This window comes from Paenibacillus guangzhouensis, from assembly GCF_009363075.1.
Classification (GTDB): Bacteria; Bacillota; Bacilli; order Paenibacillales; family Paenibacillaceae; genus Paenibacillus_K; species Paenibacillus_K guangzhouensis.
In genome coordinates, this window is the sequence record NZ_CP045293.1 from 461,371 (window position 1) to 576,713 (window position 115,343).

General features: G+C 47.8%; 74 protein-coding genes (2 of these 74 only partly in view). 57 read left to right on the top strand and 17 right to left on the bottom strand.

The window, feature by feature from the left end:
- The 6 genes from GCU39_RS02065 to GCU39_RS02090 form a co-directional block, all read left to right on the top strand.
- A protein-coding gene (locus GCU39_RS02065; RefSeq protein ID WP_152391983.1) for a Gfo/Idh/MocA family protein crosses the window boundary here: on the top strand, positions 1-696 show its 3' portion. 294 nt of this gene lie to the left of the window's left edge; the window shows 696 of its 990 coding nt (coding positions 295-990); the start codon falls outside the window, past its left edge; the stop codon is at positions 694-696.
- A 14-nt stretch (positions 697-710) separates the two neighbouring features.
- On the top strand, positions 711-1,664 hold the full coding sequence (locus GCU39_RS02070; RefSeq protein WP_152391984.1) for an aldo/keto reductase: 954 nt from the start codon (positions 711-713) through the stop codon (positions 1,662-1,664).
- Between the two features lie 158 nt (positions 1,665-1,822).
- Positions 1,823-2,470, top strand: coding sequence for a DUF998 domain-containing protein (locus GCU39_RS02075; protein WP_152391985.1), 648 nt, complete (start codon positions 1,823-1,825; stop codon positions 2,468-2,470).
- Positions 2,471-2,616: 146 nt separating this feature from the next.
- Positions 2,617-3,840, top strand: coding sequence for a phosphoenolpyruvate hydrolase family protein (locus GCU39_RS02080; protein WP_227793413.1), 1,224 nt, complete (start codon positions 2,617-2,619; stop codon positions 3,838-3,840).
- A 116-nt stretch (positions 3,841-3,956) separates the two neighbouring features.
- Positions 3,957-5,165 carry a Tm-1-like ATP-binding domain-containing protein gene (locus GCU39_RS02085; protein WP_152391986.1) on the top strand — a complete coding sequence of 403 codons (1,209 nt, stop codon included), beginning with the start codon at positions 3,957-3,959 and terminating at the stop codon, positions 5,163-5,165.
- A 31-nt stretch (positions 5,166-5,196) separates the two neighbouring features.
- Positions 5,197-6,027, top strand: a complete 831-nt coding sequence (locus GCU39_RS02090; protein ID WP_152391987.1) for a phosphoenolpyruvate hydrolase family protein — start codon at positions 5,197-5,199, stop codon at positions 6,025-6,027.
- Between the two features lie 33 nt (positions 6,028-6,060).
- Here GCU39_RS02090 and GCU39_RS02095 read toward each other — a convergent pair whose 3' ends face one another.
- Positions 6,061-6,453 (bottom strand): YkvA family protein, encoded by a 393-nt coding sequence (locus GCU39_RS02095; RefSeq protein WP_152391988.1) that lies wholly within the window; start codon positions 6,451-6,453, stop codon positions 6,061-6,063.
- Positions 6,450-7,388 carry a helix-turn-helix domain-containing protein gene (locus tag GCU39_RS02100; protein ID WP_227793414.1) on the bottom strand — a complete coding sequence of 313 codons (939 nt, stop codon included), beginning with the start codon at positions 7,386-7,388 and terminating at the stop codon, positions 6,450-6,452. The genes GCU39_RS02095 and GCU39_RS02100 overlap by 4 nt, the downstream gene beginning before the upstream one ends.
- Before the next feature lie 71 nt (positions 7,389-7,459).
- On the opposite strand from GCU39_RS02100, the gene GCU39_RS02105 reads away from it, so the two are divergent.
- The 5 genes from GCU39_RS02105 to GCU39_RS02125 all read left to right on the top strand — a co-directional run bounded on the left by GCU39_RS02105 (position 7,460) and on the right by GCU39_RS02125 (position 14,328).
- A complete protein-coding gene (locus tag GCU39_RS02105; RefSeq protein ID WP_152391990.1) occupies positions 7,460-8,452 on the top strand; it encodes a Gfo/Idh/MocA family protein in 993 nt (330 codons plus the stop codon).
- A 13-nt stretch (positions 8,453-8,465) separates the two neighbouring features.
- Positions 8,466-9,452, top strand: a complete 987-nt coding sequence (locus GCU39_RS02110; protein ID WP_152391991.1) for a Gfo/Idh/MocA family protein — start codon at positions 8,466-8,468, stop codon at positions 9,450-9,452.
- A 262-nt stretch (positions 9,453-9,714) separates the two neighbouring features.
- Complete coding sequence (gene ppsA / locus GCU39_RS02115) at positions 9,715-12,318, top strand: phosphoenolpyruvate synthase (protein WP_152391992.1); 2,604 nt, start codon at positions 9,715-9,717, stop codon at positions 12,316-12,318.
- A gap of 154 nt (positions 12,319-12,472) precedes the next feature.
- Positions 12,473-13,498 (top strand): phosphotransferase, encoded by a 1,026-nt coding sequence (locus GCU39_RS02120; protein WP_152391993.1) that lies wholly within the window; start codon positions 12,473-12,475, stop codon positions 13,496-13,498.
- A gap of 110 nt (positions 13,499-13,608) precedes the next feature.
- The gene (locus GCU39_RS02125; RefSeq protein WP_152391994.1) at positions 13,609-14,328 is read left to right on the top strand and encodes a type 1 glutamine amidotransferase; all 720 of its coding nucleotides are present in this window, start codon (positions 13,609-13,611) and stop codon (positions 14,326-14,328) included.
- 58 nt (positions 14,329-14,386) lie between these two features.
- Here GCU39_RS02125 and GCU39_RS02130 read toward each other — a convergent pair whose 3' ends face one another.
- Positions 14,387-15,085 (bottom strand): DUF4386 domain-containing protein, encoded by a 699-nt coding sequence (locus GCU39_RS02130; RefSeq protein ID WP_152391995.1) that lies wholly within the window; start codon positions 15,083-15,085, stop codon positions 14,387-14,389.
- 190 nt (positions 15,086-15,275) lie between these two features.
- The gene (locus tag GCU39_RS02135; protein ID WP_152391996.1) at positions 15,276-16,160 is read right to left on the bottom strand and encodes a helix-turn-helix transcriptional regulator; all 885 of its coding nucleotides are present in this window, start codon (positions 16,158-16,160) and stop codon (positions 15,276-15,278) included.
- Between the two features lie 215 nt (positions 16,161-16,375).
- Between GCU39_RS02135 and GCU39_RS02140 the strand changes: the two genes are divergently transcribed.
- Positions 16,376-17,845, top strand: coding sequence for an erythromycin esterase family protein (locus GCU39_RS02140; protein ID WP_227793415.1), 1,470 nt, complete (start codon positions 16,376-16,378; stop codon positions 17,843-17,845).
- Positions 17,846-17,934: 89 nt separating this feature from the next.
- Here the strand turns inward: GCU39_RS02140 and GCU39_RS02145 are convergent, their stop codons facing one another.
- From GCU39_RS02145 to GCU39_RS02155, 3 genes are read right to left on the bottom strand one after another with little or no spacing between them, the layout of a single operon-like run.
- Positions 17,935-19,074 (bottom strand): glycoside hydrolase family 18 protein, encoded by a 1,140-nt coding sequence (locus GCU39_RS02145; RefSeq protein WP_152391997.1) that lies wholly within the window; start codon positions 19,072-19,074, stop codon positions 17,935-17,937.
- A gap of 6 nt (positions 19,075-19,080) precedes the next feature.
- Positions 19,081-20,181: an acyltransferase gene (locus GCU39_RS02150; RefSeq protein WP_152391998.1), complete on the bottom strand. Its 1,101-nt coding sequence runs from the start codon at positions 20,179-20,181 to the stop codon at positions 19,081-19,083.
- Between the two features lie 18 nt (positions 20,182-20,199).
- The gene (locus GCU39_RS02155) at positions 20,200-21,549 is read right to left on the bottom strand and encodes a glycosyltransferase family 2 protein (RefSeq protein ID WP_152391999.1); all 1,350 of its coding nucleotides are present in this window, start codon (positions 21,547-21,549) and stop codon (positions 20,200-20,202) included.
- A 394-nt stretch (positions 21,550-21,943) separates the two neighbouring features.
- Here GCU39_RS02155 and GCU39_RS02160 point away from each other — a divergent pair, with 394 nt between their 5' ends.
- From GCU39_RS02160 to GCU39_RS02210, 11 genes are all read left to right on the top strand, one after another.
- Positions 21,944-22,732 (top strand): VOC family protein, encoded by a 789-nt coding sequence (locus GCU39_RS02160; RefSeq protein WP_193726730.1) that lies wholly within the window; start codon positions 21,944-21,946, stop codon positions 22,730-22,732.
- Between the two features lie 20 nt (positions 22,733-22,752).
- Positions 22,753-23,526 (top strand): class I SAM-dependent methyltransferase, encoded by a 774-nt coding sequence (locus GCU39_RS02165; protein WP_152392001.1) that lies wholly within the window; start codon positions 22,753-22,755, stop codon positions 23,524-23,526.
- Between the two features lie 174 nt (positions 23,527-23,700).
- A complete protein-coding gene (locus tag GCU39_RS02170; protein WP_152392002.1) occupies positions 23,701-24,855 on the top strand; it encodes a type III polyketide synthase in 1,155 nt (384 codons plus the stop codon).
- Entirely contained in the window at positions 24,845-25,576 is a 732-nt protein-coding gene (locus GCU39_RS02175) for a methyltransferase domain-containing protein (protein WP_152392003.1), read from the top strand. Before GCU39_RS02170 ends, GCU39_RS02175 begins: the two co-directional genes overlap by 11 nt.
- Entirely contained in the window at positions 25,507-26,733 is a 1,227-nt protein-coding gene (locus GCU39_RS02180) for an NAD(P)/FAD-dependent oxidoreductase (protein ID WP_227793416.1), read from the top strand. The genes GCU39_RS02175 and GCU39_RS02180 overlap by 70 nt, the downstream gene beginning before the upstream one ends.
- A gap of 491 nt (positions 26,734-27,224) precedes the next feature.
- Positions 27,225-28,991, top strand: a complete 1,767-nt coding sequence (locus tag GCU39_RS02185) for a glycoside hydrolase family 35 protein (RefSeq protein ID WP_152392004.1) — start codon at positions 27,225-27,227, stop codon at positions 28,989-28,991.
- A 42-nt stretch (positions 28,992-29,033) separates the two neighbouring features.
- Complete coding sequence (locus GCU39_RS02190; RefSeq protein WP_227793417.1) at positions 29,034-29,933, top strand: aldo/keto reductase; 900 nt, start codon at positions 29,034-29,036, stop codon at positions 29,931-29,933.
- A 38-nt stretch (positions 29,934-29,971) separates the two neighbouring features.
- The gene (locus GCU39_RS02195) at positions 29,972-31,906 is read left to right on the top strand and encodes a DUF8034 domain-containing protein (RefSeq protein ID WP_152392005.1); all 1,935 of its coding nucleotides are present in this window, start codon (positions 29,972-29,974) and stop codon (positions 31,904-31,906) included.
- A gap of 87 nt (positions 31,907-31,993) precedes the next feature.
- A complete protein-coding gene (locus GCU39_RS02200; RefSeq protein ID WP_152392006.1) occupies positions 31,994-32,767 on the top strand; it encodes an SDR family NAD(P)-dependent oxidoreductase in 774 nt (257 codons plus the stop codon).
- A gap of 28 nt (positions 32,768-32,795) precedes the next feature.
- Positions 32,796-33,713, top strand: coding sequence for a fumarylacetoacetate hydrolase family protein (locus GCU39_RS02205; protein WP_152392007.1), 918 nt, complete (start codon positions 32,796-32,798; stop codon positions 33,711-33,713).
- A gap of 12 nt (positions 33,714-33,725) precedes the next feature.
- Positions 33,726-34,043 (top strand): L-rhamnose mutarotase, encoded by a 318-nt coding sequence (locus GCU39_RS02210; RefSeq protein WP_152392008.1) that lies wholly within the window; start codon positions 33,726-33,728, stop codon positions 34,041-34,043.
- Positions 34,044-34,241: 198 nt separating this feature from the next.
- Here GCU39_RS02210 and GCU39_RS02215 read toward each other — a convergent pair whose 3' ends face one another.
- The 5 genes from GCU39_RS02215 to GCU39_RS02235 all read right to left on the bottom strand — a co-directional run bounded on the left by GCU39_RS02215 (position 34,242) and on the right by GCU39_RS02235 (position 41,313).
- Positions 34,242-35,456 (bottom strand): Gfo/Idh/MocA family protein, encoded by a 1,215-nt coding sequence (locus GCU39_RS02215; protein ID WP_152392009.1) that lies wholly within the window; start codon positions 35,454-35,456, stop codon positions 34,242-34,244.
- Between the two features lie 15 nt (positions 35,457-35,471).
- Positions 35,472-37,694 carry a hypothetical protein gene (locus GCU39_RS02220; RefSeq protein WP_193726731.1) on the bottom strand — a complete coding sequence of 741 codons (2,223 nt, stop codon included), beginning with the start codon at positions 37,692-37,694 and terminating at the stop codon, positions 35,472-35,474.
- An 86-nt stretch (positions 37,695-37,780) separates the two neighbouring features.
- Positions 37,781-39,364, bottom strand: coding sequence for an ABC transporter substrate-binding protein (locus GCU39_RS02225; RefSeq protein ID WP_152392011.1), 1,584 nt, complete (start codon positions 39,362-39,364; stop codon positions 37,781-37,783).
- A 54-nt stretch (positions 39,365-39,418) separates the two neighbouring features.
- Positions 39,419-40,306, bottom strand: coding sequence for a carbohydrate ABC transporter permease (locus tag GCU39_RS02230; protein WP_152392012.1), 888 nt, complete (start codon positions 40,304-40,306; stop codon positions 39,419-39,421).
- Between the two features lie 41 nt (positions 40,307-40,347).
- Positions 40,348-41,313 carry an ABC transporter permease gene (locus GCU39_RS02235; protein ID WP_152392013.1) on the bottom strand — a complete coding sequence of 322 codons (966 nt, stop codon included), beginning with the start codon at positions 41,311-41,313 and terminating at the stop codon, positions 40,348-40,350.
- Positions 41,314-41,544: 231 nt separating this feature from the next.
- Between GCU39_RS02235 and GCU39_RS02240 the strand changes: the two genes are divergently transcribed.
- The 10 genes from GCU39_RS02240 to GCU39_RS02290 all read left to right on the top strand — a co-directional run bounded on the left by GCU39_RS02240 (position 41,545) and on the right by GCU39_RS02290 (position 69,951).
- Positions 41,545-43,914 carry an AraC family transcriptional regulator gene (locus GCU39_RS02240; protein WP_152392014.1) on the top strand — a complete coding sequence of 790 codons (2,370 nt, stop codon included), beginning with the start codon at positions 41,545-41,547 and terminating at the stop codon, positions 43,912-43,914.
- 355 nt (positions 43,915-44,269) lie between these two features.
- The gene (locus GCU39_RS02250) at positions 44,270-45,844 is read left to right on the top strand and encodes an S-layer homology domain-containing protein (protein ID WP_193726732.1); all 1,575 of its coding nucleotides are present in this window, start codon (positions 44,270-44,272) and stop codon (positions 45,842-45,844) included.
- Between the two features lie 57 nt (positions 45,845-45,901).
- Positions 45,902-50,599, top strand: a complete 4,698-nt coding sequence (locus GCU39_RS02255) for an Ig-like domain-containing protein (RefSeq protein WP_193726733.1) — start codon at positions 45,902-45,904, stop codon at positions 50,597-50,599.
- 276 nt (positions 50,600-50,875) lie between these two features.
- Positions 50,876-52,036 (top strand): Gfo/Idh/MocA family protein, encoded by a 1,161-nt coding sequence (locus tag GCU39_RS02260; protein ID WP_152397049.1) that lies wholly within the window; start codon positions 50,876-50,878, stop codon positions 52,034-52,036.
- A 49-nt stretch (positions 52,037-52,085) separates the two neighbouring features.
- A complete protein-coding gene (locus GCU39_RS02265; protein ID WP_152392018.1) occupies positions 52,086-52,718 on the top strand; it encodes a ThuA domain-containing protein in 633 nt (210 codons plus the stop codon).
- Between the two features lie 21 nt (positions 52,719-52,739).
- Positions 52,740-53,837 (top strand): Gfo/Idh/MocA family protein, encoded by a 1,098-nt coding sequence (locus GCU39_RS02270; RefSeq protein ID WP_193726734.1) that lies wholly within the window; start codon positions 52,740-52,742, stop codon positions 53,835-53,837.
- Between the two features lie 252 nt (positions 53,838-54,089).
- Positions 54,090-56,936, top strand: coding sequence for a discoidin domain-containing protein (locus GCU39_RS02275; protein WP_152392020.1), 2,847 nt, complete (start codon positions 54,090-54,092; stop codon positions 56,934-56,936).
- 8 nt (positions 56,937-56,944) lie between these two features.
- A complete protein-coding gene (locus GCU39_RS02280) occupies positions 56,945-58,342 on the top strand; it encodes a discoidin domain-containing protein (protein WP_152392021.1) in 1,398 nt (465 codons plus the stop codon).
- Between the two features lie 291 nt (positions 58,343-58,633).
- Entirely contained in the window at positions 58,634-65,152 is a 6,519-nt protein-coding gene (locus GCU39_RS02285; protein ID WP_193726735.1) for a discoidin domain-containing protein, read from the top strand.
- Between the two features lie 269 nt (positions 65,153-65,421).
- Positions 65,422-69,951 carry a cohesin domain-containing protein gene (locus GCU39_RS02290; RefSeq protein WP_152392023.1) on the top strand — a complete coding sequence of 1,510 codons (4,530 nt, stop codon included), beginning with the start codon at positions 65,422-65,424 and terminating at the stop codon, positions 69,949-69,951.
- 73 nt (positions 69,952-70,024) lie between these two features.
- Here the strand turns inward: GCU39_RS02290 and GCU39_RS02295 are convergent, their stop codons facing one another.
- The 3 genes from GCU39_RS02295 to GCU39_RS02305 are packed head-to-tail and all read right to left on the bottom strand — an operon-like array spanning position 70,025 to position 73,688.
- Positions 70,025-71,134 carry a Ger(x)C family spore germination protein gene (locus tag GCU39_RS02295; RefSeq protein WP_152392024.1) on the bottom strand — a complete coding sequence of 370 codons (1,110 nt, stop codon included), beginning with the start codon at positions 71,132-71,134 and terminating at the stop codon, positions 70,025-70,027.
- Positions 71,131-72,231, bottom strand: a complete 1,101-nt coding sequence (locus tag GCU39_RS02300; protein WP_152392025.1) for a GerAB/ArcD/ProY family transporter — start codon at positions 72,229-72,231, stop codon at positions 71,131-71,133. The genes GCU39_RS02295 and GCU39_RS02300 overlap by 4 nt, the downstream gene beginning before the upstream one ends.
- Positions 72,228-73,688 carry a spore germination protein gene (locus GCU39_RS02305; RefSeq protein WP_152392026.1) on the bottom strand — a complete coding sequence of 487 codons (1,461 nt, stop codon included), beginning with the start codon at positions 73,686-73,688 and terminating at the stop codon, positions 72,228-72,230. Before GCU39_RS02305 ends, GCU39_RS02300 begins: the two co-directional genes overlap by 4 nt.
- 498 nt (positions 73,689-74,186) lie before the next feature.
- On the opposite strand from GCU39_RS02305, the gene GCU39_RS02310 reads away from it, so the two are divergent.
- Entirely contained in the window at positions 74,187-79,892 is a 5,706-nt protein-coding gene (locus tag GCU39_RS02310; protein WP_152392027.1) for a DUF7402 domain-containing protein, read from the top strand.
- Positions 79,893-79,969: 77 nt separating this feature from the next.
- Here GCU39_RS02310 and GCU39_RS02315 read toward each other — a convergent pair whose 3' ends face one another.
- The gene (locus GCU39_RS02315; RefSeq protein ID WP_152392028.1) at positions 79,970-82,255 is read right to left on the bottom strand and encodes an AraC family transcriptional regulator; all 2,286 of its coding nucleotides are present in this window, start codon (positions 82,253-82,255) and stop codon (positions 79,970-79,972) included.
- 237 nt (positions 82,256-82,492) lie between these two features.
- On the opposite strand from GCU39_RS02315, the gene GCU39_RS02320 reads away from it, so the two are divergent.
- The 5 genes from GCU39_RS02320 (at position 82,493) to GCU39_RS02340 (ending at position 88,682) form a co-directional block, all read left to right on the top strand.
- Entirely contained in the window at positions 82,493-83,482 is a 990-nt protein-coding gene (locus GCU39_RS02320) for an ABC transporter permease (RefSeq protein WP_152392029.1), read from the top strand.
- A 23-nt stretch (positions 83,483-83,505) separates the two neighbouring features.
- Entirely contained in the window at positions 83,506-84,408 is a 903-nt protein-coding gene (locus GCU39_RS02325; RefSeq protein WP_227793418.1) for a carbohydrate ABC transporter permease, read from the top strand.
- A 229-nt stretch (positions 84,409-84,637) separates the two neighbouring features.
- Positions 84,638-86,227: an ABC transporter substrate-binding protein gene (locus GCU39_RS02330; RefSeq protein ID WP_193726736.1), complete on the top strand. Its 1,590-nt coding sequence runs from the start codon at positions 84,638-84,640 to the stop codon at positions 86,225-86,227.
- A gap of 185 nt (positions 86,228-86,412) precedes the next feature.
- Positions 86,413-87,441: an ROK family transcriptional regulator gene (locus tag GCU39_RS02335; protein ID WP_227793419.1), complete on the top strand. Its 1,029-nt coding sequence runs from the start codon at positions 86,413-86,415 to the stop codon at positions 87,439-87,441.
- A 14-nt stretch (positions 87,442-87,455) separates the two neighbouring features.
- Positions 87,456-88,682, top strand: coding sequence for an MFS transporter (locus GCU39_RS02340; protein WP_152392031.1), 1,227 nt, complete (start codon positions 87,456-87,458; stop codon positions 88,680-88,682).
- 69 nt (positions 88,683-88,751) lie between these two features.
- Here GCU39_RS02340 and GCU39_RS02345 read toward each other — a convergent pair whose 3' ends face one another.
- The gene (locus GCU39_RS02345; protein ID WP_152392032.1) at positions 88,752-89,741 is read right to left on the bottom strand and encodes a LacI family DNA-binding transcriptional regulator; all 990 of its coding nucleotides are present in this window, start codon (positions 89,739-89,741) and stop codon (positions 88,752-88,754) included.
- A gap of 255 nt (positions 89,742-89,996) precedes the next feature.
- On the opposite strand from GCU39_RS02345, the gene rihC reads away from it, so the two are divergent.
- From rihC to GCU39_RS02435, 18 genes are all read left to right on the top strand, one after another.
- Positions 89,997-90,920 (top strand): ribonucleoside hydrolase RihC, encoded by a 924-nt coding sequence (gene rihC / locus GCU39_RS02350; protein WP_152392033.1) that lies wholly within the window; start codon positions 89,997-89,999, stop codon positions 90,918-90,920.
- Between the two features lie 29 nt (positions 90,921-90,949).
- A complete protein-coding gene (gene dcuC, locus GCU39_RS02355; protein ID WP_152392034.1) occupies positions 90,950-92,308 on the top strand; it encodes a C4-dicarboxylate transporter DcuC in 1,359 nt (452 codons plus the stop codon).
- 56 nt (positions 92,309-92,364) lie between these two features.
- Positions 92,365-93,291 carry a ribokinase gene (rbsK, locus tag GCU39_RS02360; protein ID WP_152392035.1) on the top strand — a complete coding sequence of 309 codons (927 nt, stop codon included), beginning with the start codon at positions 92,365-92,367 and terminating at the stop codon, positions 93,289-93,291.
- 3 nt (positions 93,292-93,294) lie between these two features.
- Positions 93,295-94,518: a NupC/NupG family nucleoside CNT transporter gene (locus GCU39_RS02365; RefSeq protein ID WP_152392036.1), complete on the top strand. Its 1,224-nt coding sequence runs from the start codon at positions 93,295-93,297 to the stop codon at positions 94,516-94,518.
- A gap of 149 nt (positions 94,519-94,667) precedes the next feature.
- On the top strand, positions 94,668-96,212 hold the full coding sequence (locus tag GCU39_RS02370; protein WP_152392037.1) for a spore germination protein: 1,545 nt from the start codon (positions 94,668-94,670) through the stop codon (positions 96,210-96,212).
- Positions 96,213-96,240: 28 nt separating this feature from the next.
- Entirely contained in the window at positions 96,241-97,434 is a 1,194-nt protein-coding gene (locus GCU39_RS02375) for a Ger(x)C family spore germination protein (protein WP_152392038.1), read from the top strand.
- 7 nt (positions 97,435-97,441) lie between these two features.
- Positions 97,442-97,669, top strand: a complete 228-nt coding sequence (locus GCU39_RS02380) for a hypothetical protein (RefSeq protein WP_152392039.1) — start codon at positions 97,442-97,444, stop codon at positions 97,667-97,669.
- A 16-nt stretch (positions 97,670-97,685) separates the two neighbouring features.
- Complete coding sequence (locus GCU39_RS02385; RefSeq protein ID WP_152392040.1) at positions 97,686-98,792, top strand: GerAB/ArcD/ProY family transporter; 1,107 nt, start codon at positions 97,686-97,688, stop codon at positions 98,790-98,792.
- A gap of 128 nt (positions 98,793-98,920) precedes the next feature.
- The gene (locus tag GCU39_RS02390; RefSeq protein ID WP_152392041.1) at positions 98,921-100,660 is read left to right on the top strand and encodes a sensor histidine kinase; all 1,740 of its coding nucleotides are present in this window, start codon (positions 98,921-98,923) and stop codon (positions 100,658-100,660) included.
- A gap of 3 nt (positions 100,661-100,663) precedes the next feature.
- On the top strand, positions 100,664-102,319 hold the full coding sequence (locus GCU39_RS02395) for a response regulator (protein WP_152392042.1): 1,656 nt from the start codon (positions 100,664-100,666) through the stop codon (positions 102,317-102,319).
- Positions 102,320-102,423: 104 nt separating this feature from the next.
- A complete protein-coding gene (locus GCU39_RS02400; RefSeq protein WP_152392043.1) occupies positions 102,424-104,097 on the top strand; it encodes an extracellular solute-binding protein in 1,674 nt (557 codons plus the stop codon).
- Positions 104,098-104,220: 123 nt separating this feature from the next.
- Positions 104,221-105,105 carry an ABC transporter permease gene (locus GCU39_RS02405; RefSeq protein ID WP_407671693.1) on the top strand — a complete coding sequence of 295 codons (885 nt, stop codon included), beginning with the start codon at positions 104,221-104,223 and terminating at the stop codon, positions 105,103-105,105.
- An 18-nt stretch (positions 105,106-105,123) separates the two neighbouring features.
- Complete coding sequence (locus GCU39_RS02410; RefSeq protein ID WP_152392044.1) at positions 105,124-106,008, top strand: carbohydrate ABC transporter permease; 885 nt, start codon at positions 105,124-105,126, stop codon at positions 106,006-106,008.
- A 39-nt stretch (positions 106,009-106,047) separates the two neighbouring features.
- Positions 106,048-108,495, top strand: coding sequence for a glycoside hydrolase family 38 N-terminal domain-containing protein (locus GCU39_RS02415; RefSeq protein ID WP_152392045.1), 2,448 nt, complete (start codon positions 106,048-106,050; stop codon positions 108,493-108,495).
- 30 nt (positions 108,496-108,525) lie between these two features.
- The gene (locus GCU39_RS02420; protein WP_152392046.1) at positions 108,526-110,823 is read left to right on the top strand and encodes a glycoside hydrolase family 3 N-terminal domain-containing protein; all 2,298 of its coding nucleotides are present in this window, start codon (positions 108,526-108,528) and stop codon (positions 110,821-110,823) included.
- Between the two features lie 26 nt (positions 110,824-110,849).
- The gene (locus tag GCU39_RS02425; protein ID WP_152392047.1) at positions 110,850-112,178 is read left to right on the top strand and encodes a glycoside hydrolase family 125 protein; all 1,329 of its coding nucleotides are present in this window, start codon (positions 110,850-110,852) and stop codon (positions 112,176-112,178) included.
- Positions 112,179-112,443: 265 nt separating this feature from the next.
- Positions 112,444-114,009 (top strand): response regulator transcription factor, encoded by a 1,566-nt coding sequence (locus tag GCU39_RS02430; protein ID WP_152392048.1) that lies wholly within the window; start codon positions 112,444-112,446, stop codon positions 114,007-114,009.
- 13 nt (positions 114,010-114,022) lie between these two features.
- Positions 114,023-115,343, top strand: partial view of a cache domain-containing sensor histidine kinase gene (locus GCU39_RS02435; protein WP_152392049.1) — the 5' portion only. 461 nt of this gene lie beyond the right edge of the window; only the first 1,321 of its 1,782 coding nucleotides appear in the window; the start codon lies at positions 114,023-114,025; the stop codon falls past the right edge of the window.

Consider the following 115,343-nt stretch of genomic DNA (forward strand, 5'->3'; position numbering starts at 1 on the left):
AAGCCGATTGCGCTAAATGCAGGAGAGGCTGCTAGAATGCTAGAGACTAGCCGCAGTACGGGGAAGCATCTCGCAGAAGCTTTTATGTATCGCAATCATCCGAGGTATGATCGCATCAAGGACATTATCGCATCCGGTGAGATCGGCGAGCTTCGTGGGATTCATGGGGCCTTCACCTTCAATAATCACGCCGATAAAACCAATGTTAGGTATCGGAGAGATTGGGGCGGCGGTTCGATTTATGATGTAGGCTGCTATCCGATTAGCGCCGCACGTCTCATTCTTGAGAGTGAACCGGAAGCGGCGACGGTTCATGCGCTCCTATCGCCTGATCATGACCATGTCGATATGATGGCTTCGGGCATCGTTGAATTTGCGAACAGTGTCGCGTTAACTTTTGATTGCGGCATGTGGGCAGCATTTCGGAATACGCTTGAGATTCTTGGTACGGACGGTCGGATTGAAGTGCCGTCGGCTTATATCGGTGACCCAACCTTCTATGTGCATACGAGCGAAGGGAAACGGGAAGAGCAGCAAGAAATGCTTAATACGTATACACTACAAGCCGATCATTTTGCCCGAACGGTATGGGGTGAGGAGACGGCGCGATTTGGTCCTGAAGATGCTGTCGCCAATATGAAGGTTATTGATGCATGCCTTGAATCCGCTTACAGTAGGCAACGAATTCAAATCTAGAGGAGATGAATGTGATGAAGAGTTTATCTTTTTCAGGTCTACAAAACGAAGTGTCTTCTTTAATTATGGGTTCTGATTTTTTTTCGCCGGAGACCTTCGATGAGGTATGCAGGGTACTGGACGGTTATGTTGCGATTGGTGGCAACACAATTGATACGGCGTTCATCTATTGCGGCGGGAAAAGCGAGCAGGCCATCGGCATGTGGATGGAGGAACGGAAGAACCGGGATCAGATCAACGTATGGACAAAAGGTGCTCATCCGAATCAAGACGGCTCCCGTGTAAACCGCGCGGCGATTTATGAAGAATTGATGATAAGCTTGGAACGGTTGCGAACCGATCGGACGGATCTGTACGCGCTTCATCGAGATGATATTAGCGTGCCGGTCGGCGCGATTCTTGAAGCGCTGAATGAGCATGTGGAAGCAGGAAGAATCGGAGTTTTCGGCGCATCCAATTGGACCACGGCGCGTCTGGAAGAAGCGAATCGTTACGCGGCAACGCATGGATTGCGCGGTTTTTCGTTCAGCAGCCCGAACTTAAGCCTGGCCAAAGCGATCGAGCCATATTGGCCGGATTGTATCAGCATCGATGAGGCGTCATTGGCTTGGCATGAACATTCGAAGCTTCCGATTTTGTCCTGGTCTGCGCAGGCAAGAGGATTTTTCACAGGGCGGTATACTCAGGAAGATCGTTCAAATGCGGATTTGGTGCGCGTCTTCTATAACGATGAGAACTGGGAACGGTATCTGCGCGCGGAGCAGCTTGGCGCTGCGAGAGGGGTTACGACGATTCAGATCGCACTCGCATATGTGCTGAATCAATCGTTCCCAACGGGGGCGATTATCGGTCCGCGGAACGATGAGGAATTGAAGTCCTGTATGGAAGCGACGGAGCTTGTCTTGACGCCAGAGGAAGTTCGGTGGTTGGATCTACGGAGTGAATCCAGCGTTAGTGCGATATCATAACAAATTCGTTCCATGTTTAATTACCCTTGAGCAATCAAGGGTTTTTTGCTTTTCATTTTTTTTATCAACTTTCATTCCCCATGTCGATTTACCCGTCTCGGATTCGTCGTCTTCATAAAGGAGCAAAAATTCGATAAACCAAAGGAGACGATTGGAATATGAAAAACGTCTATGCCCAAAGCGGTAGCGCAATGAAACTGATGTTAGCTGGAGGGATCGCTTCAGCGCCGCTGTTCTTCGCCGTATCGATCATTCAGACTTTTACGCGGACGGGGTTCGATATTCGGCGGCATGCGATCAGCAACTTAACGCTTGGCGAATTAGGATGGATTCAGAGTGTGAACTTCATGATCACCGGCTTGCTTGCCATTCTCGCAGCCCTAGGGATACGCAGCGCATTGCGAGGCGGGAAGGGCGGTGCATGGGGACCGCTGTTCATCGGTATATATGGATTAGGGATGATTATCGCGGGCATCTTTCGCCCCGATCCTGGTATGAGCTTCCCTCCGGGCGCCCCAACGGATATGCCGGCTTCAATGAGTAGTGAAGCAGCGCTGCATTCGATGGCTTTCTTTACTGCATTTATTTGTCTGGTCGCGGCTAGCTTCGTGATTGCACGCCGATTTGCAGCCCAAGGCGATCGTGGCTTCAGAACCTACAGTCTTGCGACAGGCATCATCGCCCCTCTGCTGATTATGGTCGGTATGAGCATGAACACGTGGATTGGCGTCATCATGGGGATCGCCGGCATGGTCGCTTTCGGGTGGGTATCTGCTCTCGCCGCACGGTTGCACAAATTGGCGTAATGCTCTGGAACTTCCTGAAGGACGATATTCGCAGCCGGCATCGGTTCGCTGGATATCGTCCTATTCATTTTGCGCGGCTATTGCAATCCATTATAATTTATAGATACAGAAGAAGACGGGCGGCAAATGGGGAGGGAAAAGAGACGATGATGACAAGGGAACATATGCTGGACAAGCTCCGAACGCAAATCGCCTCGGGTAATCATATCATTGGCGTCGCGACCGGTGCAGGGATTACGGCAAAGTATGCGAAGGAAGGCGGTGCGGATTTCATCCTAATGCTGAATTCAGGGCGGTTTCGCCAGATGGGCCGCAGCTCGCTAGCAGGCTTTTTGCCATTCTGCAACAGCAATGATATGGTCATGGACTTCGCTTCGCGTGAGATCATTCCACTGGTGAAGGATATTCCGATTCTATTCGGCCTCAATGCGACCGACCCGACGAAAGATATGACCGAATATATTCGGACCATCAAGGCGATGGGCTACGCGGGTATCAACAATTACCCGACGGTGGGATTGATCGACGGACGATTTGGCGAAGCGATTCAAGAGGACGGCAATCTGTATGAGCTTGAGGTAGATGCGATCCGGATTGCGCATGCGCAGAATTTGTTCACGGTGGCCTTTGTCTTCGACGAGCACCAAGCGGAACAGATGATCGAGGCAGGGGCAGATGTGATCTGTGCGCATTTAGGGCTGACGGAAGGCGGATTGCTGGGCGCCCGAAAAGTATTTTCGTTGGAAGCGGCCAAGGTCAAAGCGGACAACATCTTCCGGATCTGCAACGCGTTAAGGCCTGACGTGATCAAGCTAATCTACGGTGGACCTGTCAAAACGCCGATCGATGTTGAGTACATGTACAGCAACAATAAGAATTTGATGGGTTATATCGGAGGCTCCGCGTTCGAACGCATTCCGTCGGAGAAGTCCATTACGAATATTACGAAAGCCTTTAAAGGAACGGGCAAGCTGGATGAAGACGATCTACTGGTGAAAATGTTAGATGGCATTACGAAGCACTACGACTACGTGGAATTCGTGAAGGAATACGTCGCGCAAAATTACATGAACGAGATTTCGTTTATCGACCTTGCCAGAGTGGCGCATGTCTCGCGGAGTTACCTAAGCAGTCTGTTCACGAAGAGTGTCGGATGCAGCTTCCAGACCTACATTGTGCAATATCGAATGGATAAGGCGGCAGAAATTTTGGACCGGGAAAATATTCTACTCTCGGAGCTGGCACCACTCGTCGGATACCAAGATTATGCGCAATTCAGCAAAATGTTCAAGAAATACAAAGGTTGTACGCCAAAACAATACAGATCTAACATAAGCACAAAAACAGGAGACATAAAAGCGTTTTCATAGGTAACTTGCAGCAGTATGATGAATGTATGTTCATCATACTTTTTGTGATGGTTAAGTGGCGTTGAAGCCACAGCACCCCTATGTAAGATTATCAAATGGAGAGCGAGGTTGAACGAATGAAGACCATTGCGATTGCAGGAACGTTTGACACGAAGGGTGACGAATATCTGTATATCAAACATTTGATTGAAAGCTTAGGACTCCGTACGTTTACGATCCATACCGGCGTGTTCGAGCCAACCTTTACACCGGATGTCACGAATCATGAAGTGGCGGCCGCAGCAGGTGTGGAGCTGGATACGCTCGCAGCGAAGAAAGACCGGTCCTTAGCGACCGAGGTGTTGTCCAAAGGGATGGAGAAGCTCGTACCTGAATTATACAAGCAAGGCAAATTCGACGGGATCATCTCCTTCGGGGGGACGGGCGGTACGTCGCTCGTCACGCCGGGCATGCGCGCACTGCCGATCGGCGTGCCGAAAGTGATGGTGTCGACCGTCGCGTCAGGTAACACGGCCCCTTATGTCGGAACGAGCGATATCTTGATGATGCCGTCTGTCGTCGATGTGGCAGGACTGAACTCGATTTCAACAAAAATATTCTCGAATGCCGTATTCGCCATTGCCGGGATGGTTCAATTCGAGAACACCCAAGTGATCGAAAAGAAACCGCTCGTCGCGACCACGATGTTCGGTGTGACGACCCCATGCGTGACGGCCGCGCGTAATTATCTGGAAGCGAGAGGCTACGAAGTGTTGGTGTTCCACGCGACAGGCGTAGGCGGACGCTCTATGGAAGCGCTGATCGAAGCTGGGTTCATTGAAGGCGTGCTGGATCTGACGACCACCGAGTGGGTGGATGAGATTCTTGGCGGCGTTCTGAACGCAGGTCCCCATCGATTAGAGGCGGCAGGCAAACATCATATCCCGCAGGTCGTCTCTGTTGGCGCGCTGGATATGTGCAACTTCGGGCCATACGATACGATTCCAGAGAAATTTGCGGGGCATAAATTTTACAAACATAATCCAACGGTAACGCTCATGCGAACGACGGTGGAAGAGAATGAAGCCATTGGGAAGAAGCTGGTCGAGAAACTGAATATGGCGAAGGAGAAAACGGTGCTCATGCTGCCGCTCCGTGGCATCTCCGGCATTGACGTTGAAGGGGAAGCGTTCTACGGCCCAGATGAAGATAAGATGTTGTTCGACACGCTGCGCAGCGGTATCAACCGCAATGTCGTTGAGCTGATCGAGATGGATTGCGCAATCAACGACACCGCATTCGCCGAGGCAGCGGCCCAGAAGCTGATCGATTTAATGCAGAAATAACCTTACAACAGAAGCAATGGAGGCGTTATCGATGAATAAATTAACAAGAACAGAGATTATGGCAAAATTCCGCGAAGAAGTGAAGAATGGGAAAATTCTGCTTGGCGTAGGCGCGGGGACCGGGATTACAGCGAAGAGCAGTGAAGCGGGCGGCGCGGATATGTTGATCGTCTACAACTCCGGCCGTTATCGGATGGCGGGACGAGGATCCCTCGCAGGGCTGTTGTCTTATGGAGATGCCAATCAAATCGTCGTCGAGATGGGATCGGAAGTGCTTCCTGTCGTGAAACATACGCCGGTATTAGCCGGTGTATGCGGCACGGATCCATTCCGCGTGATGGAGGTCTATCTGAAGCAGTTGAAGGAGCAGGGCTTCAGCGGCGTTCAGAACTTCCCAACCGTTGGTTTAATCGACGGTGTATTCCGTCAGAACCTGGAAGAGACGGGTATGGGCTACGATCTCGAAGTGGACATGATCCGTATTGCGCATGAGCTGGACATGCTCACGACGCCGTATGTGTTCGATCCGGAGCAAGCGAGAGCGATGGCGGAGGCCGGCGCGGATATTCTCGTGGCGCATATGGGGCTGACGACCAAAGGGACGATCGGGGCCAAAACGGCGCTAACGCTCGATGATTGCGTCGAGCGCATCGAAGCGATCATCCAAGCGGGCAAAGCCGTCAACCCGGACATGATGGTCATCTGCCATGGCGGCCCGATTGCGGAACCGGAGGATGCTGCATACGTGATGGCAAGAACGAAAGGCATCGACGGATTCTTCGGCGCTTCCAGCATCGAACGATTCGCTGCGGAGAAGGGCATCCGAGAGCAGACGGAATTGTTCAAGAACATTAGCAAATAATCGAGATGAACGAATAGGAAAAAGGCGCAACTCTCACGGTTGCGCCTTTTCTTGATCGACATCGAGGAATTTCTCCGCTTGTTCTCGGTGCTCGTCCGTTATTTGGCTTGAAATCGCCTTGATTCCTGCGACAATGACAGCTGCATCATCTGTAAACCCAAGTCCAACTAACACATCCGGAATCGCGTCCATCGGCGAGATGAAATATGCCAGTGCACCGAAGGCAATTCCTTTGGCCCACAGCGGCGTCTTGGCATCGACCGCACAATAGTACATCGCGACGGCGTCTTTGGTAAAGGGGATTTTCCCAGCGAATTTTTTCGTCTTGGTCCAGAAGTTCTTCTTCACCAGTTCCTCATTTTCTTGGCTGTAGGGAAGCTCCTGCAAGGACAGCTCTGGTTGGATCGAATCGTTATCTTTTTTCATAAGGATCCCCTCATTTTCTGTTTATATTGCTTCGGCGTACATCCGCAGAATCGCTTGAACAATTCATAGAAATGCGCCATGTTCTCAATGCCTACCGCTGCAGCGATATCGTTCACATTTTTATCGCCAATAGCCAGCATCCGCTCTGCTCTGGCAATCCGTTTACGATTGACGAAATCGGTGAAAGAGATGCCGACCTTACTCTTAAAATATTTGGAGAAGTACGTATAGCTCATGCCCGCCAGCTTGCTCACGACGCCCATATCGACTTTCTCGGCTAAATGCTCTTCGATATAGGCAATGACCGGGCGAAGCACGTCCGCATCGACATACTCGTGCGCCAGCAGAAGTTCTTGATCATCGTTACGCAGCAGCGTTAACAGCAGATGTTTGATGTGCATGCTGACTGCAATCTCGTATCCCTTCTGCTTCTGCATAACTTCTTCGTGGATGGCATGGATAATCGAACCGACCTCTTGCTGCACATGCGGGAATTTACGGAATATATAATTCAATTCCTCGAGCGGACTAAGTACCTCCATGAAGTGCCTGGTATAGTGCATCATGGCGGGATCGAAGTAAGGCTCCAGATCAATATGAAGTACAATGTAAGCAACATCCTGCCCGGCAGGCGTAAGGCCCCGGTGCAGCTGGGAAGAACCAACGACCATGACATCCCCCGGGTTCAACCGGTACACCTGTGTTGGCGTATGCATTTCATGAACGCCTTCGACGACGAGGACGAATTCGACTTCCTTATGATAATGCCACAGTGCCGGACCTATATGCTCATCACCTGTATGCGTAAATTTCCATACTTTCATACATAATTGCGGGTTCTGATAGTGAATCGGTTCTTGGATAATTTGCACAGTGTTAACCTCGCTATATTTTTCCAGAATAAAAATGGATACAAATCGGTTAAATAACAGCATATACGTGCTTCTTCCCTGAATGTATCATTTTTCTATACGGAAGTATATATCCAATTGGAGGGGAAGTAGCGATGAAAGTAGCTGTATTAGGTTGCGGTGGATTAGGACGGATACATGCCAGCATATATGCAAACATGCGCGATGTGGAATTGACAGGCGTCTGTGATATCGTGCAAGATCTGGCCGACGATGCAGCCCGTATGACAGGGTCTGTAGCTTACGGATCATTTGAGGATATGCTGGAGCAAGCTGAATTTGATGTGATCAGCATTGCGCTTCCTAGCAATTTGCATAAAGAATATACGATTCGTGCGGCTAAGGCGGGTAAGCATGTGATCAGCGAGAAGCCGATCGCGCTTCGTCTTGAGGATGCGGAAGACATGATTCAGTGCTGCGAAGAGAACGGCGTTCGCCTGTTCGTCGGACATGTCGTCCGGTTCTTCCCAGACTATGTCAACATGAAACAAGCGATGGACGAGGGGAAATTAGGTCGAGCTGGCGTCGCGCATGCCAGCCGCATCGGCGGTCATCCCGGGGCGACCAAAGCGTGGTATAACGAGCTGGATCAGAGCGGCGGCGTGATCGTCGATTTGATGATCCATGATCTGGATTTCCTTCGTTGGTCGCTTGGTGAAGTCACAACCGTGTATGCGCTTAACCGTAGAGGAGACCTGATGGACTATGCCCTCGTTACACTGCAATTCGAGAGCGGAGCCGTGGCCAATGTGGAAGGGAACTGGGGCTTCCCGGGGCCATTCCAGACGAAGGCGGAAATCGCTGGCAGCGAAGGCATCGTGCAGGCGAACAGCTTGAAGAGCAGCTCGCTGCAGATTCATAAAGCACCTTCGGCATCTGAAGCCAGTGCATTTGTGACGGTGCCGGAGAGTCCGGGCTTCCATAGTCCGTATGAGCTGGAACTGGTTCACTTCATCGATTGTATCCGTACGGGCTCGGAACCGATCGTGACGGCAAGAGATGCTTATAAAGCCTTGGAATTGGCACTCGCTGCACGCGAGAGCGCAGAGACAGGTCAAGTGGTTCGTCTACCCTTGGTACAACGATAAGGAGGAATGAAACATGAAGAAACTGAAAATCGGGATGATTAGTTTTGCGCATGGTCATGCATTCTCATATTTCAATTCGCTGCATGCGCTGCCTGAAGTGGAAGTGGCAGGTATTGCAGATCCGGTACCAAGCCGCGTAGAGCGTCTAGTGCAAGCGCATCAATTGCCTTACTACGAAGATTACCGGCAGCTGCTGGATACGGATATTGATGCGGTCGTGATTTGTTCGGAGAATGTGTACCATGCTGAGATGACGATCGCTGCGGCCGAACGCGGCAAGCATGTTCTCTGCGAGAAACCGCTCGGGATTACGAAGGAGAGCATGGAAGCGATGATCACAGCTTGCCGCGACAATGGCGTGCAGCTGATGACAGCTTTTCCCTGCCGTTACTTGGCAGCCGTTGTCCAAGCGAAACGCGCGGTTGAACGCGGCGAGATCGGCGATGTGATCGCGGTGAAAGGAACGAATCGAGGAAGCTTCCCTGGCGGCTGGTTCGTTGATCCGGCGCTATCGGGCGGTGGAGCCCTGCTCGACCATACGGTTCATGTGATGGACCTCATGAATTGGATCATCGGCAGCGAGGTGAAGGAAGTGTATGCTTACGCGGCGCCGTTGTTCCATGAGAACATCGAGGTCGAGGATGCCGGCATGATCCATGTGAAATTCGAGAACGGCGTTTTTGGCGTGTTGGATACGAGCTGGTCGAGGAATGCGACTTTCCCGACATGGGGCGATGTGACGATGGAGATCATCGGTACCAAAGGCGTCATCTCCGTCGATGGATTCGCACAGAAGAACGAGCTGTTCAGCAATGTTAACGGGAAAGGTACGTGGGAATTCTGGGGCGACAATATGGACGCCTATCTCATCCAGGATTTCGTCGATGCGCTAATCCACGATAAACCTGTACCGATCTCCGGCGAAGACGGCCTCCGCTCCGCGCATGTCGCGCTCGCGGGTTATGAATCGCTGCAGCAAGGCCAACCGGTACAATTATAATTTCGTACAGAAACAAAGGTACAATCTCATGAAAAAGAAGAGATTGTACCTTTTTATTGTGTAGTGTGAAATCGAAAAAAAGAACCTGAGCGTTTGATCAGGTTCTTTGATATTGCATATAAACAGATACGATGATATAATCGGAATACGTCTGACTTGAGTTATGTAGACACAAATATCTTATCTTACATCTTAAGTGTACCATGCCGGTAAACTCTTGTCAAATGTTTTTTCTCAATTTATTGGTTAGGAGAGATGTGGAATGGGTTCTCTAGTTCTCGGTTTTCAGGAAATGGATCAAGCGCAGCTTTTGCTCGTTGGCGGAAAAGGTTTGAATTTAGGGGAATTATCCAAGATTGAAGGCATCCAAGTACCCGAAGGATTTTGTGTGACAACCGCTGGATATCAACAAGCCATCGAACAAAACGAAACGTATCATGCTTTGCTCAATCGACTAACCATGCTAAAAGCAGAAGATCGAGATCAAATTGGTGAAATCAGCGGGAAGATTCGTCAGATCCTTATGGAGACCGAAATTCCTTCCGATGTTGTCAAAGCCGTTACTCATTATCTCTCCCAGTATGGCGAGGATCACGCTTATGCAGTGCGCTCTAGTGCGACAGCTGAAGATTTACCCCATGCCTCTTTTGCAGGTCAACAAGATACCTATTTAAATATCATCGGCCAAGAAGCCATTCTGCAGCATATTAGCAAATGTTGGGCTTCCCTCTTTACGGATCGTGCGGTCATCTACCGTATGCAGAATGGATTTGATCACCGCCAAGTATATTTGTCCGTTATCGTTCAACGGATGGTGTTCCCGCAGGCTTCGGGGATCATGTTCACCGCCGATCCTATGACCTCGAACCGGAAGGTACTCTCCATCGATGCCAGTTATGGACTTGGAGAAGCACTGGTCTCTGGCTTGGTATCGGCCGATCATTATAAAGTTCAGAATGAGGAAATCGTCGATAAGCGGATCGCAACCAAAAAACTAGCCATCTATGGACGGACCGAAGGCGGAACGGGAACAAAGCAGCTCGATCCGGATCAGCAGCAGAGTCAAACCCTTACGGAACAACAAATTTTACAACTGGCACACATCGGAAGACGAATCGAAGCTTATTTTGGTTGCCCGCAAGATATTGAATGGTGTCTGGACCAGGATACTTTTTACATTGTTCAGAGCCGGCCGATCACGACGTTATACCCGATCCCTGAAGCGAATGATCAAGAAAATCACGTATACGTATCCGTCGGTCATCAACAAATGATGACGGACCCGATGAGACCGCTGGGACTGTCTTTTTTCCTATTAACGACTCCAGCGCCTATGCGTAAAGCTGGCGGCAGGTTGTTTGTTGATGTTACACCTCAACTGGCTTCACCTATCAGTAGAAACAATTTATTAAATGCTATGGGGCAACACGATCCGCTTATGAAAGACGCACTTATGAACATCATTGGGCGTGGAGATTATATAAAATCAGTGCCAAATGATAATAAAGCACCGAGTCCCACTAGAGGCAATACAGATATGTTGGCACAATTCGAAAACAATCCATCCATCGTTTCTGATTTGATTAAGCGTAGTCAGACATCGATCGAGGCGTTGAAGCAAACCATCCAAACAAAATCCGGAACGGATTTATTTGATTTTATTCTAGAAGATATCCAGCAATTAAAGAAGATCTTATTTGATCCGCAAAGTTCGGCCGTGTTTATGGCTGCTATGAATGCTTCAACATGGATCAATGAAAAAATGAACGAGTGGTTAGGTGAAAAAAACGCAGCAGATACGCTCTCTCAATCTGTACCAAACAATATTACTTCGGAAATGGGGCTGGCGCTTCTGGATGTCGCAGATGTGATTCGACCTTACCCGGAAGTCATAGATTATTTGCAACACGTCAAAGAAGATATCTTCTGGGATGAACTGGTACAGTTGGATGGGGGACAGAAGGCCAAAGACGCGATCTTAGCGTATCTAGATAAATACGGAATGCGATGTGCCGGAGAAATCGATTTGACTAGAACGCGTTGGAGTGAACATCCAATTACACTTGTCCCGTTGATTCTTGGTAACATCAAAAACTTTGAGCCTCAGGCTAGCCATCGAAAATTTGAGCAAGGGCGGAAGGAAGCTTGGAACAAAGAACAAGAATTATTGGATCGATTGAAGCAATTGCCGGATGGGGAGCAAAAAGCTAAAGAAACAAAACGAATGATCGACCTCGTCCGGAATTTCATCGGGTATCGAGAATATCCCAAATACGGCATGGTGAATCGCTACTTCGTCTATAAGCAGGCATTACTGAAAGAAGCCGAACAACTTGTAGAAGCGGGTGTGATTCATGAAAAAGAAGATATATTCTATCTCACGTTTGAAGAACTTCATGAAGTCGTACGCACACATCAACTGGATTTCCGGATTATCAGCAAACGAAAAGACGACTACAAATGGTATGAAAAATTAACGCCGCCACGTGTTATCACATCTGATGGCGAAATCAGCGCAGGGGAGTACAAACGTGAAAATCTCCCCGCTGACGCGATCGTCGGTCTGCCTGTGTCCTCCGGCGTAATCGAGGGCCGAGCACGTGTCATCTTAAACATGGAAGATGCTGATCTCGAAGATGGCGATATATTAGTCACAGCCTTTACGGACCCTAGCTGGACGCCTCTGTTCGTATCTATCAAAGGCCTGGTCACCGAAGTGGGTGGATTGATGACCCATGGAGCCGTTATCGCGCGCGAATATGGGTTACCAGCCGTTGTTGGTGTGGAGAATGCGACCAAACGGATTCAAGATGGGCAACGCATTCGCGTGCATGGAACGGATGGATATATCGAAATATTGTCATAGCTGATGAGCAGGATTATAACTTATAGCAAAAAGGGACGCATGTATGCGTCCCTTTCGTGCTGAATATCCGAATGTGGTCATGCACGTTTTTAACCCAGATATACTCGATGTTGTATATAATAATTATCAAGTTGTTGTCGAAGTTATCCTGTAAATGGAAGGAAGATTGCGTTTGGTTTTTAAGTCACATGAAGAAAAGCTAATCAATGAATGTTTTGAAAGATTAGGGATCAAGGAGAAATCGGTTCCTATACTCAAAATGGTACACGGAGGAAGCGGTGCCATGGTTGCAGAACTTTTTCTCCAGGATAGAAAAATGATTTTGAAATATACTTCGTCGGACGCTGGAGTAGAATTGTATAGAAATGCCCAGCGGGAGAGAAGGTTTTACAAGTACGGGGCATCACAGATCAATATTCAATCTCCAACTGTTGTTGCAGAATTCGAGGACTCATCTTTTGGGATTGGTCTGCTAATGCGCTCATATCAACAAACACCGCATCCAAGTGAGTGGGGACATCATTTAATAATCCAATCATTGACTCAAATATCTAAATTGCATGCTATGTTTTGGGGAAAAGATCAAGAAATTTATCGAATCACAGGGGAAGCAACATTTCAACCAAAGTTTGAATATCAACAAGATGAAGTGGCGAAGTCAATTGAAGCATGGGGGCATGTTTACTCTATAAAAAATCTAGACGAATTCGCAATTACATGTAAGGATAACATCATGCAACTGATGAGAAATTTGGAGCTGCTCGAAAGCTTCCAGGCGGGGCACCCTAGTACATTAATACATGGCGACTTTCATATGGAAAACTGTTTATTGGATGAGAAAAAAGAGGTTATGATCGTCGATTGGCAGTCACCTAAAGCAGGGGCTGGGGCTGAGGATGTTGGAAACTTCTTAGCGAGAGCGGAATTATACGGCAATCCCCTTTCAGCTAACGAATACATTACTTTATATAAACAATTATTGAAGAATCAATTACATGTTTCTGTTCCTTTAGATGAAATCGACCAGATTTGTCATGCGAAGAGATTGCTTCTACATTTGTTCTGGTCACCTAGATATGTCTTGTATTATCCAGATCATGTATTTATCCGAGTTTTAGAGGCGATCCAAGAGTCGTCTCTGGCGTTAGGAATCCATATGGGGAGTGGAAGCTCTAAATAGAGAACATGTTCGGTCCCGGACCAATGGATTGTTCAAAAAACTATTTTTGGATCGTTCCTTACAGTCAAATCATTGATAGACTTAGAAAAAGTTGAAAAGGAGCTCCTTATATGCACATCCATTTTGTTATTCATGAAGTTTTCGAAGGACCCGGGGCTTTTCTTACATGGGCTGAAGCCAAAGGACATCGCGTTAGTTATTCAAGGGTCTATCAAGGTGAGCAGCTTCCTCGTTCGATTGAGGAAATTGATTTATTAATTGTCATGGGTGGGCCGCAATCCCCAAGCACAACCATTGAAATGTGTCCACACTTTAATGCAGCTTTGGAAATGGCCCTAATTCAGGAGTGTGTGGAATCCGATAAGGCTGTATTAGGCGTTTGTTTGGGCGCTCAACTCATCGGGGAGGCGCTGGGGGCGAGATGTGAGCATAATCTTGAAAAAGAGATAGGTTGTTTTCCGATCACATTGACAGAGGAAGGAAATAAAATAGAGTTCTTTTCTCATTTTGGTGATACCTGTGTCGTAGGACATTGGCATAACGATATGCCGGGGTTAACAGCACGAAGCCAAGTGGTTGCCTACAGCGAAGGTTGTCCAAGGCAAATCGTAAGATACCAAGAATTTGTGTATGGGTTTCAATGTCACATGGAGTTCACTTCTGAGCTGATCGAGCTGTTGATTGCACATTCGGAAGAAGAGTTGGCCGGAGACCAGGACAAACGTTTTGTTCAGCGACCAGAAGAATTACGGAACAACGATTACACCGCAATGAATAATCTTTTGTTTTCCTTTTTGGATAAATTTGTTGATAGTTACTTGAAGAAATAGCTTAGAACATGGGGTAGAGCAGAATAGATTAAAAGCCGCGTCGTTGCGGCTTTTTTTGCTATAACGATTGCTTTTGCAGGGTAACCTGGTTAAATCCCTTCACGATTAGCCATACCGCCAAAACCAATTGTTGCAAGGCGATCGGAATGTTCAACACCATGTAAGTGGTATCTAGACCAATGACGCGAATCATAAATAATAAGCTTGCCACTATGGACATTGCAGATCCAATAAGTCCCAAAGCGGACAACCAACGTGGAACTAGTCTAGTTTGGTAAAATAGGCAGTTAAACAATAACATAGCGAGTACGAAGGTCAGTGTCGTTGCCACATGGTTCACCAAATCGCGTCCTTCCCGCAACAATCCACCCAGGGTCTGAAAATACGATTCATTCAGAGATCCGGCTTTTGCAAATTCATGACTTAATGTCAATAGTAACAGAAGTATGATGACACCCATAATAATGAACACGCCCGCCATGATGCCGAAAGCAACAGATCCAAGAGCTGCACCTTTATGATGCTTACTTAATGTCGAATACATCGAAATAGGAATACCAACATAGGCAGCGACCATCAACAACTGGAAAAATGCGCCTAGCATCACCTGATTTTCATTCGTAGCAGCCTTAACGAGATAGTCTGCTCCATCTATCACAGGGACAACACTAAATATCCCTGTAACCAACCCAACTAGTAATAACACCCCAGTCATTACTGCAGACCTTCTACTTGAATTTGTACGCTTCCTCAACATTATGAACCTCCTTAGATTACCTATCTTTGGCGGATGTTTGCGGGACGTGCGAATGATATGATCACAGTAGTAGTGATGATGACCTTGTCTCTTTTATGACCGGTATCGGCATGGTGTGCGTTGGAACATATTGTAAACTTTACTTCTTGTCCTGTGCAAGCTAGACCAAGCCCACGAACATATTTCTCTGCTACTCCTCAAATGATAAATTCATAGGCTCGTCTAGAAGTTCACACATAAAATCAATATTCGTCGTAGGCACCTTGGTATCCACTTCCTCGAATTGAAGCCCATCAATCCAGACCTGCCCGCTTCCGGACAGCAGCACCCCAAAAGCAATCACGGCACTGTTCTCCGGCACATCCAGCACGATGCTGTAATGGTTCCACCCCGTATCTCCAATAATGGGGCGGTCGCTCATGTTATCGAATTGCAGAATATCATGTAGCGCATCGTCGATTCGCATCCAGAACCCGCAAAATCCGCTCACGGCCTTTGTTTTGATAAACCCTGAGAGTTTTAATCGTTTGCCCATATATTTGTCCGCTTTGAATTGCTGCATCATCGTTGCAAATTCGCCTTCCGTCTGGACCACGGTAACCGACTTTAAATATCCGGACGCCTTCCCTTGATGGAAAGTTTCCCGGTCAATTCCCATCTGATAATTGAAGGGGTGAGTCCCGCTTAACTGCCACCCTTTTAATAATTGTTCATTTTTCATTTTCATTACCTCCCTTTGCATTGTTAATTTGCCCATGATTTTGCGATACTGCCCTGGCGGTAGTTGATAGTATTTCTTAAACGAACGGGTGAAGGATTCTTGGCTTTCAAAGTGATAATAGATGGCAATATCTATAATCTTCTCATCCGTGTACAGTAACATGTTGGACGAATCTGCAATTCTCCGAAATCGGATATATTCCGATACGGTCACGCCAACCTCTTGCTGAAAAACCCGATGGTAATGAAACTTTGAAAACCCTGCAAACTTAGCCATGCGCTCTAGCGACAGTTCTTCGTGCAAATGTGTTTCGATAAAGGCAATAGACTCTTGGATGATCGGACTGTAGCTCAATGGATAACCCCCTTAGGAATAAAATAACAGAAGGGAACCGCTGCTTATTTGATATATATTGCTTTTTTTCCTGCTTTGATAAAACACACGGTAATCAACATCATCAATAATATTGGGTTCGCATGAAGATAGCAATAATGATCAAAAAGGTAGGGTGCAATTTATGTATTCTTGAAAAAGAACGTAAATTACTTTTTGGTGAGGAGTTAGATTCAATGAGATGGAACACAAATACCTTTGGTTTGCGTCGCTTTTTGTGCATGCCGCTTACGTTGATCATGCTTAGTGCCTCGATGACATCTGCTGTTATTCCGATAAAGACTGCATATGGGGAAGCAGCGGAGGGAACTTCGTCCCAGCCCAAGAATGGTGCATTAGGACAAGGACCGGAAGCCAAAACAGCAAGATCGTATCAGACCGCTGTATCGGATTGGAAGCGTTGGGTCGCAGATCATGCTTATGCCTTACATACGATCCAACCGGAATCATGGTCTGCGAACGGAGGATCCATTGCGCAGGACAAATTTAGCGATCTCGACATGCTGATCCCCTTGCTCGCTGACAAGCGAATTGTATATTTAGGAGAAAATTCACATGGCGTGGCCGAATTTAACCTCGTCAAAACGCGCCTCATTCAATATTTGCACCAAACGCTAGGATATAACATGGTTGCCTTTGAGAGTGGTTTGGGTGATGCTGCCCTTGCACAAGGACAGATAAAGAAAATGGCGACCCAGGAGACGATGAGGCGTTCCATATTTGGGGTATGGTGGACGGAAGAGACAAAGCCGCTGTTCGAGTACATGAAGGAGACGCATAAGAGCGAATCGCCTTTGCGACTGGCGGGCTTCGATATTCAGGTGCAATCCCCGCTATTTCAAGATGCGAAATGGATTCCAAGCAAAGGGCTGAAGGATAGAGCGCTGCAAGCGGAGCAAGATGTTCGTAAGTGGAGAATGAGCAAGGATCTCAGCGGATTCCGCAAGGTCAAGCCAGAGCTGATTAAGGTGTATGAGGAGCTATTACAGGTCGTGACGAAGAATGAAAATGCATTGAAGATGGACTATCCCGATGAGCCGCATATCGTTAAATTGATGAAGCGAGCGCTAGAGGATCGCATCAGGGTTATTCAAGAGTATAATGAGCTCTGCATCCAATCCAATATATTAACAGAACAAGGGGACTACAGTGGCACTCAGCCCATGATGGAATGGCGCGATCGTGCTTTGGCAAGCAATCTGGCATGGCTGGCGACAAAAGTTTATCCGGAAGAGAGAATCATCGTGTGGGGACATAATGGACATATCAGTAAAGCACAGTCTCTGATTTCTAATATGCCGAAGAGTATGGGAGAACTTATGCCGGAAGAACTGAAGCGGGAGAGTTACGTGATGGGGCTATTTACGGGACAAGGCCAATTCGCTGAGAATACGAGAGAACCGGTTCAACTCGATCCGATGATCCCGGGATCTATGGAAGATATTTTGACGGCAGCCGGACAGCCATATACTTTCATGGATTTACGCTATCGGGAAAATGAACGGGGAAATTCGTGGATGTTCGAACGGATGATAGCCTCTTATCAGGTGATGATGCCGATGCCACTGGAGTTAAGACGGCATTTCGACGGCGTTTTGCTGATCAAACAAGTGAAGATGCCGACCTATTTGCCGCATAAAAAGTGATCAAACAAATCGGCTTATCCGAAGTGGAGCATGCGTTGAACGGAACGAGGAGCAGCTTGCCTGTGGCAGCCGCTCCTCGTTTTTTCTGACTACTCTTCTGGATTGAGATGGGCGGACAAATATTTCACGATGCCATCTTCCGCATCCTGACTATATTCCCATACCATAGCACCGCCAAGATCCTTCTCCTTGATGTATTTGACTTTTGCCTCCAAGGCTTCCGGGTCTTCATAACTAATATACATGTCACCATTGTACAAATAAGCCGCTTTGGCTTGCTCGTCATAGTAACGCTTAAAACCATTTTGATTCAAATACTTCTTCACGATCGTCTTATAACTCAAATCTACCTTCTCGATATCTACAGGCTGGCCCGAAGTAAAGGCCCCGTTGGCATTTCCTTTGACACCCTTCCAACCATAGGAATAGGCAGGGATACCAAGCAGTAATTTGCTGCTGTCAATCTGATGTGCAAGATACTGGTTGATGACGCTGTCTATACTTATCTTTGACCTCTTGTGTTGGTCGGAATACAGGTTTGAATTGTACCCCGTTGTATTGGACCATCTGCCCGTCATATCATAGGTCATTACATTAATGTAATCCACATATTTTTCTACTTCTTTTACCTCTACCTTTTTGAAATACCAATCTTGAGTGCCTGAGGCAAATGTCAATAAATACGATTTGTTTTTGTGCGGGAGACGATTCAATTTTTCTCTTAATTCTCTCATGAGGCTAGTAAAGTTCTGGGTATCTATCGCTCGCGCTTTTTGCGTCCCCCATGCGTCGAAGGCAGGGTATTCCCAATCAATATCAACCCCGTCCAAGTCCAGCTCCTTCACCATCTGGATGATATTTTCTGTGAATTGATACCGATTGCCATCCATTGTCGCGTCAGAGAATCCATCCACGCCATATCCGCCGACGGCCAGCACCATTTTGGTTCCTTTGTTGTTTTCCTTTAGTGTCTTAATGTTCTCAAGGATTTGTTGATTGGTGCCGGCATCTTTGTGGAAATACAAGTTGGTCCCGTCAATTTTCGCAAAGGCGATGAAGGCGATATCCACCTTTTTTTTCGTTAGATCGATGTCTTTCGGGTCACGCCAAGCTTCAATGTATACTGAGGTGATTTTACGCTCTTCCGCATGTACGATCTGAAAATAATAAATTCCCATCCCAATGAGTAGAAGGGCGATAAATGCTTTGGAGTAAATACTAATTTTCATGGCCCATTACCCTCTTCCGCCAAATAATACATGCGTAACCCAGCGATTTAAGTTCAATACCTTTACCGCGATATAACTTATAGCGAAAATCGTAACGATGTTGAAGAGCAGATTAAGGAGCGACTCAAATAGCGTTGCATCAAAATCGATGCGTTGCGAGATCGAGAGTCCTACAAGCAGATGGATCAAGTATATGCTAAAGCTTGCTTTGGAGATGGAGCTAATGATTTTCTTAATTTTATAGTTGGTTTTTTCGTGGAGTGACGTTTCTTGTTCCTTGAAATAAATAAACATCGCCATGGCCATGAAGAAGGTCGTGATGGAATAGTTGCCGTAGAACATCTCGTCCAATATCCCGCTATGTATCGAAGCGAAGTACGTCAAGATCGGTGTAAGGAAGAACGAGATAACGCCTAGATTAAATAATATATTTTTCCATTGGCTAGGCAGTTCATAATTGTATACATAATACCCAAGGATAAAGTACCCGAGAAAGCCCATAAACATCGGGATATTCATAATGGAAATATCGATATAGTGATTGGTCCAGCGGAAGATGACATCGGAGATAAAACGGTAGATGACACTAACGATAAACCACAGGAGGAGATAATACCGAATATCCTTCTCGGTGCAGCTCTTAACCAACTTCGTGATCAGGGGAACTGTCGAATAGATGGCGATGATGGCATAGAGGAACCATAAATGCACATAATTGCGATCAACCAGCAGTCTATAACCGAAATCGAGCAAAAAATCACCCACGCCCATATTGCTTTTTAAGATGTAATACTGGTTGTACCAGCCATAAATCAAGGACCAGCTCAGCAGCGGGATGAGCAAGGGCAAGACCCTTTTTATATAAAAATCCTTGTAAGACTTGATCTCTATACGCAGCATCATCGCGCCGCTAATCATGAAGAATACGGGAACTGCGAAGCGGGATATGGAATTGAATATGTTGCTGACCCACCAGGAGGTTGTGTTAAAATCATTCGTCCGTGTGAGCAGGTCTGCTGTAATATGAAGTATGATGACGGCAAGGATGGATAAAATGCGTAGCAAATCAATATATACGATCCGATTATTCTTAAAAACACTGTTCATAATGGCCTCCTGAGCAGATTATTGAGAACGAGCTGTCATATTCCGACTGATGGCAGCGACGCCTTTACGTTCAACGAATCCCCAGCCTTCATCGTTGTCAAAATATTTCAACGTACCGACAATATTGATATACAACAGCAGGTTGCGGTATGTTAAGAGTTCGAGCTGACTGAACAAGAACATTTTCACGTAATCTTTCAATGAATAATGGCTATGGAATTTGTTGCATAGGTATAGAGCGATGACGATCTGAACGGCATTAATACCCAAGGTTACAGCAAGCAGGGTGAATGCCCTAAGTAAGTTATCTCCGATAAACAGGGCGTGAACGACATAAAAAATTGTTGTAAACGCGGTAAGGGTTCCTAAGATAAAACCGTCGATTGCAAAAAATAAACTGACGCCGATACTGAATTTCTGCGATAATTTGGACCAATAGATCAAGATGCAATCTACAAAAGCCTTCTGCCAGCGAATACGCTGCTTGTAAAAATTCCGGATATTTTCGGGGCATTCCGTATAGCATACCGCTTCCGGGGCATAGACCAGCTTTTTTTTCAATTGGTTCGCCTTGATGTATTGATGGATTTTGAGCGTGATGTCGATATCTTCTCCGACCGTACTCCGGAACCCGTTCACTTGAACGAGAATGTCCTTGTAAAATGCGCCAAAGGCACCGGATATCACCACGATCGAATTGAAGAAGGACTGCGTCAGCTTACGGACATAAAAGCTATGGATATAGCTAATGATCTGACTTTTAACTAATCCTTTGCCTTTGAATTTCTCAATAATGATGCCATCCTGCTTCTCTGCGCCTTGAACAATCTTCACGGTACCTCCCAGCGCGATCACCTCAGGATCGTGAAAGTATTGATTCACGTACTTCATTGAATGCATCTCAAGCATGCTATCGGCATCGAGCGTCACGACAATTTCTCCCCGTGCGCAATCTATGCCCGCATTCAGCGAATCGGCTTTGCCGCCGTTCAGCTTATCAATGACATAGATATGGGGGTAATTCTGTGACCGATATATTCCCTTAATCGCGTTGTATGTCAGTTGGTTATCTGCTGTTCGTTGATCAAGATGCAAGTCTAATAACGAATCCAGTCTGGCGAAGGTGCTGTCCTTCGAACCGTCGTTGATGATCAGAATTTCGAGGTTTTCGTAAAGGAGGCCTTGCATGGCATCAATACAATTCCCAATCGTTAGCTCTTCGTTGTACGCAGGGACGAGAACTGAGATGGATTTCTCGGTCAAATCTGCTTTAAGCTCTTGTACTTTGCTGAATAATAGGGGGATGACCGTATACAAAAGCTGAAACCCAAGGAAAACCATGGTGGAGACAAATAAAAAATAGTACAAGCTGCTCACTCCTTTACATTATCTTCATTTATACCTACTTTTCTTATTGCTATAGTCCATCGATGTTACATACCAAATTACCCTAATCTGTATATTTATGTAAAACATAACTAAAAAGGAAGTAACCGTATACAATGCCACTTATCTGACGAATCCTCTCATTTCATGTCATATTCTCGCTTTCAGAAAAACTTCCAAAATATTGATTGTTTTTCAGATTTTATTCAAAGGTTTGTAACAAAATAATCGTTCAATCATTCATAGCTTCTAGTTAACTGGAAGTCTTTATTATTTAATAATTTTTAATATAATGGGAACAAATTCCTCTGGTATAATGATCATCAAGAAGACATGGATAACAGGTGAAAAGAATGAGCTAAAAGGAGAGAAAAGCATGGAACTCGTCAAAAGCCCAATTGATAATGTTGTGGAAAGCGCATTTGTTCATGTATCCGATCTTCGCCGTTCTGCCGAGTGGTATAGCATGGTGATGGGACTACCCTTATTGGAAGAACGATTAAACGGAGGTAATGTGTATTGGTTCATGCTTCATGGGGGAACCGGAATCATCTTGGATGACAACAGAAGCAACGAGCCGGATTCGCCGCATGTAAGATTCATGTACAAGACCTCCGACATCGAGGAATCGTACCGTTTCTTGGATAATCAAGGTGTACAACCGATATATCCGATAGAGCGGCCGCATTCAGGATTAGCCTTTTTAAGGTTTAACGATCCGGACGGCAACTCGATCATGGTTACGCAATCTGATTATGTCTCTGAGGTCATCGAACGATTGGATGACACGCCTAGTCCCATCTTGAACGAAATCGGTGGAATTTTTTTAAATATAACAAACATGAATCGAGCGATTCGATTTCATAGTACAGTGCTCGGGCTTCCTTACCAAGAAGGCGAATCGGGGCATGAGGATTCTATTTATAACTTGAAGACGAAGAGCGGGGCCGGCGTGCTGCTGGATAACAACCGATTTAAGCAAGGAGATGACTACGAAACCCTCTTTATGCTGCTTACGCATGATGCTGATGCCGCCAAAGCCTATTTGGAATTGAATGGCGTATCGGTCTTTACCGACATCGAAAGGTATGGTGAGGCGTTGGCGTTCTTCACGGTCAAAGATCCAGATGGCAATATCATTATGATTTGCTCCAAAGAGTCGTAAAAAATAATGGGGTGTATGTGTTGAAGGAATCTGTTATAGCGTTTTACGATGACCTTGCCGATGATTACCATCTCATTTTTCATGATTGGAATAGGGCGATTTCAAATCAAGGAGAAGTATTAAGCAGATTAATCCGTTCAAAACTAGCGGATCCGCACAAGGAAGTGACACTTTTGGATTGTTCCTGCGGCATAGGTACACAGGCAATCGGATTAGCAAACAACGGATTTCGGGTAACGGCTACGGATATTAGTCCAGCTGCAGTAGATCGTGCCAAAAAAGAGGCCGAAGCTTTCGGTGTAGCAATCCATTTTGGCGTTGCTGATTTTCGCTCATTGGAAAAGGATATTTCAGGAGAATTTGACGTCGTACTTTCAGCGGATAATGCTATCCCACACCTTTTGACGGATGAGGATCTATATTTAGCTGCTCGCAATTTGTATTCAAAAATGAACAACGAAGGTGTCCTTCTCCTCACGATGAGGAATTACGATGAACTGGTAAAAGATAAACAGAGCGGCACCGTTCCGAGCGTTTTCAATGAGGGTAGGCGAATTGTTTTTCAAGTATGGGATTGGGCGGAAGATTTCGTTACCTATACAACAAATCATTTTATGATGCAGGAGATAAATGGGGAATGGATCACAAAGCATGTCAAAACTAAATATAGAGCGTTAATGCGGGACGAATTAAGCCAGGTGTTAAGCGCGGTTGGATTCGTTGATATCGAGTGGCATATGCCGCCAGAATCAGGTTATTATCAGCCGATCGTGACTGCCAGAAAAAAACGCTGATGTTCAGCTATACACTCCCAATGCTTTAGCTCTATAAACCCAGTCCATAACGGGCTGGGTTTTGTCATGTTCGAAAGATGGGTAAGCTGATGAGAACGGCCCTAGGAATAAACTGGGAAATTACGCAAAGTTGTTGTAGAAGCCGTTAACGTGACATTGAGGAGGTATCTATCTATGGCAGCTTCTACGCCAAATATCGCGATCACAGGGATTGGCACAGCATTGCCCCCTTATCGTATGGATCAAGCAGATACGGCAAGGCGGATCGTCGATGCGCTGAGCCATAACCCCGATTCGGCCCGCTGGGCTAGAAGAATATTCAAACAATGCGGCGTCGAGACGCGCTACACCTGCGAACCGGATCTGCTGAACGAAGCTTCGGCATGCCGTTATCTGCCGAGAGAGGATCGCACGGATGTGCCTTCCACGGCAGAACGGATGGCGGTCTATAAGAACGCATCCGTACCCCTCGCCATATCTGCTGCAAGACAGGCGCTAACGGATGCGAAGATGGAGGCCGATCGGATCACACATCTAATCACTGTGAGCTGCACCGGACAATTCCTCCCGGGCATGGATGCGGCGCTGGTTCGCGAGCTCGGGCTTGCTCCTTCGGTGATGCGAATCCCCCTTACCTTCATCGGATGCGCTGCTGGGATGAAGGCGATTCTCCTATCCAAGCAACTCGTAACCGGGTACTCGAAGGCGAACGTCTTAGTCGTATGCGTGGAATTGTGCACGCTTCATATACAGCCTTCTGGGGATCGGGACGCGCTGTTCGGCGCTTCCTTCTTCGGCGATGGCGCGTCAGCTTGCGTCGTGGGTGTGGCAGGACCGCAGCATCAGCACGTCTATCAGCTTGGAGATGACCGCACGGTTCTATTGCCGGGGGGCGCCGAAGAGATGATCTGGGAGGTCGGGAATCACGGGTTCGACCTGTACCTCTCGCCGAATATCCCGAGATTGATCGGGGAGTATGTGCCTGCGGAGGTAGAGCGCCTGATCGGCGACGCGAAAACGGAATTGTGGGCCATCCATCCGGGAGGGAAAGGGATTATTGAAGTGCTCCAGGCAAGGTACGGTCTGTCGGACGCGCAAGTCTCGCCAAGTCTTAGCGTCCTGCGGGACGTCGGCAATGTCTCTTCTGCGACGATATTGTTCGTCTTGCAGAAGATGAGGGAACAGCTGTCCGATCAAGGAACAGCGCGTGCCTCCGGTCTAGCTCTCGCCTTCGGTCCCGGTCTGACGGCGGAGATGATTCAGATTACGTATGCTGCGTCTCCAGTTCCGACCGAACATCATGTGAAGGATGCGCAATATGTTTCTTAAGCTTCGGCGAAGAGCTTCGGCAGCGGAGCTCATGGACGATTTCTCTACCGGCGGAGAGGAGCTGCATGAAGCGCTGCGTGAGCTTCGCCTGCTGAACCAGCTGTTCGCCGCCGCCGCCCCGACGCTCTACGGTGTGAAGCGGCTGTGGCGGGCGGCGGGCAAGCCGAACCGGCTCAGGATCACGGATGTCGGAGCGGGTTCGGGCGACGTGAACCGGCACGTGCTGCAATGGGCATCGCTGCAAGGCGTCGATCTGACGATTACGCTCGTCGACATCACGGAAGAGGCATGCGCCGAAGCGCGCCATTACTTTCGAGATGAGCCGCGTGTTCAGGTGATGCGAGGCGATTTGTTCACGCTGCCGGAAGGGAGCGCGGACATCGTCACAGGAACGCAGCTGCTGCATCATTTCGCGGAGGAAGAGCTGCCGCATGTGATCGCCAGCATGCTGCGCGGAGCGCGGCTCGGCGTGGTCGTGAACGATATCCATCGGCACTGGGTAGCCTACTCGGCCGTATGGCTTGCGACAAGGTTGATATCTTCCAATCGGTATATTCGGAACGACGGACCGCTGTCCGTTGCCAAAGGCTTCCGTTCGCAGGATTGGATGCGTCTCAAACAGGCAACGGGGATGATACAGATGAAGTATTCATGGAGACCATTATTCCGATACGCAGTCGTGATCGGCAAGCCGAATCTGATACTGCAGGGATGGAGCTGAAGCGGATGGAACGTATTGTGGATGCCGCCGTGCTTGGCGGAGGGATCGCGGGAAGCTGCATGGCTAAGGCGCTCTCGGATCGAGGATGGGAGACGGTGTTGATCGATCGTAAGACCTTTCCACGCCATAAAGTATGCGGGGAATTCTTGTCACCAGAATCGCGAAGTACGCTGCAGGCCTTCGGCTTAAACGACACGGTGGCGTCACTTCGGCCGCAGCGCATCGCGCGCGCTCGATTGATCTTCGAGCACGGCGGCGAGATCGAGCTGCCGATCCCTGGCGAGGCCTGGGGGCTCAGCCGGTATGCGATGGACGAAGCGCTTCATCTTGCCGCACAGCGGGCTGGTGCTCATCTGCATATGGCGACAACGGTAACACAAGTTGAGCTAAGTGGGACAGGGAAAGGCTACAGGGTCCGCATGAGGCAAGGATCCGAGGTAAGTCAAATCCATGCCCGCGCCGTCATCACGGCTTGGGGAGCGAATGGACGAGTTGCCCTCGGTGCGGAGCGTCCGAAGACATCGACGAATGATGCATACATCGGGGTGAAATCCCATTATACCGGGCTAACAATGGAGCCGGTCATAGAAATGTATTTTTTTCGCGGCGGCTATTTAGGACTATGTCCGATTGAGGATGGCAAAGTGAATGCAGCAGCGCTGCTTGATCGGAACGAGTTCGCTAAGGCAGGCAAGTCGGTGCTGTCCATTCTGGAGGCAGCCGCAGAGCGTAACCGGAAGCTGGAACAGCGCCTTGCCGCCGCCGTGCCCATCGCAGGAACGCAAGCGGCTATTGCGCCGGTGCATCTCCAGCGTAAGCCCGCTTCATGGGACATGCTCCCTCGCATCGGCGATGCCGCTGCCATGATCGCGCCGCTCTGCGGCGACGGGATGTCCATGGCGCTGCGATCCGCTGCGTTGTGCGCACCGCTCGCGGACGACTACCTGCGAGGGAATCTGTCCCTTTCGGATTGGGAGCGACAATTTACGGGATCGATCCACCGCGAGTTCGCAGGTCCCTTACGATGGGGGGGCTTCATGCAATGGCTCATTCGTAAGCCGGCCATTGCGCAGCTGCTGCCCGGCGCAGCAAGAATTGCACCCGTGTTAGCGAACGGGATAGTTCGCGCGACACGGCTTAAGCCCTACGAGTCATAAGAATTCTTTTCTATTCATTTAGCAACGATCAGGCGCCGATAATTCGGCGTCTGTTTGCGTTCTCGAGAAAGCTAAGGCGGGTTGGTATGATCCCCCTTGAGTAGACACGCCCAAAAACCTTCTGGTTATGATGCAGGTTGGAGTGATACTTGAAGGGGGTATTTTATTGTCGCTTGGCAATTGTCGGATCGTGTGTCCGTTCTATGCTAAGCAAAGTTACATTTTTTAGAGATATGATTAATTTTTGAAGAGTGCATTTTCCGAAAGATCAGTTGTTTTTTTATATTTTGTTGTTTCAGACGAATACATTTCGGCTTATGATGAGTGCGCAATACGAAATTCATATCCGGAAGTAACAGGTTAAATGACTAATTTTACAGCCACTTTGATTGGAGCGGGACAGAGAGGGACTGATGCTTGCTCATCCGAGTCTCTAGAGCAGGTATTTCATCTGGCCGAGTATACGAAAGAAATGAAAGGGATGGTAACGCATGCTTACAATGGATGGCCGGCAATTTTTATTTAACGGGAAGCCTATTCGAATCTTATCTGGAGCTTTGCATTATTATCGAATCGTGCCGGCATATTGGCAAGATCGACTTCTTAAATTAAAGGCTTGCGGGTTTAATACGGTGGAAACGTATGTGCCATGGAATTTGCATGAGCCGGAGGAAGGTCAATTTAACTTTGAAGGGATTGCAGATCTCGAACGATTTATTAAGATAGCGGGAGAACTTGGTCTTCATGTCATTGTACGACCGAGTCCGTACATTTGCGCAGAGTGGGAGTTCGGCGGGCTGCCGGCGTGGCTGCTGAAGGAAGACAGCATGCGGCTTCGCTGTTCTTATCAGCCTTTCTTGAACAAAATTGACGCTTATTATGACGTGCTACTGCCTAAGTTGGTTCCGCTTCTTAACACGAATGGTGGACCGATTATGGCAATGCAAATCGAAAATGAATATGGAAGTTATGGCAACGACAAGAACTATTTGAAGTATTTGAAGCAGGCGATGGTGGAGCGGGGAATTGATGTTCTACTGTTCACCTCTGATGGATACACGGACAGCAATTTGCAAGGCGGCACGCTCCTGCCGGAGGTTTTGGCTACCATCAACTTCGGATCTCGGCCGGATGAGGCGTTCGGTAAGCTGACGGAGTATCAACCGGACAAGCCGATCGTCTGTATGGAATTTTGGAACGGATGGTTTGACCATTGGGGCAAACCGCACCACGTTCGGGACAGCAAAGATGTTGCTGAGGTGCTGGACAATATGCTCGCCATGGGCGCATCGGTTAATTTTTATATGTTCCATGGGGGAACGAATTTTGGATTCTATAACGGCGCGAACGATTTAGGTAAATATGAACCGACAGTAACCAGCTACGATTATGACGTACTGTTGAATGAATCCGGTGATTTAACGGACAAATATTGGGCGGTTCAGAGCGTGCTCTCGAAATATACGGAAGTTGAAGATATCGTATTGCCGTCCCCGCGGCCGAAGAAACATTACGGCGAAGTTTCATTAACCGAGCATGCGTGCTTATTCGACTCGCTCGCTTCATTGTCGACGCCGATTCACAGCGTATGCCCTGAGCCGATGGAACGGCTTGGTCAGAATTATGGGTTTATTCTGTATACAACTTCGATCCCGGGGCCAATATCCCAGGCCAAACTAGCGATACAACAGGTACGGGATCGCGCACTTGTATTCCTTGACGGTGTGTATCAAGGCGTTATCGAACGCAATACGCATGATATTAGACCGGACGTAACGGACAACGATATTGTACTGGACATTCCGCAAGAGGGAGCGACCTTAAGTATTTTGATCGAAAATCAAGGCCGGATCAATTATGGCTACGGGATGAAAGATCCGAAAGGAATTACCGAAGGCGTCCGTCTGGGGACGCAGTTCCTCTATCATTGGACGATCCATACGCTTCCGCTCGATGACTTAGGTGCTCTGAAATATACGGATGTACAATCGCAGGAACGTTGTACTCCGACGTTTTATCGAGGAACGTTTCAAATTGATGAAGCAAGCGATACGTTTCTGAAGCTTTCCGGCTGGAAGAAAGGCGTCGCATATATCAATGGGTTTAATCTTGGACGCTACTGGGAAATCGGTCCCCAGCAAACGTTGTACGTACCGGCTCCGCTGCTTCGCGAAGGGGAAAATGAGCTGGTATTATTCGAACTGCATGGGACGGAGAATAGGGTCGCAACGCTTCAGGATCATGCCGAGTTGGGTTAAGTCTTGGCTGCAAGGATATGAATTGGATCGAAGGAGGAGCTAATGATGGAATATACGATTTTTGGCAAAACAGGGATGAGGGTATCCAAGCTTGGCTTAGGTGGGGCGCCGCTTGCAGGAGATTTCGGCAAGACGGATGCAGGCGAGGTGCAGCGAATGATTCACGAGGCGCTCGATGCCGGGATCAACTTCATCGACACGGCTCCGAAGTATGGGCTCGGAGAATCGGAGCGCCGAATCGGCAAGGCGCTTGTTGGACGCAGAGATCAGGTTGTGCTGACGACCAAAGCGATCCGGTCGGACTTGGTCTACGATTACAACAGTACGATTCAGTCGGTAGAAGACAGCTTACAACGGTTGCAGACGGACTGGATCGATCTTCTGCAAATTCACGACGTAGAGACGCAGCCTTATGATCTTGTCGTCAACGAGACCTTACCTGCGCTGGAGAAGCTTCGGCAGGATGGGAAGATCCGTTATATTGGCGTGAGTACGCGGGTTTTGCCATTGATGATGAGATATATGAAGACCGAACGCTTTGATGCGATTCAATTCTATGCACGCTATATGCTGGCTGATCATACGGCCAAAGATGAAATCTTGCCGCTTGCGAAGGAGATGGGGCTTGGCGTCATCAATGGCAGCGTGCTCGGCATGGGGATTCTGGCAGATTCTCCTGCTCCATTTCTGGAGCAGGAGATACTGGACAGAGCCAAAGAACGTCTGGAGAAGTTAAGCTTCCTTCGCAAAACGGAGCCGAAAGGATTAATTGAACCGGGCATGCGTTTCAGCTTAAGTCAACCGGATATCCATGTGACGCTGACGGGAGCGGATACCACCGCCGTCTTACGTACGAACCTGTCCTTCTGTGACGGACAAGGGCTAGATCCGGAAGATCAGCGCAAGGTGTATCAACTGTTTCGAGGGCAAGCGTTATTTTAGTTACAACGGATAAGTAACGCAATGGGAGGGAGAGTCACATGACTTCAACGCTAACGAATAGGAGCATCACGAGGATTGAAGCTACAGAGCGGATCGTTCCGCCGACATGGGCACTGCAGGAGCAGCTGCTTTTTGAAACGTTGAACAAGGCGGCCAAAGAGTTCGTCGAGCGGTACACGCATCCCGACGGGACGCTCATTTGGTTCGAGCATTGGCCAGGGATGGATGGATCAGATGATCCTTATGAAGGTTTTATGAATTTGGCGCTCTTGTACGTGCTCGGCGGAAGCAGCGAACTGCATGAAGCGTCTCGCAAAATATGGGAAGGCATTACTTGGCAGTGGACGGAATACGGGCAAATTCACCGCGAGTTCGATGCGTATTACGATTGGATGCATCATGGGGAAGGCTATTTGTATTTGTATTTTCTAGGGTTAGCGGGACCGTCGACGCTTAAGGACCGGCAGCGCGCCTTGAAATTTGCGTCGATGTATACGGGCGACGATCCGGAAGCGCCGAACTACGATCAGGAGCGCAAGCTTATCCGATCGCCATTGACAGGCAGCCGAGGTCCTAGGTTTGAGGTGTCTGCGGAAGATTGGAGCACACACCGGGGTATTCTGGACGATTATTTGGCACCTTACGAAGATATTCCTGGCGTCGATTTTACAAGCGGCAAATGCCCTTGGTCGAATGATGAGGTCTATCAGCAGCTCCTAGCCATGATGAATCAGCGGATGAATCGCGGCGATGTGCCGCTGAACTTGAATGCGACGGGATTGATCACGCATGCGTTTCTTCATAGCGGAGAGGAGCAACTGCGGAGTTGGGTCGTCGAATACGTGAATGCTTGGCAGGAGCGTGCTCGTGCCAACGGCGGCATCATCCCTGACAATGTCGGACTTTCCGGCCAAATCGGGGAGTACAACGACGGCAAATGGTGGGGCGGCTACTATGGCTGGCGGTGGCCTCACGGCTTCATGACGATTATCGAGCCGCTGACGAATGCCTGCATGAATAAGGTATTGCTTACTGGCGATATGAATGGGCTGCAGCTAGCAAGGGAGCAGCTCGACCGGAACTGGGAGTTGGGTCAAGAGAAGGACGGCAAATGGCTCGTGCCATTCAAGCATTTCGATAGCGGCTGGACAGATTATCGGGAGTCACTGCCGAAATATCCGATCTATCTATGGTCAATGTCGATGGCGGACGAGGATATGGAACGCGTTGAGCGCATCCCGAAAGACCATGACTGGAATGAGGTCATCGTGCCGAAATACTCCGGCAGAGACCCGAGAACCGGACGGGAGACGAAGCATTACATCGGCAATACGCAGCCTTGGTATCAATATATCCGCGGACTCAATCCGGATTATCCGCAGCGGATTCTAAGCGCCAATTACGAAATGATCGGCAACCAGCTGGCTAAGATGCGTTCACCGGAGGGCGATCCGTATCAATGGACCGAGCATTACAGCGAGGGGATTTATTCCGCTATCCATATCTGGCAGGAAATGTGTCCGCTGTATTTCGAGGGCCTTGTGCAGCTGACGCTGGGCGGACCGATGCACATATCGCATGGCGGTCTGCAGCATGGCCGCGTTCGTTATTTTGACGCTGCGGCGAAGCGGCCGGGGCTGCCGCCGGGCGTATCTGCGCTGGTGGAGAAGCTGACACCGGATTCTGCAACGGTTCATTTGGTGAACACGAGTCTGTTCGATGATCAAGAGGTTATCATACAGGCCGGGGTATTTGGCGAGCATCGATTCCTAGGCGGAGAAATCATCCGTGCTTCGGGCGATGTAACCGGATCGATTGCGGTTCAGGGGAAATGGCTGCACGTATCGCTACCTGCTGGAACCGGCATCATCTTGAGACTAGCGATGGAACGGTTCGTCCATTCTCCATCATACGATATGCCTTGGCCGAGTGTAGAAAAGCCGACCACGATTCGAGGGCGGACCGAATCATGATCATTGATGCACACCAGCAGGCAGGCAGCTTCACGGATATGCACGGAATGGTTGGCGCTGCCTTATAAGAGAAACAGGAGTGAGGATATGCGATTACAAGAAAAAGTAACACTGATCACAGGTGCAGGCTCAGGCATAGGAAGAAGCACGGCATTGCTGTTCGCACAAGAAGGAGCAGCCGTTATTGTCAATGACGTGGATGAGGTTAAAGGTCAGGAAACGGTGAGCGAAATTATAGAAAAAGGCGGCGAGGCGCTGTTCATTAAGGCCGATGTTACGGATCCAGAAGCGGTCAAAGCGATGGTAGGAACAGCGATTGCCGAATTTGGCCGTATCGACGTGCTATTCAACAATGCGGGGATCAGCGGCGTCGGCGCGCTGCACGAAATCGAGCCGGATACATGGGACCGGATCATGAGCATTAATGTCAAAGGCGTATTCCTGCCTTCGAAATATGTGCTGCCCTATATGATGGAGCGCAAGAAGGGCTCGATTATCAACATGTCGTCGTGTGTTGCTGAAATGGGCCTTGCCCGTAGAGCTTCTTATGGTGCAACGAAAGGTGCGGTGCTTGCCTTAACCAAATCGATGCAGGTTGATTATGCAGCCTATAACATCCGGTTGAACGCTCTCTTGCCGGGGACCATTTATACGCCTTTCATGGAGAACTATTTGAAGACGTCGTATGATGACCCGACAGCTGCGATCGAATCTTTGAAACAGCGCCAGCTCAGCGGAGAGCTTGGTAAGCCGGAGGATGTTGCCAGCGCGGCCCTTTTTCTCGCTTCGGATGAATCCAAATTCATGATGGGCTCCCCGCTGTACATCGACGGCGGCGTCGTATTTGGCAAGAACGCTTAAACATAGATAGATGGGAGTGTAGGAACGAATGAAACTGTTGACCTATCAAGATAGCGGCAAATTAAAGCTAGCGATCAAAACGGAACAAGGCATTCTGGATGTTGCTGGAGCACTGGAGAGCAGAACATCCATGCCCGAAGGCATGCTGCCAGTATCCATACATGAAATCATCGAAGGTGGAATGGAAGCTGTTGCCGCACTGCAGCGCTTTGCAGACCAAGTGTTGGCGGACGGTACCGAGGGCAAAGCTTATTTGCTAGATGAATCCACGATCCAATTCGCATCTTGCGTAACGCATCCGAGTAAGATCATTTGCGTAGGACTCAACTACCGCAAACATGCGGAAGAGACGAACGCGCCGATCCCGGAATACCCGATTCTTTTTAATAAATTTGCAAATACACTAACGGGACATGGATGCGAGGTTTCCCTGCCGGAGAAGGTATCGTCACAGGTCGACTATGAGGCAGAGCTTGTGATTGTCATCGGCAAAAAAGCCAAATACGTCGACAAGGAACATGCGCTTGATCACGTGTTCGGTTATTGCAACGTGAATGATCTGTCTGCGCGTGACCTACAAATGCGTACGCATCAATGGCTGCTCGGCAAATCTTGTGACGGCTTTAGCCCGTTAGGACCTTATCTAGTTACGGCGGACGAAGTCGGCGATCCGAACAATCTGGACATTCGATGTCTCGTGAACGGCGAGGTTCGGCAGCATTCGAATACGTCGGATATGATTTTCCAGTGCGATGAAATCGTCAGTTATATTTCTCAGCATATGACGCTGCTGCCGGGCGATATCATCCTGACAGGAACGCCGGCCGGTGTCGTGTTTGGTTATCCGAAGGAGAAGCAGATATATCTGAAGCCGGGAGATGTCGTGACGATCGAGATCGAGAAGCTGGGCGCTCTGACAAACCGCATGGAGAGCGAACGATTGTAGAGGAGTGGGGATATGGAAGCAAACAGGGTAACGGAAATTAAAGTAGCTCACCTTCACCCGGATCAAGTTCAGCGTTACGAACAGCTTCACCGCGATATTCCTGCCGGGAACGAACGGCATATGCGGGAAGCAGGTATTGTATCGTTGCGGATATTTCGCGAGGGACTGACCTTGTTTATGATTGTCGAGTCGGATCCATCCTTGGCGCTTCCGGATCGGGTCATCGATCATGCGCTGGAAGAGGAGTGGCACCTTCTGACAGGTAAATGCTTTTCGAAGGTATGGCGGGATGCAAGCGAGATTTATCAATTGCATGAAGCAACATCATAGATCGAACAGAACAGGCTGCCGTTAGGATAGTCTGTTTTGTTTTGTGTACACAGATGATTGCCATGCTTACCGCGTTTATAAAATCTTACGCAAGCTAAAAAAAGCAGGGACTCAGAATTTAAGAGTTCCTGCTTTTCAAGTGATGCGCCGACTGGGGACCAGCGGATGTACTGCACTTTCTCTCCATCATCATTGGATTTATAAAGTGACAGGATAAAATTGATCACTTTCGGAAAATGCTTTGGCCTGCAGACATACTAGAGCACTGCGGATACCGTCTTTCAGCGGGGCTACAGATTCGGTCGTTTTGCCTTGCATCAGGTGTACAAAGTTACGCATGAGTACGATATCTCCGCCGCCATGACGCGAACCTTGATCATCAAGTCGTACGATTGTTACTTTGTCACTCATATGGTCAAATACTTTGATTTCATTGGTGTAGAAATCGAATTCCACAGTGCCTTTGTAGCCGTATAGCCTTGCCCCGCGGCGCCCAGCCTTTTTGCGGGCAAAGAAGTTCTGTGAATACGTGACGTGCATGCCGCTCGCATAGTTCACAATCATGCTGCCGGAGTCTTCGTTGCCGGTGTCTACCGCAAAACCGCAATAATCGCTGCGCGGCGTGTCATTGCGCAGATGAATGATATTGTACGTGCTGTCCATGCAGGTTTCCCATTTGTCGCATTCGCTGCAGCGCAGGCCGGCTGGCATATCCCCTTTGTAAATCTGTTTGGACTTCATCGCGCACACGTTCACCGGTTCTTCGCCTAACAGATAGTTGATGACGTCGATATCATGCGTTGCTTTTTGCAGAAAAAGCCCATTCGAAGCGGATTCATCGCGGTACCAGTCATGGAAATAGACAAAGCCATAGGTTACATCGTTGAACGCCTGTACATGCTCCACCTTGCCAATCGTGCCGGCATCCAGAATACGCTTGACTTCCTGCACTAGCGGCGTGACGCGCAGTGGGAAAGATACAACCGTGGGAGCTGTTGCTACCGCTTCACACTCGGCTAGTGTTCTCAGATCTTCCATCGTCGTCGCTACCGGTTTTTCCAAAAACAACGGCAGATTACGATTCAGTACCTTTTGAGCGAAAAAAGTATGCGTATTGCAGTTCGTACCCACGATCACGCCGTCCAGCTTCTCATTATCCAGCATGTCGTCTGCATCCGTATAAAAGGTAATCGTATCGGGATTCATCTCGCAGCTGCGCAGAAGTCCGTCGATTTTATCGATTCCCATTTGGTGCATTTCTTCTTTGGAACCGTCTTTTCTCATCAAAGCCCGCACGCGCTCATGGTCGGGATCTGCTACTGCTTTGATCTGTACTTCATATGGCAGCGCGAACAAGTCATCCATGAGCATATCGATCCGCACGCCATATCCAATAACACCAATATTCAACATAAGGAGAACCTCCCGTTATTTTCTCAATTCCATTTGTATACGCTCTCCGGCTGAAAGGGGGACAGTCTTCATACATGCAAAGTAGTGATGCGTTACGCGCTGAGCGTCGGTACGTTCGTCCGCAAGCAGCGTAACCATCGTACTGTATGCGGTAGGATTATACATTTCCATGGATACAGAATCCTCATTCCACTGTGTAACCAAGCATTCCACATGGTCAAATACTTGCAGTGTGCGGCTTGCGAAATCCACATATACGCCCGGTACTTCTACAAAGGTAAGCAGCATGGAAACTTCCGGCCAGTTGGAACCATAGAGGAATTCCCCAACCGTTTCTTTGCCTTCCCAGTCACTTGTCTGTACACGCTCGTTCATGTAGCCTGGAGGCAAATATTGCTTCTCGAGCGTAAGCTCCGGATCTTCTGCCAGAGATACATACTGCGGTAAGCTGTGTGCAATAGCATGTAGATCATGTAGATATTTTGCTTTGCCTGTAAAGCGATATAGCTTGAGAAGGCTGTTGCCTGAAAGTGTACAAATACCAGGCGCAGAGTGTTTGTTCTGTGCGTTGGCAAACACCGTGCCGCTGCTGTGCACACCGCGCTGTGCCGCGGTACTGTGCGCAGGGAACACAAAGTCATAGCTCATGACCCACGTCATGGCCATTTCGCAGGTTTCTTCCGCATAAGTAAGCCATATGCTCTTGTGCGTCGTTTCATACAGCTGCACATAGCTTTCCAGCATGGCGAAAGCCGCTTCGCTATCCGGCGCTTGACAGATTTCCCCAGGACAGCCGTTCAGCATTCCTTTTATTACATAGTTGTTGTAATAATACTCCCCGAGCTGCTCTGCAACACTACGGTATTCCGTACTCAGGAAATATTCGCTTGCCAGTGCCAGGGCGCCTACGGCCATACATGCTCCGGCTGAATTACCGACTACGATTTCTTCTGTTGCCATATCAATAAACTGTCCGAGTTGACCATATTTTCGGAACAGCCGTACAAAGGCATCGCAAAGCGCCTTTACGGGTTGCTCAAATTCGGTCGTAGAATGGTAATTGTCCGAAAGCCAGAATAGCTGCTTTAGCACGAAATATAGCAAATCGGCATTTTTGCGAACTAACAGAATGGTATCGGGGTTACTGTCGCCGCCGTCGCCATAAAATTTCCCGTTACCATACATTCCGAATATCCATCCGCTAGGGTGCTGTAAGCGCGAGAAAATAAAGCGGAGCGTAGACAGCGAGCGCTCCCGCGCTTCGGATGAATCTTCGATCAACAACGGATAGCTATTCATGCCTCCGCCAATCCAGCCGGCCTGCCAGCACTGCTGATGGATGTTCCAGTTGGTTCCTACAGAGTAATATCCTTCTTCCGTATAGTTTTCCTTTTGGTATTTTTCTTTGATGCTTGTATAGGCCTTATAAAACGGAACATTAAAGAATTGATTTGGGGATTCCAATGTTGTCTTGGTGCTGTTTACGAATTTGAAAAAGTCCGGCAAAGATATTTGCTGCGAGTGAAAGACGCAGACCGTCAGCGTTAGGGATTGACCTTGTTTAAACCAAGCGCCGGTATCTTGTGAAGGAGCTGTAACGTCTGGGCGAAAGCCATGTCCGTCGTTTTGGTCCCCAAAAAAATATGCGCTAGTCTCGCGCACGCCTGGAACAGAAAGCACAAAAGAAGCTTTGCCATCGATTTGATGTTCATCAACGGTAAAGCCTGTATAATAACTGCCGCATTGGTGCGTTCCGAGTAGAACAGAACCGGATTGGCGGTTAAAATCATAGAACCCACATAGGGGCGATGCCATATCACCAGAAAGTAAAGAAATTTGTGATGTTCTGTTCTCCATATCCAGATGAGGAATGCTGGTAATGACTTCGGCCTCTGTAAATGGGCTGTTGTGGGGAGGCTCATAATAAGGCGGGTAGGGAAGAGGTAAGCTTACAAAACGATTGCCATTATAAACCGCCCCGGGCATCAACACATAGTTGCTTTTTTCCCATTGCTCCGTTGCCATCGAAAATGAAAAATTCATCGGATCGGTTGTATCTTCATGAAAGGACAGGATAATATCCAATCTTTGTCCATGCGGAAGTCGTTCCGTAGTTATGAGCGCACGGCATGGGAACTGTGAAAAAGCAACCTCGTTATTTTCGAGCTTCACATCAACGATTTCTGAGTCTAGCACTTCACTGCCAGTAAAAGATTTACACATAAGAGAATAGCGCATGTCGGTTTCCTCTCTTTAGGCTTATTAAATAGAAATCCGGTGTACGATATAAAGAAATACACCGGATTTCACAATGGATCGTGAGATTATTTTTTTGCTTTCCAAGCGTCATATTGAGCCTGTTTTTCTTTGATAATGTCGTCCACGCCGGCAGTTTTTAGACGCTTCAGGAATTCAGGTAATGCTTTAGCTGGATCTACAGAACCGGAGCTGAGTGCAGGAATCAACTCCGTAGTAACTGCAGTACAGTTTGCCACCTGCGTCTTTACTGGCGTTGGGTCGAATACAAAGCCCGTTACCGGTGAAATTTCTGCTGTTTTGTCAGCTTCAAAGACCAATTTTTGGGTCGCTTGTTGAATTTCGCCGTCTTTGTTCTTGTCATAGTTCGCACGCTTAAAGTCAGGGCTGTAAGATTGGCCAAGTTGCCATTCGTTAAAGTTGAAATTGTATTTGCCTTCAATCATCGTAAACTTGCCATTTTCGTCGTATTTGTAGTCAACGCCCTCTTCACCAAGGGTAATCAGTCTGAACAGGTCATCGTTGGTATTGAGCAGTTCAACTAACTGCAAAGCTTTTTCAATATGTTTGGACCCGGAATTGATTGCAATCGCTGCAGTAGAAGCGGCGCCCGCAGGAATCATCGTGCGAGTCGTGGAGACGGTTACGGCAGGCGCATTGCCTGCGCTTTTCGTCATCGACATATTGCTGGCATCAGGGTTACCAGGGTATTCAATGCTGTCAGGCCAGCTGCCCGTTTTCTCAGCGACAAATTTGGCTGCTTTACGGTCAGGAGAAGTATCTTTTACGGTTGCGCCATCTTTGCGAACATAACCTTTGTTGAACCAGTCGCGCATAATTTCAGTGTACTTCTTGAATTCTTCCGTCTCAAACTGGTTGATGACTTTGTCTGAACGATCAAGGTTAATCCAGCCAGGGATGCTCGTATCACCTACGGCTTCCATGTTCCATAGCAGCGGATTGCTGGCGAACAAGCTGTCAATGGAGCTGGTTTCAAATCCGATCATACCTTTGTGTTTTGCCAGCGCATCGCCAAGGAAAGGTCCGATCTTTTCAAGTGCCTCAATGGTAGGCATGCCTTTCAAGGCTTTCCAATCAAAACCGGTTTCATCTACAAGGTCAGAACGGAATTTAAAGCCTTCGCGTTTGGCAGTGCCCCACTGTTGATAGTTCACGAGTCCATAGATCTTGCCATTTACTTTAACGCCTTCCCATAGTCCTTCAGGGATACGGGAATAGGTTTGCGGTGCATATTTAGGAATGAGGTCCGTCAGATCGGCATAAGCGCCTTTGGCGGCGTTTTCAAAGAAGTTGATGCCACCCCAGTTAGCCGTGAAGCTGAGATCCCAATCGTCGCCGGAATTGATCATCAGGTTCATTTTCTCGGCATACGTACTGCTGTCTACGAGAATTAGATTCAGTTTGGCATTCATTTCTTTGCCAATAATTTCGTTGGCTTTCTTCATAACGCGGTCAAAGTCATTGACAGGGCTGTTCATCATGTAGAAATTGAGCTCAGTGACCTCTTCCTTAGCTGGAGCAGGGCTCTCAGCGGATTCACTGGTAGTGCCTGCATCTTTCTGACCGCAGCCGGCCAGCAGCATGGTTAACAGCAGTGTTACGGACAACAGAATCGCAGAACATTTTTTCATTGTCGTTCCCCCTAGATTTTTATATATAATTTTCCGGTTGGTTTACCGGTAAAATTACTCTTTTACAGCACCGATTGTCAAACCTTTTTCAAAATACTTCTGCAGTAAAGGGTAGAGCAAAATAATCGGACCGATGGCGAGTACGCAGGTTGCCATACGCGCGCCTTCACTAGGCAGCATGCCAATAGCTGCTTCCATCGATTGTGAAGCCTGGGCGTTCGACTGCAAATATCCAATATTGTTCATTAAGGATTGCAGCAGATATTGCAGGGGACGCAGCTTCGGTGATTCGATATAGAGTGAGGCGGTCATCCAGTCATTCCAGTATGCAATGGCTACGAACAAACCGATGGTCGCAAGCGACGGTTTGGACAGCGGTAATGCAATCCGGAAGAAAGTACGGATTTCACCCGACCCATCGATGCGTGCGGATTCAATTAACGACTCCGGAATCGTACGGAAGAAGTTTTTCATAATCAGCACGTTAATGGTCGATACCAGATAGACAATAATCAGCACCCAGATGGTGTCCTTCAGATGCAGGATACGCGTCAGCAAAATGTACTGCGGAACAAGACCGCCGTTGAACAGCACTGGAAGATACACAAATAAAGTGAGCGCTCTGCGGTGAGTCACCTCGGGACGTGTCAGCGAATACGACAGCATGGAAGTAATCAGCAGATGCAAGAGTGTGCCGACAACCGTCACAAAAATCGTAACGGCATAGGCATTGAGAATAGAGCCTGCTCCGCTGAATACATACTGGTAAGCTGCCGTACTGAACTCTTTGGGCCAGAAGCGATATCCGTCCAGCATCAACGATTGCTCGTCCGTAAACGAGATGGATACAACCAACAGCAGCGGAAGGATGCAGGCAAGGCTCAGTGCAATGAAAATAAGATGGATCGTTATTTTTGAAAAATGTAGCTTTTTAAGTAGCATGTATTTCCCTCCCAAGTAGAAACGCTATCCTGTCAGATCGTTTAGAATAGTGCGTTGTCGGGATCTTTCTTTTTAATGATGTAGTTAGAGATCAATACAAGGAAGAAGCCAACGACCGCTTGATATAAACCAACTGCAGATGCCATGCCGTAGTCATTGACCTTTTTGAGCGAACGGAATACAAGGGTGTCGATAACGTCTGTTGCTGGGTAAAGAGCACCCGCATCATTCGGAAGCGTGTAGAATCCGTTCCAGTCGCCTAGACCGCCATTGAATAATTTACCTACCCACAGCAGTGAAAGAACAATGATGGTCGGTTTCAGAAGCGGTAATGTAATATGTTTAATGCGTTGCCACTTCGAAGCGCCGTCCAATTGTGCAGCTTCATAGTAATCGGGGTTAATTCCGGCAATTGCTGCTACATATAGCACCGAGAAGTAACCGACATTCTTCCATAGATAGGCAATGGGTAAGATGAAGCGCCAGTAAGACGGTTCACTGTACCAGTAAATGGCTTCTCCGCCGTTTGCGGTAATCGTGCTGTTGATAATGCCACGGTCAACGCTGAGCAAGCTGAAGAGAATGTACTGGATGACAATCCATGAGAGAAAGGTTGGCAGCAAAATGGAACCTTTATAGGTAGCAGAGGTAACTTTGTTTTTTACTTCACTTAATAGAATAGCTATTGCCAATGCACAAAGTGTAACGGTAACAGCTTCTAGTAGATTGTAAAAAAGCGTATTAAAGGTAACGGTTCTTGCTGCGTCGGATTTAAAGAAAAACTCAAAGTTTTTGAACAACGGGTCCATCCATGGACTTCCGAAAATACCATCCCGTGCATTGTAATCTTTGAAGGCAATGATCACGCCGGCCATCGGAATGTAAAATAAAATCGTAATAAAAATTAAACCAGGCGCCATCATGAAATAGAAAGGTGTCTGGCGGCGCGCGCTACGTAAAGCTCTGTAGGATTTGCCCTTTCGTGATGGCGTTGTAATCGTCTTCATTTTATTCACTCCTCTCTGTGCATCATTTGTACGTCTGCTATCAGTGTAGTTTAGGAAGATTTTCATACTCAACAAACAAATATGCTGTTCTTTTTGTTTTTCAACACAAGGAATCTCTAAAAACTAACGATTTCTACAAACTGTTATAAATCGTTGAGGCAATTTTTATTTCACACTATAATATGAATTGGCATTCATCATACTAGGGAGTCGCATGGTTAGGGGGACATAATGAAGCTAGCATATAAGATCAAAAACCGTAGTACTAGCTTTCTACGCAAAGCCTTTTTTTCTTTTTTGATTATCACGATCATCATGACTGTTTTACTTACGACTTTTTTGACGTTAACTTATTTACGCACGACGAATGCATTGATTAGCCGCTATAACGACAAATTGATTGCACAGTCGAATTACAGTATTACCTATCTGGACGAGAGCGCAAAAAGATTAGGCCAGGCGCTTTATAGCGACAACCATATCACTGAATTTTTAAACATGAATGAACATGATGAGCGCGTGGCTCTCTTAGCAAGCAGGGTGATAGACAAACATTTCCTGACCCTGAAAGATATCGACAGCGTGTATCTTTACAATGCGGGCTTGGACTTGTTCTACTCCTCACGGAGCGGTGAGCGTAAATCGGCATCCGAATTTTCAAATCAAGCGATCGCAAATTTATTAACCGATAAAGATTTTGTAGCTGCATATCGCGGCCGCCCTATCGTGGCATCCGTCGATGAAGCAACACAATCGGCGAATGTATGCTCCTATATACTATTTGAACCGGGCGCCACTGCAGCGGGGTTGAAAAATGCCATTGTTGTCAATATTCAGACGAAAGCGCTTACGAACTCTATTCAAGCGATTAATCGCAGTGATGCTGTACCAGAAACGTCTTTTTTGGTGGTGGATGCCAATGGTTCGATATTAAGTATGGCACTCTCACCGGAATTCGGTCATGACATGAGTGAAGTGCGGGCATTAAGCCGGAAAGCACAGGAACTGGACGGCAGCAGCAATCAGGTGCGCAAAATTGACGGGATCCGTTACCTTGTTTCGAGCAGCAAAAGTAATGCAAACAACTGGTACATTATGGGTGTTACGCCTGTCAAAAAAATATTTAAAGATGTCATTACAGCATCGATCGTATCGGTAGGTATAGCAGTAGCTGTATTCATTTTTTGTGCCGTCATTTGTCTATTTCTAGCACGCAGGTTGAACAGCCCGATCCAAGCCATTACGAAAATGATCAACGGGGAGGCACCCGATCGAAGCGACCCGCTTGTGTCCCAAACGGAAGAGTTTCAAGTGATTCTATCTGTATTCGAATCCATGAAAGAGCAAAATTCGCAGCTCGATAAAATCATGCGTGAAACAGGCTATGCAGCCAAACAAGATTTTCTAAATGCGCTGTTAAGCGAGAGTACAACATACTCGATGAAAACAGTGCAGAGTAAACTGCAAGACTTGCAACTGGACTATATCGTCTCCAACCAGCTGTGCATGTGCTTGTTCAAAATTGATAATTACAGCGAGTTTATGTCGCGAAATAGTCAGAAGGAACGTTGGGCATTGCGCTATGCTATCGTGAACATCGCCACAGAGATTACAGAAAATTACGGTAAATGCGAAATTTTCAGCTGTGATTCCGACAAATTCGTGATGCTGATGGACTGTGACCATGTATCGCAATATAAGGTGCTGCAGGATGAGGTGGAACGTATTTTACGAGAAATACAGTGGAATACGCAGAAGTATCTTCATATTTCGCTGTCTATGGCGTACAGCACCATGTTCCAGGGTCTTGAGCATTTGCCGAGCATGTATAACAATATGAAGGGTTCTATTCTTCTAAAAATGCGATATGGACATGGCTGCATCATCACGCCTTATATGATCGATGAGATCAATACTGATGACTTCCACGTTTCAGTCAAAAAAGAAGAACAGCTGATCGAAAAAGTGCTGGAGGGTGACGATAAAGAAGCTAGTGTGATCTATCAATCTATTAGTCAACAGCTGTATCAATATACGTACAACGAGGTTTTGTTCAGCATTGTACATTTAATTTACAGAATCTATTCTGGTGTGCTCAGTAAGATGCCTGCCATAAAGGACAATCAGGATATAACGCTGCAGGCGTTTTTACTATATATACAACATGCAGAAGTCGGTGAAGATATTGATCGTTTAATGAATTCGTTTCTACAAAAGCTCAGCAATGAGGTAACTGCGATCAAAAACACATCAAGTAGTAACGACTTTCTAATGCAGCGCATTCTAGGAATGGTAGAACAGGAATATGCCAACACCGAACTTTGCCTTAGTTCCATTGCCGAAAAATTGCGCTTGTCACCGAATTATGTTGGTCATTTATTCAAAGCGGCACATGGGCAATCGATTGCGCAATACATTTTTGATTTCCGCATGCAAAAACTAGACGAATATATGCGCAATACGAAATTGTCTTTATCGACCATCATCGAAAAGGTAGGGCTTGAACGGAATAATTATTTTTACACGCGATTTAAAAAGCATTTCGGTATGTCCCTTAGTGAGTACAAGATTCAGCTCGGACAAGACATCGATCGTGATTAATTGATAAAAAAGAGGCTTAGCGATTCATCGTAAAGATAGAATCCGCGAAGCCTCTTTTTTTGCAACAAAATGGAACAAAACAAAAGGAATTAGAGATTGTATTAAAAATATGAGTAATATCACACAATGAAAAAGTTGCAAAAACAGCAAAAAACATCAAAAGTAATAGATTTTGTGATTGCTGGTTTGAGATCCGCTTGGCTACAATGCAGTAAATTAGCTGCATTTTAACGAAGGGGGGACTCATGGATAGGATTAAACTCTAAAATGATGTAAGCGCTACATTCTTTGTGTATGGGTCATGCGACAAGTAACAAAATGAATCGTTCGAATCAAGACATCGGGAGGATAGAGAATGCGACAACGAATCTCCGTAATTCTTGCAGTAATTCTATGTATAGCGATTTTGCCTGTAAGTGGCTTTGCAGCTTCGGCTAATCTAAAAGCAACTTATGATAAGGGCGTAGTTGCCATCGATGGTAAAGGATTTGAGGCAAGTAAGGATTATATCGTAAGAGTGGTTGATCAAGGAAATGAAACCCTTAAAGCGATGGGACAGGTTCATGCAAATGCAAATGGCGTCATTACGGGTTCGATTACGACAGGCGCTTTGGGAAAGGTAGAAGAACATGTTGTATACGTGAATGGAATGGATGGACCATTGGTTTCATCAGCGACTTTGAATGGAAAGGTTGATCCCAATCCTCCAAAACCGGATCCAAAGCCAGATCCAACACCAAAGCCTGATCCAACGCCGAGCCAAGAGCCAACCATCAAAGATGGTTATATATCTTATACTCAAGTAAAGCCTGACAAGGATGGAAATGTAAAAGTTGAAATGAAAGATGGTCATGTAGATTCAGCGCTGAATCATGCTCCAACAGATGAACGTGGCGTGAAACAAATCGTAATCCAAATCGAAACGACAGGTAACGTGAAGCAACATACGATCACGATTCCTGTAGGAAAGATCGCAGCCAAGTCTGAACAGATCGATGTCACAGTCAGTACGGGCTTTGGTGATATTGTATTAACACATGACGCGATGAAATCCATGGCAAAGAATATCAATAGTAAAGTAAATGTCGTCATAACCCCAATGGATAAGAGCAGACTTTCATCAATCGCTAGCGAAACTATAGGCAACAGAACAGGTGTGCATGTATCTCTTTTCCAAGAAGGCAAGCCGGTAGGTGCTGATATCAAGATCGCGATTGACTATAAACCTGTGGGTAAAGAATTGGAAGATTATGACCATATCGTTGTATATAAAGTGGCTAAGGATGGTAACTTGATCATCGTTTCAAATGGCAGATATAACAAAGAAACTGGAAAAGTTACGATAAATGGCGAAGCTAATGAAACCTATGCAATAGGCTTCGTGAAGAAAACTTTCGAAGATACCTCCAAACATCCATGGGCAGAAAAACAGATATCTGTACTCGCTTCAAAAGCCATTATAAGAGGAACGAGCGAAACATCCTTTTCTCCTCAAAAGAACGTTACGAGAGCCGACTTCTTGAAGCTGCTAGTAAATACTTTAGGTCTTAAAGCTGATATCCGTGAAAACTTTGATGATATCGCAGAAAATGCTCTTTACTATAACGAAGTCGCTATAGCCAAAGCACTGGGAATAACTTCAGGTTTAGGCAACAACAAATTTGACCCAAGTGCGCAAATTAACAGACAAGACATGATGGTAATGGTTTTGAAAGCGCTTCAAATCGCAGGTAAACCGTTGTTAGAAGGAAGTAAAGAGGATCTTCAGAAATTTAGCGACGCTGACAAGATCGCAAATTATGCACGAGATAGCGCAGCATCATTAATTCAAGATGGGATTATTACAGGAGATGGCGGCAAAATCAATCCAAATGGCAAGATGACAAGAGCTGAAGCGGCCGTCATATTGTACAGGATTTATAATCGGTAATTCCTTTTAACTGCGTAAACATTGCAGATTTTAATGAGAAGGGGTAGGTATATTTACATGGCTACGACTAAGAAAAAAATCTTTAGTTTGATGATTGCATGTTGTATGATTTCTACTTCATTATTTGTCCCTACATTTCATGCTCAAGCAGCAGCAAATGAAGAAGTACATTCTCTGAATAGAATCCAAGCGCAATTCTTTGTTTCACCAAATGGAAATGATAAAAACGATGGTTCATATGATAAGCCATTTGCAACGGTGCAAGCTGCAAGAGATGCCGTTCGAGCAATAAATAAGAACATGACAGGTGATATTTACGTCTTTATTGCCAAAGGCAAATATTATCTTGATCAAACGATTACTTTCAACGAACAAGACTCTGGTACGAATGGCTATCATATCATCTATCGAAATTTAGATGACCTGGCGAGTGCTGAAATGATCGGCGGTAAGGTTGTAGACACACCGTGGCAAATCGTTGAAAGAACAGGTGCTGACGCAGACTTGCCAGCTGCAGCTGCGGGTAAAGTTTACAAGACTCACGTGGGTACAGATGTTATTTTTGACACGCTATATGTCAATGATCGACGTGCTACATTGGCACGTACACAAAATTTGAATAGATATAAAGATTTCCCGGCTGCTCTGACGCCTTATATGAGAAGTGCAGGCGGCGGAATCGGTGATTTGATTTATCGAGCAGGCGATCTGGATCAAGAGTCCATCAACGGGTTGGTCAATGCCGAGCAGCGTGGAGACTTGGATGCCTCGGTTTATATGTGGGATGGCGGATACTGGGATTGGATGACGGATACGATACCGGTGTCTTCGATAAACACGGCAACTCGTCAACTTGTATACAAAAAGGTTCCAGGAAAACCAGAAATGTATCGACCGAAATATAACACAGGTACAGATGCAAGATATTTTGTGCAAGGGAATTTAGGGTTCTTGGATGTTCCAGGTGAATACTATTTCAATAAAACGACGGGGGATTTGTACTATTATCCGGAAGGGGATATGAACGATAAAGAGTTTATCATTCCTACGGTCAAAGAAGTGATCCGTGTCGAAGGTTCTGATCGAACGCATATGGTATCCAATATTGAATTCAGCGGCTTGCAATTAAAGGATACGAATACGACAGATTGGTATGCCTATGGGTGGAACTGGGGAGATGCAGGAGCTGGTCTAGGTTTCTATCCTCCGGAAGCTAAGGGAAGTACACAACCATCCTATGCCGAGCAGACGGAAAGAATAGAGTTCCAGTATGGCGTGGTTACCCTTACGAATACGAAAAATGTAACGATATCGAAAACACATATTAAAAACTCAGGTATGTTTGGCATTGAACTTTATCTAGCGAATGAAAATGCAACCATAAAGGATAATCTGATTGAATACACAGGTCATGGTGGCATCAACGTTGATGGCGGTTACCCTGGTGTGGCTGGAGACAAAAACGGAGATGGGTATAGCAGAAATAATACAATAACCAATACCATTGTTCATGATATTGGCGAACTGATTGGCCAGGCCTCAGGGATTACCATCCAACAGTCAAGCTATAATACGGTTTCTCATGTCGAGGTCTATAATTCACCAAGAAGGGGACTTTTTCTGACTGCCGGATACAGCCGCAATCCGAATGCAGCTTTCCCAGATGGTGATAAAAACTTCAATATTATGACGGATATGTATACCCACCATAATAAAATTGAATATGTCTATTTGCATGATGCACAGCAAGATGGTGGCGATGATGGGGCGTTCTTTGCATGTTATTTGTATAAGGGTGCAAATTACAAACCTAACTACTTGAACCAAGTGATTATCGATAACACAGGGGCAAATCCTACGATGACTGATTTTGGGCCAAATGATATGAATTTGGATATGGGAGCCTCAGGTTTAGAGTTGAGTAATGTCAAAGCAACAAATCCTATGAATTTTAATATTGAAGTGAACACGATTCTTCAATATGGCGATGTGATCAAGTTTGATAATACGAATGTGAATTACGGGAAACTTGCCAATCATATCAAGGAATTTGACGATTCTAAGATGGAGTACGACAAGATTGGAGTCACTTCAGATTATCCTACACAATACTTGACGGACAGAGATTTGATTACAGAACCAGCAGATATCTATTTTAAAGAGAACTTTGAACATGGACTTGATGATACGGTATGGTCCGTTCAAGACGGTCAGGCCAAAATTTCAACAGAATTTATGTCTGAAAGACCGATCAACGGCAAACAAAGTCTGGAACTGATGGATAAAACGCGAGTATTTAAGAATTTCCCTGAAATGCTGAATAAAGTCGTTACGGTGAAGATGTTCGACAGACAAAATTATAATTTGGCTGCGTACGATTCCGGGCAACAAAATTCGGCTCGAGTTACATCCATCGCACGAGTAGATGATGGGGAGAACGTCATTGGTCTGGGATCAGATTTTGATACGAAAAATAATTATATCATCCAAATCGGAAATCAAAAGGAAACGACGAACATTCCTCGAACGTTTGGTTGGCATGAGTTGAAGTTTGACTATACTTCAGGTTCTGAAGTAGGGCTATATATTGATCATCAACTCGTTAAAACTGTACCTGCAGCAGGATTTGATTATGTTTCGTTTGGTGCTGATAATGGCAGAGGACAAGCCTTCTACGATGAGCTTTATGTATTTGGCGGGAAACCAGCGACATTGCCAATTCCTCCGTCCAATATACCTGCACCTCCGGCATATGACGGATCCGATGTGAATAAGCAACAGTTGAAGCTGGATTTTGAAGATGGAATTGCACCTCAATTTACCAAAATAGGGGGCATGCCATCTGTTACAAGTGTTGTATATGAGAGCGGAAATAGCGGAAATCAAGTATTAAAAGATGAGATTAGAGACGGTAATGATTTCTATGAATTGAATGCCCCTTGGAATAATTATCTGGTGAATATGAAATGGAGATTTGAAGGCTGGGGTACAACGGATGTTCTAGGCGGTGCCTATGATAACTTTACGATTTATGTCATGACATCGACTGCAGGGATAGCTCCTGGTAAAGCGCCATTATCCTATCAAGTCGTATATCGAAGAAATAAAAATGGTACCAGTGGCTATGCAGCGGGGACACCGTATTTTGAAATCTCGAAACATACGGCCAGCTCAGATACATCCTTAGGTAAGGTAGGTTTACCAAATGGATTTAATGCGAATGAATGGCATAATTTGCAGATTCAAACCTTTGACGGGAAGATTGGTTTCGTATTGGATGGACAAAAATTGATATCTGTTGACGATGGTCAGTATAAATCAGGCGGTGTAGGCTTTGGAGGAATTAATGCCACGGTAAACCTGGATGATATTGAGATCATATCCAACCCTAAATATGTGGATTATGCGGCTGATCTCGGACTAGGCAATGCGGTATTAAACGGCAACTTCAATCCTAACTATTATACGTATTATGCTACCATCGTTGACACTGCACAGCCTATTACAGTCCAGAAACCTCATATCGTACTTGATGGTGTGGAAATTAGATTACAGTTGAATGGTGAGGAGATTTTATTTGAAGGTGAGCAGGCATCGATTTCACCGGATAAATTAGTCAAAGGGAAAAATACGTTGGTATTATCTGAAATTTCTTCCGCAGGAAGCAAAGACTATACGATTTATATGAATAAGGATTATCAGATCACGTCTATCGAAGGTATAGAGGAGAATGTATCAACAACGCTAGATCATGCGCCGAATCTACCAAGAGAGGTTACGGTTACTTTTCAGGATGGGGTTTCTCAGGTCGCTAAGGTTAATTGGGATACAATCAATCCATCACGCTATAAACAACCGGGCTCATTTACAGTAAAGGGTCAGCTTGTAGATCTAAAAGGAACCGTTAGCGTACATGTAACCGTAGATGGTGTAACATCGATTGATAAGTTAGGCCATGTTACTACGCTTGCGGGTGTAGCGCCAGTATTAGCAGCTACAGTTCATGCTCAGGATCTAAACGGTCCTAGAGAATTGCCACTGACGTTTGCCCAATTCGATCCTTCCTTATATGCACATGAAGGGACCATTATTGCAGTTGGGGCAGCAGAAGGGTATGCGGGAGATATTCTGCAAGTCGTAGAGGTACAGGACAATTATAATCCCAAACCAATTCTTACGGCAGGTACCGCTAGTCGCTTAACGGAGACGACGGCTTCCGTTTCCTTTGGCACAAGTAAAGATGGTCAATATTATTATCAAGTCGTTGAGAGCGGAGCGAAGGCGCCGGTAATCGATACGAGTAAGGCTGGTGCTCCAGCTAAAAAAGGACTCGTACTAATTGGTGTAGAAGGCTTAAAGAAAGAGACTGCCAAAGACATTTATATGGTGGTTAAAAACGGTAATGTGGTGAGTGATGTATTAAAGATGGAAATCCCTAAGTATACGGTAGATAGCGGATATACGCTTGCGATTGGTAAGGAGACTGCGGGTGGCGCTGGTTATACCCGTAATATTACGATTGCTGGAGACAAGGGGAATGATTTGACGGGCAAATATCTGACTGTTCAATTTACGGAAGGTACTGGCGTGAATGCGAAAGTATCCGTCGTCATGATCGCGCCGCATAAAAATGAGGTAACGATATCCTATCAGAAACAAGGTACAAAAATAGAGGCTTGGTTAACCAGCGGATTGCCAAATCTGATGGGAGAGAACATTGGTGTTGAAGTATTCGCGAGTGCCAAAAGCAACTAAAGATTGCTAGTTTATTGAAACCCTAGTGTGAAAGTATAAGAAATAACAACAGCCCCTTTTTCTAATGGAAAAGGGGCTGAACATATTACTTGCTGATCTTCACCTGGATCAAGTAAAGCGATATTCTTCATCTGCATTTTGAGACGCAAAAAATAAAATCAAATTAACTTTGTTTATTCGATAGACAAAGTGAGTCTAGTGAAATATAATGTTACCAAAATCATGCTTCAAAAATAAGTGAATGGCAGGGCAGGGCCCACCAAGGAGGTCATGATGATGAAATCGTATCGCGTAGGTATGGTCGGTTATAAATTTATGGGAAAGGCGCACAGTCATGCTTACCGGGATTTGCCGATGTTCTTCCCGCAAGTTGCGGTACCGCAGATGAAGTTGATTTGCGGAAGAAATGAAAGCGATGTCAGTTCTGCGGCTTCACAATTTGGTTGGGAAGGGTACGTGACGGATTGGCGCAAGCTCGTCTCGCATCCGGAAATCGATATCGTCGATATTAATGCACCTAGTGATTCGCATAAGGAAATAGCTATTGCAGCGGCGAAGGCCGGCAAGCATCTCTTCTGCGAGAAGCCGCTTGCCCTAACCCTTGCAGATTCTAGGGAAATGCTAGCGGTAGCCGAGGAGGCTGGCGTGAAGCACATGGTCGGCTTCAACTATCGCTTCGCTCCAGCGGTGCAGCTCGCGAAGAAACTGCTGGACGAAGGGCGCCTCGGGCAGATCTATCACTTCCGTGCGTGGTTCCTGCAGGATTGGATCGTCGATCCATCCTTCCCGCTCGTCTGGCGGTTGCAGAAAGAAATCGCTGGCTCGGGGTCGCATGGCGATCTAGGTGCACACTTGATCGACCTCGCCCATTACCTGATTGGCGATATGCAAGAAGTCATCGGGATGAGCGAGACGTTCGTGAAGGAGCGGCCGCTGCCTTCATCCATGACGGGTCTCAGCGCCAAGGGTAGCGCGGACGCGCCACTCGGTGCTGTTACCGTCGATGACGCGACATTATTTATGACGCGATTTGCGTGCGGTGCGCTTGGCAGTTTCGAAGCGACACGCTTCGCCCCGGGGCACCGCTGCACGAATTCTTTTGAGATCAACGGCAGCAAGGGCAGCGTGAAGTTCGACTTTGAACGGATGAATGAATTGCAGGTCTATTTCACGAGCGACGATGAGGATGTGCAGGGCTTCCGCCGCGTGTTAGCGACAGATCCATCGCATGCCTATATGGACGCTTGGTGGCCGCCGGGCCATACGATCGGCTACGAGCACACATTTATCCATGAAGTGGTCGAGCTGATGCGTGCGCTTGCGGAAGATCGCCAACCGATGCCGAATTTCGTGGACGGAGTGAAATGCCAGCAGGTTCTCGAAGCTGTGGAGCAGTCGATTGCCGAGCGGCGTTGGGTGAACGTTAACGAATTATGATGTGAATCGTACTAATATTAGATCGATATCGAGAGGAGCTAACGGATCGATGAGTAGAGAAGCACTAATTATATGGGGCGGCTGGGACGGTCATCAACCGGAGGAAGTGGCAGGGATTTTCGAAGGCTTGCTGCGTGAATCAGGCTTTAAGGTTGAACTATCGGATACGCTCGACAGCTTGAAGGATCGGGAGCGATTAGCTAAGGTCGATTTGTTCGTGCCTGTCTGGACGATGGGGACGATCGAAAAGGATCAGCTGGAGCCGCTGTTGTTCGCGGTGAACGAAGGCGGTACGGGAATCGCCGGATGTCATGGCGGCATGGGGGACGCTTTTCGCAATGAAACCGAGTTTCAGTATATGGTAGGCGGTCAATGGGTCGCGCATCCCGGCAATGATGGGGTTACCTACACTGTGCGCATGAAAGATCGTCAATCGCCGCTGACCGAAGGCATGGAGGATTTCGTCGTTGTCTCCGAGCAGTATTACATGCATGTGGACCCGGCGGTTAAAGTCCATGCCGTGACGGATTTCGGGGATGTGGAGATGCCCATTATCTGGACGAAGACCTACGGCGCTGGAAAAGTCTACTATAATTCGCTCGGCCACCAAGCGGACATTGTCCGGATGCCTCAGACGCTCGAATTGATGCGCCGGGGGTTGCTGTGGGCGGCAAGAGCCTAACGGAGCGAGGAGGAGAACGTGATGACAACAATCAAAGTCGGCATTATCGGCTGTGGAAACATTAGTTCAATTTATATGGAAAACATTCCTAAATTCACCCATCTCGAACTGGTCGCGTGTGCGGATCTCGATCTGAGTCGTGCCCAGGCAAGAGCGGAGCAGTACAACATTGCCAAAGCCTATTCGGTGGAGCAACTCCTCGCAGATACGGACATCGAGATCGTAATCAACCTGACGATTCCAGCTGCGCATGCTTCGGTTTGCTTACAAGCGCTTGAAGCGGGCAAGCATGTGTACGTCGAGAAGCCGCTCGCTGTAACGCGCGAAGAGGGGCGGCGAATTCTAGACTTCGCACGCAGCAAAGGGCTGTTGGTCGGCAGTGCGCCGGATACATTCCTCGGGGGAGGCATCCAGACCTGCTTGAAGCTGATCAATGATGGATGGATCGGCACGCCAGTTGCCGCGACAGCGTTCATGATGAGCCGAGGCCATGAGCATTGGCATCCGGATCCGGAATTCTATTACCAGCAGGGAGGAGGCCCGATGTTCGATATGGGACCGTACTACTTGACGGCGCTCGTCGCGCTGCTCGGCCCCATTCGGCGAGTGACCGGTTCGGCGGGTATTAGCTATCCGGAACGGACGATTACAAGCGCCAAAAAATACGGCCAGACGATTCAGGTCGAGACGCCGACGCATATCGCAGGTGTGCTGGATTTCCACAGCGGCGCTATTGCAACACTGGTTACAAGCTTCGATATTATCGGGGGGACAGAACTGCCGCATATTGAAATCTACGGGAGTCAAGGCTCGCTCCGCGTGCCTGACCCGAACGGATTTGGTGGGCCAGTATACTTCCGCAGAGCTGGGACGGATTGGGAGCCTGTTCCGATCAGTCACCAATATACGGACAACAGCCGTGGGTTAGGGGTTGCAGCAATGGCCCAAGCGATCATCGCTGGCGAAATGGATCTGCATCGTGCTAACGGTCAGCTTGCTTATCATGTGCTTGAAGCGATGCACGGCTTCCACGATGCATCGGCCTCCGGCGTGCACTACCAGATGGAGAGCAGCTGTGATCGACCATTGCCGCTGTCGCCTTATTTTAAGTTCGAGTAAAGGGGTAAGCACTCTTCATCGTAGAACGTCGTTCATATCCCCTTGGGGATGAGCGGCGTTTTTTTTGGCTGCAGCGAGCCACCATCTCCTTCCAACACACGTAACATGCGAAGACATTTGAATTTTCATAGAACTGATGAAGATTCTTATATGATTCCGCACCGCGAGATCAATATAATGTAGAAGTTTAGGAAGGGATCGAGGTGATCACTGCGAGGCGAATTCCAAAACCGATGAAAGGTGGTGTATCTATTGTTGAAATCGCTGCTTTGCAGTAAAACATTCGCATTCAAGCTTCTGACGATAATGGTCTTTATCGCCGCATTAGCGTTTATGCTGCAATCAAATCCGGTGCGCGCTGCAACGAATTATACCCAGAGTATGGAGACGATCAATGGTATGAATTATACAATGATTACAGTTCAATATAGCGGAGAAGATGCTGGACCTGCCGTAGCAGAAGCCATCGCTGCCGCAAAAAGCGGGCCCAAGCCAGTAATCCTGGATTTCCCCACAGGCACGTATCACTTTAAAGATGCATCTGCGGTTATAGCAGAGTATTACGTGTCCAATACCGCGAGTCTTAACAGGAATCCGGATGGAGCCGCTAAAAAGGTAGCCATCTTGATGAAAGACATCCAAGACCTGACCATCCGTGGAAATCACTCTACCTTCATATTTCATGGCGTCGTTACGCCAATCGTATTTGATCATGTTACAAATGTGAAGATGGAGGATGTTAGCTTTGATTTTAAGCGGCCGGTGGTGTCTGAATTGACGGTACGCGCTGTGACCGGCACTTCGATCGAAGCGGATATTCATGAGGATTCGTTGTACAGCGTATCGAACAACCAGTTTAAATGGACCGGCGAGGTGGATCGCAGCGGCAATCCGCTGGATAACTGGACTGCTCGCGGTTATGCAAATATTACGCAAGTCCAGGAGTACGACCCGGTGACCAAAGAGACATGGAGAAGATCGAATCCCTTATCGGGCGTGACGAGCGCACAGGATTTGGGGAACAGACGAGTGCGGTTTCATTATAACAGCGCTCCTAGCCTAACCGTCGGGAATACCTTCCAGTTCCGTAACGATATTCGCAAGGAACAAGGCGCCTTCATCTACAGAAGCAAAGATGTGACGTGGACGGGGGTCAACTTCCATGCAGCTCCTGGTCTGGGCATCGTCTCCCAATACAGTGAAAATCTAAACTTTGAGCATTTTAATTTCGCGCCGAGAGCGGGAAGCGGCCGTACGAACGCATCCATGGCGGATTTCATGCAGTTCTCGGGGTGCAAAGGCGAGATTAAGGTAAATAATTCGAATTTTTTCGGAGCCCATGACGACCCGATCAATGTTCATGGCACGCATTTGATGATCGTCGATAAGCCATCGCCGAATCAGATCAAAGTACAGTTTAAGCATGATGAAAGCTGGGGCTTCGATGCGTTTGCGGTGAACGACACGATTGATTACATTAACGCCTCAAGTCTGCTGGTGGTGGACCATGCCGTGGTGACAGCTGTTACACGCGTAGACAATTACAATATTCTTTTGACACTGGATAGAATTGTACCTGACCTAGTCACTGCCAACAAGGATGTGGTCGAAAACGCAACCTGGACACCAAATGTCACAATAACAGGCTCTACGTTCGAATCCGTACCAACGCGAGGCATTCTGGTGACGACGCGCGGGAAAGTGTTGATCGATCACAATACATTCCATCGAACGAAAATGAGCGCAATATTAATTGCCGACGATGCAAGCAGCTGGTATGAATCGGGCATGGTTAGAGATGTGACCATTAGCAACAATAGGTTTCATAATACGGGAAATGCAGTCATCGACGTCGACCCGAGCACGTCCTCCACGGATCCGACTAAAACGGTACATAGCAATATCCGGATTGACGGTAACACCTTTAAGATGGACGGCACCACAACGATTCAGGGCAAAGGCGTCGATGGATTCAGCTTTACGAATAATGTGATCGAGGAAGGCGGACTCAGCCTGGATTTGAGAGGCTCCAAATCCGTTGCCGTTGCAGGCAACACTTTCGCGCAGAGCGGTGTAACCAAGAGGGTAAATTTCTACAACATGTATTCGAATTACGATGCTGTCGATCCGGAGCAAGGGTTTGTTGTCTCGAGAACCAATGATATGGCACCGGTGTCGAATGATATTCCATGGTACGCGATGTCTGCAACTGCAACCAGCCAGATCGAAGGGCATGACGCGAATCAAGCCGTTGACGGCGAAGGCGCATCCTTCTGGCAGTCGGAGTTGCTGCCTGCGGGGAACCTGCCGCAATCGATTACGCTTGAATTTGGTGGAAGTTATACGATTTCGAAATTGAGATACATGCCGAGGTTGGACGGACAATCATTAGGAATGATCACATCGTACAGGATCGAAGCAAGTACGGACGGAGTCCACTTCACTGAAATCGCAAGCGGTGCATGGGCGAATGATATGACAGAGAAGACGGCGGCGTTCGCACCGGTCTCAGCCAAGTACGTAAAGCTTACAGCAATTTCAGCCTCAGGGAATAGGGCTGCTGCCGCAGCAATCAACGTCGAGCGGTATGTTCACAGCATCGAGGGCGAGAGCGGCAAGATAAGCGGAAATGCGAAGATCGGGAATCTATCTGCAGCTTCCGGCGGTCAATATGTCGGGAATATAGGCAATGATTCGAGCAGCTTCGTGACCCTACAAGCGAATGTACCTGTTGCTGGTATGTACAACATGAATATATATAGCGTGTTATCGGGAACGAGATCTTTTTTGGTTAGCGTGAATGACGGGGTTCCGCAGGAAGTCAAAGTGACCGGCAGCTCATGGACCCAAGTTGCGTCTCCCGCATCGCTGACGATACCACTCCTAAGCGGTAACAACACGATTAAATTCTATAACGATGCTGCTTATGCGCCGGACCTCGATCGAATCGTTCTCTCTGAAGTTGTCTCGGTCGATAAGAAGCTAAAAAGTATCCAAACCCCCAAAGCGATAACGGGCGTGGCAATCGGAACAGCTAAGACAGCGGCAGCCCTTGGATTGCCCGGGAAATTATCGCTTCTAACTTACGGGGGAAGGTAGACGCCAATGTGTCATGGGATATAAGCGGCGCAACCTACGATCCAAAGAAGATAACCGCGCAGACGTTTATCGTAACAGGTACCGTAACCCTGCCAGCTGATATCATGAATCCGGATCATATTCCATTGACTACAACGATCAGAGTCACGGTCGACCGCATTCCGCAGTCTCAAATGAAGGCCTCGGCGACAAGTCAGGAAACGGCCAGTGAAAATAATGCCGCATCGATGGCGATTGACGGAAATCCCCAGACGATTTGGCATACCAAGTGGGATAAATCCGATGTTCTTCCGCAATCGATTACCTTGAACCTCGGCGGAACTTACAAGATTAACAAGCTGTCATACTTACCGAGGGCAGGAGGCGGTAATGGCAATATCACAGGTTACAATGTCTATGTAAGTACAGATGGAGATACCTTTACGAAGGTGGCGAGCGGGAATTGGGTGAATGATGCGTCGGAGAAATACGTCTCGTTGACCGCAACAATTGCATCTGATGTGAAGCTAGAAGCAACGGCAGGGGTGAACGGATGGGCATCGGCGGCGGAAATCAATGTATTGGTAAACGGAGCCGATGTGCCTCAGACGACGATCGTAGGTCCTAAACAGCTAAGCCCTGGCCAAACATTTGATCTGACGATCGGACTAAGCGGTGTTACGCAGAGTGTGTATCAAAAAATGTATGCGCAAGATGTGACGCTGCACTATGATCCGTCGATGATGAAGCTCGATTCGGTCACGTCCATGAAAGATGGATTTCAGGTCATTAATCAGAAGGAATCGGTGCCGGGACACGTGCGGGTTGTAGCTGCGAGCGTAAGCGCAAACCAAGGCGTGCAAGCGCAAGGCGATGTATTGAAATTCAAATTTACGGTGAAATCTGCTGCACAGGCTGCCGTAACAACGATTTCGGTAGGCAACGCTGTTATAGCCAACGGGGAAGGGAACGAGCTGGAGGTTGGAGGAGCGACCAACGCGCTGCATATCAGCACGCAAATAGATAAATCGCTCTTGAATGCTGCAATTGCTAGTACTCAGGCTAAGCACGATGCAGCTGTGGAAGGAAATGAGCATGGAATGTATGCGAAGGGCTCTAAAGCTCAACTTCAGTTGGCAATCGATGCGGCGATAGCGACAGCGAACGATCCAAATGCAACACAGCAGCAGGTGGACAGCGTGAAAACCCGATTAGAAGCAGCTGTTCAAGTGTTCGAAGCGAAGAGAATCTCCGCGGATGTCAATGGAAAAGACGGCATCACGGTCGGAGACCTCGCAATAGTTGCAGCAGGGTACGGCAAGCAAGAAGGTCAGCCGGGTTGGAATGCGAAAGCGGATGTCAACCATGATGGTAAAGTGGATATCGAAGACCTCGTGATCGTAGCGAAGGCCATATTACAATCATAATGAAAGAAGCCAGCGGTCCCATTGTAAGTGGGATCACTGGCTTTTTTTTCGTGCGGCAGAATCGAGAATATCACAATCTTAATGAAAAGTGCTTATTTTAAAGACTCGTCATAACCAATTATCAGAGGAAGATCACATTTTTTCTGTATTAAAGATTTGTCAGATCCACTAATGTGAAATTGCAATCATATGACCTCATTTTTTGAACACAGAGGAGGATGCTTATCGATACATAAGTGAATGGCAAGCCATCGTGCGGAAGTTAGAGAACAAAGGAGGAATAGGGTACTTATGTTGAAAATCAGCACTAAATTCACTTCTAGCGTATTGGCAACCGCAATGCTCTTTGGATCATTCATGATTGGCTTTCCCGGTACGAAGGCATACGCACAACAAATAACAGGAAGCGCTCCGTTTATTAACTCGTGGTTGGTATCCGGTCCTTTCGATTCGCCAGTCGCGGACAATATCTATGCATGCCAAGCCGGCGAAGTCATTAATCTTGCGCCGCTGGCATCTGAAATAACAGCATCATCATCGACGCTCGCTGTGAATCCCGTTTCTTACGTAGTGGACGGCAGCACCAAGAAACAGTGGGTGACTGAAAATGATTCCAGTCCTTGGGTCAACTTGAAATGGAAGGATCCGATTGCGATCAATGAAGTGAAAATCGCGCAATGGGGCGATTCGCGTCACGTGAACAACTGGTATCATCTGACCTTTACGCTGGAAGATGGGAGCAAGTTCGAGTCCGGAAAGGTGAATAGCACGTCTTCCAGCTCTGCCGAGCCGACGGTGTATACGATACAGCCAGGGCTGAAAAAGGTCGTCGAGATGAAGGTTGAGATTGATAAGGGGCGTACGCCATATCCATCGATTACCGGTATTTCAGAGATCGAGGTCTATCAACACGCCTCAACGGAGCAGATTGACAGACCAATGGACGGTAACTGGGCGAGAGCAGCCATCGCGACTTCAAGCTCCACATGGAAAACTGGTCCTGCTGATTTTCCGACAGGAACAGATGCTTCTAATGCTCTTCCCAATTTTGCTATAGATGGCGATAAGAACACCAATTGGATCTCTCAAATGCATGATACCGCTGGAGCTCCCTCGACTTGGCCGAAATGGGATCCTGCACCAACCTTGTATTTAACCTGGAAGCAGCCGATCAAAGTGAAACGAATTGAGGTCTTTGACCGCTATAATTCCGCCTGGCCTCCTAACACGTCAGATGTCCAAAAGGTTAATTACACGCTAAAGGACGCGAGTGGGAATATTCTAAAGACCGGTGTCATCACCGATATCGATCCTTTAGGGCAAGAGCCTGGTGCAGCTGAGCTTGAACAGCCTGTAAACAATGTTGCCAAGGTTGAACTGCTGATTGTACACGACGGACAGAAAATTCTTAAAAATGTCGGTCTCGGCTTTACGGAAGTCAATATTTTTGATGGAGACGGTATCATTCCGCCGGAGAATCAGGAACCGGTAGGAGGACATATTACACCAAAAGTCGGAGAAATGATTGCAAACAGTAAAAAATGGGAGTACTTTGACGACCGTCTCTGGAATCGAAATTATGACGATTATCAAGATTTGTACGGTTATTTTACAGTCAAAAAAGGTGTCGATACGAGAAACAAATATGTATACGCGCACACTTACATCTACAGTCCGGTCGAGCAGCAAGCGTATTTCAATGTAGGCGCCAGCGGATCTTATCGGCTGTATGTCAACGATCGCTGCGTATCTTCGCCGACCACGCCTGTGGAATTGCAGAAGGATTTGACGAAACAAGCTATCCAGTTGAAGCAGGGCTGGAACAAAATGATGATTCAAATCAAACATACGTTCACCGAAGATGTGAATGCCAACAATGTTCCGATCGGGGCAGATCAGAATGTGGCCTATCTTGGGTTTTATGGACGCGTCACAGATCAGAACGGTAACCGGATCAACGGAATCATGAATTCGGTGGAAGGGGATGCCAGCTCCCTCAAAATCGTCTCGCAAGGGCTATCGACCGAGGATGCCGTTAAAACACCTCTTCCTACCCAGAACATGCCCATTGGTTACAAGGAATGGCCTTATGTATGGAATAAATCAAAAACAAGCAATAAATACGGTGTCGCAGCATCGGCATTCCAATTTATGGCGAGCGGAGGCGCACCTGGTTATACGTGGAGCATTGTAGAGGGGAAATTGCCTGAAGGCTTGGAACTCAAAAGCGATGGTACCATCGCGGATGGGTTAGTGAATGGCAATGTTGATCTGAGCAGCAGCAAAGGCATCATCAGCATGGGCAGCGAGCCGGGGGACTATCCATTTACCGTACAAGTCACAGACAAAGATGGAAATAAGGCAACGAAGAAGATGACGATTACCGTCAAGGAACGCCCCAATAAATGGTTCGAAGAGGGTAGGGTTGGCGCGTTAAGCCACACGATTGTTACGTACCCTTACTTCGTTGATCCGAATTTCTCCGCCGATTTATGGGCTGAGCGGGCCAAACGTCAGGGACATTCCCTCGTCTCGATTGAAGCGTTGCAACAAAATTATTATTGGCCGTCTAAGTTTGCAGACCCACAGCATGAACGGCAGAAATATTACCCGAAAGATGAAAATGGCAAAGTGATCGACGGATTAAAACAGTTTGAAGAAGCTGTCAAACGGTACGGTATGAAATTCGGCTTGTATTATGCAACGGAGGGCGGCGGCTTGCAGCACTATTCTACAGATGTGTTTGTACAGAATGTCGAGGATCTGATTAAGCGTTACGATCCGGCATACCTCTATTTCGATGGTCCACAAGCTATGCCTAATGCCAATTATGACGTGATGTACAGTAATGTTCGTAATTACAGCGATGACATTATTATCAATTCCAATGCATGGGGCGAAGAGTATGGAGACCCCGACTTAAGAACAGCCGAAGCCAGCCATATTTACGCCAATACTGGCGCAAATCATCTCGTCAAACGTACCCCTATGGAGCCGTGGAAGTCGGTTCACACGAAGAACAACTATACGCCATACTATGCGAAACGCGATGATTACCGTCAGGTTGCCAAAGAAATGATCATGAATGCCGGCAGAGGTTATGTGGATAACAATGACCAAATGCCATTAATGAGCCGTGGAACGAACTGGGATTCGCCAGAAGATGTTACAACAAGATACCCTAAATCCATTCAAGAATTCATTGATGTGCGCGAAGGGCTTGCGAGCTGGTTCGCACCAGAGGGCAAGCCGGAACGACATGAGTCTACGACGGGCACCATGCCCTATTACCTCGCTGACTATGGTTACGTGGACGATGGCAAAGGCAACTATGAGAAATTTGCATTCCCGAACGGTACGACCGGTCCGCAGTGGGGTTATGCAACATCTCGAGACAATAATGTGTATCTTCATATTATGAAGGGTCCTGACGGCAAAAAAGGGCTTGATGCGATTGCCGGAAAGTCTTTGACCATTCGTCCGGTTAAGGATCATGTGACATCGGTAACTTGGCTGAACGAGAACGTGCCTGTTACTTCGTTCATCCAGACGGGGGACAGCTTGACCATCAATCTAACCAACGTACAGGAAGATGCCATTGATACGATTATCAAGATCGAAACAGATAATCCGAATCGCAACTATAAGCTTTCGAACGTCAATGCAACGGGAGAACAGGTAACACCTTCGTCACTCCAAATCCATGCTGAAGGCTATATGACATTCCCGGCGCTCAAAGCTCCGCTGTCCGGTTTGACATATCAAAGTGCAAATCCTAGCATCGCAGCGGTGAACGGTAACGGGATCGTGACGCCGGTATCGAATGGAACAACAACGATCACCGTACACGGTACTTACGAGGGAGTAACGAAACAGGATACATTGAAAGTAACAGCAAGAGACGGCAAAATTTACGTTGGCGAGAGCATGATCGGCGCAACCTTGCTTGTCAATGATAAGGAATCCTATGGCGAATTCCGTACGTTAGACAAACTTCGCTATCAAATCGAAGGAAGATCAGTGAAAGGTGGAGCCATCGGACTGGATGCCGCGCAAATTGTATGGCATGGCGGTATCGTCGATCTGAAAGCGGGCGATAAATATAAACCGGTCGTGATCCAAGAAGTAAATACGTTTACTTTCAATAAAAATGAAATCATAACGCCATATGTAGAACAACCTGCACGGGGAGTTATTTGGGCTGATGTAACGCAGGGCGGCAAGACATTTACAACAAATAAAATTTTCATGGACCTGCTGCCGTATCAAAATCTTGCAAAGACAGCTGAAATTACAGCTAGCCATAATCAAGCTGCAGTCAGTCAATTGGTTGATGGCAAAGCGATTGACGGCATTCATATTGATCAATCCAAATGGTCGGTGGCGGCAAATGAAAAGGCTTGGGTTCAATTTAAACTGCCGAAGAAGTCCGAGATTGCGAGTGTAAATATCAATTTTAATTCCTTAGAACAAAATTATGTCAATACGCCGAAAACAATCAAGATTCAAACGAGCGAGGATGGCACGGCATGGAAAGATGTCAGCACCGTGAACGGCCCGACGGGGAATGCTTATTTTGGATTCTATAACCAATATCCGATTAACACCTCCGCGCAATATGTCAAACTTGTATTTGACGGTGGTTCGAATGGAACGACGATGGATCTATTGGAAGTGGCTGTGAATGGTATCGATGCGTCCAATATGTTTGATCGTTTGGATTACGAGTTCAAGACGGTAAACCAAACGTCAGGCAAATATGACATTAAGGCTTATACAGGCGCGGGAAATCTGATTGACAAAGATATCGAGGTCGCCATTACAAGCGGTAACCCGAATGTGATTACGGTGGATCCTTCGAACCTGATCACGGCTGTGTCTGAAGGCATGGCCAAAATCAAGATTCGTGTGACGGTCGGCGGACGTTCGATAGAGAAAGTAACCTATTTATACGTTGATAAGACGGGACAAATCTATCAGGGCTCCTATTTAGACAAAATCAACGTTGCGCTGAATAAATCGACAATCCAACCGAATGAACCGATTGTTGCTGCCGTTGAGGGCTTATTAAATACGGGAGAAAAAGCGGATTTGTCCAGAGCTTCGGTTGAATATCAACTCAGCGATAAAAGGCTTTCCGTTGTTGAAGGCAGCAATACGCTCGTGGTGAAAGGCGATGTCGGGCCTGGATTTAAAGCGACCGTTGCCGTAAAGGTGATATTAGACGGGGTGACCGTTATTAGCGATCCGATCACCATTACAGCGACTGGAAATATTGTCCCTCAATCGCAAATGACAGCAACGGCGACAAGCCAAGAAACGAGCAGCGAGAATAATACAGCATCCATGGCGATTGACGGGAATCCGCAAACGATCTGGCATACCAAGTGGGATAAATCCGACGTTCTTCCGCAATCGATCACTTTAAACCTTGGAGGAACCTACAAAATCAACAAAATCACTTATCTGCCAAGGCAGTCAGGCGATAACGGAAAGATTACAGGCTATAACGTTTATGTCAGCACCGACGGTGTAACCTTTACCAAAGTCGCCAGCGGAAATTGGGCGAATGACAGTGCAGAGAAAACCGCAAGCCTTACAGGAGCGAACGCAACGCATGTTAAGCTTGAAGCGACGGCGGGCGTGAGCGGCTGGGCATCTGCTGCGGAGATTAATGTCTTTAAAGCCGATGAAGACATCGTAAAATCCATCGTGGATTACAAATCGGTTGCCGTGGATACGAACGTCGGCGTCATCCCTGTACTTCCGGTACAGGTGGAGGCTGTATACAACGATGGTACCACAGGGCTTGTAGACGTTGTTTGGGAACCGATTACGAAAGAGATGGTTGCCAAAGCGGGCGTATTTACCGCTCAGGGAACGGTCGTGGGCAGTTCCGTCAAAGCAAAAGCAACTTACAGAGTCACGGGTCAACTGGCCGAATCGTTTACGCTCAGTCTAAACCAACCGTCCTACAACATTGCTATTGGCGATACGCACCAGTCTGTCGTGACGGCGACTTACAAGGATTCCGGTACGGTGAAGGATGTGACTTCGCTTGCCGTATTTGCGACAGCGGACGGGACGATCGCTGCCATTGATCACAAAGGGGTAGTGACCGGCATCGCGGAAGGAAGCACAACAATCAGCGCATCCTATGGCGGCGAAACGGTGACGGCGCAGGTTCACGTAACCAAGAATGACGTGCAGCAAACCGCTGTAAAGTTGACGGGTCCGGCTTCGGTCATGAAGGGCGATCCGTTTATCGTGCGCCTCGGACTGAAACAAGTGCAAGAACCCATCTTCGCGCAAGATATGATGATCCAGTACGATCCGAAGCTCTATGAATTCAAGGATGCGGTTGCCATGCGCGACGGCCTGACGGTCTATACACAGCCATCGCAGACACCGGGGCAGCTTCGTTTGATTATCGCAAGTCTAGGGTCAGACCATGCGGTCGCGAATGATGCCGATGTGGTAGAGCTGAAATTCGTCGCGAAGCAGGTAGCGCAAAGCACAAGCGGATCGCTTGCCGTTACAAGTGCAACGATCGGGGATGCGGAAGGTCAGGAGCGTCAGGCGCTTCCGGCATCCGTAACCGTTGAAGTAACAGCGGCGCCAGCATTACCGGGCGACGTTAACCAAGACGGCAAATACTCGATTGCCGACCTTGCCATGGCTGCTGCGCATTATGGCATGACCCAACAGCATCCGGATTGGAGCAAATTCAAGACGGCCGACGTGGACGGTAATGGCGTCATCGATATTGTTGACCTTGCGGCGATTGCGAAGAAAATTATTGAAGCTTAGCTTCTGATCGTAGAAACGTCCGGACATCATGGTGTCCGGACGTTTACATTTTCAACTCCAGAAATCATCAATTTCATGAAATGTATCTTTTTTAGTGAACCGAACTTTTTATTTATTAGAGGAAACTATACTTTTTCATGTATGCACGATCTTGTCGTTCCAATACGCTGAAACAGCTAAGACAGATACATCAACTCATTAATGAATTGGGGGGTGTCGAGGAGATCACGGCGTAGCAGGTTCTCATTATTTTTTGTAGGAGGAGTCCAGTGAAAAAATATGTTAAGAAACTAACTTCTGCGGCAATGGCTTTTGCAATCCTATGCTCAACCTATACGTTGGACGTTGCCGTTACCCATGCAAGCGCTAGCGAAGCAAAGATTCAGGCGCAGTTTTATGTTGCCGTAAACGGGAATGACAGCAATGACGGATCGCAATCAAGACCATTTGCAACATTGGATAGAGCCAAAAAAGCAGTTGCGGCAATGAACGGTAATATGATAGGTAATATCATCGTGAATATCGGTGCAGGTGACTACTTTTTGGACAACACGATGGAGTTCAATGAAAAAGACTCAGGCTCCAACGGCTATGAGGTGATCTACAGAAGTGCAGACGGGGTCGGCGCAGCGAACTTCATCGGCGGCGATGAAATTACAGGCTGGACGCTTGCGACCGAAGCGGATGTTACAGGATTTGACCTGGATCGTTCATTGCTGGGCAAGGTATACAAGGTTCAGCTGGATAAAGGTAAATACGATTTTAATACCCTGTATGTCAACGACCAAAGAGCGGTTATGGCCAGAACAAGAAACCGTGACAACAACCCGAACTTTCCAATGGCCAAGGGTGAATACGTAAGGTCAACAGGTGGGGATAACAAAAATTTTAATATGAAATACAAAGCAGGCGATTTGGATCAAAAAGCAATTACGGGGATGATGAACGCGCAAGCTCGTGGAGAAAAGGAAATTGCGCAGGTGTTTGTGTGGGACGGCGGCGATTGGGACTGGTTTACCAATACGGTTCCGATTCAAACTATCAATGCTTCGGCTAATGAATTCAAATTTCCAAGAGACCCGAATTATCCTGAGAAATACCGCACCAAGTACAACATAGGCACCGGGGCAAGGTACTTCCTGCAAGGCAACCTAGCATTCATGGATGTAGAGGGCGAGTATCACTACAATAAAGCAACGGGTGTGCTGTACTACTACCCCAAAGCAGGAGACGGGAACATAGCGAATCAGACCATTATCGTACCAACGATGCAGCAGGTTTTACGATTTAAGGGAGCAGATAAGCTTAATGATGGGAAAGTTGATTTAGCGGCCGTTCCTGATCCGCAGAAGCAAGTTCACAACATTACGATTGATGGATTGGGGATAAAGGACACCGAGTTTGCCGATTATTATTCGTACTCATGGAACTGGGGAGACGCAGGTGCCGGAATTGGATATCACCCGAAAGAATCGACAGGAAGCACGAATCCATCTTACAGCGAAAGCACTGAACGTCCTGAATTCCGCGTAGGATCAGTTACACTTACGGATGCAAACCATATCACAATTATCAACACCAGAGTCAAAAACGCAGGCATGTACGGCATCGTATTTGCAGGAGATAACCAATATAACAGATTAGAGAATTCCGTAGTCGAGAATACAGGTAACGGCGGTATCATGTTTGACGGCGGCTATCCGGGTATCGGCAAATATAACAACCATAATATCATTAACAATGTCCTCATTCATAACGTAGGCGAACAGGTAGGTCACGCGGTTGGCTTTACATTGCTCAGCTCCGGTCAGAATGAAATCGCGCATCTTGAAATTTTCAATACGCCGAAGCGAGCCATTCTGGTATTAGGCGGTTACAGGCGCGATGGGAATGGTGCGGACAAAAACTATGATGAAATCAAAGACATGTACACCGTTGGCAATCATCTGAAAGACGTTTATGTACATGATGCGCAGCAGGATGCGGGTGAAGACAGCGCCGTGTTCTTGTCATGGCTGTTATCCGGAAAGGATGTCAATCGTCTGCATGGATCCAATGATCCTAACAAGCTGACAACGAATTTGGGTGGAATTGACACGGCGATGGACAGATACAATTATTTGGATCAATTTATCATCGCGAATATCGGCGCGGATCCTTCCGTCATCGAGAAATGTACGGCCGGCGGCTTAGATACAGCGATGGGCGCGACAGGCACGAATCTAACCCATATTAAAGGCGTGAACACGCAAGCGCATTCTCTCGCGATCAGACCAGGCAGCTATGGCGATATGTACATTACGAACAATACAACGAGCAATATTGGAGAATATGACGTATTAAAAACCTTCGACGATTCGAAATTGGATTACAATAACATCGGTCTTACAGCAACTTTTCCAAGTGAATTAAGAGTTTCCAAACGAACCTACCCTACACCGCCCGAGAATATATACTTTGGGGACGACTTCGAAGCATCCAATAAACTGAACACCAAGAAATGGACTGTTGAAAAAGGCAAGGTGGATATGTATTTCGGCAACGTGTTTATGTCCGAGGATCCGCTTGTTGGCAAGAGATCGCTGCCGATCAATGCCGACGCCAATCCAGGTGGGGTCGTAGTTAGCAGAACCTTCGAGAATTCATTGAACAAAATTGTTGAAGTTAAATATATGGACAGAAGAAAGGACTATGCTTACTGCGATAGAACTGAAGCGACAGGACCGAATGAAATCATGCCGAACTCGTTCATCCGAGTTGATGACGGTGTAAATGCACTTGGTCTTGGGGCAGTGGGAAGCGTATCGAAGGATTACTATCAAATCAAAAAAGGTAACCAGCTCATTCAGACCAATGTGAGAAGAGCATTCGGCTGGCATACGTTTAAATTCGATTATACTTCAGGCACGGACGTCAAATTGTATATTGATGATCAGGTTGTAGGAACCTTTGCAGCAGCATCCTTCTCCTACATTGGTATGGGGGATTGGGAAGGTACTGGCGGTAAAGCATTTTTCGACCAGCTCTATGTATATGGAGGGAAAGAAGCGCCTCCTGTGGAGGATTTACCGACAGCGCCCCCTCCAGTCGAACTGACAAAAGATATTTTCTCAGAAAATTTTGAAGGTGCGGCTCCGACCGTATTTTCACGGAATAAAAACAAGGCAACCGTAGAAGTGATTACAGAACCGGGAAATGCCTCGAACAAAGTGATGCATGTGAAGTCTCCCGATGATTTGGTGTATCTTGCCACAAGTGAAGTTTGGAGCAACTATACCTTTGAGAGCAAAGTGAAAATAGATAATTTTAATGTGAGCGCTCAAAGGCAGCCATGGGATAATTTTGCGCCTGTATGGTATGCAAAGGATTCAGGCGACAACAACCATAACTTTAATCGATACTCGTTGAAATACCGGATCGCAAGCAAAGATTTTACGCTTTATCGTAGATCCGGCGGTGATACCGATATGATCGCCAAACCTGCACCGGCGGATTTTGTGGGGACTTGGCATGACTATAAAATAACGACGATGAATGGTGTCATCACCGCGTATATTGACGGGAACAAAATTTTCGAATATACCGATACGGCGAATAAAGGCGGAACGATTGGATTTGATGGCATCAATGCAGAATATTATGTGGATGATATCAAGGTCACTCGACAAAAAACGGCTAATCCGTCTGCCGACAAAGAATCTGGCAAATATGCAACTAGTCTCAATATTAAACTTACGCCAGCTCTGAACGACCAATCCATCTACTATACGATCGACGGTTCAGACCCGAGAACAAAAGGCCAGTTGTACGACAATGACGAAGGATTGACGATCTCCAAATCAACAACTTTAAAAATCGCGGCCATCGGGGAAGGCATGTTATACAGCGATGTTGTCGAATACACCTATACGTTTGAAAATGATCAACAGGAAGCGTTCACGCTCAGCTTGAACCAACCTTCTTACAGCCTAGCTATTGGCGATACGCACCAGTCTGTCGTGACGGCGACTTACAAGGATTCCGGTACGGTGAAGGATGTGACTTCGCTTGCCGTATTTGCGACAGCGGACGGGAATATCTCTGCCGTTGATCACAAAGGGGTAGTGACCGGCATCACGGAAGGAAGCACAACAATCAGCGCATCCTATGGCGGCGAAACGGTGACGGCGCAGGTTCACGTAACGAAGCGTGATGCGCAGCAGACGGCCGTGCAGATGACAGGTCCTGCTTCGGTATTGAAAGGCGATTCGTTTGCCGTACGCCTCGGACTGAAACAAGTGCAAGAACCCATCTTCGCGCAAGATATGATGATCCAGTACGATCCGAAGCTCTATGAATTCAAGGATGAGGTTGCCATGCGCGACGGCCTGACGGTCTATACACAGCCATCGTCGACACCTGGACAAATTCGCCTGATTATCGCAAGTCTAGGGGCAGACCATGCGATCGCAACCGATGCGGATGTGGTAGAGTTGAAATTTGCCGCGAAGCAGGTCGCTCAAAGCGCGAGCGGAGCGATTGCTGTAACTAGCGCAACGATCGGGGATGCGGAAGGTAAGGAGCGTCAGGCGCTTCCGGCATCCGTAACCGTTGAAGTGACAGCGGTGCCAGCATTACCGGGCGACGTCAACCAAGACGGCAAATACTCGATTGCCGACCTTGCCATGGCTGCTGCGCATTACGGCATGACCCAACAGCATCCGGATTGGAGCAAATTCAAGACGGCCGACGTGGACGGCAATGGCGTCATCGATATTGTTGACCTTGCGGCGATTGCGAAGAAAATTATTGAAGCCTAGCCATACATCAAATAACCGTTCGGACGATTGCGATCGTCCGGGCGGTTTTTTTTCATCGAAAACGAATGATCTTCTATTTTATAACCCCCATATCGGCAATGGTCATTTTAACTTTCACGTTCACATCTGCCCTCGATAGTGCTTCTCCCCAGTCATCTTGTACACGTTTCCAGTTGCGATATTGATAAGCGCGTGCATATAGTCCGAGCCCAATCGGATCAATCTTTGCTTTTTGAATTTTGGCGATGAACTTCTTGAATCGGTTTTCCAGCTGCTGTTCCATATCACGTTCCAGTTTTCTCGCATTTTTCCTAACATCAAACGGGAATAGGCGTTCCGACAGAACAACCCGCATCTTCACACCAATGTCAAATTTGAATTTATTGCGCGCATAACCTGTCTTCGTCTTTACAGATATCTTCTGAGTAGTAAAACTATACGCATTTTCAGGAAAAAACTCTCCCTTCGGTTGATTCATGGCCTCAAATGTAAATGGAAACTCTCCACCCGTCTCATGCTGCAATATCCGAAGCAAGCGGTTTTCCTCGGAATTGATCGATAATTTGAACTCTCCCTCCTCGTCAAGCAAAGCAGTTCCTGTAAGAACCAGCTTGCCATCTTTACGTACTTGGCTCACGCTTGCGGTCATACCCTTCTCATAAGTAAGCCGCCTGAGCTCCTGGAGTGTTGTTTTCACGGAAATATTGCGCCTCACTGAGGTATCAATCAATTCTGATATATATAGTGGAAGACGCGGCTTATCCTCTGGTTGGTATTTCACGACCTCGTAGGCAGATCCATCGACCATCACAATTCTCGAATTTAACGAATTCTTGGCGTCCCGGAAAAACGGCTCAAGCAGTTTAAACCAACCCTTATGCTGCATCACTTTCTTTCCGATCAGAATAGCTTGGTTCTTCCCGCCAGCTGTTATGGACATAAATGTTTTATCATCCTCGTCCCTTGATTCCCGCAGCGTCACCGCGGGGGTCGAATAATTATCCTCCTTGATTTTCGCTTCATTACTAAAAACAGGGCTGGATGCTGAAAATATCAGCTTATTATCATGATCAAGATCGATGCCAATCAGAAGTGATATAGAGATCGCTTCGATGTCCATTTTGTTACTACACCCTGACGCCAACAATGACAAAGCCGCAATTCCGATGAGCAGCTTCCTCATGCTGCTTTCCACCTCCGGTACTTTTCAAGACTAAAGGAATAGATAAGAAGCAGAACGGGCAGTACGTACAGTACGACCATCCCCGCATGGCTTAACAGCGTTGTCCATCGTTCAGCCTGATTCCATGTCGGCTTTAAAACATAGGTACATGCGATAGCTGCGATGAAATAAATGAATGTGTGCTTGCTGTGATCCTGCTTCTTAAGCATCTGGGCAGTAGAGAAAACCGTACAATAAATATAAACGTTCCATGCTTTGGTCACCACAATCAAATACAAGGCCAGAAAAAGCATATCGACTCGTTCTAGAAAACGAAATTCGATCGTCTTTAGTAAGCTTAACGCTGGTACGTTCAATTGAGTGATTCCGTCGGGAGCAAAAAAAACAAAACATATAATGGTGATGTACACATATACAAGCATGGTTATGGTGTTAGCGATGAATAAGCCATGAACGGCATATTGCTTTTTATTTAGAAACGGATAAATGAAAAAAAGAATCTCATTTCCGGCATAAGCGAATACGGTCTTCGGCAACGCGTTTAGTATAGGTACAAAGCCTTCCTTAAACAGTGGCAGCAAATGAATCCAATGCGCATACTTTAAAGTCATCAGGAAAACTAATGGCATCCACATCATCATGTAGAAAACAAGCTCGCTGTATCTGGCCTGAACACGTATTCCATGACGGATGACAAGGTAAGTTGGAATGGCAAACAGGATCATAATGATGTATTCCGACGTTTTGGGCAAGAACGATGCTTTGATAAACAACATCGCATTGATCATGATCATCCAGCCATAACAAGCATAATAGACGATCAAAGGCAGGAGTAGAAGTTTGCCAAACCATTTCCCAAATAAGTAGTTGAACAGGTCTGGCAGCGTAAAGTCCGGATACCTTCTCATCGTCAGCAGGATGACATAGCCTGCTAATAAATTCAGGAGCCATGCTACGACGAGGCTTATCCATCCGTCTGTTCCACTCACCTCGGCTAGCGTCCTTGGGAGCGTTAGGATCCCGGTTCCCACTTGTGCTCCTTGAATCAGAAAAATATACTGCATCAAGGTGATTTCATTCATCGCATATTTTTTCATGATTCATCCCCCTTTGGCCGTTTTCTGCCTATTCGTATGTCCTGAATCGGTCTGGCGCTTTTAGGACGTTTCATCATGTTCCATAATGGAAGCCTAATAAACGTATCCTTCATATCCGACCAACGAAAAGGAGCCAGCGGGCTGCCATAAGGCGTCCCAAGCGATTCCAAAGCGGTCAGGTGTGCGATCAGGGCCACAAATCCAATCACAATTCCGATCATTCCGAACAACGAAGCCATGATCATCATTGGAAAGCGAAGCAGCCTGACCGCCGTTCCCATGTCATAACTGGGAAGAATGAAGGAAGCAATGGCAGTCGAGGCCACGACAATTACCATGATATTGCTGACAACACCCGCTTGTACGGCTGCTTGACCTATCACGATGCCACCCACAATTCCGATCGTCTGGCCTACAGGCGCAGGAAGTCGAATTCCAGCTTCGCGCATCATTTCCAGCGTGATCTCCATCAGTACAGCTTCCAGTAGTGGGGGAAAGGGTACTTTGGATCTCGACTCGGCGATGGATAGCAACAATTGTAGCGGTATGATTTCGTAATTATAGGAGATAACCGCAATGTAGAGAGCAGGCAATAACATGGCGATGAAAAAAGCAATAAAGCGCAGTAGTCGAATAAATGATGCGATTTGCCAGCGCATGCTGTAATCGTCCACACTTTGAAAAAAAGAAGTAAAGGTGGCCGGAGCAATGATAACGCTAGGAGAACGATCAACAATTACGATGAAACGTCCTTGCAACAGTTGGGAAACCGCTGAATCCGGACGTTCCGTCGTAATGAGTTGGGGAAACGGAGAATAAGGATTATCTTCAATATACTCGGCCAACTCGCCTGTATTGATCACGGCATCCACATCGACTTTATTCATTCTCGTTGTCAGTTCCTGAAGTACTTCCGGATGGGCAACATCGTTCAAGTACATAATCCAGACCTTCGATTGCCCACGTTGACCTAACGTATGTTCAAGGATTCGAAGTTCCTTGTTCGCAATGTATCGGCGGATAAGAGCAATATTTTGCTTCCCGGTTTCTACAAATCCTTGATGTGCGCCTTTTAACGAACTTTCCAGCTGAGGGTCTTCGATCGCACGCTGAGGCCAACCTTGCGTACTGTAAATCCAAGCCTGCGAGTGCCCTTCAAGAAACAATGCACTCTCTCCGTGGAGAATGGCATTTTCTAGATCGCTCCATGCCGTAACCGTACGAACGCCGCTGATTGTAGGTGCGGGTATACCTGGCTTATCATCTGGAACCTCGTACATTAGTGGGTAGAGGATATGGTTATTAATTGAATTTTTATCATTTAGGCCGTCCAGGTACAATAGAGCAGCAGGTGTCTGCTGTGAACCCGCGGCAAAACGGAAAACAACCAAATCAGGTGCTGCCGGGAATAATTCCTTTGCCTTTTCGATATTTTGAGATAGATTATGGTTGAGCATGTCATTTTCCTTAGACAGATCCTGAAGCTGAACAGGAGTCGTTTGTCCTTTCTTTCTAAGTGAAGTTTTCCATTGGGAAGTCTAGTGGACAAGAACATGAATAACGATCCTAATTAACTTAAAACATACGTTTTTATTATAGGTAATTGTTGGATCAGTTAAACGTTTGAGCTGGATGTCACGCACAGACCGACGTTTACGGAGCCTAACAATACATCAAAAAACCGTTCGGACGATCGTGATCGTCCGGGCGGTTTTTTTCATCGAAAACTAGTTTTCTTAAAGAAATGTGCTCATTTTAGAGACCTGAAATCGCAGCTTTTTAGAGGAAATTGCCCTTTTTTCTGTATTCAATATTTGCCTGATTCATTAATGTGAAATTGCACGATCGGATTTTAGCCTGGGGGAGGATGCTTATCGTAAATAAGTGAATGGCAGCAATCGCGTAATGGTTGAGAACATTCAGAATCACGAAACTTGATTGGAGGAATTAAACTGGTGAGCAAAAAGTTAAAGCGACTTTTTCCTGTTCTACTCATAACGGCTATGATGGTTCCGTCGTTTTCATTAATCAGCACGAATAAAGCAGAAGCGGCTAGAACGAACGGCACCGCCCCCTACATCAATCAATGGGCGGTTTCCGGTCCTTTTACTAAAGAGCAACCGCTTGGAAACGCCGTTCCTGTTATTGGGGAGTCTATCATCGATCAGAGCAACTCTGAAACATCTACTTGGCAATATTTCGATGATCGAATCTTCAATCGTAATTATGATGATTATAATGACCTGATGGGATATTTTGATGTGAAGCAGGGAAAGGATACAACCGACAAGTGGGTTATGGCCGCCACTTATGTTTACAGCCCCAAAGCGCAAACGGTTCAGTGGCAGGTTGGCGGTTCTGGGGTGTATAAGCTTTTCGTGAGTGATACACTAAGTGGACAACAAACCCAAGCCGCATCTCGTGTGAGGAAGAGCGGTACAAAATATCCAATCGAATTAAAACAAGGTTGGAACAAGCTTCTCATTGAAATGCAGCACAAAAACCCCGGCACGAATAAGAATTTCCTCGGTTTTTACACTAGACTTTCAGACAACAACGGTAACGAAGTTTCCGGCCTCACTTATTCTGTAACGGGGCCAAACGTAACGAACAACCAACTGAAAATTGTTACGCAGGGCCTTGCTATTGATAAAGATGCATTTCATTCCCGCAATGCAAATGTCCCGGCTAACGACTATCCGTCCAACACCCTGCCATACGCCTATGACGAAAATCCATATGTATGGATGGTTGGTAAAATAGACGGGAAGGAGAATACATCATCCATCGCTTCGCAAGCATCTCCTTTTACATTCCAAGCTGCAGGCGGAAATCCTAGCTACACATGGGAAGTCGTGGAGGGAGCATTGCCGCCAGGTCTGACATTGGCAGCAGACGGTCACATGGAAGGTACCGTTGCAGACGGTGCTCATGGCATATCGCAGAAGGATTACGCTTTCACGGTGAAAGTAAAAGACGCCCAAGGTCTTACGGCAACACAGCCATATACCATCACGGTTAAGCAAAACCCAGTGGATTGGTTTATTCAGGGCAAAATGTCGGCTCTATCGCACACGACAGGTACAATGCCAAACCTGTACGACCCGAATTTCAACTATGACGTGTGGGCACAGACCGCGAAAGAAATGGGTATGACCATGCTATCGACAGAAACTTTGCAAAATACCGTTTATTACTGGCCTTCACCCAACGCAAATTTAACCCCAAGCGACAGCAACAAATTATACAAATACAACGCATTGGTTCAGGCTGAGGACGGCACATGGAAAGTCAAAGACCGAGTAATGCAAGCCAAGCAGGCTGCAGAGCGTTACGGTTTGAAATTCGGCGTGTACGTGTCGTCGCTGTATGAAGGCAGAGAAATTTTAGAAAGCGATATCCAAGGTTTGGTCGCAAGATACAATCCATGGTATCTCTTTGCCGATGGCGGTCCTGAGAGTTATTCGAACGTTGACGTGGCGTGGAGTTCTGCCCGCAACTATAACGACCGTGTTTTAATTGATGCGAACCCCAATGCTCAAACCGGCGACCAAGATATTACGCTTTACGAGCGTCCATTCTGGCATAGTGAACCTTATAACGACGGCGGCTGGAGAAACGGTATTTTGTCGCAAACAAGAAAAGTTGCCCATGAGGAATGGAACGACCCGTATACAACCGCATTGGATGTTTGGACAATTTACGCCAAAGGCAACGAACGCGACAATTGGGCGGAAGCAACCAAAGAAATCATTAATCAATACGGACACGGTTATGTCATGAATTACGACTCGTCCATCACGGTTACCCGAGGTATGGATAACCTGAGCAGCAATTTGGATAACAACAACATCTTCTCGATGGTACCGATTTCCTCGCAGCAATTGTCGGATATGCGTACTTCTATTGTGAAGTGGATGGTGAATGCCGGCGGTCCTGATCTGCATGAGTCCTTGTATGGCACCATGCCTTATACCATGGATTACACCAAGAAGCCAGGCTGGTATACCGACCCGAAGATGGCGATCGCCCATGGGCAAGGTCCAGATTGGGGTTACGCCATGTCCCGCGATCAGGTTGTCTATATGCACATGATCAAAAACCTCATTTCCGTTGTGAGCAAGACTGGGTTTACCGGTCAAGCCTCGATGAGCGGAATTGGTCCCTTCAATGACCCGGTGAATAAGGTCGAATGGCTGAACAAAGGTGTTTCTCTGCCCTTCACTACACAACAAAGCGGAGGCAAGTACTACATCACCATTGACACTTCAAGCGTTGTTGCCGATCCGATCGACACCATCTTGAAAATTACAACGGAAGACAAGGCAAGAAGCTTCGCGATGACAAGCGTGAAGTTGTTCAGCAGCCAGACATCAACCAATAAGCTTCAGCTCAGAGCGGAGGCTTACATGAACGACTTCACCAATGTTTTCGCACCTGCGGCGCTTCGCTACGCAAGCGACAATTCCAGCGTTGCCACGGTAAACGCTGCAACAGGTTTAGTATCAGCTGCCGGTGACGGTAAAGCTACAATTACGGTCACCGCAACCTACAATGACGGCGTGAACGCTCCGCAGGTGAAGACGGACACCTATCCTGTCAAGGTATCGGGCGGTGCGATATCGGCTGCACTTCCGCTTGTTGGCGTGAATATGTACACGAACGGCAATTTGTACTGGGGTCAATTCTCCATGAGCAAAGACCTTCCCGTGACATTCCAAGGCTTTACGCAAAAAGGCGGCACGGTTGATATTCTGGGCGGCACAAATATCAAATACCACTATGCAACCGTTGACGGGAACCGCAACAACGCTGCAGGAAAAATCATCGTCACGGAAGTGCCTGCCGATCAAGTACCGTTTGTTGTGGGCGGCAACACCATGCAATTCACAGGTAAAGTTACCTCCCCTACAATGTACAGCTACTGGGCTGACATCACGGTAGACGGAAAGACATACACATCGACCCGTAACTACATTACGCTGCTCCCGGATGCGAACGTCGCAGCTGGCATAACGCCGAGCGTTACAAGTGACAGCGGTAACGCGGCAAATTTATCCGACGGCATCATGAACGATTCGACCGGCGGCAATCTCGCCAAGTGGACAGCGCCAGCAAGCGATCCAAATCCAAGCATGACCTATGACTTGGGGAGACTATATGATCTTACCCGCGTGAATGTATTCTTCAACCACCATATGCCGAATGCGGACTACGTTACATACTATAACGTGCCGAACAAAGTCAAGATTGAGTATAGCGTTGACGGTGTAAATTGGACAGCAGGTCATGAAACAAGCAAATTGTCCGGCGGTGGATTGCCAACATCGAGAGATACATTGGCCGTTCCGAAGAACGATACAACCTTGTATGCATGGGAGCAAGAAGGCTTGTATTACAACTATCCGGTTGATCCAAGTAAACCTAGCGTGAGGGCTCGGTATGTAAGAGTTTCGTTCCCTGGCGGCGGTCAAGGCGGCAGCCCGGTTGATGTGCTGGAGGTTCAGGTGTTCTCATCAGGAGATTTAACGGCACTTGAGCGCCTTAATCTGGAACCGAAAATCGGAGCGGATAATAAAACGGCAACGGTGGATGTCAAAGGCTATTCCTTCCTGGGTGACCCTATTGACCTAACCAATGCGAAAATCACACTCACGAGCGATAAACCGTCCGTTGCAGCTGTTGGCGCGGATGGGGTGATTACAGCGGGAGCACAAGGGAAGGCGAAAATCCAAGTCACCGCAACACTAGGCAGTTATAGCGCGAGCGGTTATTTCATTGTAGATGTTGACGCTGACGGCAAATTTCAACTGAATCCTTATCTAAGCGAAGTAAAGCTAACGCTGGATCGTAGCACAATCAAGAAGAACGAACCGATCATAGCCGCGTTAAAGGGAACATTAAACACGGGCGAACAGGCTGACTTATCTGCAGCGACGGTTGAATATGTTTTCAGCGATCCGAGATTAGAGGTCGTCCCTGGCAGTAATACCATTATCGTAAAAGATGCAGTTACGAAGACATTCCAATCGACGGTGAAAGGAACCGTCACGCTTCAGGGCGTAGCGGTGGATACCAACGAGGCAACAATTACAGCTCAAAGCGTGAATGTAGCTGGCATCGCGACTGTATCCGTATCATCCGTAAGGGATCGAAATGGCGATCCGAACGGAAATAATCAAGATGACCGGTATTTGGGCGTAAAAGCTACGGATGGGAATAAGTCGACGACTTGGGCAGCGAAGAAAGCAGACAAATCGCCTTGGATAAAACTTCAATTCCCTGATAATAAAAAAATAAGCCATGTTAACTTGATTGACCGAGGACACGACGTGAATCAGATTGTTGAAGGTCTTCTGGAATGGGAAGGCGGCAGCCAAAAGGTTGTCAATATGAAGTGGGAAGGTCAACCAGACAACATCGTGACATTTGAAACGCCGATCACGACAAGTTGGATTAAATTTACGATTGACCCTGACAATAAATACAATAATCCAGCCGATGCAGAATGCGGATTGGCAGAATTTGAGGTTTATGAAGCACAGCAAAATGTAAAATCCATCGTCGATTATAAATCGGTTGCCGTAGATACGAACGTCGGCGTCATCCCTGTACTTCCGGCACAGGTTGAGGCTGTCTACAACGATGGTACAACAGGGCTCGTAGACGTTGCTTGGGAACCGATTACGAAAGAGATGGTTGCCAAAGCGGGCGTGTATACCGCTCAGGGAACGGTCGCGGGCAGCTCCATCAAAGCAAAAGCAACGTACAGAGTTGCCGGTCAACTAGCCGAAACGTTTACGCTCAGCCTAAACCAGCAGTCGTACAGCCTAGCTATTGGCGATACGCTGACAACCGTCGTGACGGCGACGTATAAGGATTCCGGCACCATGAAGGATGTCACTTCGCTTGCCGTTTTTGCAACAGCGGATGGGACGATCGCTGCCATTGATAACAAAGGAGTTGCGATCGGCATCGCGGAAGGAAGCACGACGATCAGTGCATCCTATGGCGGCGAAACGGTGACAGCGCAGGTTCACGTCACGAAGCGTGACGCACAGCAGATCGCCGTGAAGCTGACGGCTCCGACTTCGGTATTGAAAGGCGATTCATTCGCTGTACGTTTAGGATTGAAGCAGGTGCATGAGCCGGTCTTTGCACAAGATTTGATGATCCAGTATGATCCAAACCTCTATGAATTCAAGGATGCGGTTGCCATGCGCGACGGCTTGACGGTCTATACACAGCCATCGTCGACACCTGGACAAATTCGCCTGATTATCGCAAGTCTAGGGGCAGACCATGCGATCGCAAGCGATGCGGATGTGGTAGAGTTGAAATTCGCCGCGAAGCAGGTAGTGCAAAGCGCAAGCGGAGCGATTGCTGTAACTAACGCAACGATCGGGGATGCGGAGGGTCATGAGCGTCAGGCGCTTCCGGCATCTGTAACCGTTGAAGTGGCAGCGGTCCCAACATTGCCGGGCGACGTCAACCAAGACGGTAAATACTCGATTGCCGACCTTGCCATGGCTGCTGCGCATTACGGCATGACCCAGCAGCATCCGGATTGGAACAAGTTCAAGTCGGCTGACATGGACGGCAATGGCGTGATCGATATTGTTGACCTTGCGGCGATTGCGAAGAAAATTATTGAAGCATAGCAACACATCAAATAAACCGTTCGGACTAAAGGATAGTCCGAACGGTTTTTCTCATTCTACGATCGAAGAAGGTCCGGTTAACTCGTCTCCTGTTGATCACCGCTTTTCATCAATAATTTGTACTGGGTTAGTGATACGCCGAAATGCTTCTTGAACAGCGTATAGAAATAATTTAAATCTTCCCAACCGCACTGCTCCAGAATCTCTTTGGTCGACAAATTGGATTCGTTCAGCAAATGCTTGACCCGGGCCATTCGAACTTTGGTTATGTATTCGGCGACGGATTCGCCTGTCGACTCTTTGAATACTCTTCCCAAGTAGACGTTCGACATTTGAAACTCCTCGGCCAAGATGCTTAGATTCAGGTTTTTATCTTGGTATTGTTCATCAATCAACTTCTTGATCCGATCCACGACGATTTTGCGCTTGTTATGTTTCACGGCGTCTACCGTTATTACGATTTCAGCAAATAACGATTCGAACGTCTGATGAATCTCTTCTACGGTCTCAAAGTAGTCGATTTTTGAAAAAAACGTATGAAATGCGTTCGATATGCGAGCATTGCTGTTGTGATCTGCAACGGAAGGATAGGAGCTGCTGATCATGAACATGAGATGGATGTACGATGACAGCATCGTTTCGTACGGCACGAAGGCTAAACCTTGAACAAATTCATCAAAATACTTCTTCACTTTATCCATATGTCCGAGCTTCAGCGAATCCAGCAGCAGCTTCACCTTTCCTTCAGGGAAAGGCGACGGTTCGAATCGAATCGACGTTCGAAATGCCGGTGTAAGAATGCTGCCATGCCCAGCGCTCATCCGATACAACGATAGTGCAAGCGTGTCAGCATATGCCTCGCTAAGCAGAGCACGGGACGCGATGGGATTGCTGACGGCGGCAGAAATCGAAAAATTCAAATATTCCTGTACCATACGTTGGATGCTTTGTACTAGTGTCAGTAGATCTGCCGTCTCATGCTCGTCCGCTTGATCTGAGGATTCCAACAGCAGTACAAGTTTATCGGCGTCCATTTCAATGACGTCACTGGCAAATTTCCCGGTAGACGACGTTTCAATGATGTTCGCGATGGCGTATTTCAGCAGACCGCGCTCTTTCTCATTGTATTTGTCGAGGAATAATCGATAATGATCCAATCGAAATACAATGATCCGCAGGACCCCGGCCAAATTCGTCTTGATGCCGAGATCGGCCTTTAGCGATAACAGCTCCTTAGGGTTCACATTTTTGTTCCCCAGCAGCAGCTCTTTTAACCAATGCGTTCGTAACGGGAGCCGTTGATCTCGCTGCTTTTGCTCCAATTCATCGCTCTTGAGCCGCACGGTTTCTATTAATTTTCCGAACGGCGAATAAATCGATTTGGACATGACGAGGGAGAAGAGATATCCCAGCAGCAGCACGATGATGCTGGTAATCAGCGTTGATGATTTAACAGCATTCACGGGTAACATGAACGACTGGTACGAGATTCTGCTAATGAATTTCCAATTCAGAGCAGTTGAAGACACGTAGGCAATATTATAGGATTGTCCATCGATTTTCGTCTCGAAGCTGCCCGATGCTTGATCGGAGGCAATGACGGTCTGCACATATGCTTCGTCCCTAATGTTGCGCAGGAACATGTCTTCGGAAGTATGATTGACGACGGTTCCGTTCGAATCGATGACGATTATTTCATTCGCTGCGGTATCGGTTTTGTTATTGATGGAAGCGATCAGCTCACGGAGAGCATTCGATTTTATATTGACGACGACCGCTTCACGCGGTTGTTTCCCGGAATCTTTCTGAAAGGGCAGGATGTAGGTATAGACGTTGATGAAATCGGTAGGCGAATTAGCTTTGGGTATTCTGCGCGCAATAGGGCTCGTGAACGACGCTTGGCTGTCCCATCGCTGAAGCAGGTTGATCACGTCTTGATCGTAAAAACGATCCGCGGAGTAGAATCCCCCATCTTCCGTCGATGCAATCCGATCTAATGGGAGAGATATGGTGTAAACCGAATGTACGTAATCGTTCGTGACGACGAGCATATCCAAATTCCGCAACGCGTTGTCCAGTACCATCTTGTCACCATTCCGATTATAAAGGAGGTTTGGAACGTGAGATCCAACAATGACGGATGACATGAATTTCTGCGCCAAATTATCCATGTAATTCATGCTGTAGCTGATCTGATTCAGCATCGATGTTCTCAGCCTGTTTTCGTTCGCAAGGGAAGCCGTGTTGTAATTGCGATACAAGAGTACGGACAGTCCGATGATCAGGATCGTGACGGTCACGGTAAAAGCAAACAGCAATTTCGTATACAATCGATTCGATTGCAACTTGAATGGAACGGACATGGAGGGCCCCCTTTCGTCTACGATTTTCTTTCTACATCTGAGTCGGTATTCCTGCGGTGATCTCCGATATTCATGCTGGATAGCTAGATATTATTGAAAAGTATATTTTTTAGAGAAAGATCTTGGCGAGATATTAAAGGAAAATATGCATTTCTCTGTATAAAAGAAAGCGATGGGCCCTTATTGTGAAATTGAAATCGAACATAAGAGATTATTTAGGAAAGAAGGAGTGGGTATATGAATAACAACGTGTCAGGCATAGCCGCTGCACAGAAAGGAGTCAAAAAGTCCGGCTTCTTGGGCCGGGTCATTTTTCTGCAAGAAATGGTCAAGCGATGGCCGTTCTATCTCATGCTTCTCCCGGGACTGCTCTATATCCTCATATTTAATTACTTCCCGATGTTCGGAGCTGTCATTGCGTTCAAAGATTATAACCCCGTGAAAGGGGTCTGGGGGAGCGAGTGGATCGGGTTTAAAAACTTCGAGTTCTTCTTCAAATCCGATGCTGCGTGGCGAGTTACCTTCAATACGATCTTCTATAACCTCGTTATTCTGGTGCTCATGACCGTCTTATCCGTCTTGTTCGCTATCCTCTTGCAAGAAACCGGCAGCAAGGTGCGGACAGGCATCTATAAAAGCGTTATGCTGCTGCCATTTTTCTTGTCCTGGGTTGTTGGCGAGTATCTTGTATACGCATTGCTAAACCCAGATCAGGGTCTCGTCAACGGCATTCGAGCATCCTTCGGTCTCGATGCGATCAACTGGTACAGCGAACCAGTTTATTGGCGGTTTATTATGCCTTTAGCTTATTTGCTCAAGCAAATTGGATATACTTCCGTCATTTATGTAGCGGCAATAACGGGCATTTCGTCGGATTATTATGAAGCAGCAGAAATCGACGGCGCCAGCAAGTGGCAGAAGGCTAAGCATATCACCATACCGCTCTTAATGCCCGTCGTGTTCATTATGCTGCTTCTCTCACTCGGGAAAATTTTCAACGGCGGGCTTGGGGATTGGGGGGCTTTCTACAACCTTCCTCGGGAATCGGGCATCTTGTTCTCGACGACCGACGTGATTGATACGTATGTGTTCCGGTCGCTGCGCACCGTGAACGATATCGGAATGTCTTCCGCGGTAGGATTGTATCAAGCGGTTGTAGGGCTGATTCTGGTGCTGATATCCAATTATCTGGTTAAAAAATATGATTCCGACAGTTCATTGTTCTAATCTGGCTATGAGGGAAGTGTGTGATGGTGAAATCGTTGAAGTTGAAAGGTGAAGGCGTAATTTCGAAGCTCTTGATTAATCTCATGTTCATCGTTTATAGCGCGATGTGCCTGATTCCCGTGCTATTGGTGCTGTCCATCTCATTGACGAATGAAAAATCGCTGCTCACTGACGGCTATCATTTGTTTCCGAAGGAGTTCAGTCTGATCGGATATCAGTATGCATTTTCCGGCACGACATCTATTTTGAACGCATACAAGATCACGATTCTCGTAACGGCCGTCGGCTCTATTCTTCATTTGCTTGTCACTTCCATGATGTCCTATGCGATCTCCAGAAATGAAGTGAGGTATAGAAATCAAGTTGCATTTCTTGTATTCTTTACGATTCTGTTCAATGGGGGGCTGGCGCCTTATTATATTCTTGTAACCAAATACCTCCATTTGAAAGATTCACTGCTAATATTGATTATCGCGCTGCTCGTGTCACCCGTACATGTGCTCATTATGCGCAACTTCTTCAAAGCGCTGCCCGATTCCATTATTGAATCGGCACGGATCGACGGTTCGGGGGAATTCATGACGTACTTCCGGATTGTACTGCCTTTGTCTACCCCCGTGCTTGCGACGATCGGATTATTCATTTCCATCGCTTATTGGAATGATTGGTTCACCAGTGCGCTGTTCATCGAGAACAATAAATTGTATACGCTCCAATATTTGCTGCAGTCGCTCATGACGAATATCCAGTACTTGATGAGCAATGAGCAGGCATCCAAGACGATAGAGAAATCGATCGGCATGCTGCCGGGCGAAAGTGCCAGAATGGCTGCTACCATGTTGTCCATCGGGCCAATCATCTTGATGTATCCCGTATTGCAGCGGTATTTCGTTAAGGGGCTCACACTTGGCGCCGTCAAAGCTTAGAAATCAAATTTTTCATGAAAAGTATCCTTTTTAAAGAACCGGAATTCGCGATTTATTAGAGGAAAATACATTTTTTCTTGTATACGTATACTTCCTTGGTCAACTAAGCTGAAATCGCATCCCAAGACTGAATGTGAAATAAACCGGGGGGAGTGACGTTAATCTTAGGGAAGTGGAAAAAGAGCGGTTGATGAATTTTTTTAAAAAAAGAGTTAATAGGAGGTCTCATATGCAACCACTAAAAAAACGTATGCCTTCCGTTATTGCCGGCTTACTCGTTCTATCTCTGACCATCGTTGGATGCGGAACAAGCAGTGAACCGGAAACAAGCCCTAAAGTCGCAGAGAACCAGACGACGCAAGAGACAGAGAAGAAGACGGAAGAACCAGTCGAATTAACGTTCTATCTGGCCAATTCCCCAGTGAAGGATTTGGATCGCATCATGGAAGCAGCCAATAAGATTATCAAGGAAAAGATAAACGCTACCTTGAAGCTGGTTGTTACGGACTGGAGCGCTTATCCTCAAAAAATGAATCTCATGATCTCGTCGGGCGAACCGTTCGATCTTGCTTTTACTGGAAGCTGGGGAGAACTCAACTATTTTCAGAACGCATCCAAAGGGGCTTACCTCGACATAACGAATCTACTCGACAAGTATGCGCCTGTAACGAAATCCAGAGTGCCGGATAGTATTTGGCAGGGCGTGAAGGTCAATGGCAAAATATACGGATCGATTAACTATCAGGTCTGGGGTATGGCAGGAGCGAAAGGGGTACAGCTGCGCAAGGATTTCGTCGATAAATATAATTTCGACTGGAAGTCAGCTAAGACATGGAATGACTTAACGCCGTTCCTGGATGCCGTGAAGAAGGGCGAACCGGATATCATTCCTTGGGAATACAGCAATCAGGCGGATAACTTTGCCGATATGCCGATCATCTATGGCATGGACTCGGTGGGTGACAATAAGATTCCAGGCTGGATTCGGATCAACGACAAGGACATTAAGGTGTTCAACCAATATGAAACTGAGGAATACAAGGATTACTTGAAAACATTCCGGAATTGGTATGTGAACGGGTACATCAAGAAGGATGCAGCAACGATGAAGGATTATCTACCGGACCGAAAAGCGAAGCGTATTGCTGCTTTATATGCGAACCCATATCCAGACCAAGTCGACATGCCTGAGCTAGGTGCCCAGTCTTTCATGTCCCATGCGCCGGCAGAGGATAAGGTCTATAGCATTACGAAACGGTTTACCGAGCCGTTTATCCCAGCGAATAGCCCTTCAACCGCGCTCGTTGTCGTCGGTGCGAACTCGAAGCATCCGGAGAAGGCCGTCGAATTGATCGAACTGCTAAATACCGATGATGCTTTGTTCCATCTCATTGCTTTTGGCGAAGAAGGCAAGGATTACAAGAAGATTAGCGACAAACAAATTGAAATGATCAAGGATATGTACAATTTCAACTGGAGCGAATGGGAGCTCGGGCAGTCTTATAGCAGAATGTTATGGGATCAAAATACGAATGTAGCCACGCAGGAGAAATCGCTCCAAATGATCTACGACGCCGATAAGACGGCAGCGGTATCCCCTGTGATGGGCTTCGTATTTAACTCGGAGCCGGTAAAAACGCAAATCGCCAATGTCGATGCGACATTGAAGGAATATTTGTACACGCTGGATTCTGGATCAGTTGATCCTGACAAGTATTACGCGGAATTTATCGACAAACTGAAAAAAGCCGGAGCAGACGATATCATTGCCGAGAAGCAAAAGCAGATCGATGAATGGAAAGCTGCGAACGGCAAGTAATATGCAATCATAAAATCAGTAAATAATAGCCTCCTCAACCAAGAGATTTGGAAACGTGTTGAGGGGGTTATTTTATTTGTTCGAAAAGGAGTTGGTTATCATCTTGACAATGTTGGTGAAATCCAATACAGTAAAAACACTTATTAAAACACTTTTAAAAAGCGTTTTTGAAATGAGGTGTTACGGTGAAACATATCGGCGGCAACGCGATGGTCATCAAAGAAGTGAATACGAATCTCGTCCGCACGGCGTTGAAAGGCGCAGGCGAAGCAACCAAGCAGCAGATCGCAACGATTACGGGACTAAGCGCAATGACGGTAGGTACGATCCTCCAGCAGCTGCTGCAATCCTCGGAAGTGCTTGAGGCGGAGCTTAGCGCTTCGGGCGGCGGCAGGCCTGCGCAGCGTTACAAGTATAACGGGGATTATGCTTATGTGCTGACGCTGTTTCCTTATGAGACGGGAGGGCGAATCCTCATTCGAAGCACGGTCGTGAATCTTCTCGGCACGATCGTCCATGAGGCGGCGGAAGAGGTCGCGCAAGTGGATATCGCATGCTTCGAGCGGATCATGGATGCATTCATTGCGAATTATCCGGCGATTCAGGCGATCGGAATCGGTTTGCCTGGTGCGGAATGGCAAGGAAAAATCGTCATTTCGGATTATAAAGCTTTGTTAGGTGTCTCGATCGTGGATTACTTCAAGCAGCGGTATGGCTTGCCCGTCATTATGGAGAACGACGTCAACGCAGCCGTGGTGGGGTACTGCGAACGCGACCATGTTCAGCTGGATGAAGCCGTCGCATACATTTACTTCCCTGACCGGTTCCCTCCGGGCGCCGGGATCTTCCTCAACGGCAAGTTGTTCAAGGGGAGAAGGAACTATGCCGGTGAGATTGGCGCGATTCCGTCAGGGACGCCTTGGGGGGATCCTGCATTACATTCTTCTTCGGAGCGCGTGGAGCAGGTGATCGTCCAGTTGATCGGCGCCATCTGCGCGGTGATCAACCCTGACCGCGTCGTACTCTATGGGAGCTTCTTGAATCAAGCGACCGGTCGTCAAATTGCGGAGCGATGCCGCATAACGCTGCCTGAGAGCGCAGTGCCGGAAGTGATCGTATCCGAAGATTTTACAGCCGATTACTTGGCGGGGATGGTTGCGCGCACGCTCTCGACGTTAGAACCGAACATCATGTTATTCAGACACGAATCATAAGGGGCGAGGGTAGAGTGGCAACATTATTTTTAATTATTATTTATTTATCGTTTATCAGTCTCGGGCTACCTGACTCCTTGCTGGGCTCGGCGTGGCCTGTGATGCAAGTGGAATATGGAGCTCCGTTCGGCGCGGCAGGCGTGATCTCCATCATCATTGCCGCAGGGACCATCGTCTCTAGCCTTGCAAGCGGCATCCTCTTGAAGAGGCTCGGAACGGGCAAGATCACACTCATCAGCTGTCTTATGACGGCGGGCGCCTTATTGGGCTTCTCCTTCGCGCCTTCGATCGGATGGATCATGCTGCTCGCCTTGCCGCTCGGCCTCGGTGCAGGCTCCGTTGATGCGGCGCTCAATCAATATGTTGCGCTGCATTATAAGGCGCATCATATGAGCTGGCTGCACTGCTTCTGGGGTGTGGGCGCGACGATGGGACCGATCATCATGTCCGGATTTATCCGCGAAGGCAATATATGGCGGAGCGGGTACATGACCGTCGCAATCATTCAATTCGCGCTCGTCGTCCTGCTCTTCGTGACGCTGCCGTTATGGAAGCGGATGGAGAAGGTACATCTCCAGCCTGCACAAGAAGAGCAGCATCAACGCACTCAGGACGCTGGCGATAACGTTCCGACGCTGCGATTGAAAGGCGTGAAGCTTACCTTAATGACCTTCCTCTTCTATTGCGGCGCGGAGGCGACCGTTGGTTTGTGGGGCAGCAGCTTCCTGGTGAACGTCAAGGATGTGTCCGCAGCTTCAGCAGCGCAATGGGTATCGATGTATTACGGCGGCATTACGATCGGCCGGTTCATTACCGGCTTCGTAACGATGCGCGTAAGCCATCGCGCATTGATCCGCAGCGGCCTGTTAACAGCGCTCGCCGGCGTCTATCTGATGATCATGCCCTTGCCGGACGTCTATTCGCTCATCGGCTTGATGCTAGTAGGCTTAGGCTTTGCGCCGATCTATCCGTGCATGCTGCATGCGACGCCGGAACGGTTCGGTGAGGCCCACACGCAGAAGCTGATGGGCTATCAAATGGCCGTAGCCTACACGGGTACGACGCTGCTGCCGCCGATGCTCGGCTGGATTGCTGCACAGACGACGATTGCGCTGATGCCGATCTTCGTCGCGATCTATGTTATATGTATGCTGCTGGGCTCGGAGCGCGTCAATCGAATCATTGCACAGCGTTCGAAGCGTGTGAATTCGGATGTTCGTCCGGGTGCGAAAACCCTATAGCCAAATACACGAAACAGCCTTTCGTTCGGTGCTTGTACCGTATGAAAGGCTGTTTTGTGTTGTGTCCAACTAATCTACCTTCAACCGCGTCGTTCCACGCTGAATTAACTCAACCTCCAGCTTGTGATTCACTTCTTCCAAAGGCTGCTGCTCGATTTTCTTGATCAGAATGCGTGCAGCGAGCATCCCCATCTCATAGATTGGCTGTGAGACGGTCGACAGCTCGGGATAGACCATCTCCGCGAGTGGAATGCCGTCATAGCCAATAATCTGAACTTGGTCCGGCACGCGGATGCCGCGCTCCTGCAGTGCGCGGAGTGCGCCGATCGCCATCATATCATTGCCCGCGAAGATCCCGTCGATATCCGGGTGGGCATGGAACAGCTTATTGACCGCTTCGATGGCCTCCTTCAGTTGGAAGTTCCCGTTCACGACTAGCTTCGGCGTGAACCATGGCAGATCTTCGACCAGATCGAGATAGCCTTGGCAGCGCTCCTCGGCAATCCAGATCCCCTTCGGACCGCGAATATGTGCGATTTTCTGACAGCCCTGCTGCAGCAAGGCTTGTACAGCTAGGTGGGCGCCCTCACGGTTCTTCGAAGAGACGGTAAGGACGGAAGGCGAGCTAATTCTATCCACGGCCACCATCGGGACTTGCAGCTGTTCAATTTCATCCTCTGACAACGTATTGGACGCCATAATGAATCCATCAATATATTTTTGTTTCAATGTCTGAATGTATTGTCGCTCGATCTTGGATGACTCATTGGTATTGCACAGAATGGTTGTATACCCGTACATCTGCGTTACCTTCTCCACCGCAAGCGCCAGCTCGTTGAAGAAGGGGTTCGTAATATCCGGGACGAACAGCGCGATCGTTTTGGTAGATTTTTTGGACAAACTGCGCGCGACGTCATTGGGAACATATTTTAGCATTTCAATCGCTTTATGGACTTTCTGCACGGTATCTTCGTGAACGTAACCTTTCTGATTCAGGACGCGAGAAACCGTCGCTACCGAAACCCCAGCGAGTTTAGAGACATCTCGTATCGTTGCGATTTTTCCTCAACTCCTTTGGCAATAATATGTAATCGATTACGCATGATAACTGCATCTATGGTACTGGTTACATAAAATTAGTATCGATGTAGTTATTATACTACAAAAAATACGTATTGACATCGCTTTCGTATTGAATTAACATAAAATCGAAATAGGTAACCGGTTACACATCGGTTAATATCTTTGCGCATCTTTTAGGAAAGATATGATGAATAGGTTCTACGACACCAACATGAGAGGATGCTGAGCAGCATGAATATGAAGAGAATTCCAATTATTATCGATACGGATCCAGGAATTGATGATGCGGTAGCCATTGGCGTGGCCCTGTACCATGAGGCGCTTGACGTCAAGCTATTAACAACGATCGCGGGGAATGTCTCGGTGGATAAGACAACGAACAACGCGCTGAAGCTCGTTGAATTCTTCGGTACAGGTACGCCGGTAGCGAAGGGTGCAGGTCAGCCATTGTGCATTCCTTACGAGGATGCAAGCGATATTCATGGGGAGTCCGGTATGGACGGCTATGAATTTCCGGAGCCGAAGAAGAACATTCACCCAGAGCACGCGGTGAATGCGATTCGCGAGACGATCATGAACAGCGAAGAGAAAGTTACGCTCGTGCCGATCGGTCCGCTAACGAACATCGCGTTGTTCTTGGCATTGTATCCGGAATGCAAATCCCGCATTGAACGAATCGTATTAATGGGCGGCTCCGCTTCCGCTGGGAATCACAGTCCGACAGCCGAATATAACATTTTCGCCGATCCGGAAGCTGCGAAGATGGTCTTCGCATCAGGCCTTGATATTACGATGGTCGGATTGGATGTGACCAGTCATGCGACGTTAACGCCAGATAATGTGGTTGCGATTCGCGATCTGAATGAAACCGGCAAGATGCTGTATTCGATGTTCCAGCATTATCGGGGCGGCAGCTTGAAGACAGGTCTCAAAATGCACGATCTATGCGCTATCGCCTATATCGTGAAGCCGGAGTTGTTCAAGACGCAGAAATGCTTCGTTGATGTGGAGACGGCGGGAACGTATACGGCAGGCACGACCATCGTCGATTTGAAGAATCGTTATCAGAAAGAACCGAATGCAACGGTTTGTCTGGGTATTGATGTGGAAGCGTTCCGCGCTTGGGCGATCGAATGCTTAGCCAAAGCTAGATAAACTTAGACAGCTTAGAGAGGAGAATCATCGTGGTAGAACTAATATTCGGTTTAATTGTTATCGTACTCGCAGGTTGGATGATCTATAAGAAAGTCAATGCGACCGTCGCATTGTTCATTGCCGGCATCCTGCTCCTATACGGTGCGGCGTTCATGGGTCACACGATCTTGCCGACCGAGACGACGACAGGCTCGATATGGCTGGATCCGATCAAGGCCATCTCGAATAGTTTTATTAACAATCTAGGAAATATCGGAATGACGATCATGGTACTGTTCGGATTCTCAGCGTACATGACGCAGATCGGTGCGAATGAAGTTACCGTTCAGACCTTGATGAAGCCGCTCTCCGGCATTAAATCGGTCTATGTGCTCGTCCCCGTCATCTTCGTGGTCGGGAACTTGTTGTCACTGGTTGTGCCGAGCGCATCAAGCCTCGCGGTACTGCTCATGGCGACGCTCTATCCGGTCTTGAAACGGATCGGGATGTCCGGCTTGACCGCAGGTGCGGTTATCGCGACGACAGCGACCATCATTCCGACGCCTCTAGGCGCGGATAACGTCATCGCTGCTCAGACGCTGGGCATTGATTTAATGGAATATGTCATGAAATATCACGCTATTATCTCGATCCCTACCTTGATTCTGATGACCATTGCGCATTACTTCTGGCAGAAATATATGGATAAGAAAAATCCGGAGACGGATGATATCGATGAATCGAAGATTGCGACGTTACGCGAGGATTTGCCACCGGCTTATTACGGCATTCTTCCGATTCTCCCGCTAATTCTGATTACGGTATTTGGTATTTTCATTAAATCGATTAAAATTGGTCTTGTAGAAATCACATTTATTTCCCTTATTGTTGCAGTCATTATCGAAATCATACGCAAACGCAAAGTTCAACAGGTATTCGAAGAGCTGATGGTATTCTTCAAAGGCATGGGGAACGGGCTGGCGATGGTTGTTGCGCTGCTCGTTGCAGCTAGCTTGCTCGTCGATGGCCTGAAGGCGCTTGGCATCGTCGACATGTTGACTAATTCGGTAAAAGACATGAATGGCGCGGGTATGATCCTGATGTTCGCATTCTCGGGTGTAACTGCACTGATCGGTCTCATCAGCGGCGGAGGGCTTGCCGTATTCTACGCGTCGGTCGGATTATTGCCTGACATCGCGCATAATGTGGGGATTAACGGGGCGATGCTGTCGATTCCAATGCAGTTGATCGCGAACCTGGTTCGTTCGATTTCACCGGTCGCAGCGTGTATTATCGTCGTCTGCAGTATCATTCAGAAGAGCCCGATGGCGGTTGTCAAACGGACCTCGGTGCCGATTATCGTCGGGATTATTAGTACGCTAGTATTGTCTTACGTCATGTTCTCCTAAGTGGCGCTTACAAGCAGTCAAGGGAACAGATTGGTTTGGATAGGAGTGAACGAGAGATGAAAAAGATATGCATACTCGGCAGCATGAATATGGACTCCAGCTTGCTGCTAGAAGCTCTACCGACAGAAGGAGAAACGGTATTCGCTTCCGGCAAGCTTGTTGGGCCTGGGGGAAAGGGATTTAATCAAGCTGTATCCGCAGCGCGGTTAGGCGCAACTGTACAATTCATCGGCAAAGTGGGGGCGGACGACAACGGTAGGCAGCTCGTGTCGACGCTGCAGCAGGAAGGAATCCGCACGGAGCATGTCCTTGTCGATCCGAATCTGCCGACAGGTGAAGCGCTAATCTTGTTCAGCAACCGCGGCAGTAATATGATCGTGGTTAGCGCAGGATCGAATATGGGGATCACCACGCAGGATGTCGACCAGTCCCGCGAAGTTATTGCGTCATCCGATGTCATCGTTGCACAATTCGAAGTGCCGATGGACGTCATTGAACATGCATTTGCCATCGCGAAGGCGGAAGGGAAAGTGACGGTACTGAACCCAGCACCGGCGAAGGAGATTCCATCATCCTTGCTTCAAGTGACGGATTTCTTGATTCCGAACGAGAGCGAGATGCATGTGATTACCGGATGCGATACGAGCCGTGACGATGCGATGGTGCAGGGAGCAGCGGCTTTGCTGAAGCAAGGCGTCGGATGCGTCATAGTGACCTTAGGTGAGCGCGGCAGCATGATCTGCCACCCGGATGGGAATCAAGCGATTCCTGCCGAGAAGGTGCAGGCGATTGATACGACGGCGGCCGGCGATAGCTTTATCGGTTCTTTCTGCACGAAGCTGGAGGGCCAAGATTACAAGCAACTCGCAAATGTCAGCGAAGCGGTACGGTTCGCAAGTCGCTTCTCGTCGATTGTGGTACAGCGCAAAGGCGCGTTTCAATCCATTCCCTACATGCATGAATTATCAGAAATGAGTGGATAACCAATGAATATTTTATGGGGACTGTTAGGCTGCTTCGTCATTTTCTTCATCGCCTATGTAATGTCAGACCATAAGAAAAGCATTAATTACCGCACAATTATCGTCGGATTCGGCATTCAATTGGTATTTGGGTTCATCGTGCTCAAATGGGATGTCGGGAAGCAGGTGCTCGAGGTCATCTCGCAAGGATTCACGAACTTGTTTCATTACGGATACGAGGGACTCGGTTTCGTCTTTGGCAGCTTGGCCGACAAGACGCAGCCGACAGGGAACATCTTTGCGATTCGGGTAGCGATGCTCGCGGTGTTCATTACACCGCTCATCGGGCTCCTATATCGGTTCGGGATCATGCAATTTTTCATGCGAGTCGTTGGTGGCGGGCTTGGCCGATTGCTGAAGACAAGCCGTGCGGAGTCGCTCGCCGCAGCGGGGAACATTTTCCTCGGACTGCAAGAAATTCCGATCATGATTAAACCTTATATGAAAACACTGACGCGCTCTGAATTGTTCGCGATTATGGTTGGCGGCTTGGCATCGGTCGCAGGCGGCATCATGGTCGCCTATGCAGCGCTTGGCATTCCGATGTCCTACCTATTATCCGCTAGCATGATGTCGGCGCCAGCCGGATTGATCATTGCCAAGATGATCATCCCTGAACGGGAGGAGCCGCAGAAGGCAGGGGCGCGTGAGTTGGAAGATGAAGATATGGGAACGAAGGATAGTATCATCAATATTATTTCGAAGGGTGCTTCGTCCGGTATGAAGATGGCGGTACAGATTATCGCCATGCTCATCGCCTTCATCTCGATGGTCGCGTTACTGAACGGCTTGCTCGGCTGGGTCGGCGGATATTTGGGCTATCAGGGCTTATCGCTTCAAGTCATCTTGGGCTGGATCTTTGCGCCTCTCGCTTTCGTGATCGGCGTTCCATGGTCGGAAGCGACGATGGCGGGCAGCTTCTTGGGTCAGAAATTCGTGATGAACGAGTTGTTCGCCTTCGGCTCATTCGCGAGCCAGATGTCGCACTTGTCGGACAAGACGATAGCCATTGTCAGCTTTGCGCTCTGCGGATTTGCGAATATTGGTTCGATGGGGATAATGCTCGGATCATTTCGCTCCTTGTCACCCGAGCGCAGCAGCGAAGTAGGGCGCTTGGCCTTCAGAGCCGTCATTGCGGGTTCGCTCGCGAATTTACTGAGCGGTGCCATTGCAGGAATGTATATGTAAGTGGTACAAAGCAGGAACTCTATTGCAGAGTTTCTGCTTTTTTTTCGTTATGGAATCAAATTATGCATACCCTTCACCCAATCAGGTTTACGACAACCTGGATTAGGCGACAATTGATCCATAGCCATGATAAATCGAGGGGATAACTTATGGAGCAGAATCAACCTGCGGCTTCCGATGCAGCAGAACTCATTTCGCCTCATCTAGAACAAAATGTAGAGAAGATCTTGCGCGAGTTAGGACACAGTGACGACATCGTCCTGAGAGAAATCCGCATTGGGAAGGTCGGGAATGTTCGCGCGGCTATTTTTTATACGGACGGGCTAACCGGTACCCAAGCGCTTGCTGATTTTGTTATCGAATCGCTGTTAATGGATATGAAGAATACGGAATTAGACCAAATGGTCTCCTTCGGTCATGATGTACTGAATGTTCTCAAAGAACGGGCAATTACCGTTGGCGGTGTGAAGGAAATTACGGCGTATGAAGCGCTCTACACCTCATTATTGTCCGGAGACGCGATTCTGCTATGTGAAGGGCAATCCCAAGGCTTTGCTATCGGGATAAGGCATTGGAACCAACGAAGTGTCACGGAGCCGGCAACAGAGACGATCGTTCGAGGTCCGCGCGAGAGCTTCACGGAATCCATTCGAACGAATACGGCGCTGATCCGGCGAAAAATTAAAGATCGCAATCTTTGGCTGGAGACAAAAACAATTGGCCGAGTGACCAAGACCGATGTATCGATTATGTACATCCATGGGATAGCGAGTGACACCCTTATAGAGGAAGTGCGCAACCGACTGGATCGGATCGACATCGACGGTATTATGGAGAGCGGTTATATCGAGGAATTAATCCAGGATGAACGGCGCACGCCGTTCCCGACGATCTATAATACGGAACGTCCGGATGTTGTTGCTGCTGATTTGCTCGAGGGCCGCGTCGCGATTCTGGTGGATGGAACCCCGTTCGTACTTACCGCTCCGACGACGTTTATTCAATTTTTTCAGGCGGCAGAAGATTATTATCAACGTGCGGATGTCAGCAGTTTACTGCGGATGCTCCGTTTTTTCAGCTTCTATATCTCGCTGATCGGGTCGTCCCTATATATCGCAATTACGACATTTCACCAGGAGATGCTCCCGACCCCGCTATTAATTAGTTTGGCGGCTCAGCGAGAGGGGGTGCCTTTTCCTGCGATTATCGAGGCATTCATGATGGAGACGGCGCTTGAAATATTGCGGGAAGCCAGCATTAGAATGCCTCGAGCCGTGGGTCAAGCGGTATCCATTTTAGGGACGTTGGTCATTGGAACGGCAGCGGTAGAGGCAGGCATCGTGTCGGCAGCAATGGTGATTGTCATATCCATCACGGCGATATCCAATTTCATTTTCCCTGCCCCGAATATGTCTATTTCCGTCAGGCTCATTCGATTTCCAATGCTGCTGCTCGCCGCTTCCTTTGGTCTATTCGGCATGGTCCTTGGGTATATCGCGCTGATGTTTCACTTGTGCAGCTTACGTTCTTTTGGTGTGCCGTACACCAGCTCACTGGCGCCGTACAATCAGGAAGATCAGAAGGATACGATCTTCAGACTGCCTCGCTGGAGAATGAGAACACGCCCGCATCTCTTGAACCGGGATAACGCAAAGCGGGAGCAGCCGATACCCTCCCCTAAATCTCGATCCTGACTAGCTGGGCGGGCGAAAGGAGCTTACAATGGTACGAAATCTTCTAGTGATACTGCTGCTCTGTAGCTTACTCATTGTAACGGGCTGTTGGAATCGAAGGGAATTGAATGAACTTGCCATTGCAGTGGGAATGGGGATCGACAAACAGGGCAAGCAATTTAAGGTATCCATGCAGGTTGTTGTTCCGAGTGAGATCGCGGCGAAGAAAGGCCAGGGCACGACTCCTGTCGTCCTATATAGTGCTGTGGGAGACAGTGTCTTTGAAGCGATTCGCAAGATGACAACGGAAAGCCCAAGGAAAATCTATATCTCCCACCTGCGGATTCTGCTCCTTGGTGATGAATTAGCGAGAGATGGAATCGGCAAATCATTAGAGTTCCTCACGCGAGACAGTGAAGCCCGATCTGATTTCTATATTGCGGTATCGAAAGAATCAAAGGCGGAAGATGTACTGAAGGTTTTGACAACACTCGATTCCATCCCGGCTAATATGCTCTTTAATGCACTGGAAACGTCGCAGAAGGAATGGGCACCAACGACGTCCGTCACATTGGATGAATTGATATCAGTCTTAACGAGTGAGAGCAGGAACCCTGTATTGACCGGCATTCTCGTCCATGGCGATCCGAATGAAGGTGGCTCTAGCGACAGCGTGAAGAACGTCAAAACACCCGTACGCCTGCAATATTCGACGTTGGCTGTTTTTCGTAAAGATAAGCTGATCGGCTGGTTAAATGAGAAGGAAAGCAAAGCGTATAACTACATTATGGATAAAGTGCAGAGCACCGCAGCCGTCATTCCATGTCCGAGCGGGGGGAATGTCACGTTAGAGGTCATTCGTACCAAGACCAAAGTAAAAGGTAAGGTTATTCATAAAAAACCGCGAATTGACATTAACATTCGTGGCGAAGTCAATGTTGATGAAGTTGGGTGCCATATCGATCTGACGAAGCAGCGAACCATCAGCCAAGTGGAGAGGCTAGCGGAACAACGAGTCGAAGATATCATCAATGAATTGATTCATACGGTGAAGCAAAAATACAAAGTTGATATTTTTGGCTTCGGTCAGGTCATTCGGCGATCGAATCCAACAGCATGGAAAGAATTAAGACGGGATTGGGAACGACATTTCATGGATCTTGAAGTGAATGTGAAAGTACATGCATCCATACGGCAGCTCGGAACAGTAGGAAATTCATTCCTAGATAGAATAAAGGAGTAGAACATTGATGTGGGTGATTTTAGGCATTGTATTAATAGCCGGAATGATGATACTTATCGAAGTCCCTCGGTTATTAAAAAGCAAATGGCACAAAGAATTATGGGTATTCACCATCCTCCTCACGGTAGGGACGGTATTCAACATTGGACTAAAGCTGCATTGGAACATCCCGAGCCCGCTCTACTTGATGATCGCCATCTACAAGCCAATCAGCCGCCTCATTTATGGTTCGTGAATAGGAGAGGGAACACATGCTGGAGAACGGAAAGATATCGCAGCGACAATTTGGAATCTTGGTTACGTTGTTCACCGCCGGCGATGCAATTCTAGTGCTGCCGTCGGTCACGGCTTTAGAGTCCAAAGAAGATGCGTGGATGGCTGCGATTCTAGGCACAGTAATCGGGCTGCTCGTCATTTATTTATTTATGACCGTTGCGAGACTCCATCCTCGGATGACTTTGGTAGAGTACAATAACAAAATTCTGGGTACGGTACTGGGTACGGTGTTGTCAGTGTTATTCCTGGGGTATTTCCTCCTCTGTGCTGCCGCCAATATTCGGGAAATCGGCGATTTTATGACCACACAAAGCATGCCGGAGACGCCCATTCAAGCGATACACGTCGCATTTTTGTGTATCGTCGTGGTAGGCGTAAGACATGGACTTGAGGTGATCGGTCGCGTTGGAGAGGCGATATTTCCGGGATTCATCGTTTTTTTTATCCTATTGACGCTGTTCTTATTGCCGCAAGTCCACATTGAGAATATCCAACCTGTACTCGCGGAAGGGATATCACCGGTAGTTCGGGGCGCGCTTGCCTCATCTACATTTTCTACCGTACAGCTTGTCGTATTTCTAATGATTATACCGTACGTCAACCAGCACAAACCGATCATAAGAAGCTTTATGGGCGGCGCGCTGCTGGGCAGCTTAGCCTTGTTTCTCATTATCCTTTTAACGATTCTGGTACTCGGGGTAGACGCAACGGCGAACAGCGTGTATCCGAGTTACGCATTAGCGAAGAAGATTAGTATCGGTAAGTTTCTGGAGAGAATCGAAGCCATTCTGTCTCTGATGTGGTTTGTCACGATTTTTTTCAAGATCATTTTGTTCTTTTACGGTTTCCTCCTGGGTCTGAGTCAGCTATTGAAGCTCCGGGAATATCACTTGCTGGCCTTACCATCCGCGATGTTACTTATGGTGCTCACGATGATCATCAGTCCGAACACGACATTCTATGATTATGTGATTTCAAGATATTGGCCGTTTTTCGACCTCACTTTCAATGCGCTGTTTCCTCTCATGCTGCTGGGCGCATATGGCTTTCGGAAGCTGGTAAACGGACCGCAAAGAGAATAAATCATGCAGAGCACCGGATCGATGCGATCTGATGCTCTTTTTTTGTGATGCAAAGTTCCTCGTATCCTCTGATCTAACACTTAGGTATAATACATATTGAATTTTTAAGGAGCTAGGAGGCAGTGAACATGCAGGTGCAGAGGAAACGCTTTACGATTTATCCCAAACTGTTGATCGGATTCCTGATCGCTATCTTACCCGTGTACATGATCGGCATTTTCCTGAACCATCAAGTCGCCAACAGTTTAAGAGACCATATTCTGCAATCGATGCAGACGAATGTCAATTTCTATTTGACCTCATTAACCAATGAGGTTCGGAAGATAGACAAGCTCAAGCAATCCTTAATTGTCGATGAAGACGTCATGACGCTGGGTACCGTGGCGCCGGCCCTGTCGGAGAATGAGCTTCGGGAATCGATTCTACGGCTAGAGAGGAAATTGACTTTGTTCAAAGATTCCAGTGCTTATATCAAAGACGTGACCTTTCATATCCCATCCATCGACAAACGGATTAAGCCGGCTAACTATACGGAAGGCGTACCGATGGACCAGCTCCTCCAGATGCGCGCTCAGATGCGGCATCAGTTGTCCCCACTTCTGTGGTGGGACAATAAAATACTGTTGAACTCCTATTTTCCAGACAATCCTTTATCGGATCGACCTCCTGTGTTCGTGGTGGAAATCGAGCTGGATAAAGAAATGATTATTCAAAATTTGAACAATGTTGTGGATCAGGGCGGAGCTATGCTCTATTTTCATGACAGCAAGAACGCACTTTTGAGTAAACACATTCAATCTCTAACGCAAGACCTGCATTTGCTGGTGTCCAGCGAGAGAGTGGATAGCAGTCGCAACGAGATCTTAGAGCACGGTGGGCAGCGGTATCTGGTGTCGCTTCAGAAATCTCAGGAATTCGAGATGACGCTTGCGATCTATACGCCTGAAGCGGTGATCATGAGCGATTTCGACCGATTTAACATGCTTTTTTGGGTCCTATTCGTATTATCCGTTATTGTTATCGTGTGGTTCTCTTATTGGATATTCAAGGCGATACGCAATCCGCTGCGCAGGATGGTCTCAGCTTTTCGACGGGTGGAGCAAGGGGACTTATCCATCCGAACCTCGCAGGGAAGTAATGACGAATTCCGGGATTTATCCGATCAATTCAACAACATGGTGACACAGCTGCAATCGCTGATTCAGGAAGTCTATGAACAGCAAATTCGAAGCCAACAATCCGAGTTGAAGCAGCTGCAGTCGCAGATTAATCCGCATTTTCTATACAACAGCTTTTTTATCCTGCATCAATTGATTGAGTTTGAGGACATCGATAAAGCGAAGAAATTCGTAAGTTATTTAGGCCATTATTTTCAATTCATTACCCGGGATGCCAATTCGGAATTGCCGTTAAGTCAAGAAGTGAAGCACGCCGAGGCGTATATTAACATCCAAACGATGCGGTTCGGTGATCGGATTAAGGTAGAATTCGATCCGATCGAGGTTCCTGGTGAACATCTATTTGTACCGCGGCTCATTCTACAGCCGATGATCGAGAACGCCTACACGCATGGACTGGAATCTAAGCCGTCGAACGCCTTGTTACGTATAACGAATCAGGTGGAGGACGGGATGCTGCATATTCGGTTCGAAGACAATGGAAGCTTGCTGTCTGCTGAAGAGCTTACGCAATTACAGGACAAACTGGCGATGGACAAGTCCTTAGGCATCGAGACGACAGGAATCATTAACGTTCATCGTCGGCTGCAGATCAAGTTCGGTTCGGATGCAGGTCTAACCGTGTATCGTAATGATATGGGCGGACTTGGCGTCAACATGACAATTCCATTAACGAGAGAGGTAGAGTAAATCATGTATCGCATATTAATCGTGGACGATGAACCATTGATTCTGAACGGATTAGTTGAATTATGCCATCGGGTGACAGAGATTGAAATTGAGGTCTATGCCGCCGCGACATCGCAAGAGGCGCTGGACTGGCTGGGACGCGCGAAGGTAGATATTGTGCTCTCTGATATTCGGATGCCAGGGATGAGCGGGCTCGAGCTGCACCAAGAAATTATGAAGCAATGGCCGAAATGCAAGGTGATCTTCCTCACCGGCTACAGCGACTTCTCCTACGTACAGCAGGCGATTCGTCAAGGCAGTGTCGATTATATTCTGAAGACGGAGGGCAATGCCAAGATTAAGGAGTCGATTCTCCGTGCCGCACATTCCTTGGAGGAAGAGCGTTACATGGACTCCTTGTTCATTCAAGCGCAGCAGCAGAAGCTGATGGCCCTTCCCTATCTCCAGCAGCAGTACATGAGCGAGATTCTGCAGGGTGACCCGGAGACGGTGGAATCCATACACGAGAAATTCGATGAACTGCATATCAAGCTGTCGGATGATACGCCGTGTCTGCTCATGATCGCTCGTATCGATGAATGGGGCGATATTCATAGTACAACGGATCGCGCTTTGATTTATTTTGCGCTCGACAATATTACGAGCGAATTGCTGATGCCAATGGCAAGATCGCTATCGATGAAATATGAGAAGAACAAAATGGTCTGGTTCCTCCAGCCTGCGGTTACCGAAATTACTGCGGAAGGGTGGTCTCGCACGCTATTGTTCATCCGAGAGATGCTGGCCGAAATTCAACAGACTTGCCTTAAATTGCTGAAGCGTCCGATCTCTCTGGCGCTTGCGGCGGATGCGGTTAAGTGGTCGGCGCTGCCTCAGAAATTCGATCTGCTGAACATGCTGTTTCACAGCGGACTGGGCATTGGCAAGGAACTTATCTTACTCGAGCCAAGCAAAAGCGGCGAGGGTTCAGACATACGCATTGAGGCGAGACTCTCTTCGGTTCACTTGCACAAGATTGAGTATTTAAAGGCAAGCCTTGAGAATGGACACGAGGAGCCTTTTTTCGAGACATTGGGTGAATTGCTGTCTTTTGCCTCCCAGGCGGGCACCTTCCCGAGCGCAGTCCAGCTGGAATTGTATTTCTTGTTGGTATCGGTTCTGTTGCCTCACAGTTTAGTGGAATCAGACAGCGATATGGGACCCGAACGAGAGCTGAACAAGTTCACGCAGATGGAGCGCTTCGAATCGTGGCACCAGATCTGTGACGAATTTATACGAACTGCCCGCAAAATTTTCGAGCAACAGCAGGTTGGCATGAATGTCCAGGAGCACGAACTGATCCGTAAAATTCAAAATTACGTTACGACGCATATGTCAGTCGATGTATCGCTCACGAAAATTGGGGAAGTTGTCGGGCATAACCCTTCGTATTTGTCACGACTATATAAGAAGTTGACAGGGCAAGGGTTGCTAACCTATATCAATGACGTGCGGCTTGAGAAATCAAAAGTGATGCTGGAGCAGGACCGGCTTAAGGTGCATGAGATTGCAACCGAGCTCGGCTTTTTGTCATCGCAATATTTCCATCGGTTCTTCAAGAAAGCGACAAATTTGACGCCGCAAGAGTATCGGGAACTCAAAAGAGAACCAAAGGAGTAAATAAAAGATACAAATGTAAGGAACGGAAACTAGTTGGCTGTCCCACTCGGATTTTATAATGACAGTGTAGCTACGATATTGAACTCAAAAACGGGGGACAAGATATGAAAAGATTAAAATCCATCAGTTTCATGCTTGCAAGTCTATTACTCATCTCTGTTTTACTATCTGCATGCGGTGAAGACACGAAGAAGACGGCGGAGCCGGAATCTACGCCGAACGAATCCAAGCAGGATGTGACGGTCGATCCACTTGGCAAGTATGATCCGCCGATTGATCTGGCCGCAGCGAAATTCATTACCCAGGACGTTGTCTACCCAGAAGGTCAATCGGAATCGAATAACGCTTGGGAAACCTTCTATAAAGACATGGGAATTAACCTGAACTATGCATGGGTCGTCAAAGGGACCGATGCGCAGTACTTCCAAAAGCTGAATGTGTCGATCGCTTCGGGCGAAATTCCAGACGTTATGATGGTGAACTCTTCGCAATTGAAGCAGCTGGTGGAAGCGGATATGGTCGAGGATCTGACGGAAGCTTACGCACAATATGCAACGCCTGCGGTGAAGGGCATCTTCGAACAAGATCCGATGGCGCTTCAATCCGCTACCTTCGATGGCAAGCTGTATGCGCTGCCGAAGACGGAGCCAATGATTGGCGCGCAGACACCGGTCCTATGGCTGCGTACCGATTGGCTTACAGCGCTTAAGCTTCCAGAGCCGAAGACATGGGATGATGTTCTGAACATATCGAAAGCGTTTACGACGAAAGATCCAGACGGTAACGGCAATCAGGATACGTTCGGCGTGGCGCTGAGCAAAGAAATCATTAACGGTTATCCAGCCATGAACGGCTTGTTCAATGCGTACGGCGCGTACCCAAGAATCTGGAAGAAGGATGATGCGGGAAATCTCGTGTACGGCAGCATTCAGCCTGAAATGAAAGCAGCGCTTGCGAAGCTGGCGGAAATGTATAAAGCCGGTGAGCTTGATCAAGAATTTGGCGTAAAAGACGGCTCCAAGGTAGCCGAATCCCTCGTGAACGATCGCGTGGGCATGCTCTTCGGACCAAGCTGGGCTTCCCAATGGCCGCTGCAGGATAACAAGAAGAAGAATAACAAAGCGGAGTGGGGCGTGTACCCGATTCCTTCCGTGAACGGCGGCGAAGCAACAGTACAAATGCCGTTCGGCGCGAACTTCTATTTCGTTGTCAAAAAAGGCTATGAACATCCTGAGGCAGCTGTGAAAATGGCGAACTGGTTCATGGAGAATCTATACGGTCCATCCGCGGACTACTTGAAATACGGCGTGGACGCAAAAGGCATCACGACGGCAAAATATGCGCTGATCGACATGTCTGCGCCGGATAAAGATTTGAAACGCGCACAAAATGTTGCAAAAGCGCTTGGCAGCAGTGATCCATCGACTCTAAATCCTGAAGAAAAATCTACGTACGATAAGATCCTCTCCTTCAGACAAGGCGGCGACTTGAATTTCTACGGCGAGAACTTGCAGAGTGGTCCTGAAGGCGCCATGATGGTGCTTCAGAAGCTATGGGATGCAGGTAAAGTGGTATCCGAAGGCTATGGCGGCGCTCCGACCGATACGATGGGGGAGAAGAAAGCAACCTTAGATAAGATGGAGAATGAAATTTTCACGAAAATCGTCTACGGGGCGGCTTCAATCGACCAATTCGATAAATTCGTGGAAGATTGGAAGAAGCTTGGCGGCGAGCAAATCACGCAAGAAGTAAACGAGTGGAACGCATCGCAAAAATGATAATGTTTTGAACGAGAGGGGTAGGAAGAGTCGATCAACTTACCCCTTCCGTATGTTCGGGCAATGGAATTTGACAGCTCGCGATTTGATGATAAGGAAGTGAACATCTTGCTGAAAAAGAACATGAAAAAGCAGCTTCCACTCCACTTAATGTTAATCCCTGGCATCATTCTGGTATTTATCTATAGCTATATTCCGATGGTAGGATCCATCATGGCCTTCCAGAAGTATATTCCGTCGAAAGGGTTATTCGATTCGAAATGGGTGGGCTTCAAGAACTTTCATTACCTCTTCAATATGCCGGATTTCTATCAAGTGTTGTGGAACACCGTCTTTATCGCTGTGATGAAAATAATATTCGGATTAATCGTTCCGATCGCCATTGCCATTCTCTTGAATGAGATCGGCAAAAGCTTCGTGAAACGGTGGATTCAGACTTTGATATATTTGCCGCACTTTCTCTCGTGGGTCATCCTTGGCGGCGTACTGATCGATATTTTATCGCCTTCGAATGGACTTGTGAATCAATTCCTCGGCTGGTTCTCGATTAAGCCGATCTTCTTCTTGGGGGATAACAATTGGTTTCCGTTCACGATTATCCTCTCGGATATTTGGAAGGAATTCGGATTTAGCACGATCGTATATTTAGCCGCATTAACCACGATTAATCCAAGTCTCTATGAAGCTGCTGTTATTGATGGTGCGAGCCGTTGGAAGCAGACGTGGAACATTACGCTTCCTGGCATCATGCCGGTTATTATCCTGATGGCGACGTTAAGCCTCGGGAATGTGCTTAACGCCGGATTTGACCAAATATTCAATTTGTATAGTCCACTTGTCTATGAGAGTGGAGATATTCTAGATACGTTGATCTACCGTATTGGGTTGATCGATGCGCAATACGGTGTCGCTACAGCGCTGGGACTGTTCAAGTCGCTCATTTCCTTCGCGCTCGTCTCCATATCGTATTGGCTCGCATACAAGATTGCAGACTATCGCATTTTTTAGCATAAGAGGTGTGTCAACATGGTAGAAGGAAAATCACTTGGCAATAAATTGTTCCGAGTATTCAACTATACGTTCCTTATTCTATTAGCTGTCGCATGCCTGATCCCGCTGATTCACATTTTAGCCGTCTCCTTAAGCTCGAACGTTGCGGCAAGCGCCGGGATTGTGAAGCTGTGGCCGAAGGAATTTACATTCAAATCCTATGAGTTCGTGCTGTCGAAGGGAGAGTTTCTGCTCTCCCTGTGGGTAACGGTGAAGCGGGTCGTGCTAGGAACCATACTCAGTATGTTCCTATCGATTTTAATCGCATACCCGCTATCTAAGAACGGGCGGGAGCTTAAGTTCAGAACAGGTTATGCATGGTATTTCGTATTTACGATCCTGTTCAGCGGTGGCTTGATTCCATGGTATATGACGATTCGTTCAACGGGACTGCTCGATTCGATCTGGGCTCTGATCATACCGGGCGCCGTCCCTGTATTTAACGTGATTCTGCTATTGAACTTCTATCGGGGCTTGCCGAAGGAGCTGGAGGAGGCGGCATTCGTGGATGGGGCTGGCCATTGGAAGACGTTGTGGCGCATCTATGTTCCATTATCGATGCCGTCCATTGCAACGATCGGGCTATTTACGGTCGTTGGGCATTGGAATGCTTGGTTCGACGGATTGATCTTGATGAACTCACAGGACAATTATCCGTTGTCCAGTTATTTGCAGACGGTGATCGTGCAAGCCAGCTTGACGAACATGTCCGCGGAGCAGCTTGCGAATCTGGCTACCGTATCCGATCGGACGGTCAAATCGGCGCAAATTTTTGTCGGCGCTTTGCCGATTCTAGCTTTTTATCCGTTTCTGCAGAAATATTTCGTCAAAGGGATGGTCCTTGGCGGGGTAAAAGAATAGCTCCATTATGTTGAATTTGAAAAAGGGAGATAGAATGTTATGACAGCGAACCAACCATGGAAAATCTACGCGATTCATCATTCACATACGGATGTCGGTTATACCGAAAGACAGGAAAAAATCCAGCAATACCATGTCGATTTCATTCGTCAGACGCTTCACATCCTGCGGGAGATCGAGTCGGGGAGACGCCCGGAATGGAAGGGCTTCAAGTGGGTCTGCGAGACCTTCTGGCCAATCGAGTCTTTCCTCAAGAAGGCGACCGACGAGGAGAAGAAGGAATTTGCAGCTGGCGTACGCCGCGGCGATATTGGACTATCCGGCACGTACCTCAATATGAGTGAATTGATTGGGAAGGAACTATTCGAATCGATGCTTGGGCGTATTAAAGCGTATGGCGAGTCGATTCAGGTACCTGTGACATCTGTGATGACCGCCGATATTACCGGTTTCAGTTGGGGTTATGGCGAAGTGCTGCTGGATGCAGGCATCCAGAACTTGATTACATGCATTCATACGCATCATTCGATGTTCCCGCTCTGGAAGAAACAGCAGCCGTTCTGGTGGGAAATGCCGAATGGCGAACGCCTGCTAACATGGAATGGCGAGCATTACGTGTTCGGCAATGATTTGGGACTCATGCCAGGGCTTGGCGGATCGTACACGATTAAAGATGAGCTGGATACAAGCAAAGGCGTCACCTTCGAGATGGCCGAAATTCGGATTCAGCGTTATATCGACCGTCTAGAGCAGGATGGGTACGCATTCCGATTTGCGCCGGTCATGTTCTCCGGCCTGCCGACGGATAACGGTTCACCGAATGCGGAAGTGATGGACTTCGTTGGACGTTGGAATGCCCAGCACGGTGACCGGGTTCAGATCGTGCCAGCGACCTTGGAGGATTTCTTCGCCGAAGTCCGCGCGCATGCGGAGCAGCATCCGGACGACATCCCGGTGCATCGCGGCGATTGGCCGGACTGGTGGACAGACGGCGTAGGTTCGACACCGAAGCATGTCCAAGTCTATCGTGAGGCGCAGCGTGTCTATCAGAAGGTGAAACGGCTTGATCCGAACCGCGAGATTGTATCAAAAGAAGTCATGGAAGACATGGAGTACCAATTAACGCTGTTCGCTGAGCATACATGGGGTTATCATTCTTCGGTAACAGAACCTTGGAACCCGTTCGTCCAAGAGCTTGGACTGCGTAAGGAAGCCTTTGCGGCGAATGCCAGCACGGCGGCGCACCGCGCATTGTATGACATTCTGGAGGCGAAGGGTGACGCGCTGCTCGCGCCGCATCGTCCGATGAAGTTCAAGCTGCACAATCCATTCGGATACGTACAAGAGGATTTCGCGCATCTCATTATGGAGGGCTGGCACTATGATCTGATCAAGGACGGCTTCGAAGTCCGCGATGTAGAGAGCGGCGAGGTGTACACATCGCAGCTTCGTGTGGCGCCGCGCGGCGTTATTATTAGCATACCGGTGACGCTCCAGCCTGGCGAAGAGAAGACGATTCATATTCAAGCGGTTGCACCGAGTAACCCTAGAACCGCATTCCAAAACGACGTTGTCGGTTCGGACCGCATGATGGATGTCGACATCTCAAGTGATGGACAGCCGTTTAAGGTGACATCGACCTATATCGAAACGCCATTCGTTCACATCGCGTGGACGAAAGGGGCGGGGATTACGTCTTGGATCGATAAACGGACGTCGAAAGACATGCTGCGCAGCGATCGCAACCATAACGCTTTTACGCCGGTGTATGATATCACGCGTGCACCGAAGGTGAGCGATATGTACGAAGTGCGCCGGAAGATGGGGCGCAATCGGAAAGGACCGGATGCGGAGATTTCGGTAGGCATCTTGACGAACGTCGACATCGTGATGCAAGGCGATGTGTATGGCACGGTGCAGCTCACGTTCGAGGTTGCAGGCTGTTCGCATTATTCGTTATTCGTTACGGCGTATGCGAATCATCCACGCGTGGACGTGGCCGTCCGTATGCACAAGGATAGTGTATGGGATCCGGAGAATCTATATATATCGCTTCCATTTGGAAGTCCGATCACGAGCGATGCGGAAGAATTGTGGATTGATAAGATGGACGTGCTGACACGCCCTCGCAAAGATCAATTGCCAGGCAGTCTAGCGGATTATTATTGTTTAGGTGAAGGTGCAGCTTATGTCGCGGCTCAAGGCGGCGTTGCGATTGCGATGCCGGATACGCCGCTAATTCAGCTCGGCTCGCTGGACCATCAATTCAGATTTCTTAACGGGGATGCGAAGTTAGCACAGGACCCGGGACATTTATATTCGTGGGCGATGAACAACTATTGGGAGACGAACTTTACGGCGACGCTTGGTGGGTTCTATGAATTCCGCTATCTCGTGACATGGGGAGAACAGCTCCATACGCCGGAAGCAGCAATGAATGCATGCCGCAGCATGAACGCAGGGATTTTAGGATGGCGGGTATGGTAGTGGCGGGATGAATGTAAGGAGAGGTTAACGATGAAATTTTTAGATGCTTCTTGTTCCATAGACGAGCGGACAGTGGATTTGCTCGAACGAATGACCCTTGAGGAGAAGATCGGTCAGCTCGTGCAGCCTTTTGGATGGCAGGCCTATGAGCGGGCAGAAGACAAGATTCAACTGACAGATGCTTTTAAGGAAGCCATGGCGAAAGGTGGTGTCGGCTCGTTATACGGTGTATTGCGGGCTGATCCATGGACGGGTGTGACCTTAGAGACAGGTCTGACGCCGCGCGAAGGCGCGGAGGTCACGAACCTGATTCAGAAATACGCGATCGAACAGACGCGCCTCGGCATTCCGATTCTATTCGGTGAAGAATGTTCGCACGGGCATATGGCGATTGGATCGACCGTCTTCCCGGTTCCGATCGGGATGGGCAGCACCTGGAACGTTGAATTATTCGAGCAGATGTGCCGCGCAGTTGCGGTTGAGACGCGTGCGCAAGGCGGAGCAGCAACGTACTCCCCCGTGCTCGACGTCGTTCGAGATCCAAGATGGGGACGCACCGAAGAGACATTTGGCGAGGATCCGTACCTCATCAGTGAGATGGGGGTTGCCGCGGTTCGCGGATTGCAGGGCGATACTTTGAATTCCGATGAATCCATAATCGCAACGCTGAAGCATTTCGTCGGCTACGGCGCCTCGGAAGGGGGGCGCAATGCGGCCCCAGCCCATCTTGGACCTCGTGAGCTGAAAGAGAAGGATCTGCTGCCATTCGAGCGGGCTGTCGCAGCAGGCGCCCGGTCGATCATGACGGCTTACAATGAAATTGATGGGGTGCCTTGTACCTCTAATCAAGAATTATTAACCCATGTCTTGCGTGAGCAATGGGGATTCGAAGGCTTCGTCATCACCGATTGCGGAGCGATTAATATGCTGCACCACGGTCATCAGGTCGCGGAGAGCGAAGAAGATGCAGCTTGCCTTGCGATTCGCGCCGGCGTCGATATGGAAATGTCCGGGGACAACTTCGGCAAGTATTTACAGCTCGCGGTGGAGCACGGCAAGCTGAGCGTATCGGATATTGACAAGGCGGTATGTCGCGTGCTGCGGATGAAGTTCGAGCTCGGACTGTTCGAACGTCCTTACGTCGATCCGGGTCATGCTGAGAACACAATTGGTAAGGCGGAGCATGTCGAGCTCGCCCGCACAGCGGCGCGTGAAGGCGTCGTTCTGCTTAAGAACAGCAATCACACGCTGCCGTTATCCCGGTCGCTCGGCCGAATCGCGGTTGTCGGACCGAATGCGAACAACATCTATAATCAATTGGGCGACTATACCTCGCCGCAGCAGCGGCAGCAGATTGTGACCGTCTTAGACGGTGTGCAGCAGAAATGCGCCGGATTCAGTGAAGTAAGCTATGCGCCAGGATGCCGCATCAAGGACCCGTCCACAGAAGGGTTCCAGACAGCGATGCAGTACGCAGCGGCAGCGGATATGATTATCGCCGTTGTTGGCGGCTCGAGCGCACGGGATTTCGGTGAAGGCACCATTGATCTGAAGACGGGTGCTGCGGTTATTACCGATCAATCTGTTCTTAGCGACATGGATTGCGGGGAAGGATTCGACCGAGCAGAGCTGGGCTTGTCTGGTGTGCAGCTGGAGCTGCTGAAGGAGCTCCGTACCTTAGGCAAACCGCTCGTTGTCGTCTACATGAACGGACGGCCGATTATCGAGCCTTGGGTGGATGAACACGCAGATGCAATTCTGGAGGCTTGGTATCCAGGACAAGAAGGCGGACATGCGATCGCGGATATTCTATTCGGCGATTACAACCCTTCCGGCAGACTGACGTTGTCCATTCCGAAGCATGTAGGACAGCTGCCGATTGCCTATAACATGAAGCGGACCAAGGGTAAACGCTATGTCGAGACGGACCTTAACCCGCAATATCCGTTCGGATATGGACTAAGCTACACCAGCTTCCAATATGACAATTTGCGTCTGGAGCAATCGAAGATCGCATGCCATGAATCAACGATTGTATCCGTTGACGTGACGAATACAGGCAGCATGGCCGGACAAGAAGTTGTTCAGCTGTATGTGAGCGACGTAGCCAGTTCGGTCACAAGACCTGCCAAGGAGTTAAAAGGATTCTGCAAAATCGATTTGCAACCGGGCGAGACGAAGACGGCGCAATTTACGATTGGCGATCAAGAACTGCAGTTCGTCGGTCCGAACTTGGAATGGACAGTCGAACCGGGTGAATTCCATATCATGATCGGACGGCATGCAGAAGATTTGCTCCAGACAAGCTTGAACGTTGTTTCGAAATGATCAGGTAGGAGAAGGGAAGAGACAACTTGAAGGATCATCGATTACCAACCATAGATGTACCGAAATTTCCATTGCCGCAGGCCGTTCAGGAAGCGTTACTTGAGGCGGAGCAGCGTCTAGCGCATCGTCCAAAGCTTAGCATGCTGTTCCGAAACTGCTTTCCGAACACGCTCGAGACGACGACGAGATTGCTGGATGACGGGACGACGTTCGTTCTCACAGGCGATATCCCTGCCATGTGGCTGCGCGATTCCGTGGAGCAGGTGATTCATTACGTTCCTTTTGCCAAAGCGGATAAAGAGCTGCAGCGTATTCTGGAAGGCGTCATCAAGCGTCATATGTTCTATATTCAGATTGATCCGTATGCGAATGCATTCAACGAGACGGCCAATGACTGGCATTGGAATGCGACGGATGAGACGACAACTTCACCATGGGTATGGGAGCGCAAGTTCGAGCTTGACTCCATGTGCTTCTCGTTCCGCCTTGCTTACCATTACTGGAAGGAAACGGGCCGTACGGGGATCTTCGACGAGGCGTTTAAGGACGCCTTGATTTCGATGCTAGATGTATGGCGCATCGAGCAGCAGCATGCCGAGCTGTCTGCTTATCGGTTCCAACGCCATAACGGCATCATGATCGATACGCTGCGCAAGCAGGGATTGGGCATGCCGGTGAACAACGTTGGACTTATCTGGTCCGGCTTCCGGCCAAGCGATGATGCATGCGATTTCCATTTCAACATTCCATCGAATATGTTCGCGGTCGTCACGCTACGCCATATGCAGGAAATTGCCCGCTATGTCTATCGCGACGAGCATCTTGTCACGCGGATGGCGCAGATGGAGGAAGAAATCCAGCATGCGATCGAGCTGTACGGCATGATCAACCATCAGAAGTATGGACGGATGTATGTGTTTGAGACAGACGGATATGGCAATCACATCCTGATGGATGATGCGGGCACGCCGAATTTGATGTCCGCGCCGTATATCGGCTATTGTGCGCCGGATGATCCGGCTTATCTGAATACACGCGCGTTTATCTTAAGCGAAGACAATCCTTATTATTACAAGGGCGAGAAGCTGAGCGGCATCGGTAGTCCGCATACGCCGCCGGATTATGTCTGGCATCTGGCCTATTCGATGCAAGGATTAACCGCTGTGAACCCGGATGAAATCTTGCGTATGATTGAAATTATGGAATCAACCGATGCGGATACAGGCTTCATGCATGAAGGATTCCATAAAGATGATCCATCGATCTTCACTCGCGATTGGTTCGCATGGTCGAACAGTCAGTTCGCGCAATTGGTATGGAAGGCATTGCAGTTAGACCTCTTAGACGCTAAATGATGGATCGAAATAGCCACCTTCGCCGGTGGCTATTTTGCTATTGATTTTTGCATTCATGATGTACAAGCCGTTCCTTGCTGATTATAATAAGGGATATTTAAGCGGTTTCATGAGACATGCTGATTTCGTGTTTGCGATGTCGATGAAGGCGTAAGACAAGAATGTTCCGCAGGGAGGACTAGGACATGAAGATGATTTCTGTATCGGACGGAAATCATCTTTTTAGGTTTTCGCGATTCGAATATAGCAGATAGAGGGGATCAATGTGAACGAATTGTACAAAGTGGTGGTCGTTGATGATGAAATACTCGTTCGACAAGGGATCAAGCATTTGCTGCATTGGGAGCAGAATGGCTTCCAAATTGTAGGTGAAGCTTCGAACGGGAAAGAAGCGTTGGCATTAATCGAAGAGCTGCAGCCTCAGATTGTGCTGACAGACATCGTGATGCCCGTGATGGATGGCGAGGAGCTGACCCGGATCATTAAGACGAGCTGGCCGGAGATCGAGGTCATCGTGCTGAGCAGTTTCAGCGAATTCGACTATGTGCGTGCTTCCTTCCAGAGCGGCGTCTCGGATTATATTCTGAAGCCGCATCTGGAGACGGGGATGCTGCTCGATGCGCTGCGCAAGACCGTGACACGAATTCCATCTCGCATAGGAACGAAGCGGGTTGAAAATAACATGATGCCGATCCATGCGGTGCTTGCGAAGATGCTATCAGGCTATGACGTAGAAGTTGAGCCGCAGTTGATCGCAGCACAGCTTCCGCATCAGGCCTTCTATTTGCTAGGCACGCAGCAGGATGCGAGTCGAGACGGGGAATCGGCTTCTATCTACCCGATCCTCGAATCCTTGCAAGCTCTCTTTCCGGCGATGAGGACGATAACGTTATCAGGGCATTCGATTCCAGGGTATCCGGAGATGTCGATGCAGTTGCTGAATGTGAATGAAGAAGACCGGAGGGCGCTCCCGGCCAAGCTCATGCTCCTTCACCCGAGCTCCATGCTGGAGACAGGAGAGGTGAAGTGGGTGCTCAGCAGCGATTTTGAATCGATAAGCCAGCTAAGAGACATCTACGAGAATCAGCTGCTTCGACTGCTTGCGTGTCGGTTCTTTCTTCCTATGGATGCCCAGCTGATGCCAAGTGGACTTCCAGATCCATCTGCATCCGTGAAGGCTTTTCCGCTGAATCCGTTTATGGAGCAGCTTCGCAGACTCCAGCTGGAGGAAGCTTTTCAGGACTTGCGTTCGTATATCCGATCGCTTGAGCTGGCCTATACTGTGGATGTGTTCGAATTCAAGTCTTTTATCGGCAATCTGGTTTTTAACGCGATTCATCTTCTTGGAAGGTTGAATTATGACGTGAAATCGCTGGATGACGCCAAATATGCATATTTCAAAGCCATCGATGAAGCGAACCATGTCCTTGAAGTCGTGGAACTGCTGGAGAAGTTCCAGATGCAGCTGGAGCTGTATGTCTATGCCGATAAGGCGTCTCAGTCGACAAACCCTAGCATGCGGCTATTGCTCGATTATATCGAAGAACATTATGCCGAGCCGATCAGCCTCACAGAAATGGCAAAACATTTTCATTTTAATCCGTCGTATTTATCGACCTTCTTCGCCGCCCATCATCATGAAGGGTTCAAAGAGCATCTGAACCGGGTGCGGATCGATAAGGCGGCTGATTTATTGCGATATAGCGATACGTCTATTTCGGATATCGGCAGCATGGTAGGGTATGGCGACCACAGCTACTTCTGCAAAGTGTTCAAGCGGAACACGGGACTGTCCCCAAGCCAGTACCGTAGACAATACATTCAATCCTAGGAGTTGGCTATCGATGCATGCGTTATTGGAACGGCTTAAATTTCATGGTCTGTTTATTAAAATGTTCGTCGTTATGGTCATCTGTATTATTGCGATCGCGGTGTCAGTCGTATGGGTCAACGTACAAATGTCCGAGCAGTTATTCCTGAAGACCTTCAGTATCACGAATTCCAAGGTGATCGACCAGATCCGCAACAACTTCGAGTCGTTCCACTATTCGATCGTTACGGCGGCCAATAACGCCCAGCAGAGCGGGACACTTAAGACGTTCCTAACCGAGAAGGAGTCGAACCAATCGACCAAGACATTATCGTCTTATTACATCATGACGCAGCAGATGAAAAGGATTCAGTCCACCGTCGACGCTTATTCCGTAGGCGTTGCGATTGTTGGCGTGAACGGACGGAGTTATTCGGGCAATTATAACTTCGCGAAGCCTACGGCGCAGGAGTTGAAGGACAGTATCCTGACGCAGAACGCACTTGCCGAGCCTAGAAAGCTCAAATATCAATTGTATTTGGATAAGCAAGGTACTGTAAGCGGCAAGCCTATTATCGTTGCAACAAAGGTGCTGATGGAGAGAACAACGGGGCAAGATTACGGGATGTTGTACATTACGATCGATGAAGATGATTTCAAGCCTTTTTACAGCAGCTTCACCAGTATAGGGAATGATGTGATGCTCATCGATAAAGAAGGTCTGGTGATATCCAGCAATCGCAAGGAACTGATTGGGCAGTCTCAGCACGACATGTTGTCGTATGCGCAGGAGATCCAGAAGCGACCGCTTGAGCTCAAGAAGGCGCATGTAATGGGCAGGGACCAGCTCATCCTCTCCGAGTATTTGCCTGCATATGATCTGTACCTCGTTAATATGATCGATCAGAAATATGTACTCGGACAGATGGTCAATACCAAGACGATTGTCTTCCTCTGCTTGCTGATCGTTCTCGCGGCCTTAATCATCGTCTTCCTGATATCTCGCAAAATAACACGTTCGTTAACCCGGTTGGCGAGACAAATGTCCAAAGTCAATCGCAGTCATTTTCGCAACTATATCGAGGTATCTGGCGGCTATGAGATCAGACAGCTCGGGCACGCCTATAATGATATGTTGGATGAAATTAACGATTACATCGATAAGCTTGTCGAGACGCAGAAAGGGCAGAGAAAGGCGGAGCTTGCGGCCCTGCAGCAGCAGATTAACCCTCATTTCTTATACAATACGCTAGCTTCGGTTAAGTTTCTGGTACAGCAGGGGAGCAAAGAGAAGGCCGTGGAGACGATTCATGCGTTAATCTCTCTCTTGCAGAACACCATTAGCAACGTCAGCG

Bases quoted from the DNA above. Each gene is read 5' to 3' on its own strand.
- GCU39_RS02070 (WP_152391984.1), top strand. From the start codon at position 711: ATGAAGAGTTTATCTTTTTCAGGTCTACAAAACGAAGTGTCTTCTTTA.
- GCU39_RS02075 (WP_152391985.1), top strand. From the start codon at position 1,823: ATGAAAAACGTCTATGCCCAAAGCGGTAGCGCAATGAAACTGATGTTA.
- GCU39_RS02080 (WP_227793413.1), top strand. From the start codon at position 2,617: ATGATGACAAGGGAACATATGCTGGACAAGCTCCGAACGCAAATCGCC.
- GCU39_RS02085 (WP_152391986.1), top strand. From the start codon at position 3,957: ATGAAGACCATTGCGATTGCAGGAACGTTTGACACGAAGGGTGACGAA.
- GCU39_RS02090 (WP_152391987.1), top strand. From the start codon at position 5,197: ATGAATAAATTAACAAGAACAGAGATTATGGCAAAATTCCGCGAAGAA.
- GCU39_RS02095 (WP_152391988.1), bottom strand. From the start codon at position 6,453: ATGAAAAAAGATAACGATTCGATCCAACCAGAGCTGTCCTTGCAGGAG.
- GCU39_RS02100 (WP_227793414.1), bottom strand. From the start codon at position 7,388: ATGCTGTTATTTAACCGATTTGTATCCATTTTTATTCTGGAAAAATAT.
- GCU39_RS02105 (WP_152391990.1), top strand. From the start codon at position 7,460: ATGAAAGTAGCTGTATTAGGTTGCGGTGGATTAGGACGGATACATGCC.
- GCU39_RS02110 (WP_152391991.1), top strand. From the start codon at position 8,466: ATGAAGAAACTGAAAATCGGGATGATTAGTTTTGCGCATGGTCATGCA.
- ppsA (WP_152391992.1), top strand. From the start codon at position 9,715: ATGGGTTCTCTAGTTCTCGGTTTTCAGGAAATGGATCAAGCGCAGCTT.
- GCU39_RS02120 (WP_152391993.1), top strand. From the start codon at position 12,473: ATGGAAGGAAGATTGCGTTTGGTTTTTAAGTCACATGAAGAAAAGCTA.
- GCU39_RS02125 (WP_152391994.1), top strand. From the start codon at position 13,609: ATGCACATCCATTTTGTTATTCATGAAGTTTTCGAAGGACCCGGGGCT.
- GCU39_RS02130 (WP_152391995.1), bottom strand. From the start codon at position 15,085: ATGTTGAGGAAGCGTACAAATTCAAGTAGAAGGTCTGCAGTAATGACT.
- GCU39_RS02140 (WP_227793415.1), top strand. From the start codon at position 16,376: ATGAGATGGAACACAAATACCTTTGGTTTGCGTCGCTTTTTGTGCATG.
- GCU39_RS02145 (WP_152391997.1), bottom strand. From the start codon at position 19,074: ATGAAAATTAGTATTTACTCCAAAGCATTTATCGCCCTTCTACTCATT.
- GCU39_RS02150 (WP_152391998.1), bottom strand. From the start codon at position 20,181: ATGAACAGTGTTTTTAAGAATAATCGGATCGTATATATTGATTTGCTA.
- GCU39_RS02160 (WP_193726730.1), top strand. From the start codon at position 21,944: ATGGAACTCGTCAAAAGCCCAATTGATAATGTTGTGGAAAGCGCATTT.
- GCU39_RS02170 (WP_152392002.1), top strand. From the start codon at position 23,701: ATGGCAGCTTCTACGCCAAATATCGCGATCACAGGGATTGGCACAGCA.
- GCU39_RS02175 (WP_152392003.1), top strand. From the start codon at position 24,845: ATGTTTCTTAAGCTTCGGCGAAGAGCTTCGGCAGCGGAGCTCATGGAC.
- GCU39_RS02180 (WP_227793416.1), top strand. From the start codon at position 25,507: ATGGAGACCATTATTCCGATACGCAGTCGTGATCGGCAAGCCGAATCT.
- GCU39_RS02185 (WP_152392004.1), top strand. From the start codon at position 27,225: ATGCTTACAATGGATGGCCGGCAATTTTTATTTAACGGGAAGCCTATT.
- GCU39_RS02190 (WP_227793417.1), top strand. From the start codon at position 29,034: ATGATGGAATATACGATTTTTGGCAAAACAGGGATGAGGGTATCCAAG.
- GCU39_RS02195 (WP_152392005.1), top strand. From the start codon at position 29,972: ATGACTTCAACGCTAACGAATAGGAGCATCACGAGGATTGAAGCTACA.
- GCU39_RS02200 (WP_152392006.1), top strand. From the start codon at position 31,994: ATGCGATTACAAGAAAAAGTAACACTGATCACAGGTGCAGGCTCAGGC.
- GCU39_RS02205 (WP_152392007.1), top strand. From the start codon at position 32,796: ATGAAACTGTTGACCTATCAAGATAGCGGCAAATTAAAGCTAGCGATC.
- GCU39_RS02210 (WP_152392008.1), top strand. From the start codon at position 33,726: ATGGAAGCAAACAGGGTAACGGAAATTAAAGTAGCTCACCTTCACCCG.
- GCU39_RS02215 (WP_152392009.1), bottom strand. From the start codon at position 35,456: ATGTTGAATATTGGTGTTATTGGATATGGCGTGCGGATCGATATGCTC.
- GCU39_RS02220 (WP_193726731.1), bottom strand. From the start codon at position 37,694: ATGCGCTATTCTCTTATGTGTAAATCTTTTACTGGCAGTGAAGTGCTA.
- GCU39_RS02225 (WP_152392011.1), bottom strand. From the start codon at position 39,364: ATGAAAAAATGTTCTGCGATTCTGTTGTCCGTAACACTGCTGTTAACC.
- GCU39_RS02230 (WP_152392012.1), bottom strand. From the start codon at position 40,306: ATGCTACTTAAAAAGCTACATTTTTCAAAAATAACGATCCATCTTATT.
- GCU39_RS02235 (WP_152392013.1), bottom strand. From the start codon at position 41,313: ATGAAGACGATTACAACGCCATCACGAAAGGGCAAATCCTACAGAGCT.
- GCU39_RS02240 (WP_152392014.1), top strand. From the start codon at position 41,545: ATGAAGCTAGCATATAAGATCAAAAACCGTAGTACTAGCTTTCTACGC.
- GCU39_RS02250 (WP_193726732.1), top strand. From the start codon at position 44,270: ATGCGACAACGAATCTCCGTAATTCTTGCAGTAATTCTATGTATAGCG.
- GCU39_RS02255 (WP_193726733.1), top strand. From the start codon at position 45,902: ATGGCTACGACTAAGAAAAAAATCTTTAGTTTGATGATTGCATGTTGT.
- GCU39_RS02260 (WP_152397049.1), top strand. From the start codon at position 50,876: ATGAAATCGTATCGCGTAGGTATGGTCGGTTATAAATTTATGGGAAAG.
- GCU39_RS02265 (WP_152392018.1), top strand. From the start codon at position 52,086: ATGAGTAGAGAAGCACTAATTATATGGGGCGGCTGGGACGGTCATCAA.
- GCU39_RS02270 (WP_193726734.1), top strand. From the start codon at position 52,740: ATGACAACAATCAAAGTCGGCATTATCGGCTGTGGAAACATTAGTTCA.
- GCU39_RS02285 (WP_193726735.1), top strand. From the start codon at position 58,634: ATGTTGAAAATCAGCACTAAATTCACTTCTAGCGTATTGGCAACCGCA.
- GCU39_RS02295 (WP_152392024.1), bottom strand. From the start codon at position 71,134: ATGAGGAAGCTGCTCATCGGAATTGCGGCTTTGTCATTGTTGGCGTCA.
- GCU39_RS02300 (WP_152392025.1), bottom strand. From the start codon at position 72,231: ATGAAAAAATATGCGATGAATGAAATCACCTTGATGCAGTATATTTTT.
- GCU39_RS02305 (WP_152392026.1), bottom strand. From the start codon at position 73,688: ATGCTCAACCATAATCTATCTCAAAATATCGAAAAGGCAAAGGAATTA.
- GCU39_RS02315 (WP_152392028.1), bottom strand. From the start codon at position 82,255: ATGTCCGTTCCATTCAAGTTGCAATCGAATCGATTGTATACGAAATTG.
- GCU39_RS02320 (WP_152392029.1), top strand. From the start codon at position 82,493: ATGAATAACAACGTGTCAGGCATAGCCGCTGCACAGAAAGGAGTCAAA.
- GCU39_RS02325 (WP_227793418.1), top strand. From the start codon at position 83,506: ATGGTGAAATCGTTGAAGTTGAAAGGTGAAGGCGTAATTTCGAAGCTC.
- GCU39_RS02330 (WP_193726736.1), top strand. From the start codon at position 84,638: ATGCAACCACTAAAAAAACGTATGCCTTCCGTTATTGCCGGCTTACTC.
- rihC (WP_152392033.1), top strand. From the start codon at position 89,997: ATGAATATGAAGAGAATTCCAATTATTATCGATACGGATCCAGGAATT.
- rbsK (WP_152392035.1), top strand. From the start codon at position 92,365: ATGAAAAAGATATGCATACTCGGCAGCATGAATATGGACTCCAGCTTG.
- GCU39_RS02365 (WP_152392036.1), top strand. From the start codon at position 93,295: ATGAATATTTTATGGGGACTGTTAGGCTGCTTCGTCATTTTCTTCATC.
- GCU39_RS02370 (WP_152392037.1), top strand. From the start codon at position 94,668: ATGGAGCAGAATCAACCTGCGGCTTCCGATGCAGCAGAACTCATTTCG.
- GCU39_RS02375 (WP_152392038.1), top strand. From the start codon at position 96,241: ATGGTACGAAATCTTCTAGTGATACTGCTGCTCTGTAGCTTACTCATT.
- GCU39_RS02380 (WP_152392039.1), top strand. From the start codon at position 97,442: ATGTGGGTGATTTTAGGCATTGTATTAATAGCCGGAATGATGATACTT.
- GCU39_RS02385 (WP_152392040.1), top strand. From the start codon at position 97,686: ATGCTGGAGAACGGAAAGATATCGCAGCGACAATTTGGAATCTTGGTT.
- GCU39_RS02390 (WP_152392041.1), top strand. From the start codon at position 98,921: ATGCAGGTGCAGAGGAAACGCTTTACGATTTATCCCAAACTGTTGATC.
- GCU39_RS02395 (WP_152392042.1), top strand. From the start codon at position 100,664: ATGTATCGCATATTAATCGTGGACGATGAACCATTGATTCTGAACGGA.
- GCU39_RS02400 (WP_152392043.1), top strand. From the start codon at position 102,424: ATGAAAAGATTAAAATCCATCAGTTTCATGCTTGCAAGTCTATTACTC.
- GCU39_RS02405 (WP_407671693.1), top strand. From the start codon at position 104,221: ATGAAAAAGCAGCTTCCACTCCACTTAATGTTAATCCCTGGCATCATT.
- GCU39_RS02410 (WP_152392044.1), top strand. From the start codon at position 105,124: ATGGTAGAAGGAAAATCACTTGGCAATAAATTGTTCCGAGTATTCAAC.
- GCU39_RS02415 (WP_152392045.1), top strand. From the start codon at position 106,048: ATGACAGCGAACCAACCATGGAAAATCTACGCGATTCATCATTCACAT.
- GCU39_RS02420 (WP_152392046.1), top strand. From the start codon at position 108,526: ATGAAATTTTTAGATGCTTCTTGTTCCATAGACGAGCGGACAGTGGAT.